The sequence below is a fragment of the Roseococcus thiosulfatophilus genome, from assembly GCF_017311575.1.
Classification (GTDB): Bacteria; Pseudomonadota; Alphaproteobacteria; order Acetobacterales; family Acetobacteraceae; genus Roseococcus; species Roseococcus thiosulfatophilus.
This window is the reverse complement of sequence record NZ_JAFFQY010000055.1, coordinates 166,463-248,447: the sequence shown is the minus strand read 5'-3', so window position 1 is coordinate 248,447 and position 81,985 is coordinate 166,463. Positions and strand designations below refer to the sequence as shown.

General features: G+C 71.3%; 80 protein-coding genes (1 of these 80 only partly in view). 51 read left to right on the top strand and 29 right to left on the bottom strand.

Annotated features, from left to right (window positions below):
• Window positions 1–36: 36 nt before the first annotated feature.
• Complete coding sequence (locus tag JTN19_RS15760) at window positions 37–729, bottom strand: CBS domain-containing protein (protein WP_242531183.1); 693 nt, start codon at window positions 727–729, stop codon at window positions 37–39.
• Window positions 730–944: 215 nt separating this feature from the next.
• On the opposite strand from JTN19_RS15760, the gene JTN19_RS15755 reads away from it, so the two are divergent.
• Entirely contained in the window at window positions 945–1,958 is a 1,014-nt protein-coding gene (locus tag JTN19_RS15755) for a Tim44 domain-containing protein (RefSeq protein WP_206934542.1), read from the top strand.
• A gap of 53 nt (window positions 1,959–2,011) precedes the next feature.
• Here the strand turns inward: JTN19_RS15755 and JTN19_RS15750 are convergent, their stop codons facing one another.
• Window positions 2,012–2,686 carry an RraA family protein gene (locus JTN19_RS15750; protein WP_206934540.1) on the bottom strand — a complete coding sequence of 225 codons (675 nt, stop codon included), beginning with the start codon at window positions 2,684–2,686 and terminating at the stop codon, window positions 2,012–2,014.
• A 233-nt stretch (window positions 2,687–2,919) separates the two neighbouring features.
• Between JTN19_RS15750 and JTN19_RS15745 the strand changes: the two genes are divergently transcribed.
• The 9 genes from JTN19_RS15745 to JTN19_RS15705 all read left to right on the top strand — a co-directional run bounded on the left by JTN19_RS15745 (window position 2,920) and on the right by JTN19_RS15705 (window position 11,499).
• On the top strand, window positions 2,920–3,726 hold the full coding sequence (locus JTN19_RS15745; protein WP_242531182.1) for a UDP-2,3-diacylglucosamine diphosphatase: 807 nt from the start codon (window positions 2,920–2,922) through the stop codon (window positions 3,724–3,726).
• Window positions 3,726–4,739, top strand: a complete 1,014-nt coding sequence (locus tag JTN19_RS15740) for a glycosyltransferase family 4 protein (protein WP_206934538.1) — start codon at window positions 3,726–3,728, stop codon at window positions 4,737–4,739. Before JTN19_RS15745 ends, JTN19_RS15740 begins: the two co-directional genes overlap by 1 nt.
• 66 nt (window positions 4,740–4,805) lie before the next feature.
• Entirely contained in the window at window positions 4,806–5,489 is a 684-nt protein-coding gene (locus JTN19_RS15735) for a lysophospholipid acyltransferase family protein (RefSeq protein WP_206934536.1), read from the top strand.
• Between the two features lie 10 nt (window positions 5,490–5,499).
• Window positions 5,500–6,774, top strand: a complete 1,275-nt coding sequence (locus tag JTN19_RS15730) for a 3-deoxy-D-manno-octulosonic acid transferase (RefSeq protein ID WP_206934534.1) — start codon at window positions 5,500–5,502, stop codon at window positions 6,772–6,774.
• 113 nt (window positions 6,775–6,887) lie between these two features.
• Window positions 6,888–7,829, top strand: coding sequence for a tetraacyldisaccharide 4'-kinase (gene lpxK / locus JTN19_RS15725; RefSeq protein ID WP_456315802.1), 942 nt, complete (start codon window positions 6,888–6,890; stop codon window positions 7,827–7,829).
• Window positions 7,830–7,905: 76 nt separating this feature from the next.
• Window positions 7,906–8,481, top strand: coding sequence for a TetR/AcrR family transcriptional regulator (locus tag JTN19_RS15720; protein WP_206934530.1), 576 nt, complete (start codon window positions 7,906–7,908; stop codon window positions 8,479–8,481).
• A complete protein-coding gene (locus JTN19_RS15715; RefSeq protein WP_206934528.1) occupies window positions 8,478–9,545 on the top strand; it encodes an HlyD family efflux transporter periplasmic adaptor subunit in 1,068 nt (355 codons plus the stop codon). Before JTN19_RS15720 ends, JTN19_RS15715 begins: the two co-directional genes overlap by 4 nt.
• 20 nt (window positions 9,546–9,565) lie before the next feature.
• Entirely contained in the window at window positions 9,566–10,807 is a 1,242-nt protein-coding gene (devC, locus tag JTN19_RS15710; RefSeq protein WP_340643342.1) for an ABC transporter permease DevC, read from the top strand.
• A complete protein-coding gene (locus JTN19_RS15705; RefSeq protein ID WP_206934526.1) occupies window positions 10,807–11,499 on the top strand; it encodes an ATP-binding cassette domain-containing protein in 693 nt (230 codons plus the stop codon). The genes devC and JTN19_RS15705 overlap by 1 nt, the downstream gene beginning before the upstream one ends.
• A 498-nt stretch (window positions 11,500–11,997) precedes the next feature.
• Here JTN19_RS15705 and ftsY read toward each other — a convergent pair whose 3' ends face one another.
• From ftsY to dapF, 3 genes are all read right to left on the bottom strand, one after another.
• Window positions 11,998–12,945, bottom strand: a complete 948-nt coding sequence (gene ftsY, locus JTN19_RS15700) for a signal recognition particle-docking protein FtsY (protein ID WP_340643344.1) — start codon at window positions 12,943–12,945, stop codon at window positions 11,998–12,000.
• A 293-nt stretch (window positions 12,946–13,238) separates the two neighbouring features.
• Entirely contained in the window at window positions 13,239–14,417 is a 1,179-nt protein-coding gene (locus JTN19_RS15695; RefSeq protein WP_206934573.1) for a MiaB/RimO family radical SAM methylthiotransferase, read from the bottom strand.
• Window positions 14,407–15,222 (bottom strand): diaminopimelate epimerase, encoded by an 816-nt coding sequence (gene dapF / locus JTN19_RS15690; RefSeq protein ID WP_206934522.1) that lies wholly within the window; start codon window positions 15,220–15,222, stop codon window positions 14,407–14,409. The genes JTN19_RS15695 and dapF overlap by 11 nt, the downstream gene beginning before the upstream one ends.
• 63 nt (window positions 15,223–15,285) lie before the next feature.
• On the opposite strand from dapF, the gene JTN19_RS15685 reads away from it, so the two are divergent.
• The 6 genes from JTN19_RS15685 to JTN19_RS15660 all read left to right on the top strand — a co-directional run bounded on the left by JTN19_RS15685 (window position 15,286) and on the right by JTN19_RS15660 (window position 21,602).
• A complete protein-coding gene (locus JTN19_RS15685) occupies window positions 15,286–15,915 on the top strand; it encodes a hypothetical protein (RefSeq protein WP_206934520.1) in 630 nt (209 codons plus the stop codon).
• A 155-nt stretch (window positions 15,916–16,070) separates the two neighbouring features.
• Window positions 16,071–16,277: a 50S ribosomal protein L35 gene (gene rpmI / locus JTN19_RS15680; RefSeq protein WP_184382587.1), complete on the top strand. Its 207-nt coding sequence runs from the start codon at window positions 16,071–16,073 to the stop codon at window positions 16,275–16,277.
• Window positions 16,278–16,300: 23 nt separating this feature from the next.
• Window positions 16,301–16,663, top strand: coding sequence for a 50S ribosomal protein L20 (rplT, locus tag JTN19_RS15675; protein WP_184382589.1), 363 nt, complete (start codon window positions 16,301–16,303; stop codon window positions 16,661–16,663).
• 82 nt (window positions 16,664–16,745) lie between these two features.
• A complete protein-coding gene (gene pheS / locus JTN19_RS15670) occupies window positions 16,746–17,822 on the top strand; it encodes a phenylalanine--tRNA ligase subunit alpha (protein ID WP_206934518.1) in 1,077 nt (358 codons plus the stop codon).
• 145 nt (window positions 17,823–17,967) lie between these two features.
• Window positions 17,968–20,439 carry a phenylalanine--tRNA ligase subunit beta gene (gene pheT / locus JTN19_RS15665; protein WP_206934516.1) on the top strand — a complete coding sequence of 824 codons (2,472 nt, stop codon included), beginning with the start codon at window positions 17,968–17,970 and terminating at the stop codon, window positions 20,437–20,439.
• A gap of 17 nt (window positions 20,440–20,456) precedes the next feature.
• Complete coding sequence (locus tag JTN19_RS15660; protein WP_242531180.1) at window positions 20,457–21,602, top strand: MFS transporter; 1,146 nt, start codon at window positions 20,457–20,459, stop codon at window positions 21,600–21,602.
• Here JTN19_RS15660 and JTN19_RS15655 read toward each other — a convergent pair.
• Window positions 21,584–21,970 carry a RidA family protein gene (locus tag JTN19_RS15655; RefSeq protein ID WP_206934512.1) on the bottom strand — a complete coding sequence of 129 codons (387 nt, stop codon included), beginning with the start codon at window positions 21,968–21,970 and terminating at the stop codon, window positions 21,584–21,586. The genes JTN19_RS15660 and JTN19_RS15655 overlap by 19 nt on opposite strands.
• Before the next feature lie 145 nt (window positions 21,971–22,115).
• On the opposite strand from JTN19_RS15655, the gene lepA reads away from it, so the two are divergent.
• The 11 genes from lepA (at window position 22,116) to JTN19_RS15600 (ending at window position 31,268) form a co-directional block, all read left to right on the top strand.
• Window positions 22,116–23,921: a translation elongation factor 4 gene (gene lepA, locus JTN19_RS15650; protein WP_206934510.1), complete on the top strand. Its 1,806-nt coding sequence runs from the start codon at window positions 22,116–22,118 to the stop codon at window positions 23,919–23,921.
• Window positions 23,922–24,020: 99 nt separating this feature from the next.
• The gene (fabD, locus tag JTN19_RS15645) at window positions 24,021–24,962 is read left to right on the top strand and encodes an ACP S-malonyltransferase (RefSeq protein WP_206934508.1); all 942 of its coding nucleotides are present in this window, start codon (window positions 24,021–24,023) and stop codon (window positions 24,960–24,962) included.
• Window positions 24,962–25,399 (top strand): GNAT family N-acetyltransferase, encoded by a 438-nt coding sequence (locus tag JTN19_RS15640; RefSeq protein ID WP_206934507.1) that lies wholly within the window; start codon window positions 24,962–24,964, stop codon window positions 25,397–25,399. The genes fabD and JTN19_RS15640 overlap by 1 nt, the downstream gene beginning before the upstream one ends.
• Complete coding sequence (locus JTN19_RS15635) at window positions 25,399–25,839, top strand: GNAT family N-acetyltransferase (RefSeq protein WP_206934505.1); 441 nt, start codon at window positions 25,399–25,401, stop codon at window positions 25,837–25,839. The genes JTN19_RS15640 and JTN19_RS15635 overlap by 1 nt, the downstream gene beginning before the upstream one ends.
• On the top strand, window positions 25,826–26,563 hold the full coding sequence (gene fabG / locus JTN19_RS15630; RefSeq protein ID WP_206934503.1) for a 3-oxoacyl-[acyl-carrier-protein] reductase: 738 nt from the start codon (window positions 25,826–25,828) through the stop codon (window positions 26,561–26,563). Before JTN19_RS15635 ends, fabG begins: the two co-directional genes overlap by 14 nt.
• A 22-nt stretch (window positions 26,564–26,585) precedes the next feature.
• Entirely contained in the window at window positions 26,586–27,038 is a 453-nt protein-coding gene (locus JTN19_RS15625) for an RrF2 family transcriptional regulator (RefSeq protein WP_206934501.1), read from the top strand.
• Between the two features lie 75 nt (window positions 27,039–27,113).
• On the top strand, window positions 27,114–27,449 hold the full coding sequence (locus JTN19_RS15620) for a hypothetical protein (RefSeq protein ID WP_206934498.1): 336 nt from the start codon (window positions 27,114–27,116) through the stop codon (window positions 27,447–27,449).
• Window positions 27,450–27,488: 39 nt separating this feature from the next.
• On the top strand, window positions 27,489–28,517 hold the full coding sequence (locus tag JTN19_RS15615; protein WP_206934497.1) for a sulfate ABC transporter substrate-binding protein: 1,029 nt from the start codon (window positions 27,489–27,491) through the stop codon (window positions 28,515–28,517).
• Window positions 28,514–29,359 carry a sulfate ABC transporter permease subunit CysT gene (gene cysT / locus JTN19_RS15610; protein WP_206934495.1) on the top strand — a complete coding sequence of 282 codons (846 nt, stop codon included), beginning with the start codon at window positions 28,514–28,516 and terminating at the stop codon, window positions 29,357–29,359. The genes JTN19_RS15615 and cysT overlap by 4 nt, the downstream gene beginning before the upstream one ends.
• Window positions 29,356–30,201: a sulfate ABC transporter permease subunit CysW gene (gene cysW / locus JTN19_RS15605; RefSeq protein ID WP_206934493.1), complete on the top strand. Its 846-nt coding sequence runs from the start codon at window positions 29,356–29,358 to the stop codon at window positions 30,199–30,201. The genes cysT and cysW overlap by 4 nt, the downstream gene beginning before the upstream one ends.
• Complete coding sequence (locus JTN19_RS15600) at window positions 30,198–31,268, top strand: sulfate/molybdate ABC transporter ATP-binding protein (protein WP_206934491.1); 1,071 nt, start codon at window positions 30,198–30,200, stop codon at window positions 31,266–31,268. Before cysW ends, JTN19_RS15600 begins: the two co-directional genes overlap by 4 nt.
• A gap of 221 nt (window positions 31,269–31,489) precedes the next feature.
• On the opposite strand, the gene JTN19_RS15595 is transcribed toward JTN19_RS15600, so the two are convergent.
• Together JTN19_RS15595 and phaR are read right to left on the bottom strand one after the other, a co-directional pair.
• The gene (locus JTN19_RS15595) at window positions 31,490–32,545 is read right to left on the bottom strand and encodes a sulfite oxidase (protein WP_206934489.1); all 1,056 of its coding nucleotides are present in this window, start codon (window positions 32,543–32,545) and stop codon (window positions 31,490–31,492) included.
• 101 nt (window positions 32,546–32,646) lie between these two features.
• Window positions 32,647–33,186 carry a polyhydroxyalkanoate synthesis repressor PhaR gene (phaR, locus tag JTN19_RS15590; protein ID WP_206934487.1) on the bottom strand — a complete coding sequence of 180 codons (540 nt, stop codon included), beginning with the start codon at window positions 33,184–33,186 and terminating at the stop codon, window positions 32,647–32,649.
• Between the two features lie 290 nt (window positions 33,187–33,476).
• Here phaR and JTN19_RS15585 point away from each other — a divergent pair, with 290 nt between their 5' ends.
• Window positions 33,477–34,733 carry an alpha/beta fold hydrolase gene (locus tag JTN19_RS15585; protein WP_340643341.1) on the top strand — a complete coding sequence of 419 codons (1,257 nt, stop codon included), beginning with the start codon at window positions 33,477–33,479 and terminating at the stop codon, window positions 34,731–34,733.
• A gap of 1 nt (window position 34,734) precedes the next feature.
• Here the strand turns inward: JTN19_RS15585 and JTN19_RS15580 are convergent, their stop codons facing one another.
• Window positions 34,735–35,319: a hypothetical protein gene (locus JTN19_RS15580; protein ID WP_206934485.1), complete on the bottom strand. Its 585-nt coding sequence runs from the start codon at window positions 35,317–35,319 to the stop codon at window positions 34,735–34,737.
• 244 nt (window positions 35,320–35,563) lie between these two features.
• Here JTN19_RS15580 and JTN19_RS15575 point away from each other — a divergent pair, with 244 nt between their 5' ends.
• Window positions 35,564–36,739 (top strand): acetyl-CoA C-acetyltransferase, encoded by a 1,176-nt coding sequence (locus tag JTN19_RS15575; RefSeq protein WP_206934483.1) that lies wholly within the window; start codon window positions 35,564–35,566, stop codon window positions 36,737–36,739.
• A 150-nt stretch (window positions 36,740–36,889) separates the two neighbouring features.
• Here JTN19_RS15575 and JTN19_RS15570 read toward each other — a convergent pair whose 3' ends face one another.
• The 7 genes from JTN19_RS15570 to proB all read right to left on the bottom strand — a co-directional run bounded on the left by JTN19_RS15570 (window position 36,890) and on the right by proB (window position 44,681).
• Window positions 36,890–38,650, bottom strand: coding sequence for an NAD(P)-binding domain-containing protein (locus JTN19_RS15570; RefSeq protein WP_206934481.1), 1,761 nt, complete (start codon window positions 38,648–38,650; stop codon window positions 36,890–36,892).
• 60 nt (window positions 38,651–38,710) lie between these two features.
• Complete coding sequence (locus JTN19_RS15565) at window positions 38,711–39,106, bottom strand: ATP-binding protein (protein WP_206934480.1); 396 nt, start codon at window positions 39,104–39,106, stop codon at window positions 38,711–38,713.
• Window positions 39,103–39,441: an anti-sigma factor antagonist gene (locus JTN19_RS15560; protein WP_206934478.1), complete on the bottom strand. Its 339-nt coding sequence runs from the start codon at window positions 39,439–39,441 to the stop codon at window positions 39,103–39,105. The genes JTN19_RS15565 and JTN19_RS15560 overlap by 4 nt, the downstream gene beginning before the upstream one ends.
• 64 nt (window positions 39,442–39,505) lie before the next feature.
• Entirely contained in the window at window positions 39,506–41,548 is a 2,043-nt protein-coding gene (locus tag JTN19_RS15555) for a TRAP transporter fused permease subunit (RefSeq protein ID WP_206934476.1), read from the bottom strand.
• 73 nt (window positions 41,549–41,621) lie between these two features.
• The gene (locus tag JTN19_RS15550) at window positions 41,622–42,647 is read right to left on the bottom strand and encodes a TAXI family TRAP transporter solute-binding subunit (protein ID WP_206934474.1); all 1,026 of its coding nucleotides are present in this window, start codon (window positions 42,645–42,647) and stop codon (window positions 41,622–41,624) included.
• A gap of 71 nt (window positions 42,648–42,718) precedes the next feature.
• Window positions 42,719–43,510, bottom strand: coding sequence for an undecaprenyl-diphosphate phosphatase (locus JTN19_RS15545; RefSeq protein ID WP_206934472.1), 792 nt, complete (start codon window positions 43,508–43,510; stop codon window positions 42,719–42,721).
• A gap of 7 nt (window positions 43,511–43,517) precedes the next feature.
• Window positions 43,518–44,681, bottom strand: coding sequence for a glutamate 5-kinase (gene proB, locus JTN19_RS15540; protein ID WP_206934469.1), 1,164 nt, complete (start codon window positions 44,679–44,681; stop codon window positions 43,518–43,520).
• A gap of 82 nt (window positions 44,682–44,763) precedes the next feature.
• On the opposite strand from proB, the gene JTN19_RS15535 reads away from it, so the two are divergent.
• A complete protein-coding gene (locus JTN19_RS15535; RefSeq protein ID WP_206934467.1) occupies window positions 44,764–45,432 on the top strand; it encodes a YjbF family lipoprotein in 669 nt (222 codons plus the stop codon).
• A gap of 133 nt (window positions 45,433–45,565) precedes the next feature.
• Here JTN19_RS15535 and JTN19_RS15530 read toward each other — a convergent pair whose 3' ends face one another.
• Together JTN19_RS15530 and JTN19_RS15525 are read right to left on the bottom strand one after the other, a co-directional pair.
• On the bottom strand, window positions 45,566–46,810 hold the full coding sequence (locus JTN19_RS15530; RefSeq protein WP_242531179.1) for an MFS transporter: 1,245 nt from the start codon (window positions 46,808–46,810) through the stop codon (window positions 45,566–45,568).
• Window positions 46,807–46,956, bottom strand: a complete 150-nt coding sequence (locus JTN19_RS15525; RefSeq protein ID WP_206934581.1) for a hypothetical protein — start codon at window positions 46,954–46,956, stop codon at window positions 46,807–46,809. The genes JTN19_RS15530 and JTN19_RS15525 overlap by 4 nt, the downstream gene beginning before the upstream one ends.
• A gap of 44 nt (window positions 46,957–47,000) precedes the next feature.
• On the opposite strand from JTN19_RS15525, the gene JTN19_RS15520 reads away from it, so the two are divergent.
• Window positions 47,001–47,798 carry an AraC family transcriptional regulator gene (locus JTN19_RS15520; RefSeq protein WP_206934463.1) on the top strand — a complete coding sequence of 266 codons (798 nt, stop codon included), beginning with the start codon at window positions 47,001–47,003 and terminating at the stop codon, window positions 47,796–47,798.
• Here JTN19_RS15520 and JTN19_RS15515 read toward each other — a convergent pair.
• The 8 genes from JTN19_RS15515 to JTN19_RS15480 all read right to left on the bottom strand — a co-directional run bounded on the left by JTN19_RS15515 (window position 47,773) and on the right by JTN19_RS15480 (window position 55,685).
• On the bottom strand, window positions 47,773–48,228 hold the full coding sequence (locus JTN19_RS15515) for a helix-turn-helix domain-containing protein (RefSeq protein WP_206934461.1): 456 nt from the start codon (window positions 48,226–48,228) through the stop codon (window positions 47,773–47,775). The two genes, JTN19_RS15520 and JTN19_RS15515, sit on opposite strands and share 26 nt — an antisense overlap.
• Before the next feature lie 229 nt (window positions 48,229–48,457).
• On the bottom strand, window positions 48,458–49,981 hold the full coding sequence (gene lnt / locus JTN19_RS15510) for an apolipoprotein N-acyltransferase (RefSeq protein ID WP_206934459.1): 1,524 nt from the start codon (window positions 49,979–49,981) through the stop codon (window positions 48,458–48,460).
• A gap of 80 nt (window positions 49,982–50,061) precedes the next feature.
• A complete protein-coding gene (locus tag JTN19_RS15505; protein WP_206934457.1) occupies window positions 50,062–50,946 on the bottom strand; it encodes a hemolysin family protein in 885 nt (294 codons plus the stop codon).
• Window positions 50,946–51,458 (bottom strand): rRNA maturation RNase YbeY, encoded by a 513-nt coding sequence (ybeY, locus tag JTN19_RS15500; RefSeq protein ID WP_206934455.1) that lies wholly within the window; start codon window positions 51,456–51,458, stop codon window positions 50,946–50,948. The genes JTN19_RS15505 and ybeY overlap by 1 nt, the downstream gene beginning before the upstream one ends.
• Window positions 51,442–52,407 (bottom strand): PhoH family protein, encoded by a 966-nt coding sequence (locus tag JTN19_RS15495; RefSeq protein WP_206934569.1) that lies wholly within the window; start codon window positions 52,405–52,407, stop codon window positions 51,442–51,444. The genes ybeY and JTN19_RS15495 overlap by 17 nt, the downstream gene beginning before the upstream one ends.
• A gap of 104 nt (window positions 52,408–52,511) precedes the next feature.
• Window positions 52,512–53,897 carry a tRNA (N6-isopentenyl adenosine(37)-C2)-methylthiotransferase MiaB gene (gene miaB / locus JTN19_RS15490; RefSeq protein WP_206934453.1) on the bottom strand — a complete coding sequence of 462 codons (1,386 nt, stop codon included), beginning with the start codon at window positions 53,895–53,897 and terminating at the stop codon, window positions 52,512–52,514.
• A 181-nt stretch (window positions 53,898–54,078) separates the two neighbouring features.
• Window positions 54,079–54,675, bottom strand: coding sequence for a DUF938 domain-containing protein (locus tag JTN19_RS15485; RefSeq protein WP_206934451.1), 597 nt, complete (start codon window positions 54,673–54,675; stop codon window positions 54,079–54,081).
• Complete coding sequence (locus tag JTN19_RS15480) at window positions 54,672–55,685, bottom strand: NAD(P)/FAD-dependent oxidoreductase (RefSeq protein ID WP_206934449.1); 1,014 nt, start codon at window positions 55,683–55,685, stop codon at window positions 54,672–54,674. Before JTN19_RS15480 ends, JTN19_RS15485 begins: the two co-directional genes overlap by 4 nt.
• 65 nt (window positions 55,686–55,750) lie before the next feature.
• Here JTN19_RS15480 and tsaE point away from each other — a divergent pair, with 65 nt between their 5' ends.
• From tsaE to trxA, 6 genes are read left to right on the top strand one after another with little or no spacing between them, the layout of a single operon-like run.
• Window positions 55,751–56,191: a tRNA (adenosine(37)-N6)-threonylcarbamoyltransferase complex ATPase subunit type 1 TsaE gene (gene tsaE, locus JTN19_RS15475; RefSeq protein ID WP_206934447.1), complete on the top strand. Its 441-nt coding sequence runs from the start codon at window positions 55,751–55,753 to the stop codon at window positions 56,189–56,191.
• Window positions 56,188–57,123 (top strand): phosphotransferase, encoded by a 936-nt coding sequence (locus tag JTN19_RS15470; protein ID WP_206934445.1) that lies wholly within the window; start codon window positions 56,188–56,190, stop codon window positions 57,121–57,123. The genes tsaE and JTN19_RS15470 overlap by 4 nt, the downstream gene beginning before the upstream one ends.
• An 8-nt stretch (window positions 57,124–57,131) precedes the next feature.
• Entirely contained in the window at window positions 57,132–57,848 is a 717-nt protein-coding gene (locus JTN19_RS15465; protein ID WP_206934567.1) for a nucleotidyltransferase family protein, read from the top strand.
• Between the two features lie 8 nt (window positions 57,849–57,856).
• Window positions 57,857–60,838, top strand: coding sequence for a PD-(D/E)XK nuclease family protein (locus JTN19_RS15460; protein WP_206934442.1), 2,982 nt, complete (start codon window positions 57,857–57,859; stop codon window positions 60,836–60,838).
• Window positions 60,835–64,287, top strand: coding sequence for a double-strand break repair helicase AddA (addA, locus tag JTN19_RS15455; protein ID WP_206934440.1), 3,453 nt, complete (start codon window positions 60,835–60,837; stop codon window positions 64,285–64,287). Before JTN19_RS15460 ends, addA begins: the two co-directional genes overlap by 4 nt.
• A 52-nt stretch (window positions 64,288–64,339) precedes the next feature.
• On the top strand, window positions 64,340–64,669 hold the full coding sequence (trxA, locus tag JTN19_RS15450) for a thioredoxin TrxA (RefSeq protein WP_184382651.1): 330 nt from the start codon (window positions 64,340–64,342) through the stop codon (window positions 64,667–64,669).
• Between the two features lie 21 nt (window positions 64,670–64,690).
• Here the strand turns inward: trxA and JTN19_RS15445 are convergent, their stop codons facing one another.
• From JTN19_RS15445 to JTN19_RS15435, 3 genes are read right to left on the bottom strand one after another with little or no spacing between them, the layout of a single operon-like run.
• Window positions 64,691–65,896, bottom strand: coding sequence for a JmjC domain-containing protein (locus JTN19_RS15445; RefSeq protein ID WP_206934438.1), 1,206 nt, complete (start codon window positions 65,894–65,896; stop codon window positions 64,691–64,693).
• Window positions 65,893–66,345, bottom strand: a complete 453-nt coding sequence (locus JTN19_RS15440) for a hypothetical protein (RefSeq protein ID WP_206934436.1) — start codon at window positions 66,343–66,345, stop codon at window positions 65,893–65,895. Before JTN19_RS15440 ends, JTN19_RS15445 begins: the two co-directional genes overlap by 4 nt.
• Window positions 66,346–66,376: 31 nt before the next feature.
• On the bottom strand, window positions 66,377–66,646 hold the full coding sequence (locus tag JTN19_RS15435; protein WP_206934434.1) for a hypothetical protein: 270 nt from the start codon (window positions 66,644–66,646) through the stop codon (window positions 66,377–66,379).
• 202 nt (window positions 66,647–66,848) lie between these two features.
• Here JTN19_RS15435 and JTN19_RS15430 point away from each other — a divergent pair, with 202 nt between their 5' ends.
• The 14 genes from JTN19_RS15430 to JTN19_RS15365 all read left to right on the top strand — a co-directional run.
• Complete coding sequence (locus JTN19_RS15430) at window positions 66,849–67,574, top strand: SapC family protein (RefSeq protein ID WP_206934432.1); 726 nt, start codon at window positions 66,849–66,851, stop codon at window positions 67,572–67,574.
• Between the two features lie 4 nt (window positions 67,575–67,578).
• Complete coding sequence (locus JTN19_RS15425; protein ID WP_340643339.1) at window positions 67,579–69,243, top strand: stimulus-sensing domain-containing protein; 1,665 nt, start codon at window positions 67,579–67,581, stop codon at window positions 69,241–69,243.
• A 113-nt stretch (window positions 69,244–69,356) separates the two neighbouring features.
• Window positions 69,357–70,397, top strand: a complete 1,041-nt coding sequence (locus tag JTN19_RS15420) for a PIN domain-containing protein (protein WP_206934430.1) — start codon at window positions 69,357–69,359, stop codon at window positions 70,395–70,397.
• 152 nt (window positions 70,398–70,549) lie between these two features.
• Window positions 70,550–71,077, top strand: coding sequence for a ribosome maturation factor RimP (gene rimP, locus JTN19_RS15415; RefSeq protein ID WP_408901887.1), 528 nt, complete (start codon window positions 70,550–70,552; stop codon window positions 71,075–71,077).
• A 5-nt stretch (window positions 71,078–71,082) separates the two neighbouring features.
• Complete coding sequence (gene nusA / locus JTN19_RS15410) at window positions 71,083–72,612, top strand: transcription termination factor NusA (RefSeq protein ID WP_206934427.1); 1,530 nt, start codon at window positions 71,083–71,085, stop codon at window positions 72,610–72,612.
• Entirely contained in the window at window positions 72,566–73,240 is a 675-nt protein-coding gene (locus tag JTN19_RS15405) for an RNA-binding protein (RefSeq protein ID WP_340643343.1), read from the top strand. Before nusA ends, JTN19_RS15405 begins: the two co-directional genes overlap by 47 nt.
• 111 nt (window positions 73,241–73,351) lie before the next feature.
• A complete protein-coding gene (gene infB, locus JTN19_RS15400) occupies window positions 73,352–76,183 on the top strand; it encodes a translation initiation factor IF-2 (protein ID WP_206934425.1) in 2,832 nt (943 codons plus the stop codon).
• A 77-nt stretch (window positions 76,184–76,260) separates the two neighbouring features.
• Window positions 76,261–76,659: a hypothetical protein gene (locus JTN19_RS15395; RefSeq protein ID WP_206934423.1), complete on the top strand. Its 399-nt coding sequence runs from the start codon at window positions 76,261–76,263 to the stop codon at window positions 76,657–76,659.
• Between the two features lie 4 nt (window positions 76,660–76,663).
• Window positions 76,664–77,092, top strand: a complete 429-nt coding sequence (gene rbfA / locus JTN19_RS15390; RefSeq protein ID WP_206934421.1) for a 30S ribosome-binding factor RbfA — start codon at window positions 76,664–76,666, stop codon at window positions 77,090–77,092.
• 20 nt (window positions 77,093–77,112) lie between these two features.
• Complete coding sequence (gene truB / locus JTN19_RS15385; RefSeq protein WP_206934420.1) at window positions 77,113–78,069, top strand: tRNA pseudouridine(55) synthase TruB; 957 nt, start codon at window positions 77,113–77,115, stop codon at window positions 78,067–78,069.
• Between the two features lie 46 nt (window positions 78,070–78,115).
• Window positions 78,116–78,385: a 30S ribosomal protein S15 gene (rpsO, locus tag JTN19_RS15380; protein WP_206934418.1), complete on the top strand. Its 270-nt coding sequence runs from the start codon at window positions 78,116–78,118 to the stop codon at window positions 78,383–78,385.
• A gap of 59 nt (window positions 78,386–78,444) precedes the next feature.
• Complete coding sequence (locus JTN19_RS15375) at window positions 78,445–78,846, top strand: hypothetical protein (RefSeq protein WP_206934416.1); 402 nt, start codon at window positions 78,445–78,447, stop codon at window positions 78,844–78,846.
• A gap of 344 nt (window positions 78,847–79,190) precedes the next feature.
• Window positions 79,191–81,392: a polyribonucleotide nucleotidyltransferase gene (gene pnp, locus JTN19_RS15370; protein ID WP_206934414.1), complete on the top strand. Its 2,202-nt coding sequence runs from the start codon at window positions 79,191–79,193 to the stop codon at window positions 81,390–81,392.
• A gap of 87 nt (window positions 81,393–81,479) precedes the next feature.
• Window positions 81,480–81,985, top strand: the start of a protein-coding gene (locus JTN19_RS15365) for a nitronate monooxygenase (RefSeq protein WP_206934411.1). The gene runs 895 nt beyond the window's last position; 506 of the gene's 1,401 nt are visible here — the first part of the coding sequence; the start codon lies at window positions 81,480–81,482; its stop codon lies beyond the right edge, outside the window.

Genomic DNA, 81,985 nt, shown 5'->3' with positions numbered 1-81,985 from the left:
GGAGCGCCCGCCCGGCGGCGGGCACACCTGTGGTTGCTACATGTAGGCGGGCAGGGGCTGGGTCTCGTCCTTCACGCCCTTCACGCCCGGCACGCCCTCGGCCAGCACGCGCAGCCCGCGCGCCACGCCGGCATCGCGCATGAAGCCGTGGAAGGTCACCACGCCATCCTGCACATCGGCCAGCAGGTAGAAGCTGTTGGCCCAGGGCTCGCGCTTCATGGCGGCCAGCACGGCACGGCGGATGCGGTCATCGCTCATCGCCTCGCCCTCGGCCATGGGGGTGACCAGGGCGCGCAGCAGGTCGGCCCGGCTGACGATGCCGCGCAGCTTGCCATGCTCCACCACCAGCACGCGGCGGATCTTCTTCTCCTCCATCAGGGCGGCGATGTGCGCGGCCGTCTCGTCCAGGCCCACGGCGACGACATCGGCCGTCATCACGTCGCGCGCCACCGCGCCATGGGTGCGGGCGTAGCGGTCGGCCTGGCTGCCGGGGCTGCTGAACATGGCGGCGAACCAGCTCGGGCGGTGCGCCACATCCTCATCGGCCAGGCGGCGGATCAGGTCGGCCTCCGTCACCAGGCCCAGCAGCGCGCCATCGGCGGCGAGCACGGGCACGGCGCTGATGCCGCGGTCGGCCATCAGCTTCGCCATGGCGACGACGGGGGTCTCGGGGGGCACGGTGACGACATCGGGGGTCATCAGGTCGCGCGCGGTGAGTTTGCTGGGCATGGTCTGGCCTCCGGTGGATACTGTGGGAAGCCTAGTGGGGGACGCCCGCCCCGCGCATTGCGCTGGCGCAACCCCCGGACGCGCCAATACGTTCCTTCGCCACGGCGCCAGGGAGGTGAAAACGGGACGGGCCCAGGATGGAAGTCTCGTAATTCTCGCGGCGCTGGGCCATATTGCATCCAAGAAAGTTTCCATTTTCGGAGATCGCCCCGACCATGCGCCGTCCCGCCACGATCATGACCGCGCTCGCGGTTGCCGCCTTCGTCCTCGCCCCCGCTTTGGCGGAAGCCCAGCGTGCGCGCGGCGGCTTCGGCGGCAGCCGGGGCGCGCGCACCTACCAGGCGCCCCCTCCGACCAACACGGCGCCCCAGGCCGCGCAGCCCATGCAGCGCACCCAGCAGCCGCCCATGGCGCCGGGCGCCAACACCGCCGCGCGCCCCGGCGCGCCCGCGGCGGGTGCGGCGGCGGCCGGTGCCGCCCGGCCGGGCTTCTTCGCCCGCAATCCCTTCATGGGCGGCATGATGCTGGGCCTGTTCGGCGCGGGCATCTTCGGCCTGCTGGCCGGCTCGGGCTTCTTCTCCGGCCTGGGCAGCCTTGCCGGCATCCTGGGCTTCATGCTGCAGCTGGCGCTCATCGCCGGCGTGGTCATGCTGGTCATGGCCTTCCTGCGCCGGCGCCAGCAGCCGCAGCCCGCGGGCATGGCGCGTGACATGCACGGCGGCGGCAACCCCCCGCCCGGCCCCGGCAACCTGGGCAATCTGAGCGGCCGTGGCACGATGGGTGCCGGCATGGGCCTGGGCGCCCGCCCCGCGCAGGAAGCCCCGGTCCAGATCGGCCCGGCCGACTACGAGGCCTTCGAGCGCCTTCTCGCCCAGGTGAACGACGCCTGGACGCGCGAGGACATGGCCGCGCTGGGCCGCATCGCGACGCCCGAGGTGGTGCAGTATTTCCGTGACGACCTGGCCGACCTCTCCGCGCGCGGCCTGAAGAACGAGACGACCGATTCGAAGCTGGAGCAGGGCGACCTGGCCGAGGCCTGGCGCGAGGGTGCGCGCGAATACGCCACTGTCGCCATGCGCTACTCCATGATCGAGGTGACGCGCGAAATCGCCACCGGCCGCATCGTCGAGGGCAGCGCCACCGAGCGCGGCATGGGCACCGAGATCTGGACCTTCGTGCGCGTCCAGGGCGGCCCCTGGACCCTCTCCGCCATCCAGCCGGCGGGCTGATCCGTCCCGTGCCGGGGGGCGGCCCCATCTCGGACCGCTCCCCGGAGGCGGCGTCAGGCGCCTTCGCAGCCCTTGGCCTTCAGGGCCTCGGGCACCCAGCCGCGGGGCCACTTGCCCGCCTTGATGTCGGCCTCGGACTTGATCTCCTTGGCCTGGTGCGCCTCGGCCGCGGTGATCACCGCCTCGGCCTCCTCCAGCGGCACCACCACGATGCCATCCTCGTCGCAGCAGATCAGGTCACCCGGGGCCACCACCTGGCCGCCGCAGGAGATGGTGGTGCCGATCTCGCCCGGGCCTTCCTTCCAGGGGCCCGCCGGCGTGTGGCCGCGCGCCCAGACGCCGAAATCCATCTTGGCGAGCGAGGACACGTCGCGCACCGCACCATCCAGCACCGTGCCCGCGATGCCGCGCACCATGGCATGGCCCAGCATCAGGTCGCCCATCAGGGCAACCGACAGGTCGCCATTGCCGTCGCAGACGATGATGTCGCCGGGTTCGGCCAGATCCACCGCGCGGTGCAGCATGAGGTTGTCGCCGGAGCGCGCCTTCACCGTGAAGGCCGGCCCCACCATGCGCTTGCGCCCGCCATAGGGGTGGAAGGTGCCGCTGAAGCTCTGCAGGCGGTTCATCACGTCGCCGATATTGGCCACGGGAATGGACGCGGCGCGCTGGATCAGCGCGGGCGAGACGCGTTGCGTGATGGGCTTGATACGAAAGCCGATGGTCATGGAATGCCTCCCTCTGAGGCCCCAATCCGACCATGGGCGCGGCGCGCGGGGAAGGGGCGGCCCACCCGCATGGCGCCGGAAATGCCTTGCGTGGCACGCAACCCGGGACCGCGTGATGACGTTTCCGCGTCAGTCCCGAGACATGCACCCCACGCAGGCGTCACCGAAGATTCACGTGCGAAGCGCGTGCGACGGCCGCAATGCCCCTCGCACAGAGAGCAGGAGCGCCGCTGATGCCACCCCGCGACCGGATGATGGTGGAACGCCCCATGGATGTCCGCACGGTGTTCATCTCCGACCTGCACCTCGGCACGCGCGGCGCGCGCTCCGACATGCTGCTCGACTTCCTGGCGAGGGTGCGGTGCGAGCGCCTCTACCTCGTGGGCGACATCGTGGATGGCTGGCGCCTGCGGAAGTCTTGGTACTGGCACGCGGAGTTCGACGCGGTGATCCGCGCCATCCTGGACCTCGCGAAGAACGGCACCGAGGTGATCTACATCCCCGGCAACCATGACGAGATGTTCCGCGAATGGCTGGGCCTCGAAGTGGCCGGCGTGAAGCTGATGGGCGAGGCCGAGCACCTGGCCGCCGATGGAAGGCGCTATCTCGTCATGCATGGCGACGAGTTCGACGGCGTCATCCGCTACGCCAAATTCCTGGCCTATCTGGGCGACCAGGCCTACACCGTGGCCCTCATCATCAACCAATGGTTCAACTTCGCCCGCCGCCGCCTGGGATATCCCTACTGGTCGCTCAGCCAGTGGCTGAAGCGCCAGGTGAAGGAGGCGGTGAAGGCCATTGACCGCTTCGAGGGCGCGCTGGCCGCCGAGGCGCGGCGACGCGGCCTGGACGGCGTCATCTGCGGCCATATCCACCACCCCGAGATGCGGATGGTGCAGGGCGTCCTCTACATGAACGACGGCGACTGGGTGGAAAGCTGCTCCGCCCTGGTCGAGCACCATGACGGCGCCTTCGAGCTGCTGGACTGGGGGGCGCAGCAGCGCGAACGCCACCTGCTGCGCGAGGCGGTGCCGGCCTGATGCGTCTCGTCATCATCACCGATGCCTGGCGGCCCCAGGTCAACGGCGTGGTCCGCACGCTGGAGCGCGTGGCGGGTGAGCTGGTGGCGCGCGGCGACACGGTCGAGATCATCGGCCCCGACCGCTTCGCCAACTTCCCCATGCCGGGCTATGCCGACATTCGCCTCGCGCTGCGGCCGCGCGCGCGACTGCGCGCCCTGATGGACGCGGCCCGGCCCCAGGCCGTGCATATCGCCACCGAGGGCCCGCTCGGCCTCGCCGCGCGCGCCCTGTGCCGGGAGCGCGGCTGGCAGTTCACCACCAGCTTCCACACACGCTTCGCCGAATACGTCACGGCCCGCACGGGCATCCCGCCCGGCTTCACCTGGGCGCTGCTGCGCCGCTTCCACAATGCCGGCGCCGGGGTCTTCGCCGCCACGCCCTCGCTGCGCGACGAACTCACCGGGCGCGGCTTTGAGCGCATCCTGCCCTGGACGCGGGGCGTGGACCTCGGCCTCTTCTCGGACCAGGGCGAGCGCGATGCCTTCCCGGACCTGCCGCGGCCCATCTTCCTCTATGCGGGGCGCGTGGCGGTGGAGAAGAACATCACGGCCTTCCTCGGCCTCGACCTGCCGGGCAGCAAGGTGGTGGTCGGCGATGGCCCGCAGCGCGCCGCGCTGCAATCGAGCTACCCGCGCGCGCATTTCGCCGGCTGGCGGCATGGCGCGGCCCTGGCCGATGCCTATCGCGCGGCGGACGTCTTCGTCTTCCCCTCGCGCACCGACACCTTCGGCCTGGTGCTGCTGGAGGCCATGGCCTGCGGCACGCCCGTCGCCGCCTATCCCGTGATGGGCCCGCGCGACGTGGTGGGCCCCGCCGGCGTGCTGGACGAGGATCTGGGCCGGGCGGCGCTGGCGGCGCTGGACGTGCCGCGCGCCACGGCCCGCGCCCAGGCCGAGCGCTTCTCCTGGACCTCCTGCGCCACCACTTTCCGCGACCAGCTGGTCCCGGTGGAGGGTCCTACCGCCGGTTGAGGGGCGCCCCTTGCGCCGGGGCGGCCCGCGTGCGACCCGGACAGGCAGGATGATGTACCGACTGCCATGCTCCGAAAGCTGATCCGGCATCCTTCCGTGCTGGCCGCCGGGGCGTGGCTGCTGGGGGCCTATCTCGCCTTCGTCTATCGCACCACGCGGTGGGAGCTGCACGGCTATGACGCGGCCGCCGCCTCCGTGCACGCGAATGGCGCCGTCATCCTCGCCTTCTGGCATGAGAACCTGCCATTGATGCCCTGGGTGGTGCTGGAGTGCCGGCGCCGGGGGCTGCTGCGGCGCGGGCATGTGCTGGTCTCGCACCACCGGGATGGGATGTTCATCGGCCGCGCCGTGGCGCGCTTCCATGTGGAGCTGGCCTATGGCTCCTCCTCGCGCGGGGGGGCGGCGGGGCTGATCGCGCTGGCGCGGCTGCTGGAGGCGCGGGAATCCGTCGCCATCACGCCCGACGGGCCGCGCGGCCCGCGCCGCCAGGCGGCCGCCGGGGTGGCGGAGCTGGCCGCCAGCAGCGGCAAGGCGGTGGTGCCTATCGCCGGCCGCTGCCGCCACGCCATCGGCATCCGGAGCTGGGACCGCATGGAAATCCCGCTGCCCTTCGGCCGCGCGCATGTGGTGGCCGGCCCGCCCATCCTGGTGCCGCCGGGGGGTGGCGAGGCCGCTCTGCCCGCCATCGCCGCCGCCATGGACGCGGCGGCGGATGAGGCGGACGCGGCCGCCGGGCGCGCGCGACGCTGAGGCTCGGCTGATGCTGCGGTTCTGGTCGGTCCTGGCCCGCCTCGCGGTGCCCCTGCTGCGCCCGCACCTGCGCCGCCGCGCGCGGCGCGGCAAGGAGGAAGCGGCCCGCCTGCCCGAGCGCGAAGGCCATGGCGTGGCCCGGCCCGAGGGCCCGCTGGTCTGGGTCCATGCCGCGAGCGTGGGCGAGGTGCGCGCCCTGCTGCCGGTGATGGAGGCGCTGGTGGCGCGCGCCCCGCGCCTGCATGTGCTGCTGACCACCGGCACCGTGACCTCCGCGCGGCAATTGCCGCACTGGCTCTCGCCCGCGCTGGCCGCGCGGCTGACGCATCGCTACGCGCCGCTCGACGTGCCCGGCTGGGTGGCGCGCTTCCTCGACGGCTGGCGGCCCGATGCGGTGCTGCGGATCGAGAGCGAGTTCTGGCCCAACACGCTGGAGGCGCTGCGCACGCGCGGCGTGCCGGTGCTGCTGGTGAACGGCCGCATGTCGGCGCGGAGTGCCGCGATGTGGCGGCGCCTCGCCCCCGGCCTGGCGCGGCGGATGCTGGAGGGGTTTCGCGGCATCATCCCCCGCTCGGCCGAGGATGCGGCGCGGCTGGCGGCGCTGGGCGCCACCCGTCTCGCTCCCCCTGGCGACCTGAAATTCGCGGCCGAGCCCCTGGCGGCCGAGCCCATGAAGCTGGACGCCCTGCGCGCGGCCATCGGCGCGCGCCCCGTGCTGCTGGCCGCCAGCACCCATCCGGGCGAGGAGGCGCTGGTGCTGGCGGCCGCCGCCGAACTGCGCGGCACCTTCCCGGACCTGCTCACCATCCTGGCCCCCCGCCACCCCGATCGCGGCGCGGCCCTGGCGCCCGAGGCGCCCCACCGGGCCACCGGCGCCCTGCCGGATGCGGGGCCCGTCTATGTGGCGGACACCATGGGGGAACTCGGCCTGTTCTACCGCCTGGCCTCGGTGGCGCTGGTGGGGGGCAGCCTGGTGCCGCATGGCGGGCAGAACCCGCTGGAGGCGGCGCGGCTGGGCTGCCCCATCGTGCTCGGCCCGCATATGGCGAATTTCACGGAGGCGGTGGCGGCGCTGGAGGCGGAGGGCGGCGCGCTGCGCCTGCCCGATGCGGCGGCGCTGGCACCGGCCGTTGGCGATGTGCTAACGAATCCGGAATTGTCCCGGTCCCTGGTGGCCGGGGCCGCGCGGGTCGCGGCCCGGATGGGCGGCGCCTCGGCGGCCCGGCTGCCCGAGCGGGTGGCGGAGGCGGTGCTGGCCCTGCTGCCCGAAGGCGGCCGGGGCTGATGGCAAGCAAGGCGGCGGCCCCCCTTCGGGGCGCGCCGGAGGAAGCGGAAGGAAGGTCGGTCAGACGCATGCGGGCTCCGGATTTCTGGGGCCGCGACGGGGGGGTGTGGCCTGTGCTCCTCTCTCCCATCGCGGCGATCTACGCGGGGGCGACGGCGCGGCGCATGGCGCGGCCGGGCTGGGAGGCCCCCGTGCCCGTCTTCTGCTGCGGCGGCGCCACGGCCGGGGGCGCGGGCAAGACCACGCTGGCGCTGGACCTCGGCCGGCGGCTGTCCACCCTGGGCGTCGCGGCGCATTTCCTCATGCGGGGCTATGGCGGCAGCGTGAAGGGCCCGCTGCGCGTCCGCCCGGAGGAGCATGGCAGCGAACAGGTGGGCGATGAGGCGCTGCTGCTGGCGGCGTTGGCGCCCACCTGGGTCAGCGCCGACCGCGCGGCCGGCGCGCAGCTGGCCGTCGAGGCGGGGGCGGGCGCCATCATCATGGATGACGGGCTGCAGAACCCGACGCTGACCAAGACACTCTCCCTGCTGACCATTGATGGCAATTACGGCTTCGGCAATGGCCGCGTGATCCCGGCCGGGCCGCTGCGCGAGCCGGTGGCCATGGCGGCCGCCCGCTGCGCCGCCGCCGTGCTGATCGGCGCGGATGAGACGGGGGCGCTGGCCGCACTGCCGCCCGGGCTGCCGGTGCTGCGCGGGGATTTGGCGCCGGGGCCGGAGATGGAGGCGCTGTCGGGCGAGAACGTCTTTGCCTTCTGCGGCATCGCCAACCCGCGCAAATTCCTGAACACGCTGCGCCAGGGCGGGGCGGTGCTGGCGGGGAGCGAGTGCTTCGCCGACCACTACCCCTATGACGAGGGGGATTTGCGCGCCCTGCTGGACCGTGCGGCCAGCCTGAATGCCATTCCCGTCACCACGCGCAAGGATTGGGTCCGCATCCCGGCCGGTTTCCGCGACCAGGTGCGGGTCGTGAGCGTGGGGCTGGTGTGGGAGGCGGAATCGGCGGCGATGCTGGATGCGATGCTGGCGGCGCAGTTCCAGCCGGTGGTGGCATAGCTTTTTCGTGTCCCGCTCCAAGCAACTATACCGACCGGACGGTTGACAAACCGTCCAGCCGGTCTAGCTGAAGGGCATGTTGGACCGAGCCCCGCCGCCTGACGCGCCCACCCGCATCCTCGACGCCGCCGAGCGCATCGTGCAGGCGCGCGGCGTCACCGCCCTGACGCTGGAGGCCGCGGCGCGCGAGGCCGGCGTTTCCAAAGGCGGCTTGCTCTACCATTTCGCCTACAAGGAGGCGCTGCTGGCCGGCATGCTGAACCGCCTGGCCGATGGCGTCGCCGCCGAGTTCGAGGCGGTGCTGGACGCCCAACCCCCGCACCCCGCCCGCACCACCCGCGCCATCCTGGCCTGGACCTTCGACGACCCGCACATGGTGTGCGAGCAGCACCAGCGCGCCGCCGCCGTCTTCCTGGCCGCCTTCCACCATGACCCGGCGCTGCTGGACCCCATCCGCCGCGTCTTCGCCCATATCCGTGACCGGCTGCGCCAGGACGCGCTGCCGCCGGGCCATGGGCTGGCCATCATGGCCGCGGGCGACGGGCTGTTCATGGGCCGCATCTTCGGCATGTACACGATGGACGCCGATGAATTGGCCGCCATGCGCGCCGCCCTCGAGCGGCTGGCCGAGCCGCAAGCGGGGGCGCCGTGAAGCGCCCCGTCCTGCTGGGCCTGCTGCTCGGCGCGGTCGCGCTGGGCGGCGCCTGGGTGGTGTGGGGCCAAGGCGCCCCGCCGCCCGAACCCGCCCCCACCGCCGCCGCCATCCTGCCCGAGGCCATGGGCGTGGGCGCGCTGGGCCGCATCGAGCCCGCCTCGCGCATCCGGCGCTTGAATCAGCCGGGGGGAATGAACGTCTCCCGCCTGTCGGCCCTGCATGTGGAGGAGGGGCAGGAGGTGGAGGCCGGCCAGCTTCTCGCGGAATTCGCGGATGCCGTGCAGAAGGACGCCGCCATCGCCCAGGCGCGCGGCCAGTTGGCGGAGCAGCGCGCCGCCCTCGCCCGCACGCGGGAGGCCGCCCGCCCCTCGGAGCGCGAGGCCCAGCGCGCCCGCATCGAGAGCCTGGCCGCCCAGGTCGAACTCGCCCGGCGCGAGGCGGCGCGGGCCACGCGGCTGGTGCCCTCCGGCGCCGGGGCGGAGGCGGCGGCCGAACGCGCCCGCTTCTCCCTCGCGCGGCTGGAGGCGGAGCGCGCCCAGGCCGAGGCGGATTTCGTCACCCTCAGCGCCGCCCGCCCCGAGGATGTGGCCCTGGCCGAGGCCCGCGTGGCCGTGGCCGAGGCGACGCTGGCCAAGGCCGAGGCCGATGCCGAGCTTTCCCGCGTGCGCGCGCCCATCGCCGGCACCATCCTGCGCATCTTCGCCCGGTCGGGCGATCAGGTGGGCAATGACGGGCTGATGGAGATGGCCGACCTCCGCCGCATGGAGGTGGTGGCCGATGTCTTCGAGACGGACGTGGCCCGCCTGCGCCTGGGTGCCGCGGCCGAGATCATCATCCCCGGCGAGGCGCGTCGCCTGCCCGCCACGCTGAACGAGATCGGCTGGCAAGTGCGCCGCACCACCCAGGCCGGCACCGACCCCGTGGCGGCGGTGGACGCCCGCACGGTGGAGGTGCGCCTCACCCTGTCCGAAGAGGCCGCCGCCCTGGTGCGCCGGCGCAGCAACATGCAGGTGCAGGTGGCCATCCGGCCCAATGGCCCGACGCCGCTGGCGTTCCGCTGATGAATGAGGTCCCGCCCCCCGTGAAGCTGCTGCCTTGGGCGCCGGAGCACATGGGCGAGGCTGCCGAACCCCCGCAAGCCCCACGGCGCGAGCCGGGCGTGCTGGCCGGGCTGCTGCTGGCGCTGCGCCTCGCCTGGCGGCAGTTGCGGGCCGACCGCGCGCGGCTGGCCACCGCCATCGCGGGCGTCATGTTCGCCTGCCTGCTGGTCTTCATGCAGCTGGGCTTCCGCGGCGCGCTGTTCGACAGCGCCACCAACCTGTTCCGCGCCATGCGGGCGGACCTGTTCCTGATGCACCCGCTGACGGAGGCCAGCTTCCGCGCCGAGGCCATCCCGCGCGCCCGGGCCTGGCAGGCCCTGGCCGATGCGGAGGTGGACCGCGCCGTGCCCGTCTACCTGGCGCAGGTGACGCTCAGGAACCCCGAGACGGGCAGCCGCCGCGCCGTGCAGCTCATCGGCCTCGACGCGGATGCGGGGGCGGTGGATTTCCCGGGGCTGGCCGATGTCGCGGCCGCCCTGCGCCGGCCGGACACCTTCGCCTTCGACCGCCTTTCCCGCCCCGAATTCGGGCCTGTCGCCGCCATGTTCGCGCGCAACGGGCCCTTTCCCGTCCAGCTCGGCACGCGGGAGATGGAGCTGGTGGGCCTCGTCGAGGTCGGCCCCTCCTTCGGCGCCGATGGCAATGTGGTGCTGAGCGAGCAGAATTTCCGCCGCGTCTTCACCCGCCAGGCCGCGCAGGCGGACCTTGTCGCGCTGAAGCTGCGGCCGGGCGCCGATGTGGCCGCCACCCAGGCGCGCCTCGCCGCCCTGCTGCCCGGCGACGTGCTGGTGCTGACCCATGCGGAGATGGTGGCGCGCGAACGCCTCTATTGGGAGACGGGCACGCCCATCGGCTTCATCTTCCTGTTCGGCTCCGTGATGGGCCTCGTGGTGGGGATGGTGATCGTCTACCAGATCCTCTTCGCGGACATCGCGGGGCACCTTTCGGAATACGCGACGCTCAAGGCCATGGGCTATTCCAACGGCTATCTGGCGCGGGTGGTGCTGGGGGCGGCGGTGATCCTGGCCGTGGTGGGGTTCATTCCGGGCTTCGTGCTGTCCACGCTGCTCTATGGCTATGTGGCGGGGGCGACCTTCCTGCCGCTGGAGATGTACACGGAGCGTGCCGTGGGCGTGTTCCTGCTGATCTTCGGCATGTGCTTCGCGGCCGGGCTTCTCGCCATGCGCAAGCTGCGCGACGCCAACCCGGCGGACATGTTCTGATGGAAGCGCCGGTGGAACTTCGCGGCGTGAACTTCGCCTATGGCGAGGGCGAGCTGCGCCGGCAGGTGCTGCGCGAGGTGGACCTCCGCATCGGGCCGGGCGAGATCGTCATCCTCACCGGCCCCTCCGGCTCGGGCAAGACGACGCTGCTGACGCTGATCGGCGCGCTGCGCGCCATGCAGGAGGGGCAGGCGCGCGTGCTGGGCGAATCCCTGCTGGGCGCCAGCGAAGCTCAGCGCGTGCGGCTGCGCCGGCGCATCGGCTTCATCTTCCAGAACCACAATTTGCTGGGATTTCTGACGGCGCGGCAGAATGTGGCGATGTCGCTCGAACTGGACGGGCGCCGCACCGAGGCGCAGCGCCTGGCGCGCGCCGGCGAGATGCTGGGCGCCGTGGGCCTCTCCGACCATCTGGAGAAGCAGCCCGCGCAGCTTTCGGGCGGGCAGCGGCAGCGCGTGGCCATCGCCCGCGCCCTGGCGGGCGATCCAGGCCTGATCCTGGCCGACGAACCCACGGCGGCGCTGGACAAGCAGACGGGGCAGGAGGTGGTGCGGCTGCTGCGCGACCTGGCGAAGGGGCGCGGCGTGCCCATCCTGCTGGTGACGCATGACCCGCGCATCCTCGACCTCGCGGACCGCATCGTGGACATGGAGGATGGGCGGGTGGTGCAGGCGGCCAAGGCCTCCGCCTGATACGCGCCGTAGCAATTCCGCGCTTGCGCCGCGCGGCCGCGCGGGCGCAGACTTCGCACTGCAACAAATGAAAGGAGGTGATCCGGTGTCTCATCGTTCGCTTGGCCGGAACTGGTCCCGGCCCCGGGTCGTCGCTTTCGCCATCGTGAGCTCGGCGCAGGGGTAAACGGTCCAGGGCGCTGGCCCGACCGATGCGGCGGCGCGGGGGGAGACCTCCGCGCCGCTTTCGTTTGCATGGATCAGGATGCGGGGTTCTGCCGGCCAGGGCCCCTTGCTCCGGTGGAGATGACGCGGGCCGGCCGCCGCCATCCGGACACATCATCCAGGGTGGACATGTGCCGGTGACGGTGCACCGTCAACCGAGCGCGCTCATGTTGGTGGGACGGTTGGGAGTTCTGCTGGCCAGGCCCCTTCGCTCCGGCGATTGTGACGAGGGCCAACCTCCCTGCGACCGGTCACGCCGTCCTGCGCCCGAGATGGGCTGATGGCGTCGGGCCGTCAATCCAGCCCGACAAGGCTCCGCGCGAAATCCCGCGCCTCGAAGGGCCGCAGGTCCGCCGCCTTCTCGCCCACCCCCACCGCATGCACCGGCAGGCCGAATTCCTGCGCCAGCGCCACCACCACGCCGCCCTTCGCGCTGCCGTCGAGCTTGGTGACGACGAGGCCTGTCACCTCCACCATCTCCTTGAACACCCGCACCTGGCTGACGGCGTTCTGGCCCGTCGTCGCGTCCAGAACCAACAAGGTGGAATGCGGCACGGCCTCGCCATGGCGCTTCAGCACGCGCACCACCTTGCGGAGTTCATCCATCAGCGCGGTCTTGTTGTGCAGGCGCCCGGCCGTGTCCACCAGCAGCACATCGGCGCCGGCCGCGCGCGCATCGCGCAGCGCGTCGAAGGCGAGGCCCGCGGCATCCGCGCCGTGCTTGGCCGGGGCCACCACATGCGCGCCCGTGCGCTCGCCCCAGACCTGCAATTGCTCCACCGCCGCGGCGCGAAACGTGTCGCCCGCCACCATCCAGACCTTGAGGCCCTGGGCGCGATACTGCTCGGACAGCTTGGCGATGGTCGTGGTCTTGCCCGTGCCGTTCACGCCCACCACCAGCACCACATGCGGCGCATGCGCGGGCGTGATCTCCAGCGGGCGCGCCACGGGGGCGAGGATGGCGCCGATCTCCTCGGCCAGGGCGGATTTGATCTCCTCCTCCGTCGCCTCGCGGCCGAAGCGCGTGCGGCGGAAGCCCGCCACGATGCGCTGGGACGCCGCCACGCCGAGATCGGCGCTGATCAGCGTCTCCTCCAGCTCCTCCAGCGCGGCGTCGTCCAGCTTGCGCTTGGTGAAGACGCCGGTGATGGATTGCGTGAGCTTGGCGGTGGAACGCGACAGCCCGGCCTTGAGGCGCGCGAAGAAGCCGCGCGTTTCCTCCGGTTCGGGCGCGGCCGCCACGGGCGGCGGGGCGGGTGGGGGCTGGTCCGGCGGCGGCGGCGCGACCACCGGCGGCGCTTCCCGCACCGGTTCGGCGGGCGCTTCCGTGACCGCCGCCGGCGGCTCCTGGACCACCTCCGGCGGCGCTTCCTTGAACACCTCGGGCGGCGTTTCCTTGACCGCCTCCGACGGTGGGTCCTTGCCCGCCTCCGACGCTACGTCCTTGCCCGCCTCCGGCAAGGGGGGCGCGGCCTCCTCGGGCTTGGCACCCTCCTCCTTGCCGCGGAGGCGGTTCCAGAGATCGCGCAGGGCCATCAGATTCTCTCCCCGGTCAGGGTGGTGCCGTCGCTGGCCGCCACGCGCAGCGGCAGCAACGTGCCGGCGGGCGGGGGGTTGGCCAGGCGCAAGGGCGCGAAATGCTCGGTGTGGGCGCGGCCATCCGCCTCGAACAACGCCTGGACGGTGGTGCCGATGCGCGCGGCCAGGAAGCGCGCCCGCTCCGCCGCACCCGACGCGCGCAGCCGCGCCGCGCGTTCGCGCCGCAGCGCCATGGGAAGCTGCGGCATGCGCGCGGCCGGCGTGCCGGTGCGGGCGGAATAGGGGAAGACATGCAGGAAGCTGAGGCCCGCTTCGGCCACCAGCGCCTCCATGGTGGCGAAATGCGCCTCGCTTTCGGTGGGAAAGCCCGCGATGAAATCCGCGCCCAGCGCCACATCGCCGCGCAGCGCACGCGCGCGGGCGGCCACGCGCAGCACATCGGCGCGCGAATGGCGGCGCTTCATGCGCTTCAGCATCAGGTCATCGCCATGCTGCGCCGAGAGGTGCAGGTAGGGCGCAAGGCGCGCCTCCTCCGCGAACACCGCCCAGAAGCGGTCATCCAGCGCGGCCGGGTCCAGCGAGGACAGGCGCAGCCGTGGCAATTCCGGCACCTGGCGCAGCACGGCGCGGATCAGCGCCGGCAGTTCGGGGTGCGAGGCCAGGTCCACCCCCGTCAGCACCACCTCGGCATGGCGGGTGGCGAGGTCGCGCACCGCCGCCACCGCCTGGTCCACCGGCATGGCGCGCGCGGGGCCGCGCCCCTGGGGGATGATGCAAAAGGTGCAGGCGTGGTCGCAGCCCTGCTGCACGGCCAGGAAGGCCCGGGTGCCGCCACCCGCCGCCAGCCCAATGGGCGCGTCGCGGTCCATGGCGGCCACCGGCGCGTTCCAGCGCGCGCGGTCGAGCTTCGCGCCATTGCCGATGACGCGGGCCACGCCGGGCAGCGCCGCCCAGGCCCCAGGGTTGATCTGCGCCGCGCAGCCGGTGACGAGGATGGGCCGCCCCGGCTTCTCCCGCGCGGCGCGGCGGATGGCCTGGCGCGCCTGGGCCTCGGCCTCGCCCGTCACGGCGCAGGTGTTGACGATCAGCGCGTCCATGTCGCCCGCCAGGCGGCGCATGGCCTCGCTCTCGGCGATGTTCAGCCGGCAGCCGAAGGTCAGCGTCTCAGCCAACAGGGAACTCGCCCGTGAAGGACGTGGCGACGGGGCCGGCCATCAGCACATGGCCGTCCGCGCGCCATTCCAGCTCAAGGTCGCCGCCCGGCATGGTGATGGTGACGGCGCGCTGCGTCAGCCCGCGCCGCACGGCGTTCACCACGGTGGCGCAGGCGCCCGAGCCGCAGGCCAGCGTCAGCCCGGCGCCGCGCTCCCAGACGGTCAGCCGGATATGGTCCGGCGCCAATACCTGGGCGAAGCCGATATTGCCGCGCTGCGGCAGCAGCGGGTCGTGTTCCAGCAGCGGCCCGATGCGGGTGATGTCCAGCGCGTCCAGGTCCTCCACGAAGAAGGTCGCGTGGGGGTTGCCCATGGAGCAGCAGGCGGCGTCGGAAACCCCCTCGGCCGACAGGGGCACGTGCAGCGTGTCCATGGGGCGGGCCAGGGGCACGGCGTCCCATTCCAGGCGCGGCTTGCCCATGTCCACGCGCACCGTGCCATCCGGCAGGGTCTCGGCTGCCAGCAGGCCATGGGCGGTGCGGATGGTGATGCGCGTCTTGCCCGTCTCGGCCAGGATCAGGCTGGCGGCGCAGCGCGTGCCATTGCCGCAGGCCCCCGCCTCGGTCCCGTCGCTGTTGTGGAAGAGCAGGGTGACGTCCGCATCCGTCGCGGGCGCGATGGTGATGAGCTGGTCGAAGCCCACGCCGCGATGCCGGTCGCCGATGGCGGCGATGGCGGCGCTGGGCAGGTCGAAGGGCCGGTCGCGCGCGTCCAGGATGACGAAATCATTGCCCAGGCCGTGCATTTTGCGGAAAGGAACACGCATGGGGCGGATATAGGCCATTGGTGCCCTTGGCGTAACAGCCCCAAGGCGCCTATCTGCCGGGTCATGAGACGCTTCGCCCCCCTCCTCGCGCTCCTGATGCTGGCGGCCTGCGCCGACCGCTTCTCGGCCGATGAATACCGCACCACCGCCGTGCAGCAGGCCAACCCGGTCGAGCAGGGGGTGGTGCTGGGCTCGCGCCGGGTCGCCATCGCGGCCGATGGCGCGGCGGGCGGCACGGCCGGCGCGGCCGCGGGCGGCGCGGTGGGCGGGGCCGCGGGCGGCGGCGGCGTCAGCGCGGCGCTGGGCGCCGTGGGCGGCGCCTTGCTGGGCGGCATCATCGGCACCACGGCCGAGCGCGCCACCGCCAACACCGATGCCATCGAATACGTCGTGCGGCAGGGCAATGGCACGCTGGTGAGCGTGACGCAGCGCGACCAGGAACCCCTGCCCAATGGCACCCGCGTGCTGGTCATCAAGGGCGCGCAGGCGCGCATCGTGCCCGACTACACGGAACCCGCGGCGGCCGAGGCGCCCTCGGGCGTGGTCATCGCGACGCCCGCGCCCGCACCGGCCCCCGCCGCCACCCCGGAACCCGCGCCGGCGCGGGAGGCGCTGTCCCCCATCGCGGCCGGCCTGCCGCCGCTGGGGGTGGCGCCGCCGCCCGTGGTGCCCGCCCCGCCGCGTCCGGACTGAGATGCCGGGCCCGGGCTGGACTCCGTCCGGCCGCGCCTGTAGAAGCCTGCCTCCCGCCCGACCATGGCCATTGGACAGCCTGGCCGGGCGTGCGTGCCTCCGCCACATGGTGTGGTTGCCAGGGGCCGCCCCAACCCACCGATCGGAGGGCCCGAATGTCCAAGATGAAGACCACCTCGAGCGCGAAGAAGCGCTTCAAGATCACCGCCACCGGCAAGGTCCTCGCGGGCCCCGGCCGCAAGCGGCACATGCTCTCCAACCGCAGCCAGAAGGCCAAGCGCCAGAACCGGGGCACCCAGGTTCTCGAGCCGCAGGATGCCAAGACGGTGATGCAGTGGCTGCCCTACGGGCTGTCCCGGTAAAGCGCGGCTAGAGGAGAGAGCAGATGGCACGTGTCAAGCGCGGCGTTACCGCCCATGCCCGTCACAAGAAGGTCCTGGACCTGGCGAAGGGCTATGTCGGCCGTTCGTCCACGACCTACCGCGCGGCGCTGCAGCGCGTCGAGAAGGCGCTGCAATACGCCTATCGCGACCGCCGCAACAAGAAGCGTGAGTTCCGCGGGTTGTGGATCCAGCGCATCAACGCCGCCACGCGCGAACATGGCATGACCTACAGCCAGTTCATCGCGGGCATCAAGGCGGCCGGCATCGAGATGGACCGCAAGGTCCTGGCCACGATCGCCTTCGACGAACCCGCGGCCTTTGCGGAGATCGTCCAGAAGGCCAAGGAAGCGCGCCCCCAGGCCTGACAGCCCGGGCTTCGCGTCGTGTTTCGGAGGGCCGCTGCGCGCAAGCGTGGGCGGCCCTTTTTCATGTTTCGGGACCACACCCATGCCGGATGACCTCGCCGAACTCGCCACACGGACCGAGGCGGAGCTTGCCGCCGCCGCCGATTTGCGCGCGCTGGACGCGGTCCGCGTGGCCACGCTGGGCAAGGCGGGCGCGCTGACCGGGCTGCTCAAGACGCTGGGCGCCCTGCCGCCGGAGGAACGCAAGGCCCGCGGCGCTGCCGTGAACGCCTTGAAGGTGCGGCTGGAAGCGGCCATCGAGGCGCGGCGCGCCGTGCTGGAGGAAGCGGCCCTGGATGCGCGCCTCGCCGCCGAGCGCCTGGACGTGACCCTGCCGCCGCGCCCCTTCGCCCCGGGCGGCAAGGGCGGCATCCACCCCATTTCCCGCACCATCGAGGAGCTGACGGCCATCTTCGGCGCCATGGGCTTCCGCGTCGTGGAAGGCCCGGACATCGAGGGCGACTGGTACAATTTCGCCGCGCTGAACATCCCGGACCACCACCCGGCGCGGCAGGAGCAGGACACGTTTTATTTGCCCGGCGAGACGGATGGCCGGCGCACCGTGCTCCGGACCCAAACTTCGCCCCTGCAGATCCGCACCATGATCGGGCAGGAGCCGCCCATCCGCATCATCGCGCCTGGCCGCACCTACCGCGCCGACCATGACGCGACGCACAGCCCCATGTTCCACCAGGTCGAGGGGCTGGTGATTGATCGCGGCATCACCCTCGGCCACCTGAAGGGTTGCCTGACGGATTTCCTTCGCGCCTTCTTCGGCATCAGCGACCTGCCGGTGCGATTCCGCAGCAGCTACTTCCCCTTCACCGAGCCCTCGATGGAGGTGGATATCGGCTGGAACCGCAAGACCGGCGAACTCGGCGCGGGCACGGATTGGCTGGAAATCCTGGGCAGCGGCATGGTCCATCCGCGCGTGCTGGCCAATTGCGGGCTGGACGCGCGCGAGTGGCAGGGCTTCGCCTTCGGCATGGGGATCGAGCGGATCACGATGCTGAAGCACGGCATGGCGGATTTGCGGCCGTTCTTCGAGGGCGACAGCCGTTGGCTGAGCCACTACGCATCAACCCCCCTCGCGGCAGCTTCGCTGCACGAGGGCGTTTGATGCTTCGTTTTTCGTGCCCTCAAGCGCCGGGCGCGCGCATCCGCGCGCTTGGCTTTCGCCGCGCCACGGGCGCATCTGCGGTCACGGTCGGTTGGGCGGCGGCGACCGCCGTGCGGCCGCATTCTTCTGACGTGGAACTCATCCCATGAAGTTTCCCTTGAGCTGGCTCCGGGAACACCTTGCCACCACCGCCACGCTGGACGAGATCACCACCACCCTCTCCGCCATCGGCATCGAGGTGGAGGGCGTGGAAGATCGTGGCGCGGCGCTGGCCCATTTCCGCATCGCCCGCGTGATCGAGGCCGTGCAGCACCCCAATGCCGACCGGCTGCGCGCGCTGCGCGTGGATGTGGGCGATGGGCGTGAGCTTTCCGTCGTCTGCGGCGCACCCAATGCGCGCACCGGCATGGTGGGCGTGGCGGCCCTTCCCGGCGCCTTCATCCCCGGCACGGGCATCACGCTCAAGGCCGGCGAAATCCGCGGGGTGAAGAGCGAGGCCATGATGCTCTCCGCCCGCGAGATGGGGCTGGGCGAGGACCATGACGGCATCGTGGACCTGCCGCCCGAAGCCCCCGTGGGCAGCAGCTACGTCGCCTGGGCCGGGCTGGATGACCCCATCATTGAAGTCAAGGTCACGCCCAACCGTGGCGATGCGCTGAGTGTGCGCGGCGTGGCGCGTGACCTGGCGGCGGCCGGCCTCGGCACGCTGCACCCGCGCGTGCCGCCCGCCATCACGCCCGCCTACGAGACCCCGCTGCGCTGGACCATCGAGGACCCCCGTGCCTGCACCTGGGTGCTGGGCCGGGCCGTGCGCGGCGTGAAGAACGGCCCCAGCCCGCAATGGCTGCAGGACCGTCTGCGCGCCATCGGGCTGCGGCCGATCTCGGCGCTGGTGGACATCACCAACTTCTTCACCTTTGACCTCGGCCGCCCGCTGCATGTCTTCGACGTGGCCAAGGTGAAGGGCGGCACGCTCGCCATGCGCATGGCGCGCGAGGGTGAGGAGCTGTTGGCGCTGAACGGCAAGACCTACGCACTGACGCCGGAGGATGGCGTCATCGCCGACGCGGCCGGCGCCGAGGCGCTGGGCGGCATCGTGGGCGGCGAGCCCTCGGGCTGCGACGAGACCACCACCGAATGCTTCATCGAATGCGCGCTGTTCGACCCCGTGCGGATCGCGCTCTCGGGGCGCCGGCACAACGTCTTCACCGATGCCCGCGCGCGGTTCGAACGCGGCATTGACCCTTCGCTGCTGCCCTCCGCGCTGGATGCCGCCACGGCCATGATCATGGAGCTGTGCGGCGGCGAGCCCAGCACCGTCAGCGAGGCCGGCACGCCCCCCGCATGGGAGCGCCAGGCCACGCTGCGGCTGGAACGCCTGGCGGGGCTGGGCGGCCTCGACCTCTCGCTGGACGAGGCGGTGACGCGGCTGACGCGCCTCGGCTTCGTGCTGCAATCGGTGGATGACGCGGCCATCACCGTGGCCGTGCCGCCCTGGCGCAACGACATCGCGGCCGCCATCCATCTCGACCAGGACCCGGGCCTCGAACCCACCCGCGCCGCCACCGCCGCCGAGGGCTGCGCCGCGGTGGAAGCCGAATGCGACCTGGTGGAGGAGGTGCTGCGGCTGGGCGGGCTCGATGCCGTGCCGGCCGTGTCGCTGCCGGTGGCCTCGCCTGTGCCCGCGCCCTCGCTGGATGCGAAGCAGGGGCGCGCGGCGCTGGCGCGGCGCCTGCTGGCGGCACGGGGCCTGCAAGAATGCGTGACCTATGGCTTCATCGAGCATCGCATCGCCGCGATGTTCGGCGAGACGCCGGAGGCGCTGCGCCTGGAAAACCCCATCGCCTCGGACCTCGACCAGATGCGGCCCACGCCGCTGGCCTCGCTCGCGCTCGCCGCCGCGCGCAACGCGGCGCGGGGCTTCGCCGATGTGGCGCTGTGCGAATTGGGCGGCGGCTATCGCGACACCACGCCGTCCGGGCAGATGGCCATGGCGGTGGGCCTGCGGGCCGGCCGCACCCCCGCCAACTGGGCCGCGCCGGCGCGGGACCTGGACGCGCTGGACGCCAAGGGCGATGTGATGGCGCTGCTGGAGGCGCTGGGCGTGCCCATGGCCGCGCTTCAGACCACGACCGATGCGCCGGGGCATTACCACCCCGGCCGTTCGGGCGTGCTGCGGCAGGGGCCCAAGGTGGTGCTGGCGCAGTTCGGGCAGTTGCACCCGCGGCTGTGCGAGGCGCTGGATCTGCCGCGCAACACCGTGGGCTTCGAGCTGTTCCTGGACGCCATCCCCGAGCCCAAGCGCCGCAAGAAATCGGCGCCAGAACTCTCGGCGCTGCAGCCCGTGCGGCGTGACTTCGCCTTCCTGCTGGACGCCGCCGTGCCGGCCGAAAAGCTGCTGCGCGCGGCGCAGGGCGCCGAACGCGCGCTGATCAGCGAGGTGGTGCTGTTCGACCGCTATGCCGGGCCGAACCTGCCCGAGGGCAAGGTCAGCCTCGCCATCGAGGTCACGCTCCAGCCGCGCGACAAGACGCTCACCGACGCGGAGATCGAGGCCATCTGCGCCAAGGTTGTCGCCGCGGTGGCCAAGGCGACGGGCGCGGTCCTGCGGGGATGAAGGCGCGGAACCTCACCTTGCTCGCGCTGGCGATCATGCTGGCGCCGGCGGTGTGGTTCGCGGGGGCGGCGACGGTGCCGCCTTTGCTCGCCTCGGGCGCCATCACGGGCGCGCAGGCGGGCTGGCTGACGGCGGCGGTGCAGCTGGGTTTCGTGGCGGGGACGCTGGTCTCGGCGCTGCTTTCGCTGGCCGACAGGCTGCCGGCGCGGCGGCTGTTCCTGGCCTCCGCCCTGCTGGCGGGCCTGGCCACGGCGGCCCAGGCCTTCCTGCCGCCGGCCGGGGTTGCCGCCTATGTCCTGCGCTTCGTGGCGGGGGCGGCCATGGCGGGCGTCTATCCGGTGGGGATGAAGCTCGCTTCGGGTTGGGCGCAAGGCGATCTGGGCCTGCTCATCGGCATCGTGGTGGGCGCGCTGACGCTGGGTTCCGCCGCCCCGCACGCCCTGCCGGCGCTGCTGGGCGGGCTGGACCCGCTCGCGGTCTACGTGGCGTCCGGCGCGTTGGCCGCGCTCGGCGGGCTGCTGGTGCTGCCCTTCCGGGAGGGCCCCAACCAGGCCACCCGCCCGCCCTTCAACCCGCGCGCCGTGCTGCTGGCCTTCACCGACCGGCGGCTGCGCCTCGCGAATGCCGGCTATCTCGGCCACATGTGGGAGCTGTACGCCATGTGGGCCTGGGTGGGGCTGTTCCTGGCGCAACAGGGCGTGCCGGGCGATGCCGGCGTCTGGACCACGCTGGTGGTGGGGGCAGGCGCCATCGGCTGCGTGGGGCTGGGCGCGCTGGCCGACCGCTTCAACCGGGCGCGGATGGCCGCACTCGCCATGCTCATCAGCGGCGGCTGCGCCTTGCTGGCGGGCGGCATGGCGGGTCTCTTCCTGCCGCTGACGCTGGCGCTGGTCTTCGTGTGGGGCGTCTTCGTGGTGGCGGATTCGGCGCAGTTCAGCGCCTGCACCAGCCTCTGCGCCCCGCCCGAACTGGTCGGCACCATGCTGACGGTGCAGACCTGCCTGGGCTTCCTGCTGACCGTGCCCGTGATCCAGATGATGGCCTGGGCGGTGCCGGCGCTGGGCTGGGGCGGGGCGTTTGCCTTGCTGGCGGCGGGGCCGCTGCTGGGGGCCTTGGCCATGCTGCGGCTGGCGCCCCTGCTGCCTCAGCCTTCCCCCAGATAGGCCGTCGCATCAATCTCCACCAGGCAATCGGGCGAACCCAGCCCGGCCACGATGCAGGAGACGCGGTGCGGCGGGTCTTCCGCGAAATTGGCGAAATAGACTTCGTTCATCGGCGCCCAATGCTCGCGGCCGGTCACATAGACGGTGCATTTCACCACGTCGGCCAGGGTGCCGCCCGCCTCCTCGATCAGGGCGCGGATGTTGTCGATGCATTGCTGCGTCTGGGCGCGGGCATCACCCACCGCGTATTTCCCCTCGCGGTTGGTGCCCACGCAGCAGACGAACATGAAACCCCCCGCCACCGTCGCCTGGGCGAAGGGCAGGCGGGACTTGAACACCTTGTCGGAGGAAATGGCGCGCTTGGGCATGGGGCTCTCCCGGAAATGTCGGGCCAGCTTCGCCGCCCGCGGCCGCTTCGTCACCTCCGCGCTTTGACTTCCCGCCCGTCTGGCCTATGTCCGTGCTGAAATTCCCGCGCCCAGGATGATCCAGGCGCCGCCAGACCGGGCCCCCATGACCGATACCCCGCTGAACCGCATCCGCAACTTTTCCATCGTCGCGCATATCGACCATGGGAAATCCACGCTCGCCGACCGGCTGATCCAGTCCACCGGCACCGTGGCGCTGCGCGACATGAAGGAACAGATGCTCGACAGCATGGACATCGAGCGCGAGCGCGGCATCACCATCAAGGCGCAGACCGTCCGCATCCACTACAAGGCCCAGGATGGCGAGACCTATGTGCTGAACCTCATGGACACGCCCGGCCATGTGGACTTCGCCTATGAGGTGAGCCGCAGCCTGGCCGCCTGCGAGGGCTCGCTGCTGGTGGTGGACGCCTCGCAGGGCGTCGAGGCGCAGACGCTGGCGAACGTCTACCAGGCCATTGATGCCAACCACGAGATCGTCCCGGTCCTCAACAAGATCGACCTGCCGGCGGCCGAGCCCGAGCGGGTGAAGCAGCAGATCGAGGACGTGATCGGCCTCGACGCAAGCCAGGCGGTCGAGATTTCCGCCAAGACCGGCCTCAACATCGAGGGCGTGCTGGAGGCCATCGTCACGCGCCTGCCGCCGCCGACCGGCGATGCCAAGGCGCCGACCAAGGCGCTGCTGGTGGACAGCTGGTATGACAGCTACCTCGGCGTCGTCATCCTGGTGCGGATCAAGGACGGGCACCTCAGGAAGGGCCAGAAGATCCGCATGATGTCCAATGGCGCCACCTACACGGTGGACCAGGTGGGCGTCTTCACGCCGAAGATGGTGCCGGTGGACAGCCTGGGCCCGGGCGAGATGGGCTACCTGACGGCCGCCATGAAGACCGTGGCCGACACCTCCGTGGGCGACACCATCACGGATGACCGCAACCCCGCGGCCGAGGCGCTGCCCGGCTTCAAGGACAGCATCCCGGTGGTGTGGTGCGGCCTCTACCCCGTGGACGCCGACGACTTCGACAAGCTGCGCGACGCGCTGGGCAAGCTGCGCCTGAACGACAGCAGCTTCCACTATGAGCAGGAGACCTCGCTCGCGCTCGGCCTCGGCTATCGCTGCGGCTTCCTGGGGTTGCTGCACCTGGAGATCATCCAGGAACGCCTCTCGCGCGAGTTCAACCTGGAACTCATCGCGACCGCGCCGAGCGTGGTCTACAAGCTGCGCATGAACAGCGGCGAGGTGGAGGAACTCCACAACCCCGCCGACATGCCCGACCCGACCCGCATCGCGGCCATCGAGGAGCCCTGGATCAAGGCCACGGTCTTCGTGCCCGATGAACACCTGGGCGCCATCCTGACGCTGTGCAACGAGCGCCGCGGGCAGCAGGTGGAGCTGACCTATGTCGGCACCCGCGCCATGGCCGTCTATCGCCTGCCGCTGAACGAGGTGGTGTTCGACTTCTACGACCGGCTGAAATCCGTCAGCCGCGGCTATGCCAGCTTCGACTACGTGATGGACGGCTATGCGGAGAGCGACCTCGTCAAGATCAGCATCCTGGTCAACAACGAGCCGGTGGATGCGCTCTCCTTCATGGCGCACCGCAGCGCGGCCGACAAACGCGGCCGGCAGATATGCGAGAAGCTGAAGGAGCTGATTCCCCGCCAGCTCTTCAAGATCCCCATCCAGGCGGCCATCGGCGGGCGCGTGATCGCGCGCGAGACCATCAGCGCGCTGTCCAAGGATGTGACGGCCAAGTGCTATGGCGGCGACATCAGCCGCAAGCGCAAGCTGCTGGACAAGCAGAAGGAGGGCAAGAAGAAGATGCGCCAGTTCGGGAAGGTCGAAATCCCGCAGAGCGCCTTCATCGCCGCCCTCAAGATGGACGCGTGAAGCCCCTGGCCTGAAGCGCGGACCCCTCTGGCCAGGTTAACCCGTTGACAGCCGCGCGTGGTGGGGCAATGGCAATCCCGCCACACGCACGGAACCAAAATGTCACTCGCCTTCGTCTTCCCCGGCCAGGGCAGCCAGGCCCCGGGCATGGGCCGCGACTTGGCCGATGCCTTCCCCATCGCCCGCCACACCTTCCAGGAGGTGGATGACGCGCTGAGCCAGCGCCTCTCCCGCCTGATGTTCGAAGGCCCGGCCGAGGAACTCACGCTCACCGCCAATGCCCAGCCGGCGCTGATGGCCGTCTCGCTCGCCGTGGTGCGGGTGCTGGCCACGCAGGCGGGCTTTGACCTCGGCCGGCGCGTGGCGCTGGTGGCGGGGCACAGCTTGGGCGAATACAGCGCGCTGACCGCCGCCGGCGCCTTCGACCTGCCCACCGCCGCCCGGCTGCTGCGCGTGCGCGGCGATGCCATGCAGCAGGCCGTCGCCCCCGGCGAGGGCGCCATGGCCGCCCTGCTGGGCGCGGAGGCCGAGCAGGCGCGCGCCATCTGCGCCGAGGCCGCGCAGGGTGAGGTCGTGGAAGTCGCCAATGACAATGGCGGCGGCCAGGTCGTCGTCTCCGGCGCGAAGGCCGCGGTGGAACGCGCCATCGAGGCCGCGAAGGCCGCCGGCATCAAGCGCGCCATGCTGCTGCCCGTCTCCGCTCCCTTCCACTGCGCCATGATGGCCCCCGCCGCCGAGGTGATGGCCGATGCGCTGGCCAAGGCGCGCATGGCCCACCCCGCCGTGCCCGTGGTGGCCAACGTGACCGCCACGCCGGTCAGCGACCCCGAGGCCATCCGCGAACTGCTCGTCCGCCAGGTGACGGGCACGGTGCGCTGGCGCGAATGCGTGGCCGCCATGGCCGCCGCCGGCTGCACCCGCTTCGTGGAGGTCGGCGCGGGCAAGGTGCTGACCGGGCTGATGAAGCGCAACGCGCCCGAGGCCAGCGCCATGGCCGTCAGCACGCCCGCCGACATCGAAGCCTTCGCCAAGAGCCTTTGATGGAGGCGACGCTCACCCTGACCGAGGGCGAGTATGACGCCGCGCTGCGCCTGGCCAAGCGTGGCCTGTCGGAGTTCAACGCGCCCTTCACGGGCGACCCCCGGCCGCTGACGCTGACCGTGACCGCCACCCGCCCCGGCGAGGCCGAGCCCGCCGGCGCGCTGGTGGGCCTCTGCGCGTACGGCTGGCTTTATCTGCACATGTTCTTCCTGCCCGAGGATATGCGCGGCGGCGGCCTCGGTGCCCGGATGGTCCGGCAGATGGAGGAGGCCGCGCGCGCCCATGGCTGCGTGGGGGCCTGGGTGGACAGCTACAGCTTCCAGGCGCCTGGCTTCTATGAGCGCCAGGGCTATGCGCGCTTCGGCGAGATCACCGGCTTCCCGCCCGACCATTCGCGGGTCTTCCTGATGAAGCGCCTCGACGCGGAGCACGCCTGATGCGGATCGAAATCTCCGAGGCGGAACAGACGCCGCTGGAGGACGTGCTGGTGGAGGGCTTCGCGGCCTTCAACGGCCCCTTCATCGGCCCGCATGGCTACAAGCCCCTGCGCCTGATGGTGTTCCGCGATGGCGAGGACGTGCCGGCGGGCGGCATCCACGGCCATTGCTACGCCGCCTGGCTGCACGTCGTGATGTTCTATCTGCCGGAGGACCTCCGGCGCGGCGGCCTGGGCGCGCAATTGCTGCGCCGCATGGAGGAGGAGGCCCGCGCGCGCGGCTGCGTCGGCGTCTATCTCGACACGCTCAGCTTCCAGGCGCGGCCCTTCTACGAGAAGCAGGGCTATACCCTCTTCGGCACCCTGCCCGACAACCCGCCGGGCCATTCCCGCTTCTTCATGATGAAACGCCTCGACGGAGAGACGCATGTTCCAGCTTGACGGCAAGATCGCCCTCGTCACCGGCGCCAGCTCGGGCATCGGGGTGGGCATTGCCCGCGCGCTGCATGCCCAGGGGGCCCATGTGGTGCTGACCGGGCGGCGCGAGGCGGAGCTGAAGGCGGTGGCGGAGGAACTGGGCGACCGCGCCAGCGTCATGCCCGCTGACCTCAATGACCCCGCCGCGCCGGCCGCGCTGGTGGAGGGCATCGAGGCCGCGCAGGGCAAGCTCGACATCCTGGTGAACAATGCGGGCTTCACGCGCGACATGCTGGCCCTTCGCATGGGCGACGAGGACTGGAACGCCGTCCTCGAAGTGGACCTGAACGCCCCCTTCCGCCTGGCGCGCGCCGCACTCCGCGGCATGATGAAGCGGCGCGCGGGGCGCATCGTCTCCATCGCCTCCATCGTGGGCGTCACGGGCAATGCGGGGCAGGCGAACTACGCTGCCGCCAAGGCGGGCCTCATCGGCATGAGCAAGGCGCTGGCGCAGGAGGTGGCGCCGCGTGGCGTGACCGTGAACGTGGTCGCCCCCGGCTTCGTGGCCACGCCCATGACCGACAAGCTGAACGAGACGCAGAAGACCACGCTGCTCTCGCGCATCCCGCTGGCGCGCATGGGCGCGGCGCAGGACGTGGCGGCCGCCGTGGTCTACCTGGCCTCGGACGAGGCCGCCTGGGTCACGGGCACCACGCTGCACGTCAATGGCGGGATGTTGATGGCCTGAGGGCCGGGGAAGGGAGGCACCCATGCTAACGCAGCGGGCGAAATACGGGCTGCGGGCCATGTGCATCCTGGCCGCCGACACCACGGGGCGGCCCACCCTGCCCATCCATGAACTGGCCGAGCGCGGGCATATCCCGCAGAAATTCCTGGAAGCCATCCTGCTGGACCTGCGGCGGCACGGCTTCCTGACCAGCCGGCGCGGCAAGGCGGGGGGCTATGCGCTGGCCCGCGCGGCGGCGGAGATTCCCGTCTCCGAGGTGATCCGCGCGCTGGACGGGCCGCTGGCGCCCATCCCGTGCGCCAGCCTCACCGCCTACCAGCCCTGCACCGATTGCCCGGACCCGCCGAGCTGCGAAATCCGCGCGCTGATGCGCCAGGTGCGGGACGCGACGGCGCGCATCCTGGACGGAACCAGCCTCGCGCAGCTGGCGGCCGAGGGCGAAACGCCCGAGGAATCGGCAAAAGAAAACGCTTGATTCAATCTCCATCAATCCGATAGGAATTATGAGCGGGCGGAAAATCCAGCCCGCCATGAGCCGAAGGAGGATGTGATGGAGTCTTTCCGCCACGACGCGCCGAAGCCGGTCCAAGGGCAGGCCTTCCCCTCGAACACCATGGCGGCCGACCCGCACGCCGTCCTCCTGGCCGACCTGCTGCGCGAGGTGCTGGCGCAGCGCCACACCCGCCTCGACGGCGTGCAGGATCTGGCCGGCGCGCTGCGCCACCTCGCCTCCGCCCTGGATGCCGTCGCCGGGCAGGCGCCGAGCCTCGCCGCCGCCCTCATGGCGCAGCGCGAGGCGGGCCGCCACCTGGGCGCCCCCGTGCCGATGCCCGCGCCGCACACCCCGCCGGGCTACCGCTCCATGGCGGTCCGACAGGCGGCCTGACGCCCCCTTCCAATCCCCCCATCCGAAGGAATGCGACCGATGCCCACCCCAGGCTTCGCAACGGGCCGACGCGCCCTGCTCACGGGCGCGCCCGCCCTGGCCCTCGCCGCTTCCCCCGCTTGGTCGCAGCAGGCGAACACCCTGCTCAACGTCTCCTACGACCCGACGCGGGAGCTGTATCGCGAGTACAACCCCATCTTCACGGCGCAATGGCGCGCGCAGCACGGCCAGTCGCTGCGGGTGAACACCTCCCATGGCGGCTCGGGCCGGCAGGCGCGCTCGGTCATTGATGGGCTGCAGGCGGATGTGCTGACCCTGGCGCTGGCCTACGACATTGATGCCGTGGCTGAGCGCGGCTTCCTGGCGCGCGACTGGATGTCCCGCCTGCCGCACAACAGCGCGCCCTACACCAGCACCATCGTCTTCCTCGTGCGGCGCGGGAATCCCAAGGCGGTGCGCGACTGGGGCGATCTGCTGAAGCCCGATATCCGCATCATCACCCCCAACCCCAAGACCTCGGGCGGGGCGCGCTGGAACTACCTGGCCTTCTGGGCCTGGGCGCTGCGCCAGCCGGGCGGCGACGCGGCCGCGGCGGAGCGCGCCACGGCGCAGCTCTTCCGCCAGGTGCCGGTGCTGGACACCGGCGCGCGCGGCTCGCTCACCACCTTCGCCCAGCGCGGGCAGGGCGACGTGTTCCTGTCCTGGGAGAACGAGGCGCACCTCGCCTTGCAGGAATTCGCGGCGGCGGGGCTCGAGATCATCTACCCCAGCTTCTCCATCCTGGCCGAGCCATCCGTCGCCGTGGTGGACCAGAATGTGGACCGTCGCGGCACCCGCGCGGCCGCCGAGGCCTATCTGCGCGGCCTCTACACGCCGGAGGGCCAGGCCCTGGTGGCCAAGCATTATTACCGCCCGCGCGACCCGGCCGTCCTCGCCGCCCATGCCGCGCGCTTCCCGGCGATGGAACTCGTCACCGTGGACGGCGCTTTCGGCGGCTGGGCCGAGGCGCAGCGCGTCCACTTCAACGATGGCGGCATCTTCGACCGCATCACGGCCCCCGCGCGATGAGCGCCACGGTGATGCGCGGCCCCGCGCGGGTCGTGGCCATCCCGGGCTTCGGGCTGACGATGGGGATCACGCTGGCCTGGCTGGGCCTGATCGTCGTGATCCCGCTGGCCGCGCTGGTCATCAAGCCGTGGGAGCTGGGGGTGGGCGGCGTCATCGCCTCCCTTTCCGAGCCGCGGGTCTGGGCGGCGCTGCGCCTGTCCTTCGGCACGGCGCTGCTGGCCGCGCTGATCAACCTGCCGCTCGGCCTGCTGTTGGCCTGGGTGATCGTGCGGCTGCGCTTTCCGGGCCGCGCGCTGCTGGATGGCGCGGTGGACCTGCCCTTCGCCCTGCCGACCGCCGTCGCCGGCATCGCGCTGACGGCCATCTTCGCGCCCAATGGCTGGCTGGGCGCGCCCATCACGGCGCTGACCGGCTGGCAGGTGGCCTTCACGCCGGCCGGAATCGTGCTGGCGCTGATGTTCGTGGGCCTGCCCTTCATCGTCCGCACGGTGGAGCCCGTGCTGCGCGACATGGGCCGCGACGCCGAGGAAGCCGCCGCCACGCTGGGCGCCACCCGCCCGCAGACGCTGTGGCGCGTGGTGCTGCCCGCCCTGGCGCCGGCCCTGCTGACCGGCTTCGCGCTCAGCTTCGCGCGATCGGTCGGCGAATATGGCAGCGTCATCTTCATCGCCGGCAACCTGCCGATGGTGAGCGAGATCGCGCCGCTTCTCATCGTCATCCGCCTCGAACAATTCGACTATGCAGGCGCGGCGGCGGTGGGGCTGGCCATGCTGACGCTCTCCTTCGGCGTGCTCTTCCTGCTGAACCTGGTGCAGCGTTGGCTGCGGCGGGGGCGGCGATGATGGGCCCCTTCCGACCCGCGCATGAGGACGCGCCCTGGGCGCGGCGCCTGCTGCTCGGCCTCGCGCTGCTGGTGGCGCTGGTCATGCTGCTGCTGCCCCTGCTCGCCGTCTTCACCGAGGCGTTGCGGCGCGGCCTGCCCGTGGCGCTGGACGCCATCCTGGAGGAGGACAGCCTGGCGGCCATGCGCCTCACCCTCATCGTGGCCGCCATCACCGTGCCGGTGAACCTGGTGGGCGGCGTGGCCGCCGCCTGGTGCGTGGCGAAGTTCGACTTCCCCGGCAAGCGCCTGCTCGTCACGCTGATCGAGCTGCCCTTCAGCGTCTCGCCCGTCATCGCGGGCCTCGTCTTCGTGCTGATCTTCGGCGCGCAGGGCTGGTTCGGCGAATGGCTGCGCGCGCGCGACATCCAGATCATCTTCGCGCTGCCGGGCCTCGTGCTCGCCACCGTCTTCGTCACCTTCCCCTTCGTGGCCCGCACGGTGCTGCCGCTGATGCAGGAGCAGGGGCGCGACGAGGAGGAGGCCGCCGCCACCCTCGGCGCCACGGGGTTCCAGACCTTCTGGCGCGTCACGCTGCCCAACGTGAAATGGGCGCTGCTCTCCGGCGTCCTGCTCTGCAATGCCCGCGCCATGGGCGAATTCGGCGCGGTGTCCGTCGTGTCCGGCCATATCCGCGGGGAGACCAACACCATGCCGCTGCATGTCGAGATCCTCTACAACGAATACCAGTTCGCGGGCGCCTTCGCCGTGGCCGCGCTGCTGGCGCTGCTGGGCCTCGTCACCCTGGCCGCCAAGACGGCGCTGGAGCGCGTCGCCGGGCGGCGCGCGGGAGGTGCGGCATGAGCATCGAGGTCGAGGGCGTCGTCCGCCGCTTCGGCGCCACCGCCGCGCTGGAGGGCGTCTCGCTCTCCATCGCCAGTGGGGAGTTCGTGGCGCTGCTGGGGCCTTCCGGCTCGGGCAAGACCACGCTGCTGCGGATTCTCGCGGGGCTGGAGGGCACCGATGCGGGCCGCGTCCTGATCGAGGGCGCGGACATGACCGGCGTGCCCGCGCGCGAGCGGCGCATCGGCGTGGTGTTCCAGCACTACGCGCTGTTCCGCCACATGACGGTGTTCGAGAACGTGGCCTTCGGCCTGCGCGTCCGCCGCGACCGCCCGGCCGAGGCCGAGATCGCGCGCCGCGTGCGCGAACTCCTGGCCCTGGTGCAGATCCCGGAGTTGGAGCGCCGCTACCCGGAGCAGATTTCCGGCGGGCAGCGCCAGCGCGTGGCCCTGGCCCGGGCATTGGCCATCGAGCCGCGGCTGCTGCTGCTGGACGAGCCCTTCGGCGCGCTGGACGCGCTGGTGCGCAAGGATGTGCGCCGCTGGGTCCGCGGCCTGCACGACCGGCTCGGCATCTCCACCATCCTCGTCACGCATGACCAGGAGGAGGCGATGGAGATGGCCGACCGCGTGGCCGTGATGGAGAAGGGCCGCATCGTGCAATGCGACACGGCCGAGACCCTGCTGCGCGCGCCCGCCACCCCCTTCGTGGCCGGCTTCCTGGGCGAGGCGGCGCGCCTCACCTGCCGGGTGCGCGACGGACGCGCGCATTTCGACCTGCCGCTGCCGCCGGTGGAGGTGCGCCTGCCCGACGGGCCGGCCCTGGCCTTCCTGCGGCCGGCGGGCCTGGTGCTGCATGCGGGCGTGGGGCCGGGCCAAGGGGGGGGTGTGGTGCGCTCCATCCGCGACGCGACCGAGGCGCGGTCGCGCGCGGTGGTGGAGGTGGGCGGCACGCTGCTGGACGCGGTGCTGGCGCCCGGCGCGCGGCTGGAACGCGGCGCGCCCTGCCGGGTGGAGGTGCAGTCGGCGCTGGTCTTCGGCGCGGACGGGGCGCGCGCGGAGGCGGAGGCCGTGCTTCTCGCGACCTGAGCGGGCGGCGGGACCGGCCCGCCGCCATCCTCGGCGCGGCGGGCCTTCCGCCCGCCGAGCCTTTCCCGGCGCAGCGGGCCTTCCGCCCGCCGAGCCTTTCCCGGCGCAGCGGGCCTTCCGCCCGCCGAGCCTTTCCTGGCGCAGCGGGCTTTCAGCCCGCCGAGCCTTTCCTGGCGCAGCGGGCTTTCAGCCCGCCGAGCCTTTCCTGGCGCAGCGGGCTTTCAGCCCGCCACGACTCCCCCCACCCGCTGAACGGCGTTGTTGAGGTAGCCGCGCGGGTTCCAGGGCGGGTCCATGGGCTGGGTCTTGCCGGCCATGTCGGTGGCGCGCGCCATCAGCGTCACGGGGCCCGGGGGCACGGCCAGTTCCGCAGTGAAGCGCCGCCAGGCCCATTGCGAGGCCCCCGCCTCCAGCCGCGCATGGTGCCAGGTGGCGCCGCCATCGGCCGAGACCTCCACCTTCGCCACCGGCACATGCCCGCTCCAGGCGAAGCCGCGCACCGCCACGGGGCCGGGGGTGGAAAAACCCTCCGGCGGCGCGGTGATCAGGCTCTTCACCGGCATGTCGGTGATGACGTCGAACTCCGTGCCCGCCGGGTCCTCGTTGGGGCGGCGCGGGCGGCGCGGCATGCGGTAATCGAGGCCCGTCATCTTCGCGCCGTCATGCTCGCGGTCCAGCACCAGGATCTCGCGCAGCCATTTCTGCCAGGCCGAGCCGGGGAAGCCGGGCGCCACGATCCGCAGCGGCGCGCCGTGCAGCGCGGTCAGCGGCGCGCCGTTCATCCCGAAGGCGATCAGCGTCTCGGGTGAGAGCGCCTTGGCGATGGGCAGCCCGCGCGAGAGCGCCTCCACCCCCGGCTTGCCGATGACATGGTCCGGGCTGCGGAAGCCCACATAGACGGCGCGGGGGGAGACGCCGGCGGCCTCCAGCACATCCGCGAGGCGCACGCCGGTCCAGCGCGCGCAGCCCACGGCCCCCGCGCCCCAGGCCAGCCCGTCCACGGCCGGCGTGATGGCGCTGCGGTTGTTGCCCGCGCATTCCATGACGGAAACGACCTCGACCGTGGGGAAGCGGGCGCGCAACGCCTCGGGGGTGAGGGTGAGTTCGCGCTCGACCAGCCCGGTGACGGACAGGGTCCAGCCCGGCTCCATCTCAGGGACGGTGCCGTTGTTGCGGGTGAAAAAGACATGGGTGGGGGTGATGGGCGCGTCGAGCGCGGAGACGGGCGGCTCGATGTTCAGGGGTTCGGCCACCGTGGGGGTCAGGCTGTCAGGCATGGAACTCTCCCTGTGTTCTTGGTGAGGGAGAGGTTAACAAACGCGGCGGGCGAGAGTCCAGATAATTCCTATTGAGTTAATGGGCATTCAGCCGGTGGCCATCAGACCTTCGCGCGCAGCCGGTTCAGCTCCTCCTTCAGCTTCGCGTTCTCGGCCTTGAGCGCCTCGACCTCGCCGCGGGCCGGGAAGGGGCTGAACAGGCTCATCGCGCGCTCCATCATGGCGATGTTGCGGCTGCTGATCTCTTCGAGCGTGAAGGGGCGGAAGGCCTCCTGCACGCCGCGGCGCATCTCCTCCTGCTGGCGGGCGAAGCCCTGCATGGTCATTTCCAGGTAGCGCGGCACCACGCCCTGCAGGCTGTCGCCATAGAAGCCGATGAGCTGGCGCAGGAAGCTCTCGGGCAGGAGATGGCTGCCCTTCGCCTCCTCCTCCACGATGATCTGCGTCAGCACGCCGCGGGTGATGTCGTCGCCCGACTTCGCGTCATAGACCACGAAGTCCCGCCCCTGCCGGATCATCTGCGCCAAGTCATCCAGCGTGACGTAGCTGCTGCTTTCGGTGTTGTAGAGCCGCCGGTTCGCATACTTCTTCACCACCACCGGGGGTTTGGACGGCTTGCTGGCGGCGCTGTCGTCGGACATGTGACGTTCCCCGTTCGGGCTTTGTTGCGGCCGCAACTCTAGCACGCGCCGCCCGGGATGCGATAAGTCTCTGCCGCCCCTGGCTTGTGCGCCGGCCGAAGCAGCAAAGGCATGGATGGAGCCGCCCGACCCACTCGACAAGCTTGCCGCCGACTGGATCACGCTCTGGGAGAGCGAGGTGACGGCGCTCGCCCAGGACCAGGAGATCGCCGAGGCCTGGGCCGCCGGCGTGGCGCTGATGGCCGCCTTCTGGCGGGCGCAGGCGGCCGCCGCCGCGGCCTGGCCCCCGCGTGAGCGCGACACCCCCCCCGCTCGGCCCGAAGCGGCGCGGCCCGCGCCCCCTGCCGCTGCACCTGCTGCTGAGCCAGGCGCGGGGGCTGAGCGCGCTGATGATGCCGCCGCCCTCCGCGCACGCCTCGATGAGCTGGAACGCCGCCTGGCCTCGGTCGAAGGCGGGAAGGGCGGAGGCGGCGCGGATCGGCCGCGCGCTCGACGCGCTGCACCAAGGCGGAAACCCTCTCGCGGCTGAGCAGTTCCGCGCCGCCGTGCTGCGGCGCCTGTGGCGGGCCGATGCGGCACTGCTGAAGGGGCTGGCGGCCTATCGCCGCCACCCGCACCAGCGCGCTCTGGAAGAGCCGCCCGTGATCTGGCGCGAGGGCGCGGCCCGGCTGCTGGATTATGGCGGCCCAGGGGGGCGGGGTGGGCCGCCGGTGCTGTTCGTGCCCTCGCTGGTGAACCGCGCCTATGTGCTGGACCTGGACGAGGGCGCCTCCTTCCTGCGCTTCCTCCGCGCCCAGGGTGTGCGGCCGCTGCTGCTGGACTGGGGCTGGCCCGGCGCGCTGGAACGCCGCTTCACCCTGACGGACCACATCGCCGGCCGGCTGGAACGCGCGCTGCTGGCGGCGCCCGAGGGCGTGGTGCTGGCCGGCTACTGCATGGGCGGGCTGCTGGCGTTGGCCGCGGCCCTGCGCCAGCCCGCGCGCGTCCGGGCGCTGGCGCTGCTGGCCACCCCCTGGGATTTCCACGTGGACCCGGGGGCCGCGCGGCTGGCCAGGCTGCTGCCGGGGCTGGAACCCGTCATGGAGGCCACCGGCACGGTGCCCGTGGACGCGCTGCAGGCCATGTTCGCCCTGCTCGACCCCTACAGCATCGCGGAGAAGTTCCGCGCCTTCGGGCGCCTGGACCCCGCCGGCCCCCGCGCCCGCCGCTTCGTGGCGCTGGAGGACTGGCTGAATGACGGTGTGCCGCTGGCCGCGCCGGTGGCGCGCGAGACCATCGGCGGCTGGTATGGCGCGAACACCCCCATGCGCGGCGAATGGGCGGTGGCGGGGCTGCCGGTGGAACCCCAGGCCTGGCGCAAGCCCGCCTTCCTGGCCATCCCCGCGCGGGACCGCATCGTGCCGCCGGCCTCGGCCGGGGCACTGGCCGCCGCCATGCCCGGTGCGATGGTGCACGAGGCCGCGGCCGGGCATATCGGCATGGTGGCCGGGCAGGGGGCCGAGGCGGCGCTGTGGCGGCCTTTCCTCGACTGGCTGCGCGGGGCCTGACTCAGGCCGCCGTGGCGCGGGACCGCTGCACGCGGTAGGGCGAGGGGTCCGGGATGCGCACGCCATCCGGGTTGGCCGCGCTGTATTCGAAGACCGGCCCTTCCCAGGCGCCGAAATCGATCGGGCCGTCATTGTGGCGATAATACTGCGTGTCCCGCGCCGCGATGACCCGCGCGCCGGTCGTCAGGGCCAGGTAGCCGCAGAAGCGCCGCCCATCGCCCCAGGTGCCGGCATTCTCGCGATAGGTGTCGGCCGGCGCGCAGGCGAAGAGGACGATCTCGTCCACCAGCCCGTTCCAGGCGCGGGCCAGCGTGTAGTTGAAGAGGTTCAGCCCCTCCATGCCGAGCTGCAACCCGAAGCCGCCATGGGCGGTGGGGGTGCAGATCTGTCCGCCGATGCTCCAATTCGCCTCGAAGCCATGGCAGAGGATATGCAGCTTCGCGAGCCGCCGCGACTGCCGGGCCCGCCGCGCGGTGGTCTCGACGATGGTCCGGATGGGGGAGTTGGCGGTGACCTGGCAGACATAGTTGTACCAGGCGGGTGTGGAGCCGATCAGGCGGCGGTCATGGATCACCATCGAGGCCATGACGGAGCCCCCTGCAGGTGGATTGTTGCGGATGCAGCCTAGGCCCTTCCGGGGCGGCCATTCCAGCATTTTCCGCTTGCGAGGGGGGCGGCGGGCAGCCCGCGGTCGAGCGAGGCGCGGCAGGCCAGTCAGCCGCGCAGGAAGACGGGCCAGGGCGGGACGGCGTCTCGGACGTTTTCGCCGCCCGACCGTTGCACCGCATCGGGCGAAGCGCGACATTGCGGGCAACCGAGGAGACACCCCCATGACCGGTATCGTCATCGCTTCCGCCGCGCGCACCCCTGTCGGCGCCTTCAACGGCACCCTCGCGGGGCTGGCCGCGCATGACCTGGGCAAGGTCGCCATCGAGGCCGCGCTGTCCCGCGCCGGCATCAAGGGCGAGGATGTGGACGAGGTGATCCTCGGCCAGATCCTCTCGGCCGGGGCGGGGCAGAACCCGGCGCGCCAGGCCGCGGTGAACGCCGGCATTCCGGTCGAGCGCACCGCCTTCGGCATCAACCAGCTCTGCGGCTCCGGCCTGCGCGCGGTCGCCTTGGCCGCGCAGCAGATCGCGACGGGCGATGCCACCATCGTCGTCGCCGGCGGGCAGGAGAGCATGTCCCAGGCGCCGCACGCGGCCAACATGCGCGGCGGCACCAAGATGGGCAGCCTGGAGCTGGTGGACACCATGCTCAAGGACGGGCTGTGGGATGCCTTCCACGGCTACCACATGGGCAACACCGCCGAGAACGTGGCGCAGAAGTTCCAGCTGACGCGGCAGGAGCAGGACGAATTCGCCTACAACAGCCAGCGCAAGGCGGGCGAGGCGATGAAGGCCGGCCGCTTCAAGGACGAGATCGCGCCCGTCACCGTCAAGACCCGCAAGGGCGAGGTGGTGGTCAGCGAGGACGAATACCCCAAGCCCGACACCACGCTGGAGGTGCTGGGCAAGCTGCGCGCCGCCTTCGCCAAGGATGGCACGGTGACCGCCGGCAATGCCTCCGGCATCAATGACGGCGCGGCCGCGCTGGTGGTGATGAGCGCCGAGGAGGCGAAGAAGCGCGGCATCACGCCCATGGCGCGCATCGTCTCCTGGGCCACCGCCGGCGTGGACCCGTCCATCATGGGCACGGGGCCCATCCCGGCCTCGCGCAAGGCCTTGCAGAAGGCGGGCTGGACGGTGGCGGACCTGGACCTGATCGAGGCCAATGAGGCCTTCGCGGCGCAGGCCTGCGCGGTGAACAAGGATCTGGGCTGGGACACGTCCAAGGTGAACGTGAATGGCGGGGCGATCGCGCTGGGGCACCCGATCGGCGCGAGCGGTGCGCGCGTGCTGACCACGCTGCTGTTCGAGATGCAGCGGCGGGACGCGAAGAAGGGCCTGGCCACGCTGTGCATCGGCGGCGGCATGGGCGTGGCGATGTGTTTGGAGCGCGACTGAGCGCTTGAGGTGGGGCGGCCTGGGTGGGGCCGCCTTACTATCTTACCATCTTACTATCTTACCGCGCCGGGTGTTCCGCCCCGCGCGGGAGGGTGGCTCCAGGCGCTTCTGATGGCAGGAAGCGCCTGAAAAGTCCAGAAAATCCGGGGCCTATACCAGCCCCAGCTCCTGCGCCTTGATCTGCAAGGCGATGTAGCGCGAATACATCCGCACCTGCGAGAAGGCGCCCCCCGTGAACCACAGCCCCTGCTGGGGCGTGCGGTGCCACATGTTCGCCAACTCCTGCCGCGCCATGTCGAAGCCCCAGACCTGGCCCACGCGTTGCGCCACCTCCGGCCCGAAGAAGGCGTTCACCATGTGCTCATGCCCCTTGTAGCCGGTGGCGAGCACGATCAGTTCCGCGGGGCGCCGCGTGCCATCCTTCATCACCACGCCATCCGCCGCGAAGTGCTGGATGTCGTGATACTGGATCAGCCCCACCTCGCCCCGGATCAGCAATTCGGAGGCGCCCACGTTGAAGTAGTAGCCGCCGCCGCGCGTGCGGTATTTCAGCGGCCAGCCCGTGTCGTCCTCGCCGAAATCGAGGCGGAAGCCCACGCGCTCCAGCCCTAACAGCAGCTCCGCATCCAGCTCGCGTGATTTCGCGGTCAGGATCTGGTGCGCCCGCTTCATCACCGGCAGCGGGAAGGAGGTGTTGATGAGGTCCCGGTCCTCCCGCGCCGGGCCGGGCCCGTAGTAGATGCCGTCATAGAGCTGGGCGGCGGGTTCCACATTGGTCACAAGCGTCGGGCTGCGCTGCACCATCGTGACGTGGGCGCCATTGCCGTGCAGGTCCTGCGTGATGTCATGCGCGCTGGTGCCGGTGCCGAAGACCATCACGGGCCTTCCCTCCCACTCCGCGCCATCCTTGAACTGGCTGGAATGCAGCACCTGGCCCTGGAAGTTCGACAGGGTCGGGATGTCCGGCAGCTTGGGCACGCTGGAGACGCTAGTGGCCATGATGATGTGGCGCGGGCGCATGACGCGCGTGCTGCCATCCTCCAGCTTCAGCGTGGCGTTCCAGCATTGCGCGGCTTCGTCGAATGTGGCGCCCTCGAAGCTGGTGCGGGTCCAGAAGTCGAGTTCCAGCGCCTCGACATAGAATTCCAGCCAGTTCGCGATCTTGTCCTTCGGAATGTAGGTGGGCCAGGTGTCCGGGAAGGGCAGGTAGGGCATGTGGTTGCTGCCCAGCGAGTTGTGCAGCTTCAGCCCGTGGTAGCGCAGGCGCCAATTGTCGCCGATGCGCGCCATGCGGTCCACGACCAGCGCCTCCACCCCCAGCGCCTTCAGGCTGGCTGCGGCGCCGAGGCCCGCATGGCCGCCGCCCACGATCAGCACGGCCGGGTCGCGGTCCTTGTAGAGCCGCGCCTCCAGCCGCTTGTCGAGCCAGTTGGGGCCGCGGAAGTCGCGTTCGAAGGCGGGCTCCTCGCGGGAGAGGCGCACGCTCTCCTCGTCATGGCCGCGCAGGCTGTGCAGGGCCGTCATCAGCGTCCAGGCGGCCGGCGGGGTGGCGAAGCCGTCGGCGGCCTTGATGCGGAGCACGCCGGCGCCCTCGCCCACATCGGTCTCGAAGCGGAGGATGGCCTCGATGCAGGCCTCGCCCGCGCGTTCGACGCGCCGCGGGGGGCAGCGGCCCTCGGCGATGGCGAAGCCCCGCGCGCCGGCCTTGCGCAGCGCGGGGGCGAGAGCCGCCAGCGCGGCGTCGCGCCCGCTATGGGTGACGAAGCCCCAGGTGAGCGCCAGCAGGTCGCGCCAATGGCCGTCCTCGCGGAAGAGGGGCGTGAGGGCCGCTTCGTCGCCCAGCGCGGCGTTGAAATGGCGCAGCCAGGTTTCCACCACCTGGGCGGGCGCAAGCTGGGTGTCCGCGTTCATCGCGTGCCTCTCGTGGATGTTTCCTCGAGGGCAGGTTAGGCGCCTCCGCCGCCGGCGCAATCACCCGAAGGTGAGTTCCAGCCGGTTGCGGCCACCCTCGCGCGCATGGGCCATGGTGGTGGCGAAGCGGCGCACCAGCAGCAGCCCGCGCCCGCCGATCTCGAGGCCGTCGAAATCCGTGGGCGGCGGGGGCGGGGGGGCGCTGGTCGGGTCGAAGGGCGGGCCGGTGTCGGTGAAGACCATCACCTGCCGGGTGGCGTCGCCCTCCAGCGTGACCGTGACCTCGGCCGGCGCCGCGTGCATCGCGATATTCGCAAAAATTTCCTCCGCGCAGAGGTGCAGCGCATGGGCGCGCGCGGGGGGCAGGTTCCAGGCCGTCACGGCGCCCTCGACCCAGGCGGCGAGCTCGGCCGCGCGGGCCAGCTCCGCCGGCAGGGTGAGGGTGAGGGGATTCAAGCCTGGACGCGGGATTCCGCCTCGGACAGTTCCGCCACCATGGGCAGCAGGCCATCGAGGCCGGAGGTGGTGATGACCTCGGCCACCACGGGCCGGGGGCGCCACAGCACCAGGCGCCCGCCCTTGGAGTTGGCGCCGCGCGCGGCGATGACCAGCAGCCGCAGGCCCATGGAAGCCATGAACTCCACGCCCTGCATGTCCACCACCACGGATCTGTGGCCGGCGGCCAGCGCGGTGAAGCGCAGTTCGATCGCGCTGGCGCCCGCGATGTCCAGGCGCCCGTTCAGCGCGATGCACAGCGCCCCGGAGGGCAGGGTTTCGAAGGCAAGGTCCACGGAAACAGCCTCTTCTCAAGCTGGCGTTGCTGTAGCCTTGCCTTCGCGCGGGTGTAAGTGACGGTTACGTGACGGCGGGCCTGGGTGCCTCCCGCCGCGATTTCAGGAAGTTCACCAGCAGCACGGGGGCGGCCAGCGCGGCCCCCACGATGGCGAGCGGCCCGTTGGGCGCGATCATCAGCAGCGCGCCCAGGATGAGAAGGAGCTGCGAGAGCAGGCCCATATGGGTGAAGGCATAGCCCGTCAGCCCGATGCCGATGAACAGCACGCCCATGGCGCAGGTCAGCGTCACCAGCAGGAAGGCGTCCCAGGTGAAGCCGTCGGTGACGATGAGCATGACGGGCGCATAGGCGAAGACGAAGGGCACGGTGGCCTTCGCGATGCCCAGGCGGAAGGCGGTCAGCCCCGTGCGGAAGGGGTTGGCGCCGGCGATGCCCGCCGCCGCATAGGCCGAGACGCAGACCGGCGGCGTGAGGTCCGCCAGGATCCCGAAATACAGCACGAAGAGGTGCGCCGCGATGGGCGGCACGCCGAGCTGCACGATGGAGGGGGCCGCGATCGCCGCCAGGATGATGTAGAGCGCGGTGGTGGGAATGCCCGCGCCCATCAGCACGCAGATGATGGCGATGAAGACCAGCGTCAGGAACAGCGTCAGCCCCTGCAGCGAGACGAAGCCCGCCGGCATCAGGTCCAGCACCGGGGTGAAGAAGGCGGCGGCGGAGGCGGCGGCCTGGGTCACGATGAAGCCCACGCGGAAGCCCGCGCCGGTCAGCGTCACCACGCCCACCACCATGCCGACGGCGGCGGCGGCCGCACCGACGGCCAGCGCGTAGCGCGCGCCGGTGTCGAGAGCGATCCAGAGGTCACGCAGCGTCAGCCGGTTGCGGGGGTTGAGGAAGCCCACCACCACGCAGGCCGTGATGCCCACGAAGGCCGCGAGATAGGGCGTGTAGCCCGCCAGGATGACGTAGACGAGCAGCACGAGGGGAATGACCGTGGGCCAGCCGTCGCGCAGCGTGGGCCAGAGCTTCGGCAGCTCGGACTGCTCGAGCCCGCGCAGGCCCAGGCGCTTCGCCTCGAAATGCACCTGCACGAAGACGCCCCAGAAATGCATGGCGGCCGGGATGGCGGCGGCCAGCAGCAGGGTGGTCAGCGTGATCTCCAGGAACTCGATCATGATGAAGGCGGCCGCGCCCATGATGGGCGGCGTGATCTGCCCGCCCGCGCTGGCCGCCGCTTCCACCGCGCCCGCGAAATGCGGCTTGTAGCCCACGCGCTTCATGGCCGGGATGGTGAGCGAACCGGTCGTGACCGTGTTCGCGATCGAGGAGCCGCTGATGGAGCCGAACATGGCCGACGCCAGCACAGCCACCTTCGCGGGGCCACCGGCGTAGCGCCCGGCGATGATGGTCGCGATGTCGATGAAGAACTGGCCGAGGCCCATGCGCGTCGCGATCACGCCGAACAGCACGAAGTGGAAGACGTAGGTCGCCACCACCTTGGCCGGAATGCCGAAGATGCCTTCCTGCGTGAGATACACATGGTTCACGAAGCCGGCCCAATCCGCGCCCGGATGGGACAGCACGCCCGAAAGCAGGTTGCCCCACAGCGCATAGGCGATGAAGACCAGCACGATGATGGGCAGGATGATGCCCATCGAACGCCGCACCGCCTCCAGCGTCAGCACGATCATGATCGTGCCCATCAGCATGTCCATGTCGTTGGGCATGCCGATGCGGAAGGTCAGCTCGTCGAAGACGACGGGAAGGTAGATGGTGGCGATGATGATGGCGGTGGCCAGCACCCAGTCCAGCACGGGCACGCCGCCCCATTTCGGCCCGAAGGAGAAGATGCGCCCGCCGGGGAACATGATGAAGACCAGCGCGAGCACGGCGGCCAGGTGGATGGCCTTGTGCCAATGCTCGGTCATGATGCCGAAGCCGGCCGTCCAGTAGTGGAACACCGAGAGCGCGACCAGCGCCGCCGAGACGATGGGCGCGGCCAGGCCCGAGAGGTTGCGGAAGCGCAACTCGCTGTCCGTCTGCTTCTCCAGCCTTTCCGCCGCCTCGAGGTCGAGCCTGGTGCTCGATGAACGCTGTTCGCTCACGCTGACTTCCTCACACGAAAACGGCCCCGCGCGGCAATTCGCGCGGGGCCAGCAACCACAGTCTCAGCCGGCCTCAGAGCATCCCGGCTTCACGGTAGAAGCGCTCGGCGCCCGGGTGGAAGGGCACCACGCCGCGGCCTTCCAGGGCGCGCTGGCGGATGATCTCGCGGCCCTTGGCGTGGCCGCGGTCCAGCAGGCCGCGCGTCGTGTCCGACCACAGCGCGCGCGTGATCTCATAGACCACGTTGTCGGGGACGCTGTCGCGCACGATCCAGCAGGCGCCGACGGTCAGCGTCGGCACGTCCTGGGTCACGCCCTGGTAGGCGCCGGCCGGGATCACGCCCGTGGAGTAGAAGGGGGCGCGCTCGATCACGCGCTGCGCTTCCTGGCCCGCGATGGGCAGGATGCGGCAGCCGGTGCGGCCGCAGAACTCGGTGAAGGCGGCGGCCGGGTAGCCCACCACGGTGAAGGTGGCGTCCAGCCCGCGGTCCTGCATGCGCTCGGTGCCCTGGGCCTGGTTCAGGAACTCGGCGGTGAATTCGCGACCGGCGCGCAGGCCGTTCGCTTCCAGGATCATCTCGCTGCCCACGCGCGCGCCCGAGGCCTGCAGGCCGATGGCGATGCGGCGGCCGCGCAGGTCGGAGAAGGCGCGGATGTCGCTGTCCGCGCGCACCACGGCGTGGATGTGCTCGGGGAAGAGGTGGCCCAGGAAGCGCAGCCGCTGCAGCTGCGGGCGCCCCTCGAACAGGCCCGTGCCGGTGTAGGACCAGTGCAGCACGTCCGACTGCACGAAGCCGCTCTCGGCATTGCCGGACTGGATCAGGTTCACGTTCTGCACGCTGCCCTGGGTGGCCTGGGCCACGGCCACCATGCCCGGCACACCATCGGTCGCGCCGGCCACGTTGCAGGCCGAGCCCGGCGGGCAGGAGATGGCGTTCGCGATGATGCCGCCGATGGGGTAGTAGGTGCCGCCGGCCGAACCCGTGCCGATGCGGAAGAAGGACGGCGTCTGCGCCGCGGCCTCGCGCCCGATCAGCGCGGGCGCGGCCAGGGCCACGCCGGCCATCAGGCTGCGGCGGTGGAAGGTGTTGCTTGCCATGTCTCTCGTCTCCTTGAACCGGATGGGCGCAGCCTAGACCCGCCGTCCCGTTTGGCCAACGCGCCTGATGCTCAACCCAGGGTCAGGGCCAGCAGGATCAGCGTGCCCAGGCCGATGCGATACCAGCCGAAGGGCGTGAAGCCGATGCGCGCGATGAAGGCCAGCAGGAGCTTGACCGTGAACAGCGCCACCACGAAGGCCACCACGGTCCCCACCGCGATCTGCGCGAGGCCGTCCGTCGTCAGTTCGCTCCGCACCTTGTAGAGCGAATAGACGCTGGCCGCGATCATGGTGGGAATGGCCAGGATGAAGCTGAACTCGGCGGCCGTCTTGCGGTCCACGCCGCAGAGCAGCGCTGTGATGATGGTCGCACCCGAGCGCGAGGTGCCCGGGATCATCGCCAGCGCCTGGCCGAAGCCGATCAGCACCGCCGCGATGGGGTTGATCTGCTCCACCGCATGGATGGTGGGCTCGGGCCGCCGGCGCTCGATCACGATGATGGCGATGCCGCCCAGGATCAGCGCGCAGGCCACCACGAAGGGGTTGAACAGCAGCCCCGTGATGGTGCTGTGGAAGAAGGCGCCGATGAAGGCGGCCGGCAGGAAGGCCAGGGCCACATTCATGGCGAAAAAGTATTCCGGCGTGCCGCGCTTCCAGAAGCCCTGCGCCACCTCCCACAGCCGCCGCCAGAAGATGGTGATGACGGCCGCGATGGCGCCGATCTGGATCGTGATCTCGAAGACCTTGCCGGGCGGGCCCTCGAAGCCGATCAGCTCGCCCAGCAGGATCAGGTGGCCCGTGGAGGAAATGGGCAGGAATTCGGTGAGGCCTTCGACCACACCCATCAGGAAGGCTTCGAACATAAAGGGGCTATTCCTCCAGGAGAACGAGGTCGTCGCGGTGGATGATCTCGTCACGACCGCGCCAGCCCAGGATGGCCTCGATCTCGGCGCTTCTATGGCCGGCGATGCGGCGGGCATCGGCGGCGTCATAGGCGGACAGCCCGCGCGCCCATTCGCGGCCCGCGGCGTCGCGCACGGAAAGCGGGTCGCCGCGCAGGAACTCGCCGCGCACCTCGCGCACGCCGGCCGGCAGCAGGGAGGAGCCGCGGCGCAAGGCGCCCACCGCGCCCTCATCCACCACCAGCGTGCCCAGCGGCGCCAGGCTGCCCGCGATCCAGCGCTTGCGGGCGGTGCGGGCCTCGGGGGGCGCCAGGAACCAGGTGCAGCGGGCGCCTTGCTCCAGCGCGCGCAGCGGGTGCATGGCCTCGCCCTTCGCGATGGCCATCGCGCAGCCGGCTCCGGTGGCGATGCGCGCCGCGATCAGCTTGGTGCGCATCCCGCCGGAGGAATAGCCGGGCGGCGGCTCGCCCCCCATGGCCATGATGTCATCCGTGATGCGCTCCACCACGGGCAGGTGGGTGGCCGTGGGGTCGCGGCGCGGGTCGGCGGTGTAGAGGCCGTCAATGTCGCTGAACAGCACGAGTGCGTCGGCCTGCACCATCTCGGCCACGCGGGCGGCCAGGCGGTCATTGTCGCCGAAGCGGATTTCGGCGGTGGCGACGGTGTCGTTCTCGTTGATGACGGGCACGCAGCCCAGTTCCAGCAGCGTGCCCAGCGTGGCGCGCGCGTTGAGATAACGGCGGCGGTCCTCGCTGTCCTCCAGCGTCAGCAGCAGCTGCGCGGCGCGCAGCCCCTGGGCGGCCAGGGCCGTGTCCCAGGCGCCGGCCAGGCGGATCTGCCCCACGGCGGCGGCGGCCTGCTTCTGCTCCAGCCGCAAGGTCCGGCCCGTCAGGCCCAGGGTGCGGCGGGCCAGCGCCACTGCGCCGGAGGAGACGACGATCACCTCGCGCCCCTGCGCGCGCAGGGCGGCGATGTCCTCCGCCACGGAGGCGAGCCAGGCGGCGCGTGGCTCGGCGCGCGCGGCCTCCACCAGCAGGGCGGAGCCGATCTTGATGACGATGCGCCTGGCCTGGGCCCAAGGGGTGGGTCCAGGGGCGGGGCAGGGGCCGGAACAGGGCGCGGCGGCGGACATGGGCGCGGTCTGTGCGGGTTTTGGCGCGGCACCGCAAGTCACCCCTCCCCAGCCGGGGGGGCGTGTGGTTAACCTCGTGTTCATGCGCCGTGCCGCGATTCCCGGGCTTCTCCTGCTTCTCGCGGCCTGTGGCAGCGATGGCGGGGCCTCGGGCATGGCGCGGGCCGTGATGGGCGGGCTGGGCCTGCCGGCCCCGCGCGACGCCACCCCGCCCGAACCCGACCGCCTGGCCATCGCGGAGGCCGAGAGCGCGGAGGTGGACGCCGCCGCCCCGCAGCTTCGCCTGGGGCTGGGGCCGCGCACCGCGACCGCGGTGCTGATCCAGCAGCAGGGCAACCGGCGGCTGTGGCGCGCCCCGGGGGGCGTGGTGGTGGCGACCGATGGGCCGCGCGTGGTGGCGACCTCCGGCCTGCCCACGCTGATCACCGCCACGCGTTTCGACGGGCCGGACCCGCTGGACAACCCGGTGGACCTGCTGGGCCAGAGCGCCGAGGCGCGGCGGCTGGTGGACCTTTCGGGCGCGGGGCGGGACCCGGCCTCGATGCGCTTCGGCCTGGCCTTCGACTGCCGTCTGCGCGCCGCCCGCACGGAGGAGGAAGGCGTGGTGCTGGTGGAGGAACGCTGCCGCGTGCCCGGCCTCTCGCCCGTGGTGAATTCCTTCTGGGCGGATGAGGCGTCCGGCCGCGTCACCCATGCGGAGCAATGGGTGGGGACGGGGCTGCCCAGGATGGTGCTTGTCTTCCCGAACTGACGTTGGGGGGAAGTTGGGCGGGCTGTTCCGCCAGCGATTCACGCCTCCGGTCCTATGGCCCTTCGGCGATCGCGGGCTTTCGCCCCGCCGGCGATTCACGCCTCCGGGTCTTCGGCCCTTCGGCGATCGCAGGCTATTCCGCCGGCGCCGCCACCGTGCGCGGGGCGGGGTCCTCGGCCTTTTCCCAGAGTTCCGGGTGCAGTTCCTCCGGGCTGTTGGGGAACCACAGCGCGCAGCCCAGCGTGACCGTGGCGGCCCCCGCCAGCGCCACCATGGCGGCGGCCAGGTTGCCCGTGCTGGCGTGCAGGAAGCCCACCAGTGGCGCGGCGCAGGCGGCACCCAGGAAGCCCACGGTGAAGCGCAGCGAATAGAGCTTGGCGCGCAGTTTGGGCGCCACGTAGCGCGCGGTGATGGTCTCGTTCACCGTCACCTGGCCGAAGATGGCCGCCGCCATCAGCCCCGCCAGCGGCAGCACGATCCAGCCATCCAGGAAGGACAGCGCCAGCATCCCCGGCACCAGCACGATGGCGAGCGGCATGAAGACCGATTTCAGCGTCATGCGGTCAATCATGTGGCCCACGGTGAACTGCGCGAGGCCGCCGCACAGCGTCGCCAGGAAGGCCAGCATGCCCACCACCGGCAGCAGGTCCGGCGAGGAGGCGAGGCGTTCCTCCATCAGCTTCGGGATCAGCATGGTGTAGGCGTTGAAGACCAGGCCCGAGACGACCGCGATCAGCATCAGGGAAATGACCGCGCGGCGGACGATGGCGCGCGGGATGCGCGGGAAGGGCCGGGTCTGCACGCCCGCGCGGCGCGCGTCATAGGCGGGCTCGCGCAGATAGGCCAGGCCGATCACCATGCAGGCCAGCCCCGGCAGCACGAAGGCCCAGCGCCAGCCGAGCTGCGCGGCGAGGAAGGCCGTGACCACCGGGGCCAGCGCCACGCCCAGGTTGCCGAAGACGCCGTTGATGCCCATGGCGCGGCCCACGCGGTTGCCGCCGGCCTCGCTGATGATGGCGGTGCCGATGGGGTGGTAGATGGCCGAGAAGGCGCCCATGACCGCCAGCGCCACGGCCAGCCCCAGCGGCCCGGAGGTGAAGCCCGCCGCCGCCATGGCGGCGCCCGAGCCCAGGAAGAAGGCCGCCATCATGGCCTTGCGCCCGAAGCGCGCGGCGAGCCAGCCCATGGGCAGCGCGCCCAGCCCATAGACCACGAACATGGCGGTGCCGAGCGCGATGATGGGCCCGTATTCCGTGCCGAAGGGCGCCCCCGGCTCCTGCACCATGGCCAGCACGGCGGTGGCCAGCACCAGCAGCCCGTAATGGGTGAAGGTGTGCGCGGCGTTGATGAAGCAGATCTGGCGGGTGGTGCTGGTCATCGCCGCGCCCTCCCCGCGCCGAGGCCAGGGTTGGCCCCCACCCATCGCAGCACGCTGCGATGGGACCCGGTGTGGCGGCTGGCCTTGGCGCGGTCGGCAAAGCTTGCGGCGTTGATGCAGCAGATCTGGCGGGTGGTGCTGGTCATGGGAAAGACGCTAGCCTGTCCTTCCTTCAACGTCCGGACGGATCATGTCGGCAGACGGACAAAACCCGCGCACCCTGGCGCAGGAACAGGCCGACCGGCCGCTCACCGCCTATGCGCGCGACTACACCGATGGCGAGGGAACGGGCTGGCATCGCCACAGCCGCGCCCAGCTTCTCTACGCCACGCGCGGCGTGATGCGGGTGGCGACGCGGGAGTACAACTTCACCGTCCCGCCGGGCCGCGCGCTCTGGGTGCCGGCCGCCATGCCGCATGCGGTGGCGGTGGAAGGGTTGCTCGCCATGCGGGCCCTGTTCTTCCGGGAGGATGCGGCGGTGCTGGGCGAGGGCCGGGCGCTGGTGCTGGCCGTCTCGCCCCTGCTGCGCGAGCTCATCCTGGCCGCCTGCGCGGAGCCGCTGGAATGGGATGTGCAAGGGCGGGGCGGCCATCTGGCGGCACTGATCGCGGAGGAGGTGGCGCGCGCCCCGCAACTCCCCTTCGGCCTGCCCGCCCCGCGCGATGCGCGGCTGCGCCGGCTGGCGGAGGCATTGGCCGCCGATCCGGCGCGCGACTGGACGCTGGAGGAATGGGCGTCGCGCTGCGGCGCCTCGGCGCGGACGCTCGCCCGGCTGTTCCAGGCGGAGACGGGCATGGGCTTCGCCCGCTGGCGCCAGGCCCTGCGCCTCACTGAGGCGGCGGCCTTGCTGGCGGGCGGGGCCACGCCCGCGCGGGCCGCGGCGGCCGTGGGCTATGCCAGCGCGCCCGCCTTCGGCGCGGCCTTCCGGGCGGCCTTCGGCCTGACGCCCGGCGAGGCGCGGCTTATTCGACCGGGGTCATCGCCTTGATCAGGTCGAAGACGCGGCGGCGCACGGCGGGGTCCTGGATGCGATAATAGGCGCGCACCAGTTCCAGCGTCTCGCGCCGGTGCAGGGTGTCGTCCTCGAAGGGCGAGGCCTCCTCGGCGAAGCCGGCCACGCGGCGGGCGAAGCCCTGGCTGCCGCCCACCTGGCCCGGCATGTCGTCGAAGAAGAAGCTGATGGGCACGTCCAGCACGCGCGAGAGGTCGAACAGCCGGCTGGCGCCGATGCGGTTCACCCCGCGTTCATACTTCTGCACCTGCTGAAAGGTCAGGCCCAGCGCCTCGCCCAGGCGTTCCTGGCTCATGCCCAGCAGGGTGCGACGCAGCCGCACGCGGGAGCCGACATGAACGTCAATGGGACTGGGGCGATGTTCGCGTTCCGCCTTGGCGTCCTGTCCGGAAACCGGCTCCTTCATCGCAATGTCCACCTTTGCACTCCGCCTCTGGCCGCGTTCCCAAGGCGTCCACGCCCGGGAGGGGCAGGATGGGGCGCGTAGGATCGGCGGATCTGGCGCCGCAGTGCAGCAACCTTTTTCGCTCGATCACGCAACGTCCTTAACGCAAAAGAAAGAAAGCGTCAATTCCCGATCTACGGTCTCAATAAAACTACAATTTCCGGTGGGCCAAATGAACGCTGTGGTTGCGTCAGATGGCCCGGCGCCGTTGCAGCGCCATGCCCAGCACGCCCACACAGAGCAAGGCCCCCAGCGGCAGCCAGAGACCCCAGCGGCTGAAGGGCGTGGGCGCGCCGGCGCCAGGCAGGGGGGCGATGGCGAAGCCCGTCTCCCCCAGCCCGATCCGCGCGCGCTCGCGCCCCATGGCGTCATAGACGATGGAAATGCCGGTCTGCGCTGCGCGCACCAGGGGCAGGCCTTCCTCCACCGCGCGCAGGCGGCTCGCGGCCAGGTGCTGGTAGGGGCCGGCGGAATGACCGAACCAGGCGTCATTCGTGATGTTCAGCAGCCAGCCGGGGCGAGTCGGCCCCGTCACGCGGCCGGGGAAGATCACCTCGTAGCAGATCAAGGGGCTGAAGCCCGGAATCCCGGGCAATTCCAGGGTTTGCCGCCCAGGCCCGGCGGTGAAGTCCACCCCGCCCGCCACCACGCGGATGGGGATCAGCCCCCGCAGCGGCATGTATTCGCCGAAGGGCACCAAATGCGACTTGTCATAAGCCGGGCCCATGGTGCCGGCGGCGTCCAGGCTGACCAGGCTGTTCCACAGCCGCGCGATTCGCCCCTCGGGCGACCATTCGGCGCGCACGGTCCCGGCCAGCAGCACGCCCCGGTCTGGCAGGACGGAGGCCGCGAGGCGCTGCGCGTCCGGGTCCTGGGCCAGCAGGAAGGGGCTCGCCGTTTCGGGCCAGATGGCCAGGATGGGGGCCTCGGGCGCGGCCTGCGCGGCCTCGGCGGTGCCCTCGCGGGTCAACTGGAGGTATCTTTGGAAGATGGCGAGGCGCTGCGTCTCCTCCCATTTGAGATCCTGCGGGATATTGCCCTGCACCAGCACCACCCGGGTGGCGCTGTCCTCCGGGGCGGGCTGGCGCAGCACCCAGGCGCCCCCGCTGCCCCAGAGCGCCAGGCTGGAGAGCAGCAGCGGCGTCGCCACCCGCCAGCCCAGGGCGGGCAGGGCGGCCAGCAGCGCGGTGAGCAGCGAAAGCCCATGCACGCCCACGAAGGCGGCCGGCTGCAGAGGGATTTCGTGGAAGGCCCAGGCGGTCCCCAGCAGGTTCCAGGGGAAGCCCGTGAAGAGGAAGCCGCGCAGCATCTCGGACGCCGTCCAGGCGGCGGCGAAGACCAGCACGGCGGGCCAGCCCACGCCCTCCCGCCCGCGCCCGGCGCGCCACGCGGCCCAGGCGGGCAGGGCCATGAAGGCGGCCAGCGGCAGCGCCACCCCGGGCGCGGCCAGCGGCACCAGCCAGAACCAGGTGGCGATGTCGGTGAACAGCGCATGCGTCAGCCAGTAGAGGCCCGCCACATGGTGCCCGAAGCCGAACAGCGCCCCCCACCACAGCGCCTGCCGCGCCCCCCCGGCCCGTGCCAGCACGGCCAGGAAGGCGGGGAAGGTCAGCAGCAGCACCGGCAGCAGGTGCAAGGGCGGCAGCGCGAGGGCCGAGGCGGCGCCGAGCAGCAGGGAAACAAGGCCCGGGCGCGCATTCAGGAAGTTCCGCATGGCGCGGCTTATGCCCGGAAAACCGGGCGCTGGATATGCGGCCCGCCCTCTACTCCGCCGCGCTTCGCGCGGCGCGGCTTCTACTCAGCGGCGCTCCGCGCCGCGCCGGGCGCGGGCCGCCGCACCCGCAGCCGGCGGATGCGCCGCGCATCGGCCTCCAGCACCCGGAATTCGAGGCCCGAGGGGTGGGAGAAGATCTCGCCCCGCGCCGGCACGCGCTCGGCGAGCGTGAAGACCAGGCCGCCCACCGTATCAATGTCGGCACCGCGTTCCTCGGGGGTCAGCACCTCGCCCAGCTTTTCCTCGAAATCCTCGATGGGGGTGCGGGCGTCGAGCTCATAGACGCCCTCGCCCCGCTCGATGATCTGGGGCGCGCCATCCTCGTCATGCTCGTCGGCGATGTCGCCCACGATGGTCTCGACCACGTCCTCGATGGTGACCAGGCCATCAATGCCGCCATATTCGTCCACCACCAGGGCCAGGTGCATCCGCTCCTGCCGCATCCGCAGCAGCAGGTCCAGCACGGGCATGGAGGGCACCACGAAGAGCGGCTTGCGCAGGACGGAACGCAGGGTGAAATCCCCCTCGCGCCCCATGGCGGCGATGATGTCCTTGATGTGGACCATGCCCAGCACGTCATCCAGGTGGCCCTGGTAGACCGGGTAGCGGCTGTGGCCCTCGCGCTGGATGGCGGACATGGCCTGGCTGAAGGTGAGGCCCACCGGGAGCGCGATGATGTCCGCCCGCGGCACCATCACGTCATTGGCCGTGGCCCCGCGCAGCTTGAGCACGTTGGAGAGCAGGGCACGCTCGTGCCGGTCCAGCGCGCGGGCATCGGGGGCGCCGGCGTGGTCCTGCGGCGCGCCGATCAGTTCCTCGACGCGGTCGCGCAGGCTGTCGGCCGCGCGGCGGTTGAACAACCCGCGGATGCGGCGGATCAGTTCGGGGGGTTGGCCGTCGCTCATCAGGCGGCCCCCCGCCAGCGCGCGCGCCAGGGGTTGGCTACGCCCAGGCGCCGCAGGATGCGCGCCTCGGCGCGTTCCATCAGCATGGCCTCGCCGGCCGAGAGGTGGTCGTGGCCCAGCAGGTGCAGGGTGCCGTGGACGACCAGGTGCAGAAAATGGTCCTGCAGGGCCCGGCCCTCGGCCAGCGCCTCGCGCCGCACCACGCCCAGCGCCAGGGCGATGTCGCCCAGCGTCAGGCTGCCATAGGGGGCGGGGAAGGAGAGGACGTTGGTCGCCTTCTCCTTGCCGCGGAAACCGGTGTTGAGTCGCCGGATCTCGGCGTCATCGGTCAGCAGCAGGGTCAGGTGCCCATTGGCGCCCTGGTCGGCCAGCGTGGCCGTGACGGCACGGCGGGCCAGGGTGTCCACCCGGGGCAAGGCGGCACGCCAGCCCGGCGCGCCCAGCACCACATCCACATCGGCAAGCCCGGCGGCGATCTCCGCACCGCCGGGCAAACTACTTCCCGGTTCCATCCACATCCTTCCCGGCGCCGCGGCGGAGCACATTCCCCCCGCGCGACGCCTCCATCGCACCATAGGCCGCGACGATCCGCCCCACGAGGGGGTGCCGCACCACGTCCTTCTCGTCAAAATGGGTGAAGCCTATTCCTGGCACTCCACGCAAGACCGAAATGGCCTCGACCAATCCGGATTTCATCCCTGGCGGCAAATCCACCTGCGTCGGGTCGCCGGTGATGGCCATGCGCGTGCCCTCGCCCATGCGGGTCAGGAACATCTTCATCTGGGCCGGCGTGGTGTTCTGCGCCTCGTCCAGGATGGCGAAGGAATGGGCGAGGGTGCGGCCGCGCATGAAGGCGAGTGGGGCGATCTCGATCTCGCCGGCCGCGATGCGGCGCTGGACCTGTTCGGCCGGCAGCATGTCGTGCAGCGCGTCGTAGAGGGGGCGGAGATAGGGGTCCACCTTCTCCTTCATGTCGCCCGGCAGGAAGCCGAGCCGCTCGCCGGCCTCGACGGCGGGGCGGGACAGCACGATGCGGTCCACCCGCTGCGCCAGCAGCAGCGCTACCCCCTGCGCCACGGCGAGGTAGGTCTTGCCCGTGCCGGCGGGGCCGATGCCGAAGACCATCTCGTTGCGCGAGAGGGTGTCCATATAGGCCGCCTGGGCCGGCGTGCGGGGCGCGATGGCGCCGCGCCGGGTGCGGATCTGCGGCACGTCCTGCAGCGGCAGGCGCGGGTCGGCCTCGGCCTCGCCCTCGGCCATGCGGATGGCGGCCTCGACCTCGGCGCCGGTCAGGGAACCGCCGCGTTCGAGGGAACGCCACAGCCCGCGCAACACCTGCTCGGCCATCTGCGTGCGCTCGGCGCTGCCGCTCAGGGTGATGCGGTTGCCCCGGCAGGCCAGCCGCACGCCGCATCGGCTTTCGATCCGCGCCAGGTGCTTGTCGTGCTCGCCATAGAGCATCGGCAGCAGGGCGTTGTCCTCGAATTGCAGGGTGACGCTGCGGGATTCGGAGGAAGGGGGTCCAGGGGGTTGACCCTGGCGGGCGCGGAGCGCGAGGGCGTTGCTCAAGCGGCGTGTTGCTCCTGGTTGGGCGGGGGGGAAAGCAGTTCGCCCGCGAGGGAATTGGGGTGTCCCGCGCGGATTCGCAGGGGTTGCACCGTGCCCACCAGTTCCAAACCGGCAATGGCATGCACCGGTTGCAACCAGGGCGTGCGGCCCGAGACCTGTCCCGGATGGCGGCCCGGCCCGGTGAAGAGCACCTCCACCACCTGCCCGGCCTTGGAGGCGTTGAAGGCGGCCTGCTGGTCGCGCAGCAGGGCCTGGATCTCCTGCAGGCGGCGGTCCTTGGTGGCCTCGTCCACATGGCCGGGCGCGCCGGCGGCGGGCGTGCCGGGGCGGCGGGAATATTTGAAGCTGAAGGCCTGGGCGAAGCCCACGCGCTCGATGAGGCGCAGCGTCGCCTGGTGGTCGGCCTCGGTCTCGCCGGGGTGGCCGGCGATGATGTCGGTGGAGAGCGCCAGGTCCGGACGGGCCGCGCGCAGCCGGTCCACGAGGCGCAGGTAGTCCTCCGCCGTGTGGCCGCGGTTCATGGCGGCCAGCACCCGGTCGCTGCCCGACTGGATGGGCAGATGCAGGAAGGGCATGACGGCCGGGATGTCGCGGTGCGCCGCGATCAACGCGTCATCCATGTCGCGGGGGTGGGAGGTGGTGTAGCGCAGCCGGAGCAGGCCCGGGATTTCGGCCAAAGCCTCCAGCAGCCGCGCCAGCCCCCATTCGGCGCCGGCCGCGTCCTGGCCGTGATAGGCGTTCACGTTCTGGCCGAGCAGCGTGATTTCGCGGGCACCCTGGGCCACGAGGCGCCGCGCCTCGGCCAGCACCGCCTCGGGCGCCCGGGAATATTCGGCGCCGCGCGTGTAGGGCACCACGCAGAAGGCGCAGAACTTGTCGCAGCCCTCCTGGATGGTGAGGAAGGCGGTGACGCCCTGGGGCGCGCTGGCCTCGGGCAGGTGGTCAAATTTTTCCTCGGTCGGGAATTCGGTGTCCACCACGGAACCGGCCGCGCGGGTCACGCGCGCCACCAGCTCGGGCAGCTTGTGGTAGCTCTGGGGCCCCAGAACCAGGTCCACATAGGGCGCGCGGGCGGTGATCTCGGCGCCCTCGGCCTGGGCCACGCAGCCGGCGACGGCCAGCAGCATGTCGGCGCCCTCGGCGCGCCGGGCGTCCTTCATCACGCGCAGGCGGCCGAGTTCGGAGAAGAGCTTCTCCGTCGCCTTCTCGCGGATGTGGCAGGTGTTGAGGATGACCATGTCCGCGGCTTCCGGCGCGTCCACGGGCGCATAGCCCAGGGGCGCCAGCACGTCCGCCATGCGGTGGCTGTCATAGACATTCATCTGGCAGCCCCAGCTGCGGAGGAACAGGCGCTTCTTGGGGGCTGGGGTCGTCTGCGTCATGGAGGGGCCTCGCCGGCCGCCGAAGGGGCGGTCCAGCGGGGATAGGTGCGGAACAGCGGCCGCGCGGTCAAGAAGCGCGGCCCCCGTCCATGGCGGGGTTCTGACGCATCATCGGTCCGAACGGTCCCAGAACGGGGCCGCGCCGGTCAAGGGAAAGCGTGTGAAGATGCGGTGTCGGCGCTCACCCGCGGCGGAACAGCACGGTGAGGTTGTTGGCCGGCATCTCAACCACCCGCTCCAGTGTGAAATCGGGCGCGGCGGCGGCGGCGACATCCTCCAGCGCCCGGATTCCCCATTCGGGGTTGCGCGCGCGCAGGTCCGCGTCGAAGGCCAGGTTGCCCGGCGCCGTCTCCACGCCGGCCCGCAGGTAGGGGCCATACAGGATCAGGGCCGCGCCCGACGGCAGCGCGGCGGCGGCATGGCGCAGCAGGCCCAGCGTCGCGGCCCAGGGCGCGATATGGATCATGTTGATGCACAGCACGGCGGCGGCGGGCGGGAAGGGCGCGTCCTCCCGCACGTCCAGCCGGATCGGGGCGCGCAGGTTGGTGGGGCCTTCGGCCGCGCGCCAGGCCTCGATGGAGGCCAGCGCTTCGGCCGAGGGGTCGGAGGGCTGGAAGTCCAGCGTGGGAAATTCGCGCGCCAGGTGCAGCGCATGCTCCCCGCTGCCCGAGGCGATTTCCAGCACCAGCCCGGACGCCGGCAGCATGTCCCGCAGCGCGGCGGCGATGGGGTCCCGGTTGCGCGCCACGGCGGGCGCGAACAGCCGGGCGTCGGTCACGCCGGCACGCCCTTGCTGGTGGAATATTCGAAGTGCAGCGCCTCGCCCGGAAACACCCGGGGGTGGATGGCGTGGGCGGCCATGGCGGCTTCGGAAAACCCCTGCAAAATCAGCTTCAGCTTGCCCGGATAGGTCGCGATGTCGCCGATGGCGTGCACGCCCGGGATGTTGGTGGCGCAGGTGGCCGCCTCGACCGTGATGTGGCTGCGCTCCAGCCCCAGCCCCCATTCCGCGATGGGGCCGAGTTCCATGGAAAGGCCGAAGAAGGCCAGGAGGTGGTCGGCCTCCACGCGCTTTTCCTCGCCCTTCAGCGTGGCGAGCGTCACGGCGGCGAGGCGTGATCCGTCGCCCTCCAGCCCGTGCAGCTGGTAGGGGATGGCCATCTCCACCTCGCCGCGCGCGGCGGCGGCGGCGAGCTGCGCGGCCGTCTCGGGCGCGGCGCGGAACTTGTCGCGGCGGTGGACGACGATGACCTTGGCCGCCACATCCTTGAGCGACAAGGCCCAATCCACCGCGCTGTCGCCGCCGCCCGCGATGACGACGCGCTTGCCGCGGAATTCCTCGCGCCTGGTCACCATGTAGCGCACGGCGCCCGAGGCCTCGTAGCCCGGCAGATCATTCAGCGGGGGGCGGTTGGGGCCGAAGGCGCCGGCGCCGGCCGCCAGGATCACGGCCTTGGCGCGCACCACCCGGCCCGCGCTGGTGGTCAGGGTGAAGCCGCCCTCCTCCGGCCGCAGGGCCTCGACCCGCTGGGCCAGCAGGTAGTTGGGCGAGAAGGGTGCCGCCTGTTCCTCCAGCGCGCGGATCAGCGCCGCCCCGTCAATGCGGGGGTGGGCCGGGATGTCGAAAATGGGTTTCTCGGGATAGAGCGCGGCGCATTGGCCGCCGATCTCCTCCAGCGTGTCGATCACGGTGCAGGACATCTTCAGCATCCCGCACTCGAAGACGGCGAAGAGCCCCACGGGCCCCGCGCCGATGATGGCCACGTCGGTGGTGATGGTCTCGGTCATGGCGCTGGGATGCCCGGCTTCCAGGCGCGCGTCCAGTCTGGCGGAGGGCAGGGCAGGGGGCCAGAATGCGGGGGATGAATTTGATCGTTTCCACCCTGGCCGAGACCGAGGCCCTGGCCGCCCGCCTCGCGCGCCTCGCTTGCCCCGGCGACGTGATCCTGCTGCGCGGCCCGCTGGGCGCGGGCAAGTCGGCGCTGGCCCGCGCCTTCCTGCGCGCCGCGTCCGGCGACCCGGCGCTGGAGGTGCCCAGCCCCACCTTCACCCTGGTGCAATCCTACCCGCTGCCGGGGGGCATCACGGCGCACCATTATGACCTGTATCGGCTGGACGGGCCCGGGGGGCTGATGGAACTGGGCTGGGACGAGGCGCGGGAAGGGATCGTGCTGGTGGAGTGGCCCGAGCGCCTGGGCGCGCTGGCCCCCGACACCGCGCTGGAGGTCACCCTGGAACCGCTCGACGAGGACGCACGCCGCATCACCCTGGCGGGCTGGGAGGGCCGGCTGTGAACCTCCTGGAAACCCACGGCTTCGGCCAGGCCCGCGCCGAGGCGCTGCCGGGCGATGCCTCCAAGCGCTACACCCGCCTGCATGGCGGCCCGCGCCCCGCCTTGGTGATGCAGACGCCCGATGCGGCATATCTCGAGGCCTTCCTGCGCGTGGCCGAACACCTGCGCGCCATCGGCGTCCCCACGCCCGAGGTGCTGGCGGTGGACCGGCCCGGGCTGACGGCGCTGGTGGAGGATCTCGGCCCCGCCAGCATGGCCGATGCGCTGGATGCGGGGGCGGACCCCGGCCCGCTCTATGCCGAGGCGGTGGCGAGCCTTGCCCGCGCCGCCGCCGCCCCGCCCCCGCCCGGCCTGCCGGAATGGGATGCGGCGGCGATGTCGCGCACGGCGGCGGCCACCTTCCTGGACTGGTGGTGGCCCGCCCGCTTCGGCGCCCCGCCCGGTGACGCGGTGCGCGCGGGGCTGGACGCCGCCATCCGCGAGATGCTGGCGCCCTTCGCGGGGGCCGGCTTCGTCCACCGCGACTACTTTCCCGCCAACCTCATGCCCACCCCGCGCGGCATGGCGCTGATTGACGTGCAGGACGCGGCCCTGGGCCATGCGGCCTATGACCTGGTGTCGCTGGTGGAGGATGCGCGGCGGGACGTGGAACCGGCGTTGAGGGATGCCGCGCTGCGGCAATACCTGGCCGCGCGGCCCGAACTTGCCGCCGGCGACTTCGCCGCCGCCATGGCCGCCTGCGCCGCCCAACGGCACCTGCGCGTGGCCGCCCTCTGGGTGCGGCTCGATCGGCGCGACGGCAAGCCGCACTACCTGCAACATGGCCCGCGCTGCTGGGCGCTGCTGGGCCGGGCGCTCACCCACCCCGCCACCGCGCCGCTGGCGCGCTTCCTGGACGCGCATGTGCCGCCCGCGCTGCGGGGGAATCCGTGAAGCACGGGATGGTGCTGGCGGCCGGCCTCGGCACGCGGATGCGACCGCTGACCGCCACCACGGCCAAGCCGCTGCTGCGGGTGCGCGGGCGTTCCCTGCTCGACCACGCGCTGGACCGCCTGGCGGAGGCCGGCGTCGAGCAGGTGGTGGTCAACGCCCATTGGCGGGCCGAGCGCGTGGCCGAGGCGCTGGCCGCCCGCACCGCCCCCCCGCGCACCCGGCTGCAACTGGAACCCGATCTGCTGGAAACCGGCGGCGGCCTGCGCCGTGCCCTGCCCTTGCTGGGGGAGGCGCCCTTCGCCGTGGTCAATGGCGATGCCTTCTGGCTGGACGGGCCGCGTCCCGCCCTGCTGCGCCTGCGCGACGCCTTCGACCCGGAGCGCATGGACGCGCTGCTGCTGATGGTCCGCACCTCCACCATCGAGGGCGAGGTGGGGCGCGGCGATTTCCACATGGATCCGCTGGGCGGGCTGCGCCGCCCCGGGCCGCACGAACAGGCGCCCTATCTGTTCGGCGGCGTGCAGGTGATGGCGCCCGCGCTGGTGGCGCCCGAACCCCAGGGCCGCTTCAGCCTGAACCGCTGCTTCGACCGGGCGCTGGAGGCGGGGCGGCTCTATGGGCTGGTGCATGACGGGTGGTGGTTCCACCTCTCCACCCCGCCGGACCTGGCGCGCACCGAGAGGCGGCTGGCTGACATGTCCGCGCCTGACGCGTCGGGGCGGTAGAAGGGGTCATGCGCCTCTTCACCATCGCCCCCGGGATGCCCTTCCTGCCCGCCCTCGCGCGCGGGGCCCTGGCGCGGCTGGGCGTGGGCGAGGAACTGGCCGCCGCCACCATCCTGCTGCCCACCCGCCGCGCGGCCCGGGCCCTCCAGGCCGCCTTCCTGCGCGAGGCGGATTCGCCCGCCCTGCTGCTGCCCCGGCTGCGGCCGCTGGCGGGGCTGTCGGTGGAGGATGCGGACGAACTCGCCCTGCCGGCCCTGCTGGACCTGCCGCCCGCGGTGGACCCGCTGCGCCGCCAGGCGGTGCTGGCGGGTTTCGCGGCGAAATGGCCCCCGCGCTTCGGCGGCCCCCCCACGGCCGAACACGCCTGGGCGCTGGGCGGCGAACTCTCGAAGCTGCTGGACGAGATCGCGCTGGAGGAGGCCGAGACCCTCCCGGACGACCCCGCCCTGCTGGAACATCGCTGGCTGGAAAAGCTGGACGGGCTGGCGCCGGAGCACCTGGCGAGCCATTGGCAGATCACGACCACCTTCCTCCGCGCCGCGGTGGTGGAATGGCAGGAGTGGCTGCACGGGCAGGGGCTGCTCGATGTTGGGGTGCGGCGCGTCATGGCGCTGCGCGCCCAGCGCCGCGCCTGGGAGGAAGCCCCGCCGGAGGGCGCCGTCATCGCCGCCGGCATCGGCATGGGCGGCACCATCCCCGCGGCCTCCGACCTGCTGCGGGTGGTGGCGACGCGCCTGCCGCAAGGCTTCGTGGTGCTGACGGGCGAGGATGCCGCGACCGCCGCCCTGCCCGAGGCGGCGCTGGACGGCGCCCCCACCCACCCCTTCGCCGGGCAGCGCGCCATGCTGGCCCGCATGGGCGCGACCCTGGCCGATGCCACGCCCTGGGTGGAGGGCGAGGCCACGCCGCGCGCCCACCTGCTCGGGACCGCGCTGCTGCCGGCGGGGCACCTCGCGCCCTGGCTGGAACCCGGCCTGCGCCCGGAGGCGCTGGAAGGCGTCACGCGGCTTTCGGCCGGTGATTCCCAGCATGAGGCGACGTCCATCGCGCTGGCGTTGCGGGGTGCCCTGGAAACCCCCGGCGCGCGGGCCGCGCTGGTGACGCCCGACCGGGACCTGGCGCGGCGCGTGGCGGCGGAATTGCCGCGCCACGGCATCCTCGCGGATGACAGCGCGGGGCAGCCGCTCTCCGACACGCCGCCCGGCGCCTTCCTGCGCCTCATCGCCAAGCTGGCGGCGGGGGAGATGGGGCCGGTGGCCTTGCTGGCCTTGCTGAAGCACCCGCTCTGCGCGGCGGGGATGGCGCGGGGGGAATTGCTGGCCGCCGCCCGCGCGCTGGAGGCGAAGGCCCTGCGCGGCCCGGCCCCGGCGCCCGGCTTCGCGGGGCTGCGGGCGCTCGGGCTGGCCGAGGCCGCGCCGCTGCTGGACGCGCTGGCGGCCTGCCTCGACGGTTTCACCGCCCTGCCGGAGGAGGCGGAGCCCCGCCCGCCCGCCGAACTGCTCGAAGCCCAGCTTCGCGCCGCCGAGGCGCTGGCCACCACGCCCGACCTGCCCGGCGGCCTGCGCCTCTACGCCCAGGCGGAAGGGGAAGCTTTGGCCCGCCATCTGGCCGCCCTGCCGCCGGCGCTCGCGGAACTGCCGCCCATCGCGCCCGCCGAATGGCCCGGGCTGTTCGAGGCGCTGCTGGCCGCCGGCACCACCCGCGCGGCGCGCGTGGCGCGCGGCCGGACGGGGGCGGCGCTGCACCCGCAGGTGGAAATTCTGGGCCTGCTGGAAGCGCGCCTGCTCGACTTCGACCTGGTGGTGCTGGGCGCGCTCGACGAGACCATCTGGCCCCAGGCCGCCGACCCCGGCCCCTGGATGAGCCGGCCCATGCGGCGCGAATTCGGCCTGCCCTCGCCGGAATTGCGGATCGGCCGCGTGGCCGCCGACTTTTTCCAGTTCGGCGCGGGCTCGCGGCGAGTGGTGCTGTCGCGCGCGGCGCGGCGCGGCGGGAGCCCGACGGTGCCGGCCCGCTGGCTCACGCGGCTCGACACGCTGCTGAAGGGGCAGGGGCTGTCCATGGCGGCCGCGCCCGAGGCGCATTGGGCCCGGTTGCTGGACGCGCCTGCTTCCGTGCGCCCGCAGGAACGCCCCGCGCCCTGCCCGCCGACCAGTGCCCGCCCGCACCGCGTCACGGTCAGTGACGTGCAGATGCTGCTGGCCGACCCCTATGCCTTCCACGCGAAGCATGTGCTGGGGCTCCGCGCCCTGCCGCCGCTGGAGCAGGAGGCGGACGCGGCCGACTACGGCAACCTCGTCCACACCGCCATGCACCGCTTCCTGGCGCAGCTCGGCGCCGGCTGGCCCGGCGAGGCCATGGCGCGGCAGATGTGGGAGGCCGCGATGGCCGAGGCCCTTTCCCGCGCCGCCCCGCGCCCCGCCGTCGCCGCCATCTGGGCGCCGCGCCTGGCGCGCATCGGCGCGGAGGTGATCCGGCTGGAGGCCGCGGCGCGGCCCGCGCTGGCGCGCAGCCTCGCGGAGGTGAAGGGGCGGCTGGAACTGCGGCGCCCCGGCGGGGTGCTGCGCCTCGACGCGCGGGCGGACCGGCTGGACCTGTTCCAGGACGGGAACCTCCGCCTGGTGGACTACAAGACCGGCACCACCCCCTCCGGCACCGCGGTGGAGCGCGGGGATTTCCCGCAACTGCCGCTGGAGGCCCTGATCGCGGAGCGCGGCGGCTTCGAGGGCATGGAAGGCCACCCCGTCACCGCCCTGGAATACTGGCGCCTGACCGGCGCGCTGGAACCGAGCGAGGTGACGCGCCTCAAGCTCGACATCGCCGAGGCCATCGAGCAGGCCCATGCCGCGCTGGCGCGCCTCTCGGACCGGTTCCTGTTCGGCATGGCCCCCTTCGCCGCCCACCCGCACCCGCGCCGTCGCGCCGCGCACGACTACCGGCATCTGTCGCGCGCCGATGAATGGTCGGCGGGCGAGGGGGATGCGCCATGAACGTCCCGCATGACGCCCGCGCCGAGGCCAATGCCCGCCAGCGCGCGGCGTCGGACCCGATGGCCTCCTGCTTCGTCACGGCCTCGGCCGGGTCGGGCAAGACCAAGCTGCTGACCGACCGGCTGCTGCGGCTGATGCTGGGGGGCGCGCCGCCCGAACGCCTGCTCTGCCTCACCTTCACCAAGGCGGCGGCGGCGGAGATGGCCTCGCGCCTCAATGAGCGCCTGGGGAAATGGGCGGTGGCCGATGCGGCGACGCTGCGCGCCGAACTGACCGATCTTCTCGGCCGCCCACCCGGCCAGGACGAGACGGACCGCGCCCGCGACGCCTTCGCCCGCGTGCTGGAACTGCCCGGCGGCATGCGGATCGCGACCCTGCACGCCTTCGCCCAATCCCTGCTGCGCGGCTTCCCGCTGGAGGCCGGCCTCGCCCCCGGCTTCGCCGTGATGGAGGAGATGGACGCCGCCGCCCGCATGGCCGAGGCGCGGGAGGCCGAACTCCCCGTCAGCCCCGCGACGGGGCACCTCGCCACGCTGACCGATGCGCGCGGCATGCAGGCGTTGCTGCGCGCGCTGCGTGACGAGGAGGCGGCGCTCGAGGGGGCCATCATGGCCTCGGGCGGGACGCTGGCCGGGCTGCGGAAGCGGCTGGCGGCCAGGCTCGGTTTGGCGCCGGATGCGGACATGGAGGCGCTGGCCCTGGAGGCGGCGGCGGGCGGCGATGACGGCGCGCTCTCCCGCGCCGCGGCCGCCCTGCTGCTGAGCGGCAATGGCAATGACGTCACGCGGGGCGAGGAGATCCGCGCCTTCCTCACGCTCGGCCCCGCCGCGCGGCTGGTGAAGCTGGCGGCTTGGATGGACCTGTTCCTCACGGACAAGGGCACCGTTCGCGCGCGCTTCGCCACCAAGGGCTGCGGCGCGAACCAGGCCATGATCCAGGCCACTCTCGCCACCGAGGGCGAGCGGCTGCTGGACATCGAGACGCGGCGCCAGGCGCTGGCCCTGCTGGATGCCACCATGGCCGCGCTGACGCTGGGGCGGCCGGTGCTGGGCCATTTCGCGGCGGCGAAGCGGCGGGTGGGGCGGCTGGATTACGACGACCTCATCGCCTCGGCCCGGGCGCTGCTGGAGAACCCGGGCGCGGCCTGGGTGCTCTACAAGCTCGATGGCGGGCTCGACCATGTGCTGCTGGACGAGGCGCAGGACAGCAACCCGGAGCAATGGGGCATCGCCGGCGCCCTGACCGCCGAATTCACCACGGGCGAGGGCAGCAACGCCGCCCCGCGCACCCTGTTTGCCGTGGGCGATGTGAAGCAGTCCATCTTCGGCTTCCAGGGCGCGGACGCCACCGGCCTGCCGCGCGCCGCCACACGCTTCGGCGCGCGGGCGGAGGCGGCGGGGCAGGCGTTCCGCCGGGTGGAGCTGAACGTCTCCTTCCGCTCCGCCCCGCCCGTGCTGGCGCTGGTGGACGCGGTCTTCGCGGACGGCGCGGCCCGCCAGGGCGTGGTGGGCGAGGGCGAGACGCTGCGCCACAACCCCGACCGCGCCGGCATGGCGGGCTGCGTGGAAATCTGGCCCCTGCTGGCGGCCGGCGAGGCCGAGGACGCCCCCGAATGGGAGGTCCCCGAGACCCCCATGGGCGAGACCGGCCCCGATTCCCGCCTGGCGCAGGTGCTTGCCCGGCGCATCCGCCACATGCTGGACCACGAACACCTGCCCGCCCGGCACGAGGGCGACCCTGGACAGGGCCGGCGCATCCGCGCGGGCGACATCCTGGTGCTGGTCCGCAAGCGCGACGCCTTCCTGGCGCAGCTCGTCCGCGCGTTGAAGGAGCTGGACGTGCCCGTGGGCGGCGTGGACCGCATGGTGCTGGTGGAGCAGCTGGCCGTGCTGGACGTGCTGGCCACGCTGGACGCCATCCTGCTGCCGGAGGACGACCTGCAACTGGCGGCGGCGCTGAAATCCCCGATCTTCGGGCTGGAGGAGGAGGACCTCTTCGCGCTCGCCCATGGCCGTGCCGGGTCGCTGCACGCGCGGCTGATGGCGCGGCGGGGCGAGGGCGGGCGCGTGGGTGCCGCGGCCGATCTTTTCGCGGCGCTTTCCATCCGCGCGGACCACCTGCCGCCGCACGCGCTGGTCGCGGAAATCCTGTCCGAGCGCGGCGGGCGGGCGCGGCTGCTGGCCCGCCTCGGCCCCGACGCCGCCGACCCGCTGGACGAGTTGCTGACGGCCGCGCTGGCCCATGAACGCGCCCACCCCGCCAGCCTCCAGCACTTCCTGCATTGGCTGCGCCGCGCCGCCACGGAGGTGAAGCGCGAGCCCGAGAACAGCGCCGACCGTGTGCGCGTGATGACGGTGCATGGCGCCAAGGGGTTGCAGGCGCCCATCGTCATCCTGCCCGACACGGCCTCGGCGCCGCCCGCGCGGGCGGGGCTGCGCTGGACCGGGGACGACCTGCCGCTCTGGGCGCCGCGCGCCAAGGGTTTCGCCGCGACCCCCTGGACGGACGCGCAATCGGCCGAGGCGGCGCGCGAGGCGGAGGAAGCGAACCGCCTGCTCTATGTCGCGCTGACGCGGGCCGAGGACCGGCTGCTGGTCTGTGGCTGGTATCGCAAGAAGAAGGCCGCCGCCTGCTGGCATGACAAGGTGGCGGAGGGCTTCCGTCGCCTGCCCGGCGTGGAGGAGGTGCCGTTCGACCCCGGCGCCTGGGGCGCGGAGGCGGCGGGCTTCGTGGACGGCCCCATGCTGCGCCTGGAAACGCCGCAGGAGGGCGCGCGCAAGGCGGAACGCCCTGCCAACACCGCCGCCGATGCGCCCCCGCTGCCCGCCTGGGCGCGCAGCCCCGCGCCGGAGGTGGAGGGTGTGCGCGTCGCCACGCCTTCGCACATGGAGGATGAGGAGGTGGAGGGCGCGGCCGCCCCCCCGCACGCCCCGGGCGACCCGCTGGGCACGCGCTTCCGTCGCGGCAACCTGATCCATGCCCTGCTGCAATCCCTGCCCGAGCTGCCCGGGCCGCAGCGCGAGGCGGCCGCCGCGCGCTATCTGGCGCGGCCTGGCCATGGGCTCGATGTGGCGCAGCAGGCGGAGATCCTGGCGGAAGCCCTGGCTGTGCTGGCGCACCCGGACATCGCCGCCGCCTTCGGGCCTGGCAGCCTGGCCGAGGCGCCCATCGCGGGACGGATCGGCCAGCGGCTGATCCTGGGCGTGGTGGACCGGCTGCTTGTCGCGCCCGACGCCGTGCTGATCCTGGACTTCAAGACCAACCGGCCGCCGCCCCTGGAGCCGGAGGCGGCGCCGCCGGCGTATCTGCGGCAGATGGCGGCCTACCGTGCGGTGTTGCGCCTGGCCTATCCCGGGCGCGAGGTGCGCTGCGCGCTGGTCTGGACCTATGGCGCGCGCGTGATGCCCCTGCCGTCAGCCCTGCTGGACACGCATGCGCCGACCGCTTGACCTGGAATGGGCGCGATCCGACTTATCGCGCCATGTGCAAGGATCACATCCGATGAGCGAACTGACCAAGGCCGTGAGCGACGAGACCTTCCAGCAGGACGTGCTGGAGGCGAAGGGCGCCGTGCTGGTGGATTTCTGGGCCGAATGGTGCGGCCCCTGCCGGATGGTCGCCCCCATCCTGGACGAGATCGCCCAGGAATATCAGGGCAAGCTGACCATCGCGAAGGTCAACATCGACGACAACCCGGAGACGCCCAGCGCCTACGCGGTGCGCGGCATCCCCACCATGATCCTGTTCCAGGACGGCAAGCCGGTGGACACCAAGGTGGGCGCCATGCCGAAGAGCCAGATGAAGGACTGGATCGCCTCGAAGCTGGCGTGATGTCTGGGGCTGGAGTGAGGTCTAACCTCGCTCCAGCATCCCATGCCGCCAGAGATGCGCCGCGAAGTCCCGGTCCTGCGGGATGGCGCCATCGGCGAGCGCCGTCAGGTCGTCCATCTGTTCCGCGGTCAGGATGTCCACGCCGCCGGGCCAGTGCAGCGCCACCACTCCATCCTCGCCCTGCACCACATGGTGGTGCATGCCCTCCGCCAGCCGCAGCCGGCCTTCGGGCATGCGGTCCATCAGGCCGCGCGCCGGCAGGGGCTGGCGGTCCTGCGGAAGGTGGGACAGCAGCAGGTTTTGCAGACGCTCCGCGAGGCCCGGCGCGGCCAGCCGCGCCAAGGCACCTTCGAGGGCGGGGTGCATGTCGTCCTCCCCGATGCGCCAGGTGGACACGGATTCGCGCAGCGCGGGGTCGGTCGCTTCCACATCGTCCAGCAGCTGCCGCAGCGCCTCGGCCCAGGAGGGTTCGAGGAAGCCCAGCGTGATGTGCAGCGAGGTCTCGCCCGGCTCGGTCGCCGCGTCGTGGAAGACGCCGCGCGGGATGTAGAGGGCGTCGCCGGGTTCGAGCACCAAGGTGTGCGGCTCGCCCTCCGGCGAGAGCTTGCCGGTCCAGCCGGTGCGGCGGGTGGGGCGGGGCAGGGGCTCGCCATCCCAGACGCGCCAGCGCTTGCGGCCTTCCACCTGGAGCACCAGCACGTCATGCGTGTCGTAATGGGTGCGGAAGCCCTGGGCGGCGGGGGGCGTCAGATAGAGGTTCGCCTGGACGGCGTGGAGGAACAACTTTTCCAAGCCCCGGCACAGGCGTTGCAGGGGCGGGTGCGTCTCGTCGAACTGGGAGACGACCAGCGAGGCGCCGGCATCGAAGCGGGCCAGCAGGCGCGGCAGGTCCACGCGGCCGTCGTCGAGGGTGAATTCCTCGGCCGGCACGCCCGCGCTGCCGCGCTGGCTTTCATCGGCCATGGCGATGCGCGGGCTGCGCGCGGCGTCGGTGCGCAGATGCGCGTCAATGGCGGCGGTGGAGAGCACCTCGGCGAAGCGGTTCACGCCCTGGCCGGGCAGGAAGCGCCAGTTGCGGGATTCCCGCATGGACAGCGCCTCGCTGACGCCCAGCGCCCCATAGGTGACGCCAAAGGCCCATTCGCCCAGGGTCGCGGCGGTGGTTTCGGCGGTGGGGTGGCGGAGGCTGCCCTTTTGGCTCCCCGTTTGGCTCCCCTCTGGGCTCACCAGCGGCGGCCCCCGCGGCCGAAGCCCACGCCGTCACTCGGGTCGCTGTCGGTCAGGCCGGTGCGGATGCGGTTGCCGCCATAGCCGCCGCGATAACCCCCGCGGCCATAGCCCGCGCCATCATTGGGGTCGCTGTCGGTGATGCCGGTGCGGACGCGGTTGCCGGTGTAGCCGCCGCGCCCATAGCCCGCGCCGTCATTGGGGTCGGCGTCGGTCAGGCCGGTGCGGACGCGGTTGCCGGTGTAGCCGCCGCGATAGCCGCCCCGGCCATAGCCCACGCCGTCATTGGGGTCGGCATCGGTCAGGCCGGTGCGGATTCGGCCGGGCGCGACCGGCGACACATAGACGGGGCCGGGCTGGGCGGGCACGCAGGCGGCCAGCGTGGCGCCGGCGGCGCTCAATGCGGCCACGCGGAGCACCAGCAGGCGTCGGGACAGGCGTTCGGTCATTTTGCTCGGGCTCCGTATGGGCGGCGCGGATTTACTTGCGACCGCCGCCGCGGCCATGGCCGGCGGTGTCGTTGGGGTCGGAATCGGTCAGGCCGGTGCGGGGGCGTCCGCCACCGCGGCCATAACCCGGCCGATCATTGGGATCGCTGTCGGACACACCGGTGCGGGGGCGGCCACCACGGCCATAGCCCGGGCTGTCATTCGGATCGCTGTCGGTGATGCCGGTGCGGTATTGCGCGCGGGCGGGCGCGGCGGCGACTCCCCCCACCAGCAGGGCGGCGCCCGAGGCCACCCGGGTCACGAAGAGGCGACGGCCGAGCCGGGCCCGCGCGACCTGCGTCCCGTCTTGCCTGCCTGGACCCTCTTTGGGGTCTGGGTGGGACATGGCCTTCCTCCACTTCTTCGCGTCGTTGTGCCATTCTGGATGCACGATGTTACGGAAGCAAGCTTTCGTCCACCGCAGATGACAGAAGCAGGCCATCAGAGCCAACAGGGGTTTAACAATGTCCGAAGCCGCCTCCCCGCTGCCGCCGCTCTACGGCGGGCTGGTGCCCCTGAACCAGATGCAGCATGCCCATTGGCGCGTGCGCGACGTGGGCTTCGGCTTCGCCGCCGGCATTCCCGCCGTGCCGCTGGCGCTGGAGGAATTCCCGCTGGCCGCCCGCCACATGGGCGTGGTCTTCGCCACCGGCGCGCCGCACATGCCGTTGGCCATCCTGGGCGGCGGCCCGGGGCGCAACCTCTTCATCAATGAGGCGGGGCAGTGGCGTGAGGGCGTCTATGTCCCCGCCTATCTCCGCCGCTACCCCTTCCTGCTGGCCCGCACGGCACCGGGCAGCGAGGAGCTGGCGCTCTGCCTCGACCCCGGCGCGCCCCAATTCTCCGAGGCCGAGGGCGAACCCCTCTTCGACGCCGAGGGCAAGCCCACCGCCATGGCCAGCCGCGCCTTCGAATTCACCCGCGCGGTGGAGGGCAGCTTCCTCCGCACCCAGGACTTCGTGGCCGCCTTGGCGGAGCTGAACCTGCTCGGCCCCGCCGCCGTGCAGTTCGAACAGGGCGGGCGGAACCTGCGCGTGGACGGCTTCCACGCCGTGCAGCGCGAGGCCTTCAATGCGCTGACCGGCGAGCAACTGGTGATGCTGCGCGACAAGGGCTGGCTGGAGGCCATCCACGCGCATTTGTTCTCGGTGGCCGCGCTGCCTTCCATCGTGCAGCAGGCGGCGGCCTGAGCCTGTGCCCGAAGCGCCGCTGCTGAAGCCCGAGGCCCCGCCGCGCCCACGCCGGCGCCGCGCCTGGGGCTCCCCCCTGCTGCGGCGCATCCTGCTGGTGAACGCCCTGCCGCCGGCGCTGCTGGCCGTGGCCCTCCTCTACCTCGACCAATACCAGGACGGGCTTCTCGCCGCCGAAGTGGAGGCCATGCGCACCCAGGCGCGCATCTATGCCGGCGGCATCAGCGAGGCCGCCGTCCGCATCCAGGACGACCGCGCGGTGCTGGTGCCCGAACAGGCGCGGCCGCTGCTGCGGCGCCTGGTGGAACCCTCGCCCAACACCCAGGCCAGGCTGTTCGACACGGCCGGCCTGGTGGTGGCCGACAGCCGCGTGCGCGAGAGCGTGGGCGGCGCCGTCGTCACCGAACCCCTGCCGCCGCCCGCCCCGCGCGGCGTGTTCTCGCAGGGCGTGGGGGGCGTCTATGAATGGCTGCTGGGGCTGCTGCCCAGCGCCTCCCGCAACCCGGTGGTGCTGGACACGACGCCGGACGCGCAGAGCTTCGACTGGCAGCCCGACCTCGGCCCCGAGCGCCAGGCGGAGCTGCGCCTCGCCCTGGAAGGCGGCGTCACCCCCTATATCCGCCGCACGCCGGATGGGCGGCTGCTGGTGAGTGTGGCCGAACCCGCCCGGCGCGGCGCGCAGGCCGTGGGCATCGTGCTGCTGACGCGCGAGGCGCGGGAGGTGGATGCGCGGCTTCTCGAAATCCGCGCCAGCGTGTTGGGGCTGTTCCTGCTGGCGCTGGCGCTGACCGTCGCCGTCTCCTTCTATCTGGCGCAGACCCTGGCGAGCCCGATCCTGCGCCTGGCCGATGCGGCGGCGGAGATGCGGCAGGGCAAGGGGCGCGGTGGCTCGGTCCCGGAGGAGCTGCTGGGGCGGCGGGACGAGATCGGCATCCTCGCGCGGGATTTGCAGGCGGCGGCGCTGGCGCTCTGGGCGCGGATTGACGCCAATGAACGCTTCGCGGCCGATGTGGCGCATGAGCTGAAGAACCCGCTGACCAGCGTGCGCAGCGCCATCGAGACGCTGCGGCGGGTGGAGGATGTGGAGCAGCAACGCAGGTTGCTCGGCATCATCGCCAATGACGCGGTGCGGATGGACCGGCTGATCACGGACATCGCGGATTCCTCGCGCGTGGATGCCGAGCTTTCGCGCGTGATCGCGGAGCCGGTGGACATCGCGCCCATCCTGGCCGTGCTGGTGGAGCTGAACAACACCATCCGCCAGCCGGGCGAGCCGGAAATGATCCTGGAGGCGCCGGAACGGCTGGTGGCGATGGGGGTGGAAGACCGGCTGGTCCAGGTGTTCCGCAACCTGCTGGGCAACGCCGTCAGCTTCAGCCCGGAGGGCGGGCGCGTCTGGCTGCGCGCGCGCGCGGCGGGGCCGGAGGTGGAGGTGATTGTGGAGGATGAGGGGCCGGGGATTCCGGAGGCGCGTCTGGAAGGGATTTTTGACCGCTTCTACTCCGAACGGCCGCGGGGGGAGCGGTTCGGGCAGCATTCGGGGCTGGGGCTTTCTATTTCGCGCCAGATTATTGAGGGTTTGAGGGGGAGGATTGCGGCGGAGAATAGGCGGGATGCGGAGGGGAAGGTGATTGGGGCAAGATTTTTGGTGAGGTTGCCGGTGGGGTGACGAATATTTGGCGACAGGAAAGTACCCTTGGGCTGATTAAATACACTATGGCGCCAAAAATACAAGCACCTGCCTCAGATAATATATTTTACTAATGATGCATCGAGGAATTCATGAAGAAAAATTTGAAAATCATGATCGATACATCCGTGTGGCTAGATCTTGCTAAAGATCCAAGGCATCTGGCATTGCTTGATGTGATGTTAGTTTTGGCAGAAAGAAAGAAAATTAAAATAGCCCTTCCGGAAATTATCATTGAAGAATTTTCAAGAAATAAAGAAAGAGTGATAAATCTAAGCCGAAATAGTCTATTTTCAGATCTAAAAAGGATTAAAGATGCCGTGAGGCAATTTTCTTTAGTTGATACAAGAGATATTATGCTTAGTCAATTGGAGCAATTTCAGTATCAAATTTCTGTGGATGGAGAAGCTGCTGCCGAAACAGTTAAATTGATCGAAAATTTATTTGATATGGCGGAAATAATTCCATTAACAGACGGCCTGAAAGCCCGTGCAGCTAATCGCGCTCTTGCAAAATTAGCGCCATTTCACCGAGATAAAAATGGAATTGGCGATGCGTTAATCATCGAGACAGACATAGATAAGCTGAAACAGAAGAAGAAAAATGAAATATTAGTATTTGTGACTCACAATATACACGACTTCAGTGATAAAGGCTCGGATACAAGATTGCCGCATCGAGATTTTGCAGACATATTTAATTCTGATTTCTCTATATATTCAACAAATATTGCTTCTATCTTGAATCAATTTTTTGGAGATTTCGTTGAAGATGTGGCAATAGAAAGAGAATTCAATCAAAATAGCCGGTTACTTTCTGATCTGATCGAGCATGAGGGCAAGCTTCATACGCAAATTTGGTATGGTAGAAAGGGCGGTATTATTGAGGCGGTTGAGGTTGGTAGATCGAGACGCGTAACGAGAGCTGTATGGGATGCTGCTTCGGTTGAGGAGAGGCGGGCAATGATCCTGGATGAAGTTTGGGATGGCATGCTGGCTGCTATGAAAGAGGCCGAAGCTCGCTATCCGGGTGAGCTTGGGCCGTGGACTGATTTTGAGTGGGGTATGTTGAACGGAAAATTATCGGCTATTCGGTGGATGTTGGGAGACGAGTGGGATATGTTGGATACTTAGCTTACGCAGAGCGTAGGCGCCTATAAGCGCGTGCTAATAACGCCATTGCTGCCTCCACCCCTTGCACCCCCCTCCCAAAAAGCGCATATCTCCTCCATTCACACCATCTGAACCATCAGGGGGGTGGCCTTCCGGGGCCGCCTTTTTTGTTTTTGACCATCGAACGTCCCCGCCATGAAGGGCTCGACGCCCGCATCGCCGATCTCGTGGCGCCGACCATCGAGCACATGGGCTATGAGCTCGTGCGCGTGCAGGTCAGCGGCAAGGAACGCCCCACCGTGCAGATCATGGCGGACCGTGCCGATGGCGCGGCCTTCACGGTCGAGGATTGCACCGAGATCAGCCACGCCATCGGCGCCGTGCTGGACGTGGCGGACCCCATCAAGGCCGAATGGATGCTGGAAGTCTCCAGCCCCGGCATTGACCGCCCCCTGACGCGCACCAAGGACTGGGAGCGTTACGCCGGCCACATCGCCACCGTCGAAATGCTGGTGCCCTTCGAGGGCCGCAAGCGCTTCCGCGGCGTGGTGCTGGGCGCCGACATGGAATCCGCCCGCCTGCGCCTGGACGAGGGCGGCGAAGTCACCCTCCCGCGCGACCAGATGCGCCGCGCCAAGCTCGTTCTCACTGACGAACTCATCGCCGCCACGGCGGCATCCCAACCCGAAGCGAGGAACTGAACCCCATGGCCCTCGACGCCGCGATTCCGCGCCCCGAATTCCTGCAGGTGGCCGATGCCGTCGCCCGCGAGAAGATGATCGAGCGCGAGGAGGTGCTGGAGGCCATGGAAATGGCCATGGGCAAGGCCGGGCGCCAGACCTATGGCCAGAACAAGGACATCCGCGCCGAGATCGATCGCCGCACGGGCGCCGTGAAGCTCTCCCGCTGGACCCTCATCGTCGAGGATGACGCGGTCGAGGACGAAGAGACGCAGATGCCCATCCGCATCGCGCAGAAGATCAAGCCCGGCATCGCGGTCGGCGAATACATCGTGGACCCCCTGCCGCCGATCGATTTCGGCCGCATCGGCGCGCAGACGGCCAAGCAGGTCATCGTGCAGCGCGTGCGCGAGGTGGAGCGGAAGAAGCAGTTCGAGGAATACAAGGATCGCGTCGGCGAGATCATCAACGGCACGGTCAAGCGCACGGAATACGGGAACCTCATGGTGGACCTCGGCCGGGCCGAGGCGCTGCTGCGGCGTGACGAATGCATCGCGCGCGAGGCCTTCAAGAATGGCGACCGCGTGCGCGCCTATATCTACGACGTGCGCGAGGAGCCGCGCGGCCCGCAGATCTTCCTCAGCCGGACGCATCCGGGCTTCCTGGCGAAGTTGTTCGCGCAGGAGGTGCCGGAAATCTATGACGGCATCATCGAGATCAAGGCCGTGGCGCGCGACCCCGGCAGCCGCGCCAAGATGGCCGTGATCAGCCGCGACAGCAGCATTGATCCGGTCGGCGCCTGTGTGGGCATGCGCGGCAGCCGCGTGCAGGCGGTGGTGGCGGAGCTTCAGGGCGAGAAGATCGACATCATCCCCTGGAGCAGCGACATCGCCACCTTTATCGTGAACGCCATGGCCCCGGCCGAGGTGTCCAAGGTGGTGCTGGACGATGACAACAAGCGCGTGGAAGTGGTGGTGCCGGACGAGCAGCTTTCGCTCGCCATCGGCCGGCGCGGGCAGAATGTGCGCCTGGCCTCGCAGCTGACGCGCTACGACATTGATATCCTCACCGAGGCCGGTGAGAGCGAGCGCCGCCAGGAGGATTTCCGCAAGCGCAGCGCGCTGTTCGTGGACGGCCTCGACGTGGACGACGTGATCGCGGGCCTGCTGGTGACCGAGGGCTACGGCTCGATTGAGGAGATCGTGGACGTGGACGACGAGGAACTGGCGGGCATCGAGGGCTTCGACGAGAACATCGCGGGCGAGCTCAAGCGTCGCGCCATGGCCTTCCTGGAGCAGAAGGACGCGGAGATGGCGCAGAAGCGCACCGATCTCGGCGTCGAGGATGGCGTGGTGGACCTCGGCTACTTCACCAACACGCAGCTGGTGGCGCTGGGCGAGGCGGGCGTGAAGACGCTGGACGACGTGGCGGACCTGGCTTCCGACGAGCTCATCGAAATCCTGGGCGAGGGCGCGATGGACGAGGAGACGGCGAACGCCGTCATCATGGCTGCCCGCGCCCATTGGTTCGGCGAGGAGGGCGAGCAGCCTGGCTGACGCCGCCGAACAGGACGAGGACCTGCCCGACGATGCGATCGCGCGTGAGCGTGGCCCGCTGCGGCGCTGCATCGTCACGCGGCAGGTCTTGCCGAAGGAGGCGATGCTCCGCTTCGTCATAGGACCCGCGCGCGAACTCATCCCCGATCCGGGTGGACGTTTGCCGGGCAGGGGCCTATGGTTGGCCGCGCAGGACGGGGTTCTTCGCAAGGCGTTGAAGCAGGGGGCGTTCGCACGGGCAGCGCGGGGGCAGGTGACTGTCCCGGCGGACCTGGGCGCCTTCGTCGTTTCCGCGCTGCGGCAGCGGGTGAAGGATTTCCTCGGTTTCGCGCGCCGCGGCGGAGAGGCCGTGGCGGGTCGGGAGGCGGTGCTGGAATGGCTCCGCGCCGGACGGGTGGCGCTGGTGGTCCAGGCCTCCGACGGCAGCCCGGCCGAGCGGGAGCGCCTGCTGGGCCGGCGGGAATTGCCGGTGTTGGCGCCCCTTTCGGGCGAGGCGCTGGGCGCGGTCTTCGGCCGGGATCGGGTGGTCCATGTCGCGGTGGCGCCCGGGAAGCTGGCGCAGGGTTTGCTGGTCGAGGCGGAACGCCTGGCCGGCTTTGAGAATGACGCCGGCCATGGCCCGGCGTGAGGAACGCGCCCCCGGACGAGTGTCGGGGCGTGACGGTGCAGCGGCCGCGGGCCGCGTGTTTTTCAGGTGCCCCTGGGCGGTGACGCCCGCGGGACGAGTTCGGAACGGCGGATGAGCGACCAGAACGATCAGGATGCGGCGAAGAACCGGCTGAGCCTCCGCCCCGCGGGGCGGCTCGAGCTCGGCAAGACGGTGGACGCCGGAAGCGTGCGGCAGAGCTTCAGCCATGGCCGCAGCAAGGTGGTGCAGGTCGAGGTCGTGAAGAAGCGCGCGCCCGCGCCGGCCGCGCCCACCGGCGCCACGCGCCCGACCGGCGCCACGCCCACGGCCCCGCGCGCCGCCGGTGCCGCGCCGCCGGCGGCGTCGCGCAGCGGTGCGCCCACGCGCCCCGGCAGCGGCCCCGCCCGCAGCGGCGGCGGCGCCCCCACCGTGGGCCGCCCGCTGACCGCCGCCGAGATGGCCACCCGCCAGCGCGTGCTGGAAGAGCAGCGCCGCGTCGAGGCCGCGCGCGAGCGCGAGCAGCGTGAGCGCCAGGCGCTCATGGTCCGCAGCGCCGCCGAGGAAGCCGCCCGCCGCGCCGAGGAAGAGGCCCGCGCCGCCGAGGAGGCCCAGGAGGCCGCCCGCCAGGCCGAGGCCGAGGCCGCCGCCGCGGCGCGCGAGGCCGCCCGCGCCCCCGAGCCCGAGCCGGAGGCCGCCCCCGCGCCGGCCCCCGCCGCCGCTCGCGCGCCCGAGCGCGCCCCGGCCCCTGCGGCACGCCCCGCGCCCCGCGCCCCGCAGCAGCCCGCCCCCGGCATGCCCGGCAGCACGGTGCGCCCCGGCGCCCAGCGCGTCACGCCGCTGGCCGCCCGCGCGCAGCCCGGCCCCGCGCTGCGCCCGGCCCCCGGCCCGGCCACGCCGGCCGCCAAGCTCAGCCTCGGCCCGCCCCGTGCGCGCGAGGAGGACGAGGACCGCCGCGGCCCCGCGCGCCGCAGCGGCCCGCCGGGCCCGGGTGGCGCGCGCCGCCCCGTGGTCACGCCCGCCAAGAAGACCCCGCTGGCCGGGCCCCGTCGCGAGGGCCGCATCGACGTCGCCGCCGCGATGGACGGCGATGACGACCGCAGCCGTTCCATGGCCTCGGTCCGCCGCGCGCGGGAGCGTGAGCGGCGGCAGCAGGAACTGGCCCGCCTGCGCGCCGGCCAGGAGCGCGTGGTGCGCGACGTCATCATCCCCGAGACCATCACGGTCCAGGAACTCGCCAACCGCATGGCGTCCCGCGCGGGCGAGGTGGTGAAGGCGCTGTTCCGCATGGGCGTGATGGCGACCATCACGCAGTCCATCGACGCCGACACCGCGGAGCTGGTGGCGCAGGAATTCGGCCACCGTGTGAAGCGCGTGTCCGAGGATGACGTGGAAGTGGGCCTGGAAGGCGCGGTGGACGAGGAGGGGACGCAGCTGCCCCGCCCGCCCGTCGTCACCATCATGGGCCATGTGGACCACGGCAAGACCAGCCTGCTGGACGCCCTGCGCAAGACCGACGTGGTGGCGAAGGAGGCGGGTGGCATCACCCAGCACATCGGCGCCTACCAGGTGCAGACCTCGGCCGGCACCGTCACCTTCATTGACACCCCGGGCCATGAGGCCTTCACGGCCATGCGCGCCCGCGGCGCCTCGGTGACGGACATGGTGGTGCTGGTGGTGGCCGCCGATGACGGCGTGATGCCGCAGACCATCGAGGCCATCAAGCACGCGAATGCCGCGAACGTCCCGCTGATCGTGGCGGTGAACAAGATCGACAAGCCGGGCATCAACCTCGACCGCGTGCGGAACGAGCTGCTCCAGCACGAGATCGTGGTGGAAAGCCTGGGCGGCGACACGCAGGAAATCCAGGTCTCGGCGCTCAAGGGCACGAACCTCGACAAGCTGCTGGAAGCCATCCTGCTCCAGGCCGAGATCCTGGACCTGCGCGCCAACCCGGACCGGGTCGGCGAGGGCACCGTGATCGAGAGCAAGCTCGACCGCGGGCGCGGCCCGGTGGCGACCGTGCTGGTCCAGAAGGGCACGCTGAAGCAGGGCGACATCGTGGTGGCCGGCGCCGAATGGGGCCGCGTGCGCGCGCTGGTGGACGACAAGGGCAAGCAGATCAAGACGGCTGGCCCCTCGGCGCCCGTCGAGATCCTGGGCCTCTCGGGCGTGCCCTCGGCCGGCGAGAATTTCGTGGTGGTCGAGAACGAGACCCGCGCCCGCGAGGTGAGCGAGTATCGCCAGCGCCGCGCCCGCGACAAGGCGGCGGCGGCGCTGGGCGCCGGCCGCGGCACGCTGAACGACATGCTGGCGCGCATCCAGGCGGGGCAGCAGAAGGAAGTGGCCGTCGTGGTCAAGGCCGACGTGCAGGGTTCCGCCGAGGCCATCAACGTCACGCTGGGCAAGCTCGGCAATGACGAGGTGAAGGTCCGCGTGCTGCACTCCGCCGTGGGCCAGATCACGGAGAGCGATATCCAGCTCGCCAAGGCGTCCAACGCGGTGGTGGTGGCCTTCAACGTCCGCGCCACCAGCCAGGCGCGCGAGATGGCGCAGCGCGATGGCGTGGACATCCGCTACTACTCGATCATCTACCAGGTGTCGGACGACATCGAGGCGATCTTCAAGTCGCGTCTCGCCCCCGTCCAGCGCGAGAACTTCCTGGGCTACGCGCAGATCCTGCAGGTGTTCGAGGTCAAGCGCATCGGCAAGGTGGCCGGCTGCCGCGTGACCGAGGGCGTGGTCAGGCGTGGCTGCGGCTTCCGCCTGATCCGCGACGGCGTGGTGGTGCACGAGGGCGAGCTGTCCACGCTGCGCCGCTTCAAGGACGACGTGAAGGAAGTCACGAACGGCTACGAATGCGGCATGGGCTTCCGGAACTTCGATGACATCCGCGTGGATGACCAGATCGAATGCTTCGAGACGGAAACCGTCGCCGCGGCGTGATGTGAGGCATGGAGACGGCGGGCGCACGGCGCGATGAGGAGGTCTCCCTCCTCCTCGAGGCCATTCATGACGGGGTGATGCAGATCCGCTTCAACGTGGCGGAGCTGAACACCCCTGGGCGCCCGACCCATTCCTACCGGGACAACTGGCTGGTGATGGGGGCGCCCTTCGTCGTCGCCCTGCTGTTCTATCCCATCGCCTGGTGGCTGGCGCTGGGCTTCCTGGCCACGGGCTTCGCCTATGTGGCGAAGCTGGGCCGGCCCTGGATCTTCGCGCGCTGCATGAAGCGGGCCATGGCGCTGCTGGAAGCCGACCACCGCCGCTTCAACGAATTCTGGCGCGAGGGCATGTTCATGCTGGTACATAACCCCTCCGGCGACACATGCCCCGCCCGCCAGCCCGAGGTGCGGGGCTTCATCCGCCACCACCTGGCCCCCATCCCGCCGGCCCCCATTCCCCCGGCCCAGGAGGCCTGAGACCATGGCCCGTTCATCTTCCCGGGGGGCTGGCGCCGCCGCCGGCCCCTCGCAACGGCAGTTGCGCGTGGCCGAGGAAATCCGCCACGCGCTGGCCGCCATCTTCGAACGCGCGGATTTCCGCGACCCCGACCTGGCGAATGCCCGCATTACCGTGACGGAGGTCCGCGCCTCGCCGGACCTCAAGCACATGACGGCCTTCGTCAGCGGCCTGGGCCGGGACCTGCCGCCCGAGCAGTTCGCCGCGCTCAAGCGCGCCGCCCCCTTCCTGCGCAGCCAGATCGCCAAGGCGGTGCGGCTGAAATACGCGCCGGACCTGCATTTCCAGCCCGACACGGCGCTGGACTACGCCCTGCACATGACGCGGGTGCTGCGCCAGCCCGAGGTGGCGCGCGACCTGACCCCCCGCCCGGATTCCGACGAAGAGGGCTGACCCGCCCTCAAGGATTGCACATGCCCCGCCAATTCAAGAAAAAGCCCCGCGGCCGTGACATCAACGGCTGGTTGATCGTGGACAAGCCCAGCGGGATCGGAAGCACCGATGTCGTGAACAAGGTGAAGCGCGCCTTCGACGCGCAGAAGGCGGGCCATGGCGGCACGCTGGACCCGCTGGCGACCGGCCTGCTGCCCATCGCCTTCGGCGCCGCCACCAAGACCGTGCCCTATGTGATGGACGGCACGAAGGTCTATCACTTCACGCTCCGTTTCGGCGAAGCCCGCGATTCCGACGATGCCGATGGCGCGGTGACGGAGACGAGCGAGGCGCGCCCCACGGACGAGGCCATCCGGGCGGCCCTGCCCGCCTTCACCGGCGACATCATGCAGATCCCGCCCGTCTATTCCGCCATCAAGATCAATGGCGAACGCGCCTATGACCTGGCGCGCGACGGGCAGGAGGTGGTGCTGGAAGCCCGCCCCGCCCGGGTGGACCGCTTCGAACTCATCGCGCGGCCGGATGCGGACACCGCCATCTTCGAGGTGCAGTCGGGCAAGGGCGTCTACATGCGCTCGCTGGCGCGGGACCTGGCGCGCGCGGTCGGCACGGTGGGGCATATCGCCGCCCTGCGCCGGCTGCGGGTCGGCCCCTTCCTGGAGGCGCATGCCGTGCCCCTGGACAAGATCGCGGGAAGCGGCGATATCCCGCTTCCTTCACTGGACGTCCTTCTTCCGTTCGCGACCGCGCTGGCCGACATCCCGGCACTGGCCGTCACGGAAGGGGAGGCCGCCCGTCTCGGCTTCGGCCAGGCCCTCAGCCTGGTGGAATTCATGGGACGGGTTCCGCCCGACGCCGACCCCGATGGGGGGCTGGTGCGCGTGGTGGCAGGGGAGCGGTTCGTGGGCCTGTGCCGTCTCGAGGAAGGGATGCTCAGGCCCGAAAGGCTGATGGCCGACGCCATTCGGGCGGCCTGACACCGGCGCGCCGTCGCTTCACTCCAGACCCACAAGGAACACGCCGATGTCGATCACCGCCGAGCGCCGCGCCGCGCTCATCCAGGACTACGCCCAGAAGCCGGGCGATACGGGCAGCCCCGAGGTGCAGGTCGCGATCCTGAGCGAGCGCATCTCGAACCTGACCGAGCACCTCAAGACCCACGCCAAGGATTTCCACAGCCGCCGCGGCCTGCTGGTGCTGGTCGGCCAGCGCCGTGGCCTGCTGGACTATGTGAAGCGCAAGGACCGGGCCCGCTACGAAGCACTGATCGGGCGGCTCGGCCTGCGCCGGTGATGCGGCGCCGCCCGCCGGTTCTGCTCTTCGAGTCGAACCGCGGGCGGATCATGTGGGTGTTGAGCGTCATCTCCTGGGCCTGCGTGGCCGGCATGGCGGTGGCGCTCTACGCCAGCCTGGACGAGGTGGCGCCCGGGGGCGACAGCCCCACCGTCCTCTTCCTGACCCAGCTTCTGCTGCTGGTGGTGGCGATCCTCACCGATCGCCGCCGGCGCGTGACCATCGCGCGCATCTGGCGCGTGCCTGAAGGCCTGGTCTTCGAGATGCAGGGGCTTTTCCGGCCCTTCCGTCGCTATGCCGCCCAGGCCGACCTGGCGCGTATCCGCGTCCATCCGCCCGATACCTACGGGCGGATGAAGATGCGCCTGCCCGATGGCGGGCCGCTGCTGGTGATGCACACGGGTTTCCGCGAACTGAACCTCGGCCTGCCGGAGCCCGAGCACAAGAAGCGCCGGCGCTGAGACGCGCGGCGCCGCCACTTCCCCCCCGACTTTCCACTGGTGTCCGGAGCCCATCCGGTCCATAAGGGGGCCTGCCTCGTCGGAACCTCCGGCGCGGCATAACCGACCGCGTCCGCGGCGGGTTGTCAGAGCCACCGGACATTCCTGACGGAAGATGGGTCGGCGGCGCCTCCGGCCACATGGCCTTGCCGCGGGTGCGCGCACCCCGGCCCCATGTCCCCCGAGACGCCGAGAGCCTCCCCTTCTGCCGGGCGGCCGGGTGGACGAACTGCCTTCCTGCCGCGTCGCGCACATCCATGCCCCATGACGGCCCATCCGGGGCCGGGGGCAAGCTAGGACGACGCATGTTCGACAACTATTTCCGCAAGGACATTCCCTGGGGCGGCCAGATCCTGACGCTCGAGACGGGCAAGATCGCCCGCCAGGCCGATGGCGCCGTGATGGCGCGCCTGGGTGACACCATCGTGCTCTGCACCGTGGTGGGCAGCCGCAGCGTGAAGCCCGGCCAGGACTTCTTCCCCCTCACGGTGAACTACCAGGAAAAGGCCTTCGCGGCGGGCAAGATCCCCGGCGGCTTCTTCAAGCGCGAAGGGCGCCCCTCCGAGAGCGAGACGCTGATCTCCCGCCTCATTGACCGCCCCATCCGCCCGCTCTTCCCGGAAGGGTTCCGCAACGAGGTGCAGGTCATCGCGACTGTGCTGTCGCATGACCTCGAGAACGACCCGGACATGGTCGCGCTGGTGGGCTGCTCCGCCGCGCTGACGCTGTCGGGCATCCCCTTCTTCGGCCCGGTGGGCGGGGCGCGCGTGGGCTACATTGACGGGCAATTCGTGCTGAACCCGACGGCGGCGCAACGCAAGCTGTCGAAGCTGGACCTCGTCATCGCCGGCACCGCCGAGGGCGTGCTGATGGTGGAGAGCGAGGCGCATGAGCTGAGCGAGGAACAGATGCTCGCCGCGCTGGAATTCGGCCACAAGGGCTTCCAGCCGGTCATCGAGGGCATCATCGCGCTGGCCGAGGTGGCCGCGAAGGAGCCCTGGGACCTGGCCGAGGCCGACCCCGCCCTGGAGGCGCTGAAGGCCCGCATCGCGGAACTCGGCACCGCCCAGATGGCCGAGGCCTACAAGATCACCGACAAGCAGGCGCGCCAGAAGGCCGTCTCCGAGGCGAAGAAGGCCGTGATGGCCGCCCTGGAGGCCGAGGGCGCCAACACCGACGCCGCCAAGGGCATGATGAAGGCGCTGGAGGCGGATGTGGTCCGCGGCGCCATCCTCGACACCGGCATCCGCATTGACGGCCGCGACACCAAGACCGTCCGCCCCATCGTGGCGGAGGTGGGCGTGCTGCCGCGCGCCCATGGCTCGGCGCTGTTCACGCGCGGCGAGACGCAGGCGCTGTGCGTCGCCACGCTTGGCACCGGCCAGGACGAGCAGATCATTGACGCGCTGGCGGGCGAGTACCGCGAGAACTTCATGCTGCACTACAACTTCCCCCCCTACTCGGTGGGCGAGACGGGCCGCATGGGCAGCCCCGGCCGGCGCGAGATCGGCCATGGCAAGCTGGCCTGGCGCGCCATGCACCCCGTGCTGCCGGAGAAGGAGAAGTTCCCGTACACGATGCGCATCGTGTCCGAGATCACGGAGAGCAACGGCTCCTCCTCGATGGCGACGGTGTGCGGCACCTCGCTCGCGCTGATGGATGCGGGCTGCCCGCTGGCGCGGCCGGTGGCGGGCATCGCCATGGGCCTGATCAAGGAAGACCGCGGCTTCGCCGTGCTGAGCGACATCCTGGGCGACGAGGACCACCTCGGCGACATGGACTTCAAGGTGGCCGGCACCGAGGCGGGCATCACCAGCCTGCAGATGGACATCAAGATCACGTCCATCACCTTCGAGATCATGAAGACCGCCCTGGCCCAGGCCAAGGACGGCCGCATCCACATCCTGGGCGAGATGGCCAAGGCCATCACGGGCGCGCGGACGGAGATGGCGGCGACGGCGCCGCGCATCACCATCATCAACGTGCCCAAGGACAAGATCCGCGAAGTGATCGGGACCGGCGGCAAGGTGATCCGCGAGATCGTCGAGCAGACCGGCACCAAGATCGACATCGAGGATGACGGGACGATCAAGATCGCCTCGTCCAACCCCGAGGCGACGCAGGCGGCCATTGACCGGATCAAGGGCATCACGGCCGAGGCCGAGATCGGCCAGATCTACAACGGCAAGGTGGTCAAGACCGCCGAATTCGGCGCCTTCGTGAACTTCCTGGGCGCCAAGGACGGGCTGGTCCACATTTCCGAACTGGCCAATGAGCGGGTGAACCGCACCACCGACATCGTCAAGGAAGGCGATGCCGTGAAGGTGAAGGTCATCGGCTTCGACGACCGCGGCAAGGTGAAGCTGTCCATGCGGGTTGTGGACCAGGCCACGGGCGCCGATATCACCGAGCAGGTGGGCGAGCGCCGCCCCCGCGAAGGTGGCGAGGGCGAGGATCGTCCCCGCCGCGAGGGCCGTGACCGCGGCCCGCGCCGCGAGCGCGACTGAATCACGACCAAACCGGCCGGCGCCTCTTGCGCCGGCCGGGATCGTGGTAACGTAACTGTCAGAAGAATTCTCCCGGGGTAGGTCGCCGTGAAGGCCATCAATACAATCCGCATGGGCGGCGTCGACGTGCTGCCCCTGGTCGAGGGCGGCAAGGGTGTCGCTGTCAGCAATGGGCTGACAGCCGGCGCCTGGGCCGCGGCCGGAGGTGTTGGCACCTTCTCGGCCGTCAACGCCGACAGCTATGACGCGGAAGGCCGGACCATCCGGCAGGTCTACCACGGCACCACCCGCCGCGACCGGCACGAGGAGCTGGTGGCCTATGGCATCGCGGGCGGCATCGCCCAGGCGCGCGAGGCGCGGGAGGTGGGCGGCAAGGATGCCCGCATCCATGCCAACATCCTGTGGGAGATGGGCGGCGCCGAGCGCGTGATCCGCGGCGTGCTGGAAGGGGCCAAGGGCCTCGTCAACGGCATCACCTGCGGCGCGGGCATGCCCTACCGCCTGGCCGAGATCGCGAAGGATTTCGGCGTCCACTACTACCCCATCGTCTCCTCCGCCCGCGCCTTCTCGGCGCTGTGGAAGCGCAGCTATTC

Coding starts and splice junctions, on each gene's coding strand:
- JTN19_RS15465 (WP_206934567.1), top strand. CDS start 57,132: ATGGTGCTGGCGGCCGGCCTCGGCACGCGGATGCGACCGCTGACCGCC.
- JTN19_RS15640 (WP_206934507.1), top strand. CDS start 24,962: ATGGAGGCGACGCTCACCCTGACCGAGGGCGAGTATGACGCCGCGCTG.
- JTN19_RS15720 (WP_206934530.1), top strand. CDS start 7,906: ATGTTGGACCGAGCCCCGCCGCCTGACGCGCCCACCCGCATCCTCGAC.
- JTN19_RS15735 (WP_206934536.1), top strand. CDS start 4,806: ATGCTCCGAAAGCTGATCCGGCATCCTTCCGTGCTGGCCGCCGGGGCG.
- JTN19_RS15580 (WP_206934485.1), bottom strand. CDS start 35,319: ATGGCCTCGATGGTGATCCATGACCGCCGCCTGATCGGCTCCACACCC.
- dapF (WP_206934522.1), bottom strand. CDS start 15,222: ATGCGTGTTCCTTTCCGCAAAATGCACGGCCTGGGCAATGATTTCGTC.
- JTN19_RS15550 (WP_206934474.1), bottom strand. CDS start 42,647: ATGGCAAGCAACACCTTCCACCGCCGCAGCCTGATGGCCGGCGTGGCC.
- JTN19_RS15460 (WP_206934442.1), top strand. CDS start 57,857: ATGCGCCTCTTCACCATCGCCCCCGGGATGCCCTTCCTGCCCGCCCTC.
- JTN19_RS15525 (WP_206934581.1), bottom strand. CDS start 46,956: ATGACCAGCACCACCCGCCAGATCTGCTGCATCAACGCCGCAAGCTTT.
- ybeY (WP_206934455.1), bottom strand. CDS start 51,458: ATGGAACCGGGAAGTAGTTTGCCCGGCGGTGCGGAGATCGCCGCCGGG.
- JTN19_RS15755 (WP_206934542.1), top strand. CDS start 945: ATGCGCCGTCCCGCCACGATCATGACCGCGCTCGCGGTTGCCGCCTTC.
- JTN19_RS15575 (WP_206934483.1), top strand. CDS start 35,564: ATGACCGGTATCGTCATCGCTTCCGCCGCGCGCACCCCTGTCGGCGCC.
- pnp (WP_206934414.1), top strand. CDS start 79,191: ATGTTCGACAACTATTTCCGCAAGGACATTCCCTGGGGCGGCCAGATC.
- JTN19_RS15535 (WP_206934467.1), top strand. CDS start 44,764: ATGCGCCGTGCCGCGATTCCCGGGCTTCTCCTGCTTCTCGCGGCCTGT.
- truB (WP_206934420.1), top strand. CDS start 77,113: ATGCCCCGCCAATTCAAGAAAAAGCCCCGCGGCCGTGACATCAACGGC.
- JTN19_RS15635 (WP_206934505.1), top strand. CDS start 25,399: ATGCGGATCGAAATCTCCGAGGCGGAACAGACGCCGCTGGAGGACGTG.
- JTN19_RS15625 (WP_206934501.1), top strand. CDS start 26,586: ATGCTAACGCAGCGGGCGAAATACGGGCTGCGGGCCATGTGCATCCTG.
- fabD (WP_206934508.1), top strand. CDS start 24,021: ATGTCACTCGCCTTCGTCTTCCCCGGCCAGGGCAGCCAGGCCCCGGGC.
- proB (WP_206934469.1), bottom strand. CDS start 44,681: ATGTCCGCCGCCGCGCCCTGTTCCGGCCCCTGCCCCGCCCCTGGACCC.
- JTN19_RS15760 (WP_242531183.1), bottom strand. CDS start 729: ATGCCCAGCAAACTCACCGCGCGCGACCTGATGACCCCCGATGTCGTC.
- JTN19_RS15530 (WP_242531179.1), bottom strand. CDS start 46,810: ATGACCAGCACCACCCGCCAGATCTGCTTCATCAACGCCGCGCACACC.
- trxA (WP_184382651.1), top strand. CDS start 64,340: ATGAGCGAACTGACCAAGGCCGTGAGCGACGAGACCTTCCAGCAGGAC.
- pheT (WP_206934516.1), top strand. CDS start 17,968: ATGAAGTTTCCCTTGAGCTGGCTCCGGGAACACCTTGCCACCACCGCC.
- JTN19_RS15740 (WP_206934538.1), top strand. CDS start 3,726: ATGCGTCTCGTCATCATCACCGATGCCTGGCGGCCCCAGGTCAACGGC.
- rpsO (WP_206934418.1), top strand. CDS start 78,116: ATGTCGATCACCGCCGAGCGCCGCGCCGCGCTCATCCAGGACTACGCC.
- JTN19_RS15730 (WP_206934534.1), top strand. CDS start 5,500: ATGCTGCGGTTCTGGTCGGTCCTGGCCCGCCTCGCGGTGCCCCTGCTG.
- JTN19_RS15620 (WP_206934498.1), top strand. CDS start 27,114: ATGGAGTCTTTCCGCCACGACGCGCCGAAGCCGGTCCAAGGGCAGGCC.
- JTN19_RS15655 (WP_206934512.1), bottom strand. CDS start 21,970: ATGCCCAAGCGCGCCATTTCCTCCGACAAGGTGTTCAAGTCCCGCCTG.
- JTN19_RS15545 (WP_206934472.1), bottom strand. CDS start 43,510: ATGTTCGAAGCCTTCCTGATGGGTGTGGTCGAAGGCCTCACCGAATTC.
- cysW (WP_206934493.1), top strand. CDS start 29,356: ATGATGGGCCCCTTCCGACCCGCGCATGAGGACGCGCCCTGGGCGCGG.
- JTN19_RS15705 (WP_206934526.1), top strand. CDS start 10,807: ATGGAAGCGCCGGTGGAACTTCGCGGCGTGAACTTCGCCTATGGCGAG.
- phaR (WP_206934487.1), bottom strand. CDS start 33,186: ATGTCCGACGACAGCGCCGCCAGCAAGCCGTCCAAACCCCCGGTGGTG.
- JTN19_RS15520 (WP_206934463.1), top strand. CDS start 47,001: ATGTCGGCAGACGGACAAAACCCGCGCACCCTGGCGCAGGAACAGGCC.
- lepA (WP_206934510.1), top strand. CDS start 22,116: ATGACCGATACCCCGCTGAACCGCATCCGCAACTTTTCCATCGTCGCG.
- JTN19_RS15395 (WP_206934423.1), top strand. CDS start 76,261: ATGCAGATCCGCTTCAACGTGGCGGAGCTGAACACCCCTGGGCGCCCG.
- JTN19_RS15615 (WP_206934497.1), top strand. CDS start 27,489: ATGCCCACCCCAGGCTTCGCAACGGGCCGACGCGCCCTGCTCACGGGC.
- JTN19_RS15505 (WP_206934457.1), bottom strand. CDS start 50,946: ATGAGCGACGGCCAACCCCCCGAACTGATCCGCCGCATCCGCGGGTTG.
- cysT (WP_206934495.1), top strand. CDS start 28,514: ATGAGCGCCACGGTGATGCGCGGCCCCGCGCGGGTCGTGGCCATCCCG.
- JTN19_RS15430 (WP_206934432.1), top strand. CDS start 66,849: ATGTCCGAAGCCGCCTCCCCGCTGCCGCCGCTCTACGGCGGGCTGGTG.
- rpmI (WP_184382587.1), top strand. CDS start 16,071: ATGTCCAAGATGAAGACCACCTCGAGCGCGAAGAAGCGCTTCAAGATC.
- JTN19_RS15685 (WP_206934520.1), top strand. CDS start 15,286: ATGAGACGCTTCGCCCCCCTCCTCGCGCTCCTGATGCTGGCGGCCTGC.
- fabG (WP_206934503.1), top strand. CDS start 25,826: ATGTTCCAGCTTGACGGCAAGATCGCCCTCGTCACCGGCGCCAGCTCG.
- JTN19_RS15440 (WP_206934436.1), bottom strand. CDS start 66,345: ATGACCGAACGCCTGTCCCGACGCCTGCTGGTGCTCCGCGTGGCCGCA.
- addA (WP_206934440.1), top strand. CDS start 60,835: ATGAACGTCCCGCATGACGCCCGCGCCGAGGCCAATGCCCGCCAGCGC.
- JTN19_RS15750 (WP_206934540.1), bottom strand. CDS start 2,686: ATGACCATCGGCTTTCGTATCAAGCCCATCACGCAACGCGTCTCGCCC.
- JTN19_RS15495 (WP_206934569.1), bottom strand. CDS start 52,407: ATGCTCTATGGCGAGCACGACAAGCACCTGGCGCGGATCGAAAGCCGA.
- nusA (WP_206934427.1), top strand. CDS start 71,083: ATGGCCCTCGACGCCGCGATTCCGCGCCCCGAATTCCTGCAGGTGGCC.
- pheS (WP_206934518.1), top strand. CDS start 16,746: ATGCCGGATGACCTCGCCGAACTCGCCACACGGACCGAGGCGGAGCTT.
- JTN19_RS15570 (WP_206934481.1), bottom strand. CDS start 38,650: ATGAACGCGGACACCCAGCTTGCGCCCGCCCAGGTGGTGGAAACCTGG.
- JTN19_RS15420 (WP_206934430.1), top strand. CDS start 69,357: ATGAAGAAAAATTTGAAAATCATGATCGATACATCCGTGTGGCTAGAT.
- lnt (WP_206934459.1), bottom strand. CDS start 49,981: ATGCGGAACTTCCTGAATGCGCGCCCGGGCCTTGTTTCCCTGCTGCTC.
- infB (WP_206934425.1), top strand. CDS start 73,352: ATGAGCGACCAGAACGATCAGGATGCGGCGAAGAACCGGCTGAGCCTC.
- rplT (WP_184382589.1), top strand. CDS start 16,301: ATGGCACGTGTCAAGCGCGGCGTTACCGCCCATGCCCGTCACAAGAAG.
- JTN19_RS15600 (WP_206934491.1), top strand. CDS start 30,198: ATGAGCATCGAGGTCGAGGGCGTCGTCCGCCGCTTCGGCGCCACCGCC.
- JTN19_RS15480 (WP_206934449.1), bottom strand. CDS start 55,685: ATGACCGAGACCATCACCACCGACGTGGCCATCATCGGCGCGGGGCCC.
- tsaE (WP_206934447.1), top strand. CDS start 55,751: ATGCGGGGGATGAATTTGATCGTTTCCACCCTGGCCGAGACCGAGGCC.
- JTN19_RS15595 (WP_206934489.1), bottom strand. CDS start 32,545: ATGCCTGACAGCCTGACCCCCACGGTGGCCGAACCCCTGAACATCGAG.
- JTN19_RS15745 (WP_242531182.1), top strand. CDS start 2,920: ATGCCACCCCGCGACCGGATGATGGTGGAACGCCCCATGGATGTCCGC.
- JTN19_RS15515 (WP_206934461.1), bottom strand. CDS start 48,228: ATGAAGGAGCCGGTTTCCGGACAGGACGCCAAGGCGGAACGCGAACAT.
- miaB (WP_206934453.1), bottom strand. CDS start 53,897: ATGACGCAGACGACCCCAGCCCCCAAGAAGCGCCTGTTCCTCCGCAGC.
- rbfA (WP_206934421.1), top strand. CDS start 76,664: ATGGCCCGTTCATCTTCCCGGGGGGCTGGCGCCGCCGCCGGCCCCTCG.